Annotated in this window: 76 protein-coding genes, 2 pseudogenes, 1 CRISPR repeat array and 3 riboswitches (1 of these 82 running past the window's edge); of the genes and pseudogenes, 42 read left to right on the top strand and 36 right to left on the bottom strand. The window is 65.4% G+C overall.

Annotated elements, in window-relative coordinates; all coding sequences use genetic code 11:
• A protein-coding gene (locus DL240_RS15570; RefSeq protein ID WP_111730829.1) for a hypothetical protein crosses the window boundary here: on the top strand, positions 1-872 show its 3' portion. The gene continues 274 nt to the left of window position 1, outside the view; only the last 872 of its 1,146 coding nucleotides appear in the window; its start codon lies off the left edge, out of view; the stop codon is at positions 870-872.
• A gap of 109 nt (positions 873-981) precedes the next feature.
• Here DL240_RS15570 and DL240_RS15565 read toward each other — a convergent pair whose 3' ends face one another.
• The gene (locus DL240_RS15565) at positions 982-1,305 is read right to left on the bottom strand and encodes a hypothetical protein (protein WP_111730828.1); all 324 of its coding nucleotides are present in this window, start codon (positions 1,303-1,305) and stop codon (positions 982-984) included.
• A gap of 184 nt (positions 1,306-1,489) precedes the next feature.
• Between DL240_RS15565 and DL240_RS15560 the strand changes: the two genes are divergently transcribed.
• Positions 1,490-3,988: a PPC domain-containing protein gene (locus DL240_RS15560; protein WP_111730827.1), complete on the top strand. Its 2,499-nt coding sequence runs from the start codon at positions 1,490-1,492 to the stop codon at positions 3,986-3,988.
• A 108-nt stretch (positions 3,989-4,096) separates the two neighbouring features.
• Here the strand turns inward: DL240_RS15560 and DL240_RS15555 are convergent, their stop codons facing one another.
• The 3 genes from DL240_RS15555 to tenA form a co-directional block, all read right to left on the bottom strand.
• Entirely contained in the window at positions 4,097-4,468 is a 372-nt protein-coding gene (locus tag DL240_RS15555) for a putative signal transducing protein (protein WP_111730826.1), read from the bottom strand.
• Positions 4,469-4,598: 130 nt separating this feature from the next.
• Positions 4,599-6,065 (bottom strand): hypothetical protein, encoded by a 1,467-nt coding sequence (locus DL240_RS15550; protein WP_146618338.1) that lies wholly within the window; start codon positions 6,063-6,065, stop codon positions 4,599-4,601.
• Positions 6,066-6,271: 206 nt separating this feature from the next.
• Entirely contained in the window at positions 6,272-6,967 is a 696-nt protein-coding gene (gene tenA, locus DL240_RS15545) for a thiaminase II (RefSeq protein ID WP_111730824.1), read from the bottom strand.
• Between the two features lie 74 nt (positions 6,968-7,041).
• Positions 7,042-7,144: riboswitch (TPP riboswitch) on the bottom strand.
• A gap of 890 nt (positions 7,145-8,034) precedes the next feature.
• Between tenA and DL240_RS15540 the strand changes: the two genes are divergently transcribed.
• The gene (locus DL240_RS15540; RefSeq protein WP_111730823.1) at positions 8,035-8,646 is read left to right on the top strand and encodes a thioredoxin family protein; all 612 of its coding nucleotides are present in this window, start codon (positions 8,035-8,037) and stop codon (positions 8,644-8,646) included.
• Between the two features lie 29 nt (positions 8,647-8,675).
• On the opposite strand, the gene DL240_RS15535 is transcribed toward DL240_RS15540, so the two are convergent.
• Together DL240_RS15535 and DL240_RS15530 are read right to left on the bottom strand one after the other, a co-directional pair.
• Positions 8,676-10,031: a BamA/TamA family outer membrane protein gene (locus DL240_RS15535; protein WP_146618337.1), complete on the bottom strand. Its 1,356-nt coding sequence runs from the start codon at positions 10,029-10,031 to the stop codon at positions 8,676-8,678.
• An 89-nt stretch (positions 10,032-10,120) separates the two neighbouring features.
• The gene (locus DL240_RS15530) at positions 10,121-10,894 is read right to left on the bottom strand and encodes a hypothetical protein (RefSeq protein ID WP_111730821.1); all 774 of its coding nucleotides are present in this window, start codon (positions 10,892-10,894) and stop codon (positions 10,121-10,123) included.
• 604 nt (positions 10,895-11,498) lie between these two features.
• On the opposite strand from DL240_RS15530, the gene DL240_RS15525 reads away from it, so the two are divergent.
• The 6 genes from DL240_RS15525 to DL240_RS15495 all read left to right on the top strand — a co-directional run bounded on the left by DL240_RS15525 (position 11,499) and on the right by DL240_RS15495 (position 23,164).
• Positions 11,499-12,629 (top strand): putative metal-binding motif-containing protein, encoded by a 1,131-nt coding sequence (locus DL240_RS15525; protein WP_111730820.1) that lies wholly within the window; start codon positions 11,499-11,501, stop codon positions 12,627-12,629.
• Between the two features lie 184 nt (positions 12,630-12,813).
• Positions 12,814-14,796, top strand: a complete 1,983-nt coding sequence (locus tag DL240_RS15520; RefSeq protein ID WP_158542622.1) for an LVIVD repeat-containing protein — start codon at positions 12,814-12,816, stop codon at positions 14,794-14,796.
• 214 nt (positions 14,797-15,010) lie between these two features.
• Positions 15,011-17,668, top strand: a complete 2,658-nt coding sequence (locus tag DL240_RS15515; RefSeq protein ID WP_111730818.1) for an Ig-like domain-containing protein — start codon at positions 15,011-15,013, stop codon at positions 17,666-17,668.
• Positions 17,669-19,122: 1,454 nt separating this feature from the next.
• Positions 19,123-20,067 carry a diacylglycerol/lipid kinase family protein gene (locus DL240_RS15505; RefSeq protein ID WP_111730816.1) on the top strand — a complete coding sequence of 315 codons (945 nt, stop codon included), beginning with the start codon at positions 19,123-19,125 and terminating at the stop codon, positions 20,065-20,067.
• A 69-nt stretch (positions 20,068-20,136) separates the two neighbouring features.
• Positions 20,137-22,266 carry an alpha-glucan family phosphorylase gene (gene glgP / locus DL240_RS15500; RefSeq protein ID WP_111730815.1) on the top strand — a complete coding sequence of 710 codons (2,130 nt, stop codon included), beginning with the start codon at positions 20,137-20,139 and terminating at the stop codon, positions 22,264-22,266.
• Between the two features lie 37 nt (positions 22,267-22,303).
• The gene (locus tag DL240_RS15495; RefSeq protein WP_146618336.1) at positions 22,304-23,164 is read left to right on the top strand and encodes a hypothetical protein; all 861 of its coding nucleotides are present in this window, start codon (positions 22,304-22,306) and stop codon (positions 23,162-23,164) included.
• A gap of 32 nt (positions 23,165-23,196) precedes the next feature.
• Here the strand turns inward: DL240_RS15495 and DL240_RS15490 are convergent, their stop codons facing one another.
• The 3 genes from DL240_RS15490 to DL240_RS15480 all read right to left on the bottom strand — a co-directional run bounded on the left by DL240_RS15490 (position 23,197) and on the right by DL240_RS15480 (position 27,260).
• Complete coding sequence (locus DL240_RS15490) at positions 23,197-23,826, bottom strand: cob(I)yrinic acid a,c-diamide adenosyltransferase (protein WP_111730813.1); 630 nt, start codon at positions 23,824-23,826, stop codon at positions 23,197-23,199.
• 90 nt (positions 23,827-23,916) lie between these two features.
• Positions 23,917-25,113 carry a hypothetical protein gene (locus DL240_RS15485; RefSeq protein ID WP_111730812.1) on the bottom strand — a complete coding sequence of 399 codons (1,197 nt, stop codon included), beginning with the start codon at positions 25,111-25,113 and terminating at the stop codon, positions 23,917-23,919.
• A 2-nt stretch (positions 25,114-25,115) separates the two neighbouring features.
• Positions 25,116-27,260, bottom strand: coding sequence for a TonB-dependent receptor plug domain-containing protein (locus DL240_RS15480; protein WP_111730811.1), 2,145 nt, complete (start codon positions 27,258-27,260; stop codon positions 25,116-25,118).
• A 63-nt stretch (positions 27,261-27,323) separates the two neighbouring features.
• Positions 27,324-27,501, bottom strand: a riboswitch (cobalamin riboswitch).
• 177 nt (positions 27,502-27,678) lie between these two features.
• Between DL240_RS15480 and DL240_RS15475 the strand changes: the two genes are divergently transcribed.
• From DL240_RS15475 to DL240_RS15455, 5 genes are all read left to right on the top strand, one after another.
• Complete coding sequence (locus DL240_RS15475; RefSeq protein ID WP_111730810.1) at positions 27,679-28,620, top strand: metal ABC transporter substrate-binding protein; 942 nt, start codon at positions 27,679-27,681, stop codon at positions 28,618-28,620.
• A 47-nt stretch (positions 28,621-28,667) separates the two neighbouring features.
• On the top strand, positions 28,668-29,456 hold the full coding sequence (locus DL240_RS15470) for a metal ABC transporter ATP-binding protein (RefSeq protein WP_111730809.1): 789 nt from the start codon (positions 28,668-28,670) through the stop codon (positions 29,454-29,456).
• 17 nt (positions 29,457-29,473) lie between these two features.
• Positions 29,474-30,331, top strand: a complete 858-nt coding sequence (locus DL240_RS15465) for a metal ABC transporter permease (protein ID WP_158542621.1) — start codon at positions 29,474-29,476, stop codon at positions 30,329-30,331.
• A gap of 220 nt (positions 30,332-30,551) precedes the next feature.
• Entirely contained in the window at positions 30,552-33,494 is a 2,943-nt protein-coding gene (locus DL240_RS15460) for a proprotein convertase P-domain-containing protein (protein WP_111730807.1), read from the top strand.
• A gap of 85 nt (positions 33,495-33,579) precedes the next feature.
• Entirely contained in the window at positions 33,580-35,850 is a 2,271-nt protein-coding gene (locus tag DL240_RS15455) for a proprotein convertase P-domain-containing protein (protein ID WP_158542620.1), read from the top strand.
• A gap of 251 nt (positions 35,851-36,101) precedes the next feature.
• Here DL240_RS15455 and DL240_RS15450 read toward each other — a convergent pair whose 3' ends face one another.
• The 5 genes from DL240_RS15450 to asnB are packed head-to-tail and all read right to left on the bottom strand — an operon-like array spanning position 36,102 to position 42,591.
• Positions 36,102-36,857 (bottom strand): cytidylyltransferase domain-containing protein, encoded by a 756-nt coding sequence (locus DL240_RS15450; RefSeq protein ID WP_111730805.1) that lies wholly within the window; start codon positions 36,855-36,857, stop codon positions 36,102-36,104.
• 60 nt (positions 36,858-36,917) lie between these two features.
• A complete protein-coding gene (locus tag DL240_RS15445) occupies positions 36,918-37,646 on the bottom strand; it encodes an N-acetylneuraminate synthase family protein (protein ID WP_111730804.1) in 729 nt (242 codons plus the stop codon).
• Between the two features lie 60 nt (positions 37,647-37,706).
• On the bottom strand, positions 37,707-39,122 hold the full coding sequence (locus DL240_RS15440) for a glycosyltransferase family 2 protein (RefSeq protein WP_111730803.1): 1,416 nt from the start codon (positions 39,120-39,122) through the stop codon (positions 37,707-37,709).
• Positions 39,107-40,501: a hypothetical protein gene (locus DL240_RS15435; protein ID WP_111730802.1), complete on the bottom strand. Its 1,395-nt coding sequence runs from the start codon at positions 40,499-40,501 to the stop codon at positions 39,107-39,109. Before DL240_RS15435 ends, DL240_RS15440 begins: the two co-directional genes overlap by 16 nt.
• Positions 40,498-42,591 (bottom strand): asparagine synthase (glutamine-hydrolyzing), encoded by a 2,094-nt coding sequence (gene asnB, locus DL240_RS15430; protein ID WP_111730801.1) that lies wholly within the window; start codon positions 42,589-42,591, stop codon positions 40,498-40,500. The genes DL240_RS15435 and asnB overlap by 4 nt, the downstream gene beginning before the upstream one ends.
• A 193-nt stretch (positions 42,592-42,784) precedes the next feature.
• Between asnB and glpD the strand changes: the two genes are divergently transcribed.
• The gene (gene glpD / locus DL240_RS15425; RefSeq protein ID WP_111730800.1) at positions 42,785-44,494 is read left to right on the top strand and encodes a glycerol-3-phosphate dehydrogenase; all 1,710 of its coding nucleotides are present in this window, start codon (positions 42,785-42,787) and stop codon (positions 44,492-44,494) included.
• 131 nt (positions 44,495-44,625) lie between these two features.
• On the opposite strand, the gene DL240_RS20315 is transcribed toward glpD, so the two are convergent.
• From DL240_RS20315 to DL240_RS15410, 3 genes are all read right to left on the bottom strand, one after another.
• Positions 44,626-45,942 carry a hypothetical protein gene (locus DL240_RS20315; protein WP_199589835.1) on the bottom strand — a complete coding sequence of 439 codons (1,317 nt, stop codon included), beginning with the start codon at positions 45,940-45,942 and terminating at the stop codon, positions 44,626-44,628.
• A gap of 187 nt (positions 45,943-46,129) precedes the next feature.
• Positions 46,130-47,170 (bottom strand): diacylglycerol/lipid kinase family protein, encoded by a 1,041-nt coding sequence (locus DL240_RS15415; RefSeq protein ID WP_111730799.1) that lies wholly within the window; start codon positions 47,168-47,170, stop codon positions 46,130-46,132.
• Positions 47,171-47,210: 40 nt separating this feature from the next.
• Positions 47,211-48,290, bottom strand: a complete 1,080-nt coding sequence (locus DL240_RS15410; protein WP_111730798.1) for a Gfo/Idh/MocA family protein — start codon at positions 48,288-48,290, stop codon at positions 47,211-47,213.
• 233 nt (positions 48,291-48,523) lie between these two features.
• Between DL240_RS15410 and DL240_RS15405 the strand changes: the two genes are divergently transcribed.
• Both DL240_RS15405 and DL240_RS20900 read left to right on the top strand, forming a co-directional pair.
• Positions 48,524-51,103 (top strand): FHA domain-containing protein, encoded by a 2,580-nt coding sequence (locus DL240_RS15405; protein WP_111730797.1) that lies wholly within the window; start codon positions 48,524-48,526, stop codon positions 51,101-51,103.
• A gap of 193 nt (positions 51,104-51,296) precedes the next feature.
• Positions 51,297-53,150, top strand: a complete 1,854-nt coding sequence (locus DL240_RS20900) for a VWA domain-containing protein (protein ID WP_111730796.1) — start codon at positions 51,297-51,299, stop codon at positions 53,148-53,150.
• A 125-nt stretch (positions 53,151-53,275) separates the two neighbouring features.
• Here DL240_RS20900 and DL240_RS15395 read toward each other — a convergent pair whose 3' ends face one another.
• Entirely contained in the window at positions 53,276-53,836 is a 561-nt protein-coding gene (locus DL240_RS15395; RefSeq protein ID WP_146618335.1) for a hypothetical protein, read from the bottom strand.
• A gap of 81 nt (positions 53,837-53,917) precedes the next feature.
• On the opposite strand from DL240_RS15395, the gene DL240_RS15390 reads away from it, so the two are divergent.
• The 5 genes from DL240_RS15390 (at position 53,918) to DL240_RS15370 (ending at position 58,659) form a co-directional block, all read left to right on the top strand.
• Positions 53,918-54,601: a hypothetical protein gene (locus DL240_RS15390; protein ID WP_111730794.1), complete on the top strand. Its 684-nt coding sequence runs from the start codon at positions 53,918-53,920 to the stop codon at positions 54,599-54,601.
• Positions 54,602-54,753: 152 nt separating this feature from the next.
• Complete coding sequence (locus DL240_RS15385; protein WP_111730793.1) at positions 54,754-55,269, top strand: gluconate 2-dehydrogenase subunit 3 family protein; 516 nt, start codon at positions 54,754-54,756, stop codon at positions 55,267-55,269.
• Positions 55,266-56,843, top strand: coding sequence for an FAD-dependent oxidoreductase (locus DL240_RS15380; protein ID WP_111730792.1), 1,578 nt, complete (start codon positions 55,266-55,268; stop codon positions 56,841-56,843). The genes DL240_RS15385 and DL240_RS15380 overlap by 4 nt, the downstream gene beginning before the upstream one ends.
• A gap of 81 nt (positions 56,844-56,924) precedes the next feature.
• The gene (locus tag DL240_RS15375) at positions 56,925-57,305 is read left to right on the top strand and encodes a Rieske (2Fe-2S) protein (RefSeq protein WP_111730791.1); all 381 of its coding nucleotides are present in this window, start codon (positions 56,925-56,927) and stop codon (positions 57,303-57,305) included.
• Positions 57,306-57,351: 46 nt separating this feature from the next.
• The gene (locus tag DL240_RS15370) at positions 57,352-58,659 is read left to right on the top strand and encodes a mechanosensitive ion channel family protein (RefSeq protein WP_111730790.1); all 1,308 of its coding nucleotides are present in this window, start codon (positions 57,352-57,354) and stop codon (positions 58,657-58,659) included.
• A gap of 69 nt (positions 58,660-58,728) precedes the next feature.
• Here DL240_RS15370 and DL240_RS20770 read toward each other — a convergent pair whose 3' ends face one another.
• Positions 58,729-59,643 carry an NUDIX hydrolase gene (locus tag DL240_RS20770; RefSeq protein ID WP_111730789.1) on the bottom strand — a complete coding sequence of 305 codons (915 nt, stop codon included), beginning with the start codon at positions 59,641-59,643 and terminating at the stop codon, positions 58,729-58,731.
• A gap of 101 nt (positions 59,644-59,744) precedes the next feature.
• Between DL240_RS20770 and DL240_RS15360 the strand changes: the two genes are divergently transcribed.
• From DL240_RS15360 to DL240_RS15320, 9 genes are all read left to right on the top strand, one after another.
• The gene (locus DL240_RS15360) at positions 59,745-60,815 is read left to right on the top strand and encodes an OmpA family protein (RefSeq protein ID WP_111730788.1); all 1,071 of its coding nucleotides are present in this window, start codon (positions 59,745-59,747) and stop codon (positions 60,813-60,815) included.
• Between the two features lie 175 nt (positions 60,816-60,990).
• Positions 60,991-63,432: a L,D-transpeptidase family protein gene (locus tag DL240_RS15355; RefSeq protein ID WP_111730787.1), complete on the top strand. Its 2,442-nt coding sequence runs from the start codon at positions 60,991-60,993 to the stop codon at positions 63,430-63,432.
• A 28-nt stretch (positions 63,433-63,460) separates the two neighbouring features.
• Complete coding sequence (locus DL240_RS15350) at positions 63,461-64,201, top strand: TlyA family RNA methyltransferase (RefSeq protein ID WP_111730786.1); 741 nt, start codon at positions 63,461-63,463, stop codon at positions 64,199-64,201.
• A gap of 116 nt (positions 64,202-64,317) precedes the next feature.
• Positions 64,318-65,649: an alkaline phosphatase family protein gene (locus DL240_RS15345; RefSeq protein ID WP_158542619.1), complete on the top strand. Its 1,332-nt coding sequence runs from the start codon at positions 64,318-64,320 to the stop codon at positions 65,647-65,649.
• Between the two features lie 31 nt (positions 65,650-65,680).
• Positions 65,681-66,379, top strand: coding sequence for a TetR/AcrR family transcriptional regulator (locus tag DL240_RS15340; RefSeq protein ID WP_158542618.1), 699 nt, complete (start codon positions 65,681-65,683; stop codon positions 66,377-66,379).
• Positions 66,380-66,381: 2 nt separating this feature from the next.
• Entirely contained in the window at positions 66,382-66,696 is a 315-nt protein-coding gene (gene cutA, locus DL240_RS15335) for a divalent-cation tolerance protein CutA (RefSeq protein ID WP_111730783.1), read from the top strand.
• A complete protein-coding gene (locus DL240_RS15330; protein WP_111730782.1) occupies positions 66,674-69,334 on the top strand; it encodes a PEP/pyruvate-binding domain-containing protein in 2,661 nt (886 codons plus the stop codon). The genes cutA and DL240_RS15330 overlap by 23 nt, the downstream gene beginning before the upstream one ends.
• A gap of 210 nt (positions 69,335-69,544) precedes the next feature.
• Entirely contained in the window at positions 69,545-70,594 is a 1,050-nt protein-coding gene (locus DL240_RS15325) for a pirin family protein (protein WP_111730781.1), read from the top strand.
• A 200-nt stretch (positions 70,595-70,794) separates the two neighbouring features.
• Positions 70,795-71,931, top strand: a complete 1,137-nt coding sequence (locus DL240_RS15320; protein WP_111730780.1) for a metal-dependent hydrolase — start codon at positions 70,795-70,797, stop codon at positions 71,929-71,931.
• 112 nt (positions 71,932-72,043) lie between these two features.
• Here the strand turns inward: DL240_RS15320 and DL240_RS15315 are convergent, their stop codons facing one another.
• Positions 72,044-72,988: a hypothetical protein gene (locus DL240_RS15315; RefSeq protein WP_111730779.1), complete on the bottom strand. Its 945-nt coding sequence runs from the start codon at positions 72,986-72,988 to the stop codon at positions 72,044-72,046.
• Positions 72,989-73,121: 133 nt separating this feature from the next.
• On the opposite strand from DL240_RS15315, the gene DL240_RS15310 reads away from it, so the two are divergent.
• On the top strand, positions 73,122-73,646 hold the full coding sequence (locus DL240_RS15310; RefSeq protein ID WP_111730778.1) for an HIRAN domain-containing protein: 525 nt from the start codon (positions 73,122-73,124) through the stop codon (positions 73,644-73,646).
• On the opposite strand, the pseudogene DL240_RS15305 reads toward DL240_RS15310, so the two are convergent.
• From DL240_RS15305 to DL240_RS15295, 3 genes and pseudogenes are all read right to left on the bottom strand, one after another.
• Positions 73,631-74,431, bottom strand: a pseudogene (locus DL240_RS15305) (HipA domain-containing protein); the annotation flags it as partial. The gene DL240_RS15310 and the pseudogene DL240_RS15305 overlap by 16 nt on opposite strands.
• 15 nt (positions 74,432-74,446) lie before the next feature.
• On the bottom strand, positions 74,447-74,710 hold the full coding sequence (locus DL240_RS15300; RefSeq protein WP_111730776.1) for a helix-turn-helix domain-containing protein: 264 nt from the start codon (positions 74,708-74,710) through the stop codon (positions 74,447-74,449).
• Positions 74,711-74,974: 264 nt separating this feature from the next.
• Positions 74,975-76,177: a hypothetical protein gene (locus DL240_RS15295; protein ID WP_111730775.1), complete on the bottom strand. Its 1,203-nt coding sequence runs from the start codon at positions 76,175-76,177 to the stop codon at positions 74,975-74,977.
• Between the two features lie 270 nt (positions 76,178-76,447).
• Between DL240_RS15295 and DL240_RS15290 the strand changes: the two genes are divergently transcribed.
• From DL240_RS15290 to DL240_RS15275, 4 genes are all read left to right on the top strand, one after another.
• Entirely contained in the window at positions 76,448-78,205 is a 1,758-nt protein-coding gene (locus DL240_RS15290; RefSeq protein ID WP_111730774.1) for a DUF4397 domain-containing protein, read from the top strand.
• A 117-nt stretch (positions 78,206-78,322) separates the two neighbouring features.
• Positions 78,323-80,068: a DUF4397 domain-containing protein gene (locus tag DL240_RS20765; RefSeq protein ID WP_111730773.1), complete on the top strand. Its 1,746-nt coding sequence runs from the start codon at positions 78,323-78,325 to the stop codon at positions 80,066-80,068.
• 362 nt (positions 80,069-80,430) lie between these two features.
• A complete protein-coding gene (locus DL240_RS15280) occupies positions 80,431-82,182 on the top strand; it encodes a DUF7151 family protein (RefSeq protein WP_146618334.1) in 1,752 nt (583 codons plus the stop codon).
• A 99-nt stretch (positions 82,183-82,281) separates the two neighbouring features.
• On the top strand, positions 82,282-84,027 hold the full coding sequence (locus DL240_RS15275; RefSeq protein WP_111730771.1) for a DUF4397 domain-containing protein: 1,746 nt from the start codon (positions 82,282-82,284) through the stop codon (positions 84,025-84,027).
• 273 nt (positions 84,028-84,300) lie between these two features.
• Here the strand turns inward: DL240_RS15275 and DL240_RS15270 are convergent.
• A pseudogene (locus DL240_RS15270) lies at positions 84,301-84,558 on the bottom strand (OmpA family protein); the annotation flags it as partial.
• Between the two features lie 237 nt (positions 84,559-84,795).
• Between DL240_RS15270 and DL240_RS15265 the strand changes: the two are divergent.
• The 6 genes from DL240_RS15265 to DL240_RS15240 all read left to right on the top strand — a co-directional run bounded on the left by DL240_RS15265 (position 84,796) and on the right by DL240_RS15240 (position 93,932).
• The gene (locus DL240_RS15265) at positions 84,796-85,221 is read left to right on the top strand and encodes a BlaI/MecI/CopY family transcriptional regulator (protein ID WP_111730769.1); all 426 of its coding nucleotides are present in this window, start codon (positions 84,796-84,798) and stop codon (positions 85,219-85,221) included.
• Positions 85,214-86,221: a M48 family metalloprotease gene (locus DL240_RS15260; protein WP_111730768.1), complete on the top strand. Its 1,008-nt coding sequence runs from the start codon at positions 85,214-85,216 to the stop codon at positions 86,219-86,221. Before DL240_RS15265 ends, DL240_RS15260 begins: the two co-directional genes overlap by 8 nt.
• A gap of 82 nt (positions 86,222-86,303) precedes the next feature.
• Positions 86,304-87,611 carry a TolC family protein gene (locus tag DL240_RS15255; protein ID WP_158542617.1) on the top strand — a complete coding sequence of 436 codons (1,308 nt, stop codon included), beginning with the start codon at positions 86,304-86,306 and terminating at the stop codon, positions 87,609-87,611.
• Entirely contained in the window at positions 87,608-88,855 is a 1,248-nt protein-coding gene (locus DL240_RS15250) for an efflux RND transporter periplasmic adaptor subunit (protein WP_111730766.1), read from the top strand. Before DL240_RS15255 ends, DL240_RS15250 begins: the two co-directional genes overlap by 4 nt.
• Before the next feature lie 10 nt (positions 88,856-88,865).
• On the top strand, positions 88,866-92,021 hold the full coding sequence (locus DL240_RS15245; protein ID WP_111730765.1) for an efflux RND transporter permease subunit: 3,156 nt from the start codon (positions 88,866-88,868) through the stop codon (positions 92,019-92,021).
• A 53-nt stretch (positions 92,022-92,074) separates the two neighbouring features.
• Positions 92,075-92,312, top strand: a riboswitch (cobalamin riboswitch).
• A 276-nt stretch (positions 92,313-92,588) separates the two neighbouring features.
• Positions 92,589-93,932 (top strand): aspartate aminotransferase family protein, encoded by a 1,344-nt coding sequence (locus DL240_RS15240; RefSeq protein WP_111730764.1) that lies wholly within the window; start codon positions 92,589-92,591, stop codon positions 93,930-93,932.
• On the opposite strand, the gene DL240_RS15235 is transcribed toward DL240_RS15240, so the two are convergent.
• The 12 genes from DL240_RS15235 to DL240_RS15175 form a co-directional block, all read right to left on the bottom strand.
• The gene (locus DL240_RS15235; protein WP_111730763.1) at positions 93,929-95,083 is read right to left on the bottom strand and encodes a cysteine desulfurase family protein; all 1,155 of its coding nucleotides are present in this window, start codon (positions 95,081-95,083) and stop codon (positions 93,929-93,931) included. The genes DL240_RS15240 and DL240_RS15235 overlap by 4 nt on opposite strands.
• 85 nt (positions 95,084-95,168) lie before the next feature.
• Positions 95,169-96,443 (bottom strand): MFS transporter, encoded by a 1,275-nt coding sequence (locus DL240_RS15230; RefSeq protein WP_111730762.1) that lies wholly within the window; start codon positions 96,441-96,443, stop codon positions 95,169-95,171.
• The gene (locus DL240_RS15225; RefSeq protein WP_111730761.1) at positions 96,440-97,105 is read right to left on the bottom strand and encodes an ArsR/SmtB family transcription factor; all 666 of its coding nucleotides are present in this window, start codon (positions 97,103-97,105) and stop codon (positions 96,440-96,442) included. Before DL240_RS15225 ends, DL240_RS15230 begins: the two co-directional genes overlap by 4 nt.
• Positions 97,106-97,262: 157 nt before the next feature.
• Positions 97,263-97,874: a hypothetical protein gene (locus tag DL240_RS15220; RefSeq protein ID WP_158542616.1), complete on the bottom strand. Its 612-nt coding sequence runs from the start codon at positions 97,872-97,874 to the stop codon at positions 97,263-97,265.
• Between the two features lie 553 nt (positions 97,875-98,427).
• A complete protein-coding gene (locus tag DL240_RS15215; RefSeq protein ID WP_111730759.1) occupies positions 98,428-99,195 on the bottom strand; it encodes a hypothetical protein in 768 nt (255 codons plus the stop codon).
• A gap of 220 nt (positions 99,196-99,415) precedes the next feature.
• Entirely contained in the window at positions 99,416-100,975 is a 1,560-nt protein-coding gene (locus tag DL240_RS15210) for a DUF2325 domain-containing protein (protein WP_111730758.1), read from the bottom strand.
• A gap of 422 nt (positions 100,976-101,397) precedes the next feature.
• A complete protein-coding gene (locus DL240_RS15205; RefSeq protein WP_111730757.1) occupies positions 101,398-103,908 on the bottom strand; it encodes a TIGR03986 family type III CRISPR-associated RAMP protein in 2,511 nt (836 codons plus the stop codon).
• Positions 103,898-104,530 (bottom strand): type III-D CRISPR-associated protein Csx19, encoded by a 633-nt coding sequence (gene csx19 / locus DL240_RS15200; RefSeq protein WP_146618331.1) that lies wholly within the window; start codon positions 104,528-104,530, stop codon positions 103,898-103,900. Before csx19 ends, DL240_RS15205 begins: the two co-directional genes overlap by 11 nt.
• Entirely contained in the window at positions 104,527-106,035 is a 1,509-nt protein-coding gene (locus tag DL240_RS15195; RefSeq protein ID WP_111730755.1) for an RAMP superfamily CRISPR-associated protein, read from the bottom strand. The genes csx19 and DL240_RS15195 overlap by 4 nt, the downstream gene beginning before the upstream one ends.
• Positions 106,032-107,804: an RAMP superfamily CRISPR-associated protein gene (locus DL240_RS15190; protein ID WP_111730754.1), complete on the bottom strand. Its 1,773-nt coding sequence runs from the start codon at positions 107,802-107,804 to the stop codon at positions 106,032-106,034. Before DL240_RS15190 ends, DL240_RS15195 begins: the two co-directional genes overlap by 4 nt.
• Positions 107,801-108,466 (bottom strand): RAMP superfamily CRISPR-associated protein, encoded by a 666-nt coding sequence (locus tag DL240_RS20970; RefSeq protein ID WP_111730753.1) that lies wholly within the window; start codon positions 108,464-108,466, stop codon positions 107,801-107,803. The genes DL240_RS15190 and DL240_RS20970 overlap by 4 nt, the downstream gene beginning before the upstream one ends.
• A 1,675-nt stretch (positions 108,467-110,141) precedes the next feature.
• Positions 110,142-111,341: a Card1-like endonuclease domain-containing protein gene (locus DL240_RS15175; protein WP_111730751.1), complete on the bottom strand. Its 1,200-nt coding sequence runs from the start codon at positions 111,339-111,341 to the stop codon at positions 110,142-110,144.
• 349 nt (positions 111,342-111,690) lie between these two features.
• A CRISPR array of direct repeats spans positions 111,691-115,329; the repeat unit is 36 nt; unit sequence GCTTCAACGGGGCCGCCTCCCTCAGGAGGCGGAAGG.
• Positions 115,330-115,343: the final 14 nt, after the last annotated feature.

Genomic DNA, 115,343 nt, shown 5'->3' with positions numbered 1-115,343 from the left:
GCGACGGCGCCGACCTCAACGGGCAATCCTGCCTCACCCTGGGCTACGACGGCGGCACGCTGACCTGCTCCAGCGCCTGCACCTTCGACACCTCTGCCTGCACCGTCGCCCTGAGCTGTGAAGATCTTCAGGGCTCCGAGCCCAACGACACCTTTGCCGAGGCCGCCCCCCTCTCCCCGGACAACCTGCCGATTCAAGACGCCATCTGCGAGGGCGATGCCCGCGACATCTACACCCTCACCCTCCCGGTCGGCTGCTCGGTCCTCGCCCGCATGACCCCACAGGCCGACGTCGACTTCGAGCTCTCCCTGCATACCGCCTCCGGTGAGCTCGCCCGAGCCACGTCGGGCGCCGGTCAGACCGACACCGTGCAGGCCGGCGCCAACACCAGCACCTACTACCTGGAAGTCTCCCCCCTGAGCAGCGCCACAGGCTCCTATGACCTGGAAGCCACCGTGGCCGACCTCGCCTGCCTGTCGGCGCCAGGCTGCCCGAATGACGACATGTTTGAACCCAATGACTCTCTGGCGAATCCCTACCCTCTGGAAGGCCCCACCGCCTTGCTTAACGGCACCATCTGTGACGCCTCACGCGACTACTACGAACTCACAGTCCCCGCAGGCTGCCAGCTCTCCAGCGTGCTGGAGTTCTCCCACGCCGTGGGCGACCTTGAGCTTGCCCTCTACGACTCCACCGGCGCCATCATCGCTCGGAGTTCGTCCACCTCCGACCGAGAGGAAGTACGCCTCACCGAGGTAAGCACCGAGGAGGTCTACAGACTTGAGGTATATGGCTACGACGGAGCGACCGGCGCTTACAGCCTGCATAACACCATCACCTGCGCCTCCCTCCAGGACAGCAGCGTCCCTTAACCCCCCCTGCCCGAAACGACTCGAGCCGGCCCCTGACGGGGCCGGCTCGTTGCATTAACGGGCAACCGCCCACCTCACCGCGAGCCCCGGTCAGCCGGAGCTCGTGCACTCAAGGCGTCTGCGCCTCGCCCACGCCATCGGGTTGAGCATCCCCCAGACACCCACACATCTTACCCTCCTCGTTCACCCAGTCGCCAAAGACATGCCCGGTATGGCCTCGCTCTCGGCAGCAGCTGGAGCAGGCGGAGTTGTCATTCAGCTCCTCACACGCCGGGTAATAGGTCTTCGCCGTATCCGCGAGCTCGCTGAAGATTCCCACCCCGAAAAACGCCGCTCCCCCGCAGCAGAGCAGGCTCATCGCGAGGATCGCGCCCAGCACAATGAGCACGATCTTCAGCGTTCTCTTGTTCCCTTCGACCACCTCCTCTTCCATTCCCACCTCCCGGGGTAACCCCCTGTGATTGACGCCTTAACAGGACCTTCGTGCGCCATTGGACATCCTGAAAATTTTATGAAAAGGTGCGCGCCCTTCCGAAACCGTACGACAGAACCGCCCTTATGTGCGCGAAATCCATTCTTTTTTTCGCACATAAACGACTCGCCCGCAGGAGCCCTCCATGCCCGTTCATCTTCCTCAACCCTCCCCTCGGAGCAAGCGCCTGTACGCGGCTCCCCTGACTCTGCTCTTCTGCATGCTGCTGGCAGCCTGCGGCACTGACGACGACGTGCGACCGACGCTCTTCGATGACACCGACCTGGTGGACGATCGCGACACCGGCACCGACCCGGATGCCGATACCAACGACGACGCTGACGCCGACGGCGACGCTGATGCCGACGGCGACGCTGATGCCGACGACGACGCTGATGCTGACGCCGGCCCGAGCTGCGGCAATAACCTCATTGAGGGGAACGAGGAATGCGAGGGCTCCGACCTCGGCGGAGAGTCCTGCCAGTCCCAGGGCTTCGACCTGGGCGAACTCGGCTGCTCCTCCTCCTGCACCTTCGACACCACCGCTTGCTTCGATGAAGTGCCCAAAACGTGCGGCGATGACGAAGTAAATCAAGCAAACGAATCCTGCGACGGCTCCGACCTCAGCGGAGAGACCTGCGCCTCGCAGGGCTTCGACGGCGGCACCCTCGCATGCAACGCCTCCTGCGCCTTCGACACCTCCGCCTGCACCACCAACCCCGTCTGCGGCGATGGCACCGTCAACCAGACCTCCGAATCCTGCGACGGCTCCGACCTCGGCGGAGAGACCTGCGCCTCGCAGGGCTTCGACGGCGGCACCCTCGCATGCAACGCCTCCTGCGGATTCGACACCTCCGCCTGCACCACCAACCCCGTCTGCGGCGATGGCGCCGTCAACCAGACCTCCGAGTCCTGCGATGGCTCCGACCTCGGCGGTCAATCCTGCGCCTCACAGGGCTTCGACGGCGGTACCCTCGCCTGCAATTCCTCCTGCGCCTTCGACACCTCCGCCTGCTCCACCAACCCCGTCTGCGGCGATGGCACCGTCAACCAGACCTCCGAATCCTGCGACGGCTCCGACCTCGGCGGTCAATCCTGCGCCTCACAGGGCTTCGACGGCGGTACCCTCGCCTGCAATTCCTCCTGCGCCTTCGACACCTCCGCCTGCTCCACCAACCCCGTCTGCGGCGATGGCACCGTCAACCAGACCTCCGAGGCCTGCGATGGCTCCGACCTCGGCGGACAATCCTGCGCCTCACAGGGCTTCGACGGCGGCACCCTCGCCTGCAATTCCTCCTGCGCCTTCGACACCTCCGCCTGCACCACCGACCCCATCTGCGGCGATGGCATCATCAACCAGGGCTTCGAGGTCTGCGACGGCAACGCTCTTAACGGCGAAACCTGCACCTCACAGGGCTTCGACGGCGGTACCCTCACCTGCTCCGTGGTCTGCGGGTTCAACACCTCGGGCTGCTACATGGGCACCATCTGCTCCGCAGATGACCAGGGCGAACCCAACGACTCGATAGCCCAGGCGGTCGCACTGACCCCGGGCCTCGGATATGACGCAGCAAGCTGCCAGAGCAATGCCGACTACTACCGCTTTGAAGCCCCGGTGGGCTGCACCCTCACTGGTCAGCTCGATATCACCGGCACCGGCTATGCCGGCTCCTACCAGGATGTCGATCTCGACCTCCACACCGCCACTCGCCGCATCGCGACCAGCACCAACGCCGGCACCAACGCGGAGAACGTCAGCGGTGTGAGCTCCACCAGCACCTACTACCTGAGCGTGCACCCCTTCCAGTCGGCGGCCACCACCTACACTCTGACCCCAAGCGTGGTGTCCTGCCCGGCCCTCCCCTCCTGCCCGGGCGATGACATCTTTGAACCCAACGGCGATCACCTCACAAGCTACGCGCTCGAAGGCCCCCTGGCCTACCTTGACGGCGCGCTCTGCGTGGCCGAGTCCGACGACTGGTACGAGATCTACGTGCAGGAAGGCTGCACCCTCGACCTCGACCTGACCTTCATCGACGCCAACGGAGACCTGGATCTCTTCCTCTACGCTCCCAACGTGGAGCCCACCGCCTCCAACTACCTGGCACGCAGCTTCTCCGCTACCGACGACGAAGCCCTGAGCTACACGGCCACCGCCTCCGGGGCCTACGGAGTCCGCGTCACCGCCTGGAACTCCGACACCAACACCTACGGCCTGCGCGCGGAGGTGAGCTGCCCGGCCAACCTGGAGCTGGCCTGCCCCGACGATGACCTCTTCTCCCCCAATCACACCCGCTTCGACGCGGTCCCCCTGACCCTTAACGACTCGATCGACGCCATCCTCTGCCCCGATCGCCGAACCTTCGAGTTCTTCCCCGAGTCCGACTTCTTCGAGGTCGAAGTCACCGAAGTGGGCGATCTCAACGTCGAGCTGCACTCCCAACACGCCCTCGGTACCCTCTACCTGGCGCTGCTCGATGACGCCGGAAACCGCGTCTTCACCACCGACCCCCTGACCGGCAACGCCGTCATGATCTCCAACTCTGGCCTGGTACCGGGTACCTACGTGTTTGAGGTCTACGGCGCCACGGCCAACGACGCCGGCAAGTACAACCTGCGTACCTCCTTCACCCCGACACCCTGAACCCTCGGGTAAAGGTGCACTAAAAGCACAGCGGCCGCGTAAAAACGCGGCCGCTGTCTTTTTTAGGCCTCCTGCCCTCTCACAGCTGCCCCCCGGCCCCCGGCCCCCTCAACGCCCCCGAATCCACCGGGCCAGACGGGAGATAACCCCCGGAGACTCCCCTCGCCAGGGCGCGTGAGCCCCGGCGTCTTCATCCCCCTCCTCCTCGGCAAAGAGCCTGGCCTCCCGCTCGTCCACAAAGATCGAGTCTTCCAGAAAACCGTCGGGCTCCTGACTTAAGATCGCCCGGGCATGCTCCGCATCCTCCGCGCGCACTCGCACCTTCACCCCTCCCACCGCACTGCTGATCCCCGCGTAGGTCGCTACAATCCCCTCGTCTTCCAGTGCACAGACGATCCCGGCATCCGCCAGACGCGTGCGGGCAATGTGGGCGTCGACCGGAGAGTCGTAGGCTCTGATCACCAGCGTCGTTTCACGCATTCACTCTTTCCTCGGAAGAGATGCTCCGCTCACTGTCGCTGGCCGGCACCCAACACCACCGGCAAACGCACCTCCCCAACCTCCGCCACCACTCGCCCTATTTCTCGCCCGACCTCGATATCAGGCGCTCCTAAAAACGCTCCACCCCCACCACGTCCCGAGCCCCGGGATGCTCGGCCGCCGTCCATAACAGGTCATAGGCCCGCTCATAATAGAGGTCTTCCGCACCGTAGACCCAGTTCACCGAGGTGTTCGCCTGCCCGGGACGCCCCCTGTAAAGACGACCCTGATTGCCGTCCTGACTCGACGAAGACACATACACATCGCCGCCCACCCGCACGCCCCCCTGTGCCCGAGTCTGCCCGATCACCAACGCCTGAGAGGCAACCGTACTGCCCTGACGCGTCTCCAACAGCCCGCTCTCGGCATCCAGGGGCCAGACCGCCGCCTTGCCCGAGACCTGATCCGAAATGTACTCCCCGGTAACCAATGCCGGGGGATCGCTCTGGCGGTCCAACCCCACCCAGGAAAAACGCACGGGACACGACTCCGAAGTCAGCCGGTAGCGGCCAATCCGCGGTACCGCAAAGAGATAGCCGTGGGCGTCACTGCGCCCCCCGCGGATGCCGATCGCCCCGGTGTCGTCGGTATCACTCGGCCGAAACATCCGCCCCAGGTCATAGACCCGAATGCCCCTGGTCGTATCGACCACGTACACATAGCGCCCCCACCAGACGATGCCGCCGGCATGAAGCGCGTTGCCACCGTCGTACTCGGCCGAGGTGTAGTTCACCTGGCCCCCCTCTTCCACCGGATCCACCAACAAAAGATGGCGGTAGCTCACGTCGTTTAAGTCCGTGATGTCCGCCACGCTCAGACGCGCCCCTTTGGTCGGGCGCGCGTCGGTCTTGTGGTACCAACTCGTCATGATCAGGCGACGGCCTTCCACCTGACCCGAGGCCTCCGCGTCACTGGAGCCGGTGATGCCCTGGGGATACCAATAGCTCACGTCCTCATCGCCACTGTTCCACCGAAATCCCCGCGCCCCCAACCCACTCAGCCGGGTCGTTGTCGCACTACCCAGCCCCACTCGCCCCTGACGATTGAGCGCGCCAAGCACATCGGTGATGTCGCGACGCTGACCGCCTGCCTCCCCGGTGACGCGCGCCAGCAGGCGATCGGCCAGCGCTTCGCCCTGACTCAGCGGTGCCTCCAGGGCCAGCTCATAAGCACACCCGTCGATGCCCCGCATCTGCCCCGTCCCCGTCGTCACATCCACCGCGCTGCAGGATATCGCCGGACATTCCCAGGTCGGCTCCGGTGATACCTCAGGCGCATCCGCACCATCGGACGGCAAAGAAACATCGCCCGGATCAGCAACGTCCGCCGCATCTTCAGCGTCAGGCCTGCCGGCGGCATCCTCCTCAGGCTGCACATCCCACGTGTCCCCCTCCGAGGCCGCATCCGCCGCGCCGCCGGTGTCCCGCGTCGACACGTCGAGTTCGTCCAGATTTGCCCCTCCGAGATGACCCGGCTCACAGGCGCTCAACCACCACGCCACCACACACACACACGTCCATGACACGCGACACGGCATCGGCTTCTCCGGAGACAAAGGCATCTGGCAGCTTGCAGGAAACACACTCTCGCAGAACCCCACGCTACGCCATCGCCCCCCGGCCCCACAACCCGGCCGCCCCCCACCTCCCCTGACACCGCTCGCCAGCGGAGCCCAAAAAAAAGGCCCCGTCACCGGGGCCCGCTGTGTACCTTATTGCCGACCGCCCGGGCCGGCTTAGCCCCTTAGACCGGCCACTGCTGATGCTCCCAGGCCTGCTGCCAGAACATCCACTCATAGCGCACGCTGGTCACAAAGGCCTGCACCGCCCGCTCCCGCGCCGCCTCATCGGCCGCGTCAGCAAAGCGCTGCAGACGACCGAGGATCTCGTTCATGTACTCATTGAACCCCGGATCCGAATACATCCGCAGCCAGTCCGCGTAGGGGTGATCGTCTTCAATCGTCCCCAGACGCTCCAACAAATGCTGCCCCAACGCGATGTAAAGCCAGGGGCAAGGCGTCAGCGCTCCGACCGCCTCGACCAACGTACCCCGGGTGGCCGCCGAGATCATATGGTCCTGATACGCCCGGTTGTTGGGCGTCAGCTCCATCGCCGCGATCTCCTCAGGCCCATACCCGAGCTTCTCCCCGTAGCCCGCATGCAACTCCCCCTCAACCACCAACGCCATCCGCGCGGCGTCCACAAACCACAGCTTATCCACAGGAGACACACAGCGCGTCGAGATCAGGCTGGCCGCATCCGCAAAGGCCTCCAGATATCGGGCGTCTTGCATCTGATAAAAACGAAACTTCTCGGCATCCAGCGTCCCCTCGGCCAGCGCCAACACAAAGGGATGCTCAAAGGACGCGCCCCACTGCGCGCGCGCAGCCTCCAGGCAACGCTTCGCAAAGGGCGGAACTTCAAAGGCAGGTGCGCTCATACATACTCCTCAAACAAAAAGGTGAGTGAAGAGCCAGGCATACAGTGCCCCGCCATCGCTACGATGGGGATCGTCGTCGTCATGTGTAGCCTCCCTACGCCGGTACAAACCGGATCAGGTCATGAGGGTATCTTCTCAGCCTCCTCCATCTCGGACGAGGCACCCCTGGCATCGGTGATGGCTGCCACCCTAACGCAGGTTCCAAAAAAGACAAAGGGCATGTCTCCCGCCCAAAAACCAGGAAGCCCCCCGGGCGCCACAACCTTCTCATCCCCCCGGGAGTCGACTCCCAACCTGACCCTTCTCCCACCCCCGGCCTTGAGACTCGACTACCAACCTGACCCTTCTCCCACCCCCGGCCTTGAGACTCGACTACCATCTCCAGCCCACCCCTCCCCCCTCTAACGGGGTAAGACCTCCCAGCGCCGCCCTTCTCCTACCCCTGGCCACGGGACTCGACTCCCAATCGGCCCCTTCTCCCACCCCGTGCCACGGCACTCGACTCCCACCTCCGACCCACCCTACCCCCCACGAATGGGGGACAACCTCCCAGCGCCCCCCTTCTCCCACCCCTGGCCACGGGACTCGACTCTCAACCGGCCCCCTCTCCTTCCCCTGGCCACGGGACTCGACTCCCAACCGGCCCCCTCTCCTTCCCCTTGCCACGGGACTCGACTCCCAACCGGCCCCTTTTCGTCCTCCCAACCCTGGGAGTTGACTGCCATGCGGCGCCGTCTCCTTCCTCTTTGACCGGGAGGGGAGTGAAGTCTGCTGCGCTCAGGCAGCGCACTCAGCGCGTTTGAGTCGTGAGGCGTTCGGGATGGATATCGCGGCTTCCGGGGTTAGACAGGCCTGGGTTGAAGGGGAGCTCTACTCAACGGGCGTCCCGACCGGGGCCATAGTCCCGGGAGTTCGACCCGGGCTCGACCTTTGCCTCGAAGCCTTCGCAGGTACTCCGGACGCATTGTGCCACGGGGAAACTCGGGAGAGTGTGGGGTAGGCCGGTGAGCAGACGAAGCTGACGTTATGAACCGACAACGTGCCATGGAGATATGATGAAGTCTGGAATGTTCCCTCTGATCCTTTCCCCGGTCGCCGCTCTGGCGATGATGGCCTGCGAGCCCTCGTCCCAGGCGCCGGACACCCCGGCCGTCCTCACGGCCCAGAGTGATGAAGCGGTGGAGGCCTGCGAGGAGGAAAGCGACGCACCGGCCCCCTCTCCCGGGGCGGAGGCGCGAAAGGGGGAGGACTTTGTCGGCGAATTAGAGCCGGAGAGCGTGCGCGGCCGGGCTCCGGGGTGGGCTGAGGCCGGGGGGAAGGCGCCGGTAGACGAGGCGGCCGCCCGAGCGCTGGGGCAGGTCGCACCGGGAGCACAGGTGAAGGTGGTGCTGGGGACGTGGTGTTCGGACAGCGTCCGGGAGGTGACCCGCTTCTGGGAGGCGCTTGAGTTGGCACCACAGGTGCCCTTTGGCGTGGAGTACGTGGGGGTGGATCGCAAGTTAGGTGGTGGCGATGTGGATCTGGCGGGGCTGGACATCATCGCGGTACCGACCTTCATCGTCTATCGCGATGGTGAAGAGGTGGGCCGAGTGATCGAGCGTCCCCCGGGCACCATCGAAGGTGATCTTCTGGCGCTGCTCACCGGGGAGCGTCGGGGCAAGCTCTCGGCCACTCGCTGAGTCGGAGCGTTCGGGGCCGCGGCCCCCTTTTAGTTCCTGTGTTCGTGCATCGCATTCATGGAGCGATGGGCAGCGCTCATCGGATCGAGGATGCCGTAGGACCCCATCCGCATGGGCCCACCGCCGAAGTAGAGGCGCAGACCGAGCGAGGCACTCCAGAACGCGTTGGTTCCCAGAAGTTCTTCGGGGAGGATGTCACCGCGGGCTTCGCTGACGTAGGCGTGTTGTACTTCGGCAAAGGCGCGCACGCTGAGGGGGAGTCTGCTCAGGGTAAGGCCGTAGCCCAGGGTGTTGATGAGCCAGCGGGTGGCCCCGATGTCGGGGGCATGATGGTCGTAGCGGAAAAAATCCTGACTACCGACGGGGCCCTCCCGAGCGAATTCGGGCCGGGTGGCAAACTCCAGGCGGTAATAGGGGAGGTGGCGGTCGAAGCGAGGCTGGACTTCGCCCAGGATCGAGAAGAAGCCCTCATTGGATTCGGGCTGGCTCAACGAGGCCTCGACCAGGGCGTAGAGGCCCCCGGAGTCACGGGAGCGATCGTAGCGCAGGGCTCCGTTATAGAGGGCAGTGATTCCGGCCTCCGCACCGTCGACGCCCTGGACGCGGGCATAAGAGAGTGAGGCTTCCCAGCGAGCCGCCGGACCGAAGCCGGGGCCGAAGCGTCGGGAGAGGCGCGCCGACCAGGAGTCACCAAAGCTGGTGATGTTGGAGAGGTCATAGGGGCCTTCGGGTTCGGCCCCCCCGAAGAGGCCGGCCTCCACGCCCCAGCCCCCCCACAGAAGGATGGCGTTGAGCGTCCATCGCTCCAGGATCTGAGAGAGGTGGTGGTTGGTCGGGTATTTCAGGACGGGGCGAGCCATCGGGTCATCGGTTCCGTAGGGTGCGAAGCCCTTGCCGGCGGAGAGGGAGAGGGCTGCGGGTCCGAGGTCCCAGAGGTTCCAGCTGAGCATCAGTTCGTGGATCAGGGTATGAGGATGGCGAGCGTCGATGTAGCCCTCCCCCCAGCCGCCCGGGGTCAGCTCCCCCTGAGGGAGGGTGAGCCCCTCGAAGTTCGGGGTAAATCGCAGGGCAAACGTCGAGGTCGGGCTCTCCAGGTTGATCATGGCGGCCGACTGCGGGAGGGCCCACCGGGTTTCGGCCAGGGGAAGCTCGCGTTGAAAGGGGGCCAGGGTGGTCACGACGCCGAAGATCTGCGCCATGCCCATCAGCTGCCATCCCCCGGGCAGATCCAGCATCAGCATGTCGTGATCTGCCGCGCCCTGCTCCCCATGTTGGGAGGAAGCGCCGGGGGGCGGCGACCTGTCGTGATGGGACTGAGCCAGCGCGGCCCCGGGAATCAGGAATACGAAGACAAAGATAAGAGCGCGGTGTGCCGCTCGGAGCATGGGTTCCCCCGGAGTTGGTATCGAAACAGTGGCGGCCTGCGAGCCCGTCGCCGGGCCGGGCACCTGGGTCTGGCATCTGGCGAGCAGGGTTAGTCTGCGGGTGTATCTCGAAGTCCTTCTCGGATGGGCCCGGCTTCGTAGCGTCCGCGCAGGCGCGCCTCCAGGGCCTCATCGATCACAAAGGAAGCACCGTCCCAGACCACCACGCTGGTGTAGGGAAATTCCGGGGAGCGACGTTCGGGCACGTCGTCATGGAGGTAGGTGGCGGTGAGGATGGGGGCGGGCAGGTGCGCTTCTCCGACCTTTTCGAAGATGACGGCCAGCATTTCGGAGGAGGGCCAGGGGCCCAGGCGCGCCACGTAATGCCCTTCCCAGCCGCGGGGCCCCTGGCCGAGGATGAAGGTACGAAAGCCCTCGGAGCGTTCGGGTTCAAAGATGTAGAGGAGCGCCTCGTTGTAGGGGCCGATGGGGCCGAAAATCACATCGAAGGCCAGGCGCGCGAAGTCACCGTACTGTGCTTTAGCGCGGGTGAGATCGGGGCTTTCGTTATACCAGGTGGCCTCGAAGAGGCGTTGGGCCTCCATGGGGATGGCCACTTCGTAGGCGATGGGCCGGGGGGAGTGCCGGGGATTTGATGGAGGCTGAGGGGCCTGCTGGCCGGGCGCCTCGTCGGGAGTGGGGCCGTGCCCGAGGGCTCGACGCTCCACAGGCCCGTGTAGCCCCTCCGATAGCTCCACCTCGGGAGCCGGGGCAGCCTGTGAGGAGGTTGACGTTGCCGAGCAGGCCACCACCAGCATGGCGAGGCAGGCCAGGGCGGCGCCCTGTCGGCAGCACATAGCGAGACGATCCAGACAGACACCCATGCGATCTCCATCCTCAATGGTAGCGCGGCACGCCCGCGCACGAAGGCGGAAACACGACGCCCCCCGAAGCCTGTCTCACCGGGTGACGCCCCCCATAAAGACGATCGTTGGTACGAGTTCTCCGCGCCTTGCGCCGTATCAGTGACCGCAGCGCGTAAGGCGGCCAGGGTCTCAGGGCCCTGCGTGGCCCGGAGATGAGCGTGTTCGGTGAGCACCAGGAGAGCCCGCGAAGCGACCCATTCCAGACCCCAAACCTAAACACCGAGACTGCACTCTCGTAGCCCGCTCTCGGGGCGCATTTCGCCCACTTGCCTGGTGCCCCGGCGAGCGTGTCCGGGGAGGCAGGTATCGACCATCCTCCGCGCGCGCCATGGTACTTTTGGGGGAGCGCCTGCCACCGTGAGCCAAGCGCAGACAAGGTCGAAAGGAAGGACCTCCTGGCGAGCCGAGCCCCCGGGGCCTCCCGAAGGCTGTGACAATGACGTGACGCCTGCAGACAAAATCGCGCCAACGCTTTCATTTCCCTACATCACCTGCTAGCTTCCGCGCTCAGAGCCCCCGGCCATTTTCCGGTCGCGACGTACACCACTCTGAGGCCCCACCGATGAAGCGAGCCCCCCTGGCCCCCATCTTCGCCCTCCTGCTCCTAACCATCTCGTTGCTGGCCGCCTGCGGCTCCGACAGCACCTCTAGCGAGGTACTTCAGTGCGGCGCCGACGAGCTGCTCGATCAGCAGGCCAATGCGTGTGTGCCGCGCACCACGATCGATGAAAACGACGTCGGGGACGATGCAGACGTGGATCGGCAGGACGTCGAAGATCCCGAGCCGGACGTGGAAGATGAAGACACCTTTGACCCGAGCTGCGACTCCGACAACGACGGTGAGCTCAGCTACGCCTGTGGTGGGATGGATTGCGACGACAACGATCACAACACCTACCCGGGCGCGCCGGAAATCTGCGACGGCAAAGACAACAACTGCAACACCCTGATCGATGAAGGTGTGAGCTGCACCTTCTACGCTCATACCAATGATGGTCTCTACTCGATCAATCCCTTTGAAGGCACGGCCAACCGCGAATCGGACCTGGTCGACTGGGACATGGAGCTGGTGCGTCTGCTCGACATCGACACGCACCCGATGGGCGTACTCTTCGGGGTGACCCGCAACGATCTTTACGCATTTTATGATGCGGAGAACGTCTGGATCAAAGTGGCCTGGCTGGGCGATGTGGGCGACGCCAACGGGTTGGCCATCGACGGCTTTGGCACGGCCTATGTCACCGCCGAGAACCACTTCTTGAAGTTTGATCTGGCGGAGGTCGAGGCCATCATCCAGGAGCATGGCTTTGATGAGCGGGAGTTCCGTAACCTGCGGCTCTATCCCGAGCAGATCACGGTCACCGGCGACACCGAGTACTACTCCAGCGGGGATTGCGTGGTGAACAAGCAGAACACCTTCTACATGACCTCCAAGCATGAGGAAGGCATCGATCACCTCATCGAGATCGACCGCAGCACCGGGGCGGCCACCAATCTGGGACCGACCAGCGACGCCAGCGGCAACCTCTACCGCGGGGTCTACGGGCTGACCGCCGGCTGGGGCAAGCTCTTTGGCATCACCAGCTCTGGCGATCTTCTGGAGCTCAACTCGTCCACGGGCCAGGCCGAGCTGATCACCAGCTTCGGCGAAGGCAAGCGTTGGTATGGCTCGGCGAGCACGCCGCAACGCTGAGGCCACCGCGTCCAGCAGGAGATATGCGCGGGTTCCTTCCAGGGACCCGGCCCAGGGCCCGACCGCCTTTAAGCGGTCGGGCCTTTGTTTTTTAAAAACTTTAGATCCAACGCTGACCACCTCCGTTGAAAGGGGTGTTGCTCATCCCGCGTCTGATTTCGGCGCTTATCCAACGAGGTTGCTCATGACGTTTTCCCCTGCTCTTCATCGACGAGTCCGCGCCCGTGGCGCCGCGCTGGGCCTGGCGGCCAGCGGCGCCATGGCACTTTGCCTGCTCCTGGTCAGCCCGGTGGAAGCCCGTCGGCCGCCTCGCCCGACCCCGCCGCCCACGCCCGTGGCGCCGACCCGGCCGATGCCAATGCCGGTACCGCCCGCGCCCCCGGCCCAGGCGCAATTTATCTGCGAGGTGCCCACCGAGGCGGCGCGCTCGGTGCAGGTGGCTTTTGAGGAGTACTACAGCTGCGTGCAGCCGCTGGCTGCCGAGTGGTTGGGAGCCCATCCGCAGCACGTTCCCCAGCTGGAAGCTCAGTATCAGGCCTGGCTGGTAGCGCGGGGCCATGACCTGCGCGACACGCCCGAGGCCGCCCGCTATGTGCGGCGCAACCCGGTGAGTTTTGAGGACCGTCCGATCGAGCTGAGTGCGGCCCAGGTGGCGGCGCTCGCGCCCAACGTCTCGGCCGAGCCGGCCCGGGTGCGCGGGCAGTTCGAGCGCATCTTTGTCGATCGTCAGAACAAGCGCCTTTTCCTGACCACCGAAGAAGAGGGGCTGGTCTCGTTGAGCATCGCCCAGCGTTATGCCTACGAGGTCGAAGGCAGCTCGGGGCACAGCGGGAGCAAAGACTTCTTTGTGCTCGACGCCAACCACGCGGTGATCGAAGACGCCGGGGAAGTGGGCGGCGCCCGCGACCTGGTGGTGCTCGATATCTCCGACCGGGAGAACCCCCGGGAGGTGCAGCGGCTGGTCGGCGCGCTGCCCCTGGCCAGTGCGACGGTGGCCTACCTGAGTGCGATCCCCGCCACCCCGCCGAACTTTGAGCAGTATCGCCTGATGCGTCAGGGCAAGCTGCGCTTTAGCCAGTGCGGCCAGCCGCCCACGGTGTCTTCCCACCCGGGGGTGGCGTGTCGCCCCGACGGCTCCTGCTACGTGACCAAAGCCAAGGCGCAGCCCGAGATCGGGATCTGCGAACGCCAGGCCATCGGCGGCCAGCCGACCCTCTCGCCACGGACCGGAATGCCGGTGGAGATCGACGCGGAGATCATGGGCTTTGGGCGAGGCGGCGGCGGTGTCATGGATCGAGCCCCGTCGATGGAGGCCGCGGAACCGATGCGGCGTAGCCGCGAGCGAGCAGCGGCGCCGCGGGCGGCAGCCCCGGCGCCCCGTGCCGCGCAAGCCCAGGCGATGGACGATCTGGCCGGCCCCATGCCTCAGGGGGGCGCCGGCGGTGCGGGCTCGCTCAGCCAGATGATGCGCCATGGAAATGCGCTCTACGTGCTCAGCGCCACCCACAACCAGGCCCAGGGCTGGCTCACCACCTTTGACATCGCCAACCCCCGCTCCCCTCGTCTGCGTCATATCATCAAGCTGGATAACGGCCCCGAGGCGCTTCAGCGCCACGACAGCCTGCTGATGGTCGCCGGTCGCGACGCAGTGATGACCGCCTCGGTGGCCAACCCCCTGTCGCCTCGCCTGCTGGGAGAGTTCCGCCAGTTCTGCCCGGTGAACCGCGACCCGGTGGTGGTGCAGGGCACCGTGGCCTACCGCACGATCATCGTCGATCAGCCCCGCAGTCGCTGTAACTCCCGGCTGGAGGTCATTGACTTAAGTCAGCCCCACCGCCCGGTGCTGCGCACCACGGTGAATGTGCATCGGCCGCGCGGGCTGGCGGTGCTGGGTGAGCGCCTCTTCGTGGCCGACGAGTTTCAGGGGGTCCAGGTCTTTGACCTGGCCGACCCGGTGGCGCCTCAGCTCGCGGCCACCTGGCAAATTCACGGGGTGAAAGACCTGGTCGTAAGCGACTTCGACCTCTTTGCGCTCTCGCCAAACGAGGTCCAAACCTTCGACCTGGCCCCCCTCTACCAGCGTGACGCCGACCTCCGGGAGCTCGCCGCGCAGATGCGCGGTTACCTCACGGTGGTGCGAGCCTCTAACATGAAGGTAGGCCGCTAAACACCGGGGGCTGACCTCGCATCCCCCTAAAGAGCCCGGCCGCTTATGCGGCCGGGCTCTTTGTTGTTGCGCCGCCTCCTGAGCCGCTCTGGCCCCGGCCGGCGCCCCGAGCGAACGCAAGATTTGGCAGCACGCCGTGTGCCTGCTAGAGAGGGGCCACGTTGGAGTGGTCATTTGACGGCGTCGCAGACGCCACAGGTGCGGAGCAAGAGGGATGAAGCGGGTCAAGAGCAAGAGCCTAGGGGCAGTCGCGGGACTTCTGGCAGTGATCGCGGTGGGATGTGCAGGCGATGGCACACCACTGCTTCAGGATGAAGACACCGGCGATCCCATCGTCACCGATACCGAGATACCTGACGTCGATGCATCCGACGCCGGCGATCCCGATGTCGATCCCTCCGATGCCGACGATCCCGACGCCGACGCCGACATTGCCATCGGCCCCATTCTGGAGCTGGGCGATGACCTGAGCCTCAGCGCGATGGTCGACGAAGTGGTGACGGCCGAACTTGATGTGGCCAACAGCGGCGATCAGCCCCTGGCACTCCAGGTGAGCACCTCCAATCCGGCCCTGGAGGTCACCCCGGCCCACGCCGAAATCGCCCCGGGACAGGCCAGCGCGCTGGCCGTGACGGCCGAATGCACCCGGGCGGGCTTCTTTACCTACCTGATCTCCGTAAGCAGCAACGATCCTCAGAGCTCTGATGCCCAGGTCCAGGTGGAACTCACCTGTGAGGCCATCCCCCTGGGGCAGCTTTCGTTGAGTGCCCGTGGACTCCCGGCCGGCCAGAGCTTTGCCGCCACTGTCACGGGCCCGGGGGGCTTTGAGCAGGCGGTTACCGGCCCCATCGCCCTGCCGGATCTCGACCCGGGCGACTACCGCGTGAGCTTCGCAGATGTGGCGGTCACCCCGGCCATCTACCGCGCCGACGCCGTGGATGTGAGCGTCAGCGCCGACGCCGGGGCCGTCGCCCAGGCCGACTACATCGCGGCCGAAGGGACTCTGGCACTGAGCTTCGGTCTTCCCGCGGGCAACGCCGCCAGCTTTAAGGTCGTCGACGCCCTGGGCCAAAACGCCGGGGAGTTCTCTACCAACGGCCCTGGAGGCGCCACCGTGGAGTTGGCGCCGGGCAACTACCGCGTGCGTCTGGCCGGCAGCGCGCCGGTCGACACCTGGGGCAACCCCCTGGAGTTTGAGGGGCTGGAGCAGGATGTGCAGGTCGCCAGCGAGCAGACCACGTCGTTTAGCATCCACGCCTACCTCCCCACCCTGGTACGCACTGCGGTCGACGGAGCCCCGGGCTCACTGCGCGCCATCGTCGGGGCGGTTAACGCCGGCAGCACCGTCTCCTTTGCTCCGGGGGTGGGAACACTCACCCTGGGCGCTCCCGCCCTGCTCATCGACCGGGCCCTCACCCTGGAGGGTAGGGGCATCGGCCAGACAGTACTTCGCGGAGACGGCAGCGCGGGACTCTTTGAGATCAACGCCCCCGACGAGGTGTCCTTTCAGGATATGACGCTCAGCCATGGCGCGGCCGATGACGAGGGCGGCGCCATTCGAGCCCAGAGCCCGGTGTCGCTCCTGAGCGTGAGTTTTGAAGACAACAGCGCCGCTCGCGGCGGCGCGCTGGCGCTGGCCGTCTCCCAGGCCACGGCGGTGGCGATCGATGTGCGCTTTTTGCGTAACAGCGCCACCGGACACGGCGGCGCCCTCTATGCCGACGCCTCGCTGGAACTCGAAGACGCGCTCTTCGAAGGCAACAGCGCCGGGAATGACGGGGGCGCGCTCTTTGCCAACAGTGGCGGCTGCCAGGCCTTAACCCTTGAGCGCGCCCTCTTCACCGAGAACCAGGCTGGCGCTCACGGCGGCGGCGTGCGCTCGGCCTGCGCTGCCACCGTGGTCAACACAACCTTTGATGGCAACAGCGCCGCGCAACGCGGTGGCGCCTACTACCAGTTTGACGGGGCGGCCACGCTGAGTTTTGTGACGATCACCCGGAACCGCGCTGCCGAAGGCGCCGGCCTTGCAAGCTACGGCGACAGCGCCACCTCGGTGGACCTGCTCGCCACGATCCTCGCCGGCAACTCGCCCACCGGCAACGACCTCAATGAGCTCTCCATCGCCACCACAGGCGGGCCCAACCCGGTCAGCTCGTCGGGCTACAACTACATCGGGCGCACCTCCACGGGCGCCTTCACCGCCGCGCCCACCGACACCCTGAGCACCGGTGTCGCCCTTCCCTTGCCGGTACTCGGGTTGGCCGACAACGGCGGGTTCAGCCCTACCGCTGCGGTTGCCCCGGCCTTCATCGCCGCGCTGAGCCTGCCGGCCAGCGCCTGCCTCAACGCCGCCGGCCAACCCTTAACGCTGGATCAGCGCGCTCAGACGCGTCCCGACGGCGCCTTCTGCACCGCCGGAGCCTGGGAGGCTCAGGGCGCGGGCGGCTCCGAAGACTTCGAAGCCCACAACCTCATAGGCTCCAGCTACAGCGGCGGCTCCTTCGTCGGGAATCAGGGCGTGACCTGGAGCTACAGCAACGCGCGCAACGAGACGACCTTCCCCATCGAGGGCAAGGGCATCCTCCTGCAGTTCAACGGCTCGCTGGGCGCGACCGGTATTCCGGGCGGCGTCGACACGCTTCTGCTCGACGTGCGCAAAGCCTTTACCAGCGGCACCGCGCGCACCCTGGAGGTCTACATCAATGGCGAGCTCGTCGGTCAGACCCAGCCCTTCGGTGAGGTCTCCGGCGCCGACGCCACGGTGCACACGCTGGAGCTTCGTGATCTGGGCGTCAGCGGCGCCTTTGACCTGGAGCTCCGCAACCCGGGAGGCAGCGCGCAGCTGGTCATCGACAACCTGCGCTGGCGTTAACGCCTCTCACATTTAGCCCCCTGTGAAGCCCCCTTAAGCCCATTCGCGCTTAAGGGGGCTTTTCGCGCTCTGGCCAGGCCTCCGGTCAGACGCCGGCGTTCGGGGCTCGAAACACCTACCCCATAGGGGTGAATTTCATAAATATCAGGCGCTTTTCAGCCCATTCAGGACAAAATTCAGGGCGATTTGAGCCTTCATCATTTGGGAACTCCCCCCCCTTCCTGCTAGGAATGCAGATCTCAGCAATCCACTCATAGACGCGCACGACCGGCGCCGGCACTGCACTGGCCTTCGCCCCCGCGTAGCGCTCTTTGCCCCACTTGAGGAGTTTCCATGTTCATACACCGATCCCTCGCCGCGCTCGCATTGCTGGCGACCCTCGCCAGCGGGTGTGGCGACGATGAACCCAACGCCCGACGAAACCCCGACGCCGGACTTTCAGACACCGATCTGAGCGACGCCGGAGACGCTGACGAGCCCGATGCCGACGCCGACAAGCCCGACGCCGACGAGCCCGATGCCGACGCCGACGCCGACGAGCCCGATGCGGACACTGACATCCCCGACGCCGATCCCCTCCCGGGCGCGCTCCGGGTAACCGTCGAAGGGCTCCCCGATGGCGCCTGGCCGGCGCTGACCCTCAGTGGCGCTCTGGGCGACATCGTCGTGACAGAAGGCGGCCAGGTCGATGCCCTGGAGCCGGGCGACTATGAGCTTATCGCCCCCCCCTTCACCCTCAACCTGACCACCTATGAAGCCGACGCTCAGCAGCTGACCGTGGAGGCCGACCAGACCACCGAGGTCACGATCAGCTACGAGATGGTCCTGGCGAGTCTCAACGTGCTCATCGAAGGGCTCCCCACGGAGCTCATCCCAGTGATCACTCTCACCGGCCAGAACAGCAGCTTCACCTTCACCGGCGCCCACACGCTAAACGATCTGCTCCCCGGCACCTACACGCTGAGCGCTGCCCAGATTGAGGAAGATGGCGTGATCTACCAGGCCCAGCCGCTGAGCATTGAGGTCGGTAGCTCCGCCTCCGAGGTGACCCTGAGCTTCGCCGCCCTTCCCGGCGAGCTGGAGGTGGTCACCGAAGGGCTCCCCGCCGGCCTCAGCCCCCTGATCACCCTCACCGCTCCGAACGGCAGCACCTCCACCTTCACCGGCGCCAGCACGCTGAGCGACCTGGCCCCGGGCACCTACAGCGCCACCGGCGCCCAGGTGAGCTCGGGCCCCGCCACCTACCGCACCACCCAGAGCAGCGTANAGCGACGCCCGGGGGTTCACCATCACCCCCATCGCGAAGTGGGTGCGCGCTCACCGACGTTGCCACCGGGGGGGCCTCCGGCTATCGTACCCGGCGTTTTCGCCTCAAGTTTGACCGAGCGCGTGTGCACCGGCCGACTGGCGAGCCCACCCTCTGTTGTTACGTCCCCTGCCTTATCAGGACGCGTATGCCTGGCATCGGAATCATCACCAATCCCCACAGCCGTCGAAACCGCCGCCACCCCGAGCGCATGCGACGGCTGGGCTACATGCTCGGTCAACACGACACCTACGAGCTGACCAATCGCATCGAAGATGTTGAGGAGGTCGCCCGTAAGTTCAAAGATAACGGCATCGAGATCCTGGCCCTCAACGGCGGCGACGGCACCAACCACGTCACGCTGACCACCTTCATCAAGGTCTATGGCGAGGAACCCCTGCCCAAGGTCGCCCTCTTGCGCGGGGGCACCATGAACACCGTCTCCAACGGGGTGGGCATCACCGGCACCCCGCCGCGCCTGTTGGCCAACCTGGTCGAGAAGTACTACACGGGCCAGCCCTTTGAGACGACGCGTCGCGACATCCTGAAGGTCGAAGACGAGAGCGGAGAGCGCTACGGCTTTATCTTTGGCAACGGCATCGTCTCCAACTTCCTGGAGGCCTACTACGCCACGGGCAACCCCAGCCCGACCACCGCCGGGGTGCTGGTGGCCCGGGCGCTGGCCGAGATGCCGGTCGGTGGCAAGCTCCCCGAGCAGCTCTTTCGCCCCTTTACCGCCAGCATCGAGTTTGAAGACACCCTGTGGGAGGAGCGCGACTACGCCTCGGTGCTGGCCTCCACCGTCGACCAGATCGGGCTGGGGTTTCGCCCCTTTATCCGCTGCCAGGAGCGCGATCATAGCTTCCACCTGCTGGGCGTGACCGGGGGGCCGGTGGACATTGCGCTGGCGCTGCCAAGAATTCGACTTGGCCTGCCCGTCGACGAGCGTAAGATCCGCAGCGAGGTCAGCTCCCGGGCGCTCTTCCGCTCCTCGGAGCCCATCCACTACACCATCGACGGGGATATGCATGTGGCGCAGTCCGGGGAGGTCACCCTGGCCACCGGCCCCTCGGTGGAGCTGATCATCAAATAGCGCAGCACCCACTAAAATCTTCGCGCGATCGCGCAGTCCAGGCCGCGCCTCATCTGGAGCCATGAACTCATGAGCGACCCCTTTGAGCTGGTCAACGATCTGCGCGCCCTCAGTGCCAACCTCTGGTGGAGCTGGCATCCCGAAATCGGGGAGATCTTCCAGGCGCTCGACGCCGAGCGCTGGCAAGCCCTGCGCCAGAACCCGATCGCCTTCTTAGACAGCTTTGAGCCCGCCGAGCTCGAGCAACGCGCTCACCAGGGGGCGCTGGCCACCCGCATTGAGCAGGCCCTGCGCCGTCAGCACGAGGGCACTCGCCAGCGCGGCCCCCGGGCCAACCCCGAAGCCGGCCCGCTGCACCCGCGGCCGGTGGCCTACTTCTGCGCGGAGTTCGGGCTCCACGAATCCCTGCCGATCTACTCGGGCGGGCTGGGGGTGCTGGCCGGCGACCACCTCAAAGCCGCCAGCGATTGTCACGTGCCCATCGTCGGCGTGGGGCTCTTCTATGCCGAGGGCTACTTTGAACAGGGACTCGATGCCCGCGGCCGCCAGGTTGAGCACTACGGGCGCCATCGCCTCGACCAGCTGCCGATTCGCCAGCTCTGCGATGCCGACGGCGCCCCCCTGGTGGTGGAGGTCGAGGTGGCCGGGCGTCCGATCTGCCTGCATCTGCGCGAGGCGATGGTCGGGCGCAGCCGCCTGATTTTGCTCGACTGCGATATCGAGCTCAATCCCCCCGAAGATCGCCGGCTGACCACGCAGCTCTACGGCGGAGACCAGCGCACCCGCATCCGCCAGGAGGTCCTGCTGGGCGTGGGTGGCGTGCGGGCGCTGGCGCAGCTGGGCATCCGCCCGGGCGTCTTTCACCTCAACGAAGGCCACAGCGCCTTTGCCACCCTGGAGCTCTGCGCTCGCCAGATGCAGGAAGAAGGCATCGACTTTGAGGAGGCTCGCCAGCGCGTGGCCCGCCAGACAGTTTTTACGACGCATACGCCGGTGCCGGCCGGTCATGACCGCTTTGCCCCGGAGATGATCGACGAAGCCCTGGGCAGCCTGCGCGAGCGCCTGGGGCTGGATCTGCGCGCGTTTCACGGCCTGGGGCGCATCCACCTCGACGATCCCGACGAGCCCTTCTGCATGACCGTGCTGGCGATGAAGATGAGTGATTTCACCAACGGCGTCAGCCACCTCCACGGCCGGGTCAGCCGCCAGATGTGGGCCGGCCTCTACCAACAACACTCCCCCCCCGCGGCGCCCATTGGCCATATCACCAACGGCGTGCATGTGGCCTCGGTGCTGGCGCCGCGGATGCGCGACCTCTTCGATCGCCACCTGGGCCCGGGCTGGACCGCCCGCATGGACCGCCCCGAAACCTGGGAGGGCATCGCCGGCATCGACGAGGGCGAACTCTGGGAGACGCACCAGATCCTCAAGGCCCGACTGCTCGACTTTGTCGCTCGCCGCGTCGCCACCCAGGAGGCCCCCCGCGGTCAGGAAGCGGGCCAGATCCTCCCGGGAAGCGGCCTGGGCCAGGAGGTGCTCACCCTGGGCTTTGCCCGGCGCTTTGCCACCTACAAACGCGCCGACCTGATCTTAAGCGATCTCGCGCGCTTTAAGCGCCTGATCCACGACAGCCAGCACCCCATCCAGATCCTCTACGCCGGCAAAGCCCACCCGGCCGACGAGCAGGGCAAGGCGCTGATCCAGAAGATCGTGGAGCTGACCACCGACCCCGACCTCGGAGGCCGGGTGGTCTTTCTGGCCAACTACGACATGGACATCGCCCGCCACCTGATCCAGGGCGTCGACGTCTGGCTCAACAACCCTCGCCGTCCCCAGGAGGCCTGTGGCACCAGCGGGCAGAAGGCCGTGTTCAACGGGGTGCTCAACTGCTCGGTCCTCGACGGCTGGTGGGCCGAGGGCTACGACGGCCAAAACGGCTTTGCCATCGGCCAGGGCGCCGAGCTCCCAGACCCCGCGCGCCAGGACGAGCTCGACGCCAGAGAGCTCTACCGGGTGCTCCAGGAGTCGATCCTCCCCCTCTACCACCAGGTCGACGCCCACGGGTTGCGCCGCGCGTGGATCTCCCGGATGAAATGGGCGATGCTCAGCCTGGGCTGGCGCTACAACGCGCAGCGCATGATGCTCGACTACCTTCGCCGGGCCTACCTCCCGGCGGTAGGCGCCACCACCTCCGGCTAAGCCCCGGGCTCCTTCTCTCTTCGTTGCGAGATCCGCTGTGTCCGACCTCCCCCTGCGCCCGGTCCTCTCTTGCGCCGGGGGAGTGTGTGCCTGCCTGGTGATGCTGCTGGCCGCCAGCGCGCCGGCCCAGGCTCAGCCCCCCACCAAGAGCCCGCCGCCGTCCACCGGGCGGCTGGTCAGCCCCTCTCACCAACGCTTCGGGCTGCGCGTGGGCCTGCTCGGCCAGCTCCTCTTTGACGCCGAGCCCGACGAACTCTTCCGCTACGCCGACCTGGGCCTGCGCTACAAAGCCAACGACACCTACATCGACGCCCGCATCCCCGGCCTGACCGTGGGCCCGGACCTCCTCCTGATGCTCACCCGGGAGGGCGTCACCGGCGCCTACCAGGAGCCCTTTCTGGAGACGCTCAACGCGGAGAACGAAGACGTCCTGCAGGCCTGGGAGTTGGCCCACCTGCGCGTGGGCTATCGCTTTGAACTCCACCCGCCCACGCGCGACCCCCTGGCACCGGCGCGCATCGACGCCGCAGTGGGGCTCTACGGCGCGGCGGAGTTGCTCCTCTTTGAGGCGCGCCAGGACGTCGATCAGGATCTGCTGCGCGATCTGGGCTACGACGACTCCCTGCTCATCGTCGCCGGCGCCTTTCTCTCGGCGGGGCGCTCCTATGAACGCACGCAATTCGACGTGACCCTGGCCCTGGGCTCGGCGGTGCGCGGCGAAGAGGAGAACCCCGATCGCCGGGTGCTCACCGCGGCCCTGGATCTCGATCTGCTGATCGACATCGGCTACGGCGCCGGCGTCTACCTGCGCCCCCGGCTGCACGCCTACCTCACCGACCTCGACCCGGCGCTCACCTTAAGCGGCGCGTTCACCACCGGGATCAACATCACCTTCTGAGGCGCGCCCGGAGCCCGCGCGCCCCCCGAAATTCAGACGTTCGGATCCCAGAGCACCTCGTCGCTACCGGCGGCAATTGACGCCCAGCGACTCCACACAAAAAACGCATCGCTGAGGCGGTTGAGGTACGCGATGGCCTGCGGATCGACCTCCTCGGACTCGCCAAGCCCCACGGCCAGACGCTCGGCCCGGCGGCAGACCGTGCGCGCCAGGTGCAGCTCCACATTGAGCCGCGTGCCCCCGGGCAACACAAAGGAGCGCAGCGGCGGGCAATCCTGGTTGTACTGGTCGATCAGCGCCTCGAGCTCCGCGACATCGTCGGCGTCGACCCGCGGCATCATCGGCCCCACGTCTTCGGGGAGCGTCGCCAGCACGCTGCCCAGGTTAAAGAGCTGATGCTGTACCTTAAAAAGCTGTCCGGAAAGCCCCTCAAACCCGGGCTGACCGGCGTACACCTCGGCGATCGTCTGACGCGCCGCCCCCACCACCGCGTTGAGCTCATCGACGGTGCCGTAGGTCTCAATGCGCGCGGCGCTCTTCATGACCTTCTGACCGCCGACCAGGCGCGTGGTGCCGGCGTCCCCCTTGCGGGTGTAGACGCGGTTGATGGCGATGTTGGGGTCCTGAAACTTTTTGTCGTGGTTCTGATTCGCGTCGCTCATGTCGACCTCAGGTTGGGGAGCGGCCGGGCCCGGGAGGGCGCCGACGCTGCACGTGCTTATCATAGCTACGAAGTTGCCTCACATCGCCCCTTACCAGCGCACCCTCACGCGCCCCAGGGCGTTGGCGTTGGTGAGCAGGTAATAGGCGTCGATGCCTTCGGCGTCCTCGACGATGGCCACCGACTGCGGACCTTCCACCAGATCGTCGACGCGGCCAAGGGGAAGCGGCCCGGCCGCCAGCCGATCACAGCGGGTATCCCAGATGTAGAGCGCGTCTTGATTAAACGCGGTCAACCACAGCCGCCCGGCGCTGTCGACCGCCAGGCTGTGGGTGGCGTCACCCTCGGCCGCGTACACCTCCAGGGGATCTTGAGCATCACGCACCCAGGCACGCACGGCCAGATCAAACACAAAGAGCACCGGGGCGGTGGCGCTGCTCAGGTAGAGGGTGTCGGTGCCCGGCACCCGCACCGGCCTGCCGGGCGCTCCTACCACGCCGCCCTCGCGCTGCCCCAGGTCATAGGACTCCAGCCGGGGCGCGCCCGGATCGGCGCCCGGAAACGCCAGCTCCAGTCCGGCCCGACCGCGCACTTCCACCCCCGACGCGCCGAACACCACCTCGCCAGCGGAGCTGATCACCAGCACCTCCTGGCCCGCGACCTGCTCCACCTTCAGCGAGTGCGGGTTCTTAAAGCTCGTCTCCCACTGCCCGACCACCTCCAGCGTGGTCCGGTCGATCACCGAGATGCTCCCCGGCCCAAAGCCCTGAGCCAGGCTCAGGTAATGGACGTTGCCCACATAGGCGTAGCGCTCCCCCAGCGCCACGGCCGAGGGGTTCTTCAACGAGGCGTCCTCGATCTCTTGGAGCACCTCGCCAGACTGCGCATCGATCACACTCACGCTATGCGTGGCGTAATTGGCCACCCAGATCCGGGCCGCACCTGAAGGCGCCGCCCCCGGCTCCAATGCCATGGCGTAGGGGTTGCGCTCGGCGCCCAGGGCCACCGCCTGCGACACGTAGCGCTGCTGCTCACGATCAAAGCGGCTCAGCGTGTTGGCGCCACTCTCCACCACCCACACCGAGCGCGCATCGGCCACCAGGTCGTTGCTCACCGACCCGGTCGTGCTCAGACGCGCCTCCACGTAGAGGGGGTAGGCCTCGGCCGGCTCCTGGCAGACCTCCCGCAACTGACCCGCCGGCGCCTGCTCTTCGGGGGGCTCCCCGCACGCCATCACCAGCGCCAGCGCCAGACAGCGCCCGGCGGCCTTCATCACTCCCATGGTCATCCTCATGCTCCTCCCCCTCCCTCATCACCACGGCTTCCGCTGCGGAGCTCCACCGATACAAAGAACGCACGCCCGGGCAGCGGGCGCTGCAAAAAGTCCTGTGCGCGACGCTCATTCAACAGATTCTGCACCTCCACCCCCAGGCGAACCTCCCGCCCGAGCTGCGCCCGCGCGCCCAGATCCAGATGCAGCGCCCCGGGGCTGTGCAGGCTGCCGAAGTTATCCAGCGCCACGCGACTTCGGTAACGCGCGGTAGCCTGCACCCGGGCCTCCTCCAGCCACGCCCCGGCCCCGAAGAGGCCTCCCACGGTAAACGACGCGCGCAGGTGCGCGCGGTGGCGCGGCTGGTGGGGCAGCTGCGCCGGCGAGCCGGCACCCTGGTCGACTTTGAGGTAGGCCCGGGTGAGCGTGTAGCTGCCCTCCAGGCGCAGGCCCGCCACCGGCGCCCAGCTCAGCGTGGACTCCAGACCGTGGGCCCGCGCGCCGCTTAAGTTCTGGGCCTGGTAGACATAGGCCGACACCGGCAGAAACAAGATCATCTCGTCGATCTCGTTTCGAAAATACGTCGCGCCCAGCTCCAGGGCCTGCGGGCCCGTGGCGGTGCCCGGACTCAGGCGCAGGCGCAGGCCGGCATCCATCGCCCAGGCCCGCTCCGGCTCCAGATCGGGATTGCCCCGCACCGCCTCGGTCGTGAGAAAACGCTCATCGAAATCGGCCGCGCGGAAGGTGCGGGCCAGGTTGGCCCGCACCTCCAGACGCCGATGCACCCTCCCGATAACCCCCAGCGCGGGCGTCAACGGCGCGTACACCCGGGGCTCAAACGCGGCCTCCGTCGACACCTCGCGCAAAAGCTCCATCCGCAACGCCCCGACCAGGCTGAGCCGCTCGTCGGCCAGCAACCACTCATCGGAGAGCGCCAACGCCGCGCTCAGGCGCTCGGCGCCCAGCGACGCCGCGCCCTCGGCGGCCCGGTAGCGTTCCGCCCCCGCCGCGGCCGAAAGCCCGGCTATATGCCGACCGGCAAAAAGACGGCCCTCCAGGCTGGCCGCCAGCGTCTGATGGCGAGAGCTCGATGCCACGGGCTCCAGGCTCATATGCCCGCGGGGGTTCTCGTAGGCCCAGCGGCGATCCTGCAAACCCACATCGGCATGCACCTGCCAGCCCACCGCATGGCCCCCCTGCGTCTCCCAGCGCAGATTCGCCAGCCGACGATCATCCTCGACCCGCGCCTGCTCAAAGGCCCGCTGAAACTCCGAAGGTCCGGGGCTCCCGCCCTCGCCATCTTCGACCATCGCGGTCAGATGAAGCGCGCCCTCCCCCACCTTCAGGCGCGCGCTGCCCCCGCCGCTGAAACGTTGATGATCATTGTTCAAACGCCCCTGTTCAACGCCCTGATGATCCACAAAACCAAAGTCGCCCCGGGCCCGACGCACCCCGGCATGCAGCCGGAGCCCTCCCCGGGCATTAGCCGCGCTCACCGCCGCCTGGGCCCCCGCGCTCCCGAAGCTCCCCGCGCTCAACCGAAGCTCACCGGCCACCCCCGAGGCCGGCGCCCGCGGGTTCAGCTGCACCGAGCCGGTGAGCGCCCCGGCCCCGTGCACCACCGCCGCGCCCCCGCGAAAGACATCGGCCGAGGCCAGCCCCGCCACCCCGAACTGACCCACGTCAAACCCCAGCCCCGCCGGCGTACTCAGACGCAGCCCCCCCAGATACACCACCAGCTGACGGGGGCTGCCGCCGCGAATCGCCACGTAGGCCGGCTGCCCGGGACTCGACGAACGCGAGAGCTGCACCCCCTCCACCTGCTCCAGAACCTCCCCCAGAGACGGCGGCTGCGCACAACAGGACTCGGTCTGCACCCGGGTCACAAACCCCGAAGGGTGACGCGCATCATCGCGCGCCGAACGCTCCCGACTCACCGTACGCGCGCGCAGGGTGCTCGCCAGACCATCCTCCGAAGCGGCTGAATTTACAGCACTTTCCGACACCCCTTCAGGCGCATCTTCGGAATCATCAACCGAAACAGGCTCCCTCACAGCCTGCGCACGCACATCCGGCGCAAACGCACAGAGGCCCGCACCCAGTGCCAGAGCACCTAGCGCAGACTCCACCCACCCGGGCTTTTTCCACCGTGATACCGTCCACATGCAGCGCTCTTTGTCGCGAAGAGGTCAGCTGGTTGCCGGGCAAGCTCCCGGCGACTTCGGCTCAGGTATCCTGACTCGCAGCTCGCAACGATCCAGGGCTCCTGCCCTCCTCGTCCTCGTCACCGACCGCCTTCCCATCCCCCGCACACCCGACAAAAGCGCGCAAAAGGAACAGTGGCATCTGGCCGTCGACTCGCTGCACACAGTGGCGCGACCGTCCCGGATTTACACCGGGTTCCCTGAAGCAAGGCGCGCAAACGCACCTCGGGCGGACTATCGCAGTCGGCTGCCGCAGAAGTCAATCGACCCGACCCGCCACTTGTTGCAATACATTTGCATTCATAAAGGTTCAGCGTTAGGGTCCCGCCGCCGGCGTCCTCCGGCCTCTTAAAGCAGCGCCCTCACCCCTGGAGCAACCATGACCTTGTCCTCTCTCTCTCCTCGCCAGTCGCTGGCCTGGCCCCTGGCCCTGCTGACGGCTCTGATCACGCTGCTGGCCGCCGGTCCGGCCACCGCCGAGCTCCGGGTGGTGGCCACTACCGCCGATCTGGGCGCCATCGCCTCGGAGATCGTCGGTGACCAGGGCAAGGTCGACATCCTCGCCAGGCCCGGAGACGACCCCCACTTTATCGATCCTCGCCCCAGCTTCGTCCCCCTGCTCAACCGCGCCGATGTGCTGGTGCTGGTGGGCATGGATCTGGAAGTGGGCTGGCTCCCCACGCTGATCACCGGCGCTCGTAACCCGAAGATTCACCCGGGCCAATCCGGCCACTTTGACGCCTCTCACCACATCGTGGCCGCCGACCTGCCCCGGGGCCCGGTCGACCGCACGATGGGCGATGTGCACCCGGGCGGAAACCCCCACTACACCACCGACCCTCGCCAGGGCGCCCGCGTCGCGCTGGCGCTGGGCCGCCACCTGGCCGAACTCGACCCGCCCCACGCCGACGCCTACCTGGAACGCTCCCGCCACCTGGCCCGCGAAGCCATCCGCCTGGCCCAGCGCTTTGAGATGCGCTTTGGCCAGCTCCCCCAGGCCCGGCGTCAGGTCGTGACCTACCACAAATCCTGGAGCTATGTGGCCGGCTGGCTGGGCCTGAGCGATGTGATGCAGATCGAACCCAAGCCCGGCGTCCCGCCCAACCCGCGTCACGTCGCTCTTTTGGTCGACACCATCCAAAAACGTCAGATCCCGGCGATCATCCAGCTCGACTACTACCCCACGACCACCGCCGCACTGCTCAGCGAACGCACCGGTGCCACCCTGCTCCAACTCCCCGCCCAGACCCGGCCCGGCCAGAGCTACGTGGCGCACCTCGAAGAACTCGCCACTCGCCTCTATGAGACCCTCTCCCCCTGAGAGAACGCCCGGGCGTCACCGCCCGCCAACCTCGCTGCGGAACCCCCATGAGCGCTGATTCCAGGCTTCGCCCCAACTTTGAGCAGCCCTCCCCGGCCGATCACGCGCCGATCCCCCCCTGTTTGCCCCGGGATCACCCCTCGCGCCAACCCACGCTCTTAAAAGTCCAGAACCTGGCGTGCGGCTACCACGGTCGCACGCTGCTGGGGCCCCTGGACTTCCATCTTCATCAGGGCACCTTCATGCTCATCGAAGGGCCCAACGGTGTGGGCAAATCCACCCTGCTCAAAACCCTCATCGGACTGCTCCCCCCGGTGGCCGGCCGCATCGACTGGAGCCTGCCCGCCGATGCCCTGCGCTTTGTGCCCCAGACCCGCACCCTCGATCCCATGCTCCCGGCCACCGTTTTTGATGTCATGGCCACCGGCCTACACCGCGGCCGCGGCCTCAAAGCCCTGCGCATCCGTCCTCGCCATCAGGAGATCGACCCGGCGCTGGAGATGGTCGGCGTCGGCCACCTCTGCCATCACCTCTTCCGCGAGCTCTCCGAGGGTCAGAAGCAGCTGATTTTGCTGGCCCGCGCCCTCCTGGGCCAGCCGCGCCTCCTCCTCCTGGATGAACCCTCGGCCTCCATGGATCCCGAGCGCGAGGCTGCCACCATCGAGCTTCTGCAAAAGATCCAGCAGCAACTCGACATGACGGTCATGATGATCGCTCACGGATCCGAGCTTGCCCGCAGCGCCTCCAACCGCATCATGCGCGTCGATCGCACAGGTCAGATCCAGATTGAGGAATGCCTCAAAGACTGCCTCGACGATCCCCACCACACCCACTGACGTTCGCCGGATCTGGTATGCTCGAATTTTTGGCCCTTTATGGCGATCTCTACCGCGATCCCATCCTCACCGCGCTGGCCGCCGGACTCGGGTTAGGCCTGCTGGGGGTGTACGTGGTCAGCCGCCGCATCGTCTTTGTGAGCGCCGCCCTCAGCCAGACCTCGGCCCTGGGCGTGACCCTGGCCTTCTACCTGAGCGCGCAGCTCGGGCTGGTCGGCCTGCTGGCCGAACTCCTGGCCCCGACGCTGGCGATCCTCCTCTCCACGCTGGTGGTCTTCGGGTTGGTCTGGCTTGGCGAGCGCCCCACCCTGGGGCGTGACGCGCTGCTCGGCGTGGCCTTTATCGTGCCCACCGCCCTGGTGTTGCTCATCGGCCCCTTCATCGCCCGCGAACTCCATGAGGTCGAAGCCGTCCTCCACGGCTCCGCGGTGCTGGTACGCTCCAGCGACCTCTACGCCATCGCCGGGGCCACCCTGCTGGTGGTCGCTACCCAGGTCTTCGCCTTCCGAGCCTTTGTCTTTGCCAGCCTCGACCCCCTGGTCGCTCGCACCCAGGGCGTGCCGGTGCGCCTGCTCGACGCCCTGCTCTTCGGGGCCATCGCCCTCCTAACGGGCCTCTCCACCCGCGCGCTGGGCGCGCTGCCCACCTTTGGCCTCACCGTGCTCCCGGCCATCGGCGCGCTCGGACTCAACATCGGCCTCAAATGGGTCTTCATCGTTGCGGCCACCACCGGCGCGGCCGCCGGCGTGCTCGGGTACCTGGTAGCGCTGGCCACCGACGCCTCGGTCGGCGCCAGCCAGACCCTCGTCGCCGCCCTGCTGGCACTCACTCTGCGCGCGCTGGGCTGGTTGCTCAACCGCCGCCAACGCCTCTGAACCTCGCCGGCAAACGCGCTCCAGAGCTTAAGATCTAGAATTTGGTTGCATCAACGGGGGGTTGCTGACTATCGTCTCCCCTAACGGTCCCCATAGGTCCTGGCTCTGCCGTGCCCAAAAGGCATCAGACCCCATGGTCAATGATCCCTCTGTGATCGGCCGTAGAAGCAATCGATGAAACCCCACGATCGGACGTGTCAGATAGTCGGAGATGAAGCGGATGAAGCGACTCACCCCCTGGAACCTTCCCCTCAGCGGGATCTTAGCGCTCGCCATGGTCGCCTGTGGCGGCGGCGAAACTGAGACTCCCGATCCCCTGGAGTGCGGCCCCGGCACAGAGCTCAGTGGCGGACAGTGCGTCCTTACTGACTCGACCTGCGGCGAAGGCCTCACCCGCAACGACCAAGATCAGTGCGTCCCTACCGACGAACTCTGCGGCGAAAACACCACCTACGACACCGCCTCCGGCACCTGCCTGGGCCCCGATGAGATCGCCTGCGGTGAGGGCACCGTCGAAATCGATGGTCGCTGCCTGGTCGACAATCCGCTGACCTGTGGCGAAGGCACCGTGCTGGCCAACGGCAGCTGCGAGCTGACCGAAGACATCTGCGGCGAAGGCACCCAGCTTGAAGGCACCGGCTGCGCGCTGATGGGCGACGTGGTCTGCCAGGGACGCACGCAATTCGATGTCGCTCAGGGCATCTGCGTGGACCTGGGCAACGTCGAATGCGGCGACGACGTCTTCGAAGTCGAGAACCGCTGCGTCTCGGTCGACACCGTGGCCGACAACCTGGCCTCCAGCGCCGACGTGGTCTACGAGGAAGGCGGCGAAAACGCCTTCACCCTTCCCGAAGCCGAAGCCAGCCTGGTCTTCGCCGGCGTCATGGAATCCGATGACGCCGGGGAACACGCCTTCACCCTGACCGCGGAGGCCGGCGACTGGTTCGAACTGACCGTCTTCTCCCGCGGACTTCCCTCGCCGATGGCCATCGTAACCGACGGTGACTACGACCGCGCCACCAGCTCCGCTCAGACCCGCGTGGCCCAGCGCACCTTCGCGCTGCCCACCGATGGCGACTACACCGTCACCATCGCAAACGCGCTCAACCAGCTCAACGGAACTGCCAACAGCGGTGACGGCACCTGGGCCTATGTCGCGCAGATCAACCGCGTAACACCCCCGGAAGCCAAGCCCTGGCCCGGCCTCGAAGAAGTCGTCAGCGGTGACTTGAGCGATCTCACCGAGAACCTCTACCTGGTTGAATTCCCCGCCGATTACAACCTGGCGATGACCATCGACGCCCTGGGCGCCGACGCACAGGCCGTGGTCGACGAGTGGGCCACCCTCACCGAACACACCGACACCACTGCGCTGGAGCAAGGCGACATCTTCGTACCCGAGCGCCCCGCGTCCGACGCCCCGGTCTACCTGCTCTTCGACCAAGAGCGCCAGACCGGGCCGGCCACCCACTTCGTGGTGAGTTCGGCACGCGCCGTCAACATCCCCGTGGACGAAACCTACGAGTTCGAAGTCGTCGCTCAGCCCGGCCAGATGCTCGAGATCAGCTACACCACCACCAGCCCAAGCGGCTTCTCCAATACTTTCGAGATCTCGAAGAACGGCGAAGAGCTCGCGCGCTACACCAACATCGACCCCCTTAACAATTCCACTTCGTGGAGTACCCGCGCCAAACAAATCTACTTCTTCGCGGCCGAAGGGGGCACCTATACCATCGCCATGACCAACGAGAACTGGTCGTCGACCTTCTACAACGTCGTCCCGGTGATCACGAACATCGATCCTACCCCCATCCCCGTCGTTGGCGATGAGAGCTTCACCTTCAGCCATGAAGAAGCTGTAGAAGCAGGCACCTTCGAATTCTACCGCCTGGATATCAGCACCCCGGCCAGCTTCGAGGGCTTCCTGCGCACCGGCGAGCTTGTCTACGACGAAGACGCCGAAGAATGGATCGAAGATGAAAACAACCCCGGCGCTGGCGACCCGGACGTCTACCTGATCGGCTCAGACAACTTCCTCAAAGGGGAGTTCGAAGAAACGGGCACCTTCGAAGCGCTTGAGTTCACTCTTCTCACCCCGGGCTCCTACATCATGGCCATCTCGGTCTACGAAGCGCTGACCCAGGGATATGTCCTGGAACTCAACGCCACCGAACGCCAGGCCCTGGTTCCCGAAGAGATCATCTCGGAAACCTTCACTCTGGATACCTACGACATCATCCGCGGCAGCGCAGAATTCGCCGACGGCGAGAGCGCGACCCTGCGTATCTACAACCCCGACGATGTGGTCATCTACGAAACCGAAGCCAGCGGCAATTTCGAGTTCCTCCGACTCGCCCCCGGCCCGGGCGACTACCGCGTGGAGCTGAGCAACGACAGCGAAGCGTCCATTCTCCGTCCAACCTATGAGTTCGAAGGCATCACCGACGCCGCGTTCTACGAGGTCTCCCTGGGCAGCCTCGACCTCAGCACCACCGGAGCTGTCTACAGCACGGGCGATCGCGACTACTACCTCCTCCGGGCGAGTCAGTCGGTGCTTTCCGACATGACCTTCGCCGTGCCTTCGGGCTCCGGCGAATCCCTGAGCGTCAAGATCTTCTCCAAAAACACCGGCAACACCCTTCGTGAGCAGGTGGGCAACTTGATCGCCTTCGAGGATGTCTACCTGAGCAACGACCTCTTCATCGTCGAAGTCAAAGCCAGCAGCGCACTCGCCGACGGCTATACCTTCAACCTGGACTTCAATGAGGTCGTCGGTGTGCCGGAAGTCAGCGTGTCGGAGAGTCCAAACTCCACCATCGTCGATAACGATGAAACGGGCGTAACCCGGACTCTGACTGCCAACGCTTGTTTAACCATTGAGAGTGTAAGTGTGGACATCGATATCACCCATGGTTACCGAGGTGACGTTGTCGTTACGTTGACATCTCCCGCAGGCACAACGGTGTATTTGCACAACCGCACAGGCTCTTATAACGACGATATCGTCGGAAGCTATCCCGACACCCTCACCCCTGCGGGCTCTCTGGACGATTTCATTGGAGAGTCTGGCCAGGGAGATTGGCAGCTCTACGTCGCCGATGTCTCGAGTGGAATTAACGGAACGCTCAACAGCTGGGGCATCAACCTCACCTGCGGAATCTGATCTGAACCGGCATCGCGCCTATACCCGGGCGCGGTGCACGATCATCAACATACGAAAGCCCCAATCATCACGGGAGATTCGATACATGCGTACCCTGACAAAACTTTCTGCTCTGGCGCTTCTGGCCGCCAGCGCGATGGCCTGCGGTGGCGACGGCGGAACCAACGTCGAGCAGCGCGAATGCGGGCCGGGCACCGTCCTGGTCGATGGCCAGTGTGAAGTCGACGAATCCAACTGCGGCGAAGGCGCCGTTCTCAACGCAGATGGCCAGTGCGAAGCCACCGACGCGATCTGTGGCGATAACACCGTCTACGACACCGCCCTCGGGCGCTGCGTGCCCACCCAGGGCATCCAATGTGCCGAAGGCACCATCGAAGTGGACGGTCAGTGCCTGCCCGAAAACACCATTGAGTGTGACGAAGGTACGGTAGTCGCCAATAATCAGTGTGTCCCCGCCGAAGACATCTGCGGCGAAGGTACCGAAGCCGACGGCCAGGACCGCTGCCGCCCCGCCGAAGAAGCCTGTGGCGAAGGTACCACCTTTGACGTGGCCACTCGCACCTGCGTGCCTACCTCGCAGCTGAGCTGCGGCGCCGGCACCATCACCATCGACGGCGTCTGCCGCTTGCGCTCCGCAGTCGTTGATGAGCTGGCCGCCCAGGGCACCCTCGACCTCGACGCCGAAGCCGGTGCTCCGCTGGAGCTTGTCGCTGGCGAACAGGTGATCTTCACCGGCAACATCGACGCCCCCGAAGTGGTCGATGGCGAGTACGTCCAAGACCTCGACAACCTCAGCATCACCGGCACTGCCGGCCAGTGGATTCGCGTGGCGATTCACGCCAATGGCATGCCGGAGCCCGGCTTTGTCTTCATGGAAGAAGTCGAAGCTCCGGCCGATTCCGAAGTCGAAGAACCCGTGCTTCCCTTCAGTCGCACCAGCGACGCTGGCGCAGGTCTCGACTTCAGCCGTGAAATCGTGATCCCGGCCGACGGAACCTACGCCCTCAACGTAGGCCCCATCGCCCAGCTCCTGGAGCTTGCTGGCCCGGCTGGCGGCGAAGATTGGGGCTACGTTGGCACCATTGAGCTCATTGACGCCCCGGCGCCCACCGCGATTGAGCTCGCCGCCGACGGCATCAACGGTGATGTTCGCCATCTGACCGAAAACTTCTACGCGGTCAGCAACGCACAGCTCGATGACCCGTACATCACGTTCACCAACTTTGAGGCCGACGCGCAGGCTGAAGTTCAGATCTGGAGCGACGCTCAGACCCTGGTCGAAGCCCTTCCCGTCACGGGGACCAGCCTCTCGTTCAACGCCCCGTCCGAAGAGTTCTTCATTCTGGTAGATCGGGTGACAAGCTCGGGCCCGGCCACCCGGTACTCGGCGACCTTTGAACAAGGACAAGAGCTCGAAGCCGAAACAAGCTTCTCCCAGGAAGTCAGCCTGAGTGCGGGGCAGTATGTACGCGTCACCCAGTGGAACGACGCCGGTGAATCGCTTCCGGCCTCGATCTCAGCCGGTGAAGAGGCTCTGGCTAGCACTTCGTCACTGGCTCTGCGCACCGCCAACAGCGGCACTCGTGGGCTTTACTATCTGGCAAACGAAAGCATTACCGCTACCGTTGACATCGAAAACGACACCACAGAAACGATCGTCAGCGTCTTCAATGTCTCCGTCATTGATGCGCTCGCTATTGGTGATGTGGAGGAAGATTTTGACGTTGACCGCGAGCTTGTACTTACCCCCGGTCAACGCGACTACGCCAAGGTCAACTACCTCAGCGAAGGGTATCGTCTCATCTCGACTGACGCCGACGTCGAACTGACCCTTTTCGGGGCCGATGGGAGTGAAGTCTTGTCCGGAAGCGGCACGCTTGCCGGGCAGTTGCCAGCGGGCGAGTACGTACTCCTGCTCGAAGCTAATAGCGAGCTTGCGAGCTACTCCCTTACTGGAGACTTTTTCAATACAACCGTAGTCAGCGAAACGAGTACGCCCAACCTGTCGATTCCAGATCGCATTACAGAGTTCGTCTCCAGCACGATCGCAATCGACAGTTGCTTGACGGTCTTGGATGTTTCCATTGACGTAGAAATCACTCACACGTACCGCGGTGATTTGTACGTCAACCTGATCGCCCCCTCTGGAGAGGAGTACGCTCTCCACGATCGTACTGGTTCAGGCACAGACAACATCTATGGAAACTACCCCGGAGACTTTAATCCGGCCGATAGCCTTACCCCTCTCGTAGGCAGCTCAGGCAATGGGAACTGGAAACTCGCCGTTGCGGATGGTGGCTCCGGTGATACCGGTACGTTGGATAGCTGGACCCTGAACCTCGTCTGCGCGCAATAGTCACAAAACACGCGTAGTTCTGAGTAGTTCTGAACACAAAAAAGCCGCCCTTCGGGGCGGCTTTTTTGCGTTCAGCACTCATCTCATTTTCCATCTAACTCACAGCCCCACCTGGTTGCCCTTCGGTCTTCGGGATTCTCGCCCGCTGATACGCAGGTCAACATGATGACACCCGGTGTGCCCTGATCGAACCTTCCCGAGAACCGCTGGTACGACTGGCGAACGCCTGGCGGTGGGCAACCCACTCCCCCTCAGCGCGCACTGCGTTGCAGGCAATGCGCGTTGCGCTCCACCAGATCGGGACGGCGATGCAACCACTCCAGCACTCGCTGGCAGTCGACGATGTCACCCGGGCGATAGAGCGCCGCATAGATCTCGCGCAGCAACGCATAGTCTTCGGGATAATCCATCGTCAGCCGAAACCCCGAGCAGAGCGCCGGGTCCGGCTCCAGGTATTCGACCCGATACACCTCCGGTCGCTCCTTGATAAAGAGACTGACGTGCTCGCGTTCCTCCGGGCGCATCGCCAGCAGGTGGGCATCGATCAGCGCCCCGGTGCGGTAGACCTCACTCCCAAAGCCCAGCGTCAGACCGGTACGCCCGTGATGGCCGTCCACCCCGTCGACGCCCCCCGAACGCAGGTGCTCAAGCATGCGCTCCAGATGCTCCACACACACCAGCGGTGTATCGCCGGTGATACGCACCACAAACTCCGGATCGCGATCGACCACCGCCAGGTAAAAGCGGCTGAGCACGTCATCGCGCGACCCGCGAAAGAGGCTCACCTTCGGGTCCCCCAGCCACTCGATCAGCGAGGCGATCGGATCGTCTTCGCTGCGATCGCTGGTGGCCACAATCACCTCATCAAGAGCGCGCACCCGCTTTAAACGCTCAATGATGTGCCAGAGGGCCGGGCGACCGGCCAGGGGCATTAGCACCTTGCCGGGAAGCCGCTCCGAGCTCATCCGCGCCTGGACCACCGCCACCACCTTCGCTCGCTCCTTCATCCTCGTCTCCCTGGTCAGGTCGTGCTCCCTACCCCCTGTGGTTGGCCGACTCCCCGGGCGCTACTTGCCGGGCACGCCCCCCACCCCCGGCTCGCCAGCGCCCACCACCCGGGCCAGGCGGCTGAGCGGACGCCCCAGATCCACCAGCTGGCGCAACTCCTCCGGAGTCGCGCTCAAGATGTGATCGCGATGCACCCCGCGAATGGTCTTATCGAGCGTAAAATGCTTCTCCACAAACTGCGCCCCGCGCGCGATCGCCAGCAGACAGCCCTCGATCCCGTGCATATGGTCGGAGTAGCCATAATACCCCCCGGGCTCAAAGCGCTCGGGCAGCCCCTCCAGATGCGCCGGATACGTGGGATAGTGCGAGCGGCAGAAGATGTAGCGCAGCTGGTCGGTTGGCGGACCAAAGGGCAGCTCATCCCCGGTCCACCATCCCAGCGAGATGTACGTCTCTCGCCCCTGAGCCAGTACCCGCTCCACCAGCTCCGGATGATCGACCACCGTGCGCGAGGCGATCTTATAGCGACCGGGATTCAGCGGACGCGCCAGCTCCAGCGCCTCCTCATTGATGATCGAGGCCATAAAGTCGATCTCCCACCACTCGCACCATCGCTTGAGCTGCATGGCCATATCCGCGTCGATATGATTGAGCTCCCCGGGCTGATCTCGCCAGCCAAACTGGAACTTGGCCACATCGGCGCCAGCGAGCTTCGCCTGGCGAATCAGCTCATAGGCCAGATCGAAGTTCCCCTCATGATTGAGGCCTATCTCGGCAACAAATAGCATCACTCCCTCCTCAACGCGCGCCGCAATCCCGACGCGCAAGCTATGGATTTTACAGCACAATCACTCGGCAGCAGCCGTGGGGGGCTCCCGATCCCGCTCCTCCTCCGAGCGCAGAAGTTGGTCGAGCATCCAGCGATCAAACTCGCTCTTCAGCTGGAAACTCTCCCGCCAGGGCATCACCACATGCGAGATGCTCTTGCCGTGGTAATCCTCCGCGCGGATCGCGTCGCGCCACACCGCGGTGATCGCGCCGTTGAACACGTAGAGCCCCTCGCGCTCCAGACGCAGCCGACGCATCATCGCCGGATTTAAGGGCGCCAGTCCGTCGGGCCCGTGCTGAAAGTGCATGTCGAAATCTTCATACACGCTGATCACGCTGTCCGCGTCGTAGAGCACCAGGGTATCGAGCGCCTTGGTGATATGGTCGGCACGGCGCAGCGGGCTGTGGGCGCTGAGCACCACCACCACGTCCGCAAAAAGGTCATGATCGTTCTCCAGGCGCGTGACCGCGTCGTACACCACCTCCGAGAGCTTGCGATCGGCCTCCGAGAGCGCCGAGGGGCGCATCATCGCCGGCACATCGCGTGTGGCGCAGTGCTCGACCACCCGCGGGCAATCGGTGGTGACCCAGATGGCATCAAAACGCCCGCTGGCCCGGGCCGCCTCCAGGGTATGGTCGATCAGCGGGCGCCCCCCCACCGGGCTAAGCACCACATCGGGCATCGAACGGTAGGTGTTCTTGGCCGGCACCAGCCCCACAATGCGCGGCTTGACGCTGCCTTCGAGCTTCTCAGCCAGCGAGCGCTTGATCTGGCGACGCGCCCGCAGCAAGCGATCCTCATTGCGGCTCAGCGACTCGGGATGCTGTCGATAATAAAAGAGCGGTGTGGCCACCCCCTCCACCGGATAGCTGCGCGAGACCTTGAGCCAGAGCTCATACCCATCCTGAGCGTTATGACGCTCATCATACCCCCCCAGCGCCTTGAGCACGCGACGGCGCACCATCGTGCAGGCCCCGTGCGCCGGTAGATCGAGGAGGCGAGCCTCGGTGCCGGGCAGTTTACGCTGCTCAACGCCCAGGTAGCGTCCCTCGGCGTCGACATAGAAATAGTTGGGGTAGACCAGTGCCACCTCCGGGCGACGCTCCAGGCGATCGCTCATCACCAGCAACGCCGACTCGTCGAGCCAGTCATCGGCATCCAGGCGCATGATGTACTTCCCCCGGGCCAGCTCCAGGACCTGATTGGCATTGCGCTGCAACCCCTGCGCCTGCTCATGGCGCACGACCCGCACGCGCGCGCCCTCTTGCTCGGCGTAACGCCGGCAAATCTCAGGAGTCTCATCGCTCGACGCATCATCGACCAGGATCAGCTCCCAGCTCTTCAAACTCTGCTGAAGCACGCTCTCCACGGCCTGCTCCAGATACCGCCCGTAGTTATGGCAGGTGATGTATACGGTGACTAACGGCCTCTCCATCTCGCCCCCCTGCGGTAGTCGTCTGTGCCGGTGCCGGCGCGCTCCCCGGATCCGGGGCCAGTGGTCGGCGACGGCCCGGGGCCCGGCATCAGCCCGGCCCGCAGCCGCCAGTCGCGCGCGCTCAAAATGAGCAGCACCAGCAGGTACATCGGCATCATCGGCACCCGGTAGCGCGAAAGCGTCCCCAGGTTGGTGGTTGCCAGCCCCACCCCCAGCCCGAACAACAAGACGAAGACCACGCAGAACATCATCGCCGGCGACGCACGCAACGCTCGCCAGGCTCCCCGTGCTCCTCGATTCCAAAAGATGCGCACCCATAGAAAAAGCACCAGCGTGGTCTCCACGGCGTTGATCGCCGCCACCGCGTTGTGGGCTTCAAAGAGAAAGGGACGAAAGAGCGAGGCGGTGATCGCCACCGGGGCGAACATCAGCTGCCCCCCCAGACTGGTCGTCGCGCCATCGCCCATGCTGTAGGACGAGCCCCCCTGAATCCGCTCCCCCTGGTACTGCAGATTGGCCGTCTCCTCGGCCAGCGAATCCAGCGAATACTGCGGGAAAAGCTGCCCCAGCCCGATCATCCCGCCCACCGCCACCGCCCCTAACGCCGCGAGTTGCATGGGCTTTTTAGCGATCGCCACCGAGCCGCTGGTGGCCAGCGAGCGCCGCCAGTACCACCACACCCCGCCGGCCGCCACCATCGGGAAAAGGATGTAGCTCTTGACCACCGCCACCGCCACCGCGCCGGCGGCCAGCCACATCAGCGCCCAACCTTTGCCGCGACCGCTGAGCAGACGGTGCATCCCGTAGATCATCCACCCCAGCCCCCCCATGGCCACCGCCTCCTTGACCACCCCGCTGGTCCAGAACACCGCCGAGGGCACCAGCAGAGTCGCCACCAGCACCTGCACCCGCAGCTCCGGCCCCACATGAGCGCTGAACGCGCGGTACATCGCCATCTGCCCGCTAAAGGAGACAAAGCTCAAAATCAACCCGCACCCGAACATTGAGGAGCCCGTCAGGATCAGCAAAAACGCCGTGATCCCGATCATCGTCGTCGTCGAGGTGCCCTCCATCCCGAAGAGCTCCATGGGAATCTCGGCGGGCTGCTGCAAGATCAGCCGCAGCACCTCCGGCCCCCAGCGCAGCGGATCGACCCGAATGTAGTCGGCCAGCGCCTCGCCATATCCGTAATAAACCTCCATGTCGCCGCGCCCGAAAAACTCGTAGGTGAGCACGATCAATACAAAAGCCGCGATCACATGCGCCCAGAAGCTCAGCCACACAAAGCGGCGGTCGTCCTGAGGCAGACGCGTCTGTCCGACAAAGAGGACAAACACCCCGCAGAAGATCAGAATCGTGCAGGCAAAGACCTCGTTCATCGCCGCCCCATCCCGGGCACCTGACGCAACTCCAGACTGCCGCCAAACGGCCGACGAGCGCTCACCCGATGATGCTGCTCCAGCCAGGCCTGAAACATCAGAATGTTCCACAACTCGTAGGCCCGACTGCGACGCCCGCTTAAGTGCTCGCGCCAGAGCGCCTGCACCGGAGCCACCTCCAAAAAGCCCTCCCGCTCCAGACGTTCACGGCTTAAAAGCGCCTCGGCCCAGGGCCTCAACTCCGCGCGCAGCCAGGCATCCAGGGGCACGCCAAACCCCATCTTCGGGCGCTCCACCAGCACCCGGGGCACGTAGCGATCGAGCACCCGCCGCAGGATGTACTTGCCCTGGCGCCCGCGCACCTTCATCGAGAGGGGCAAGCGCCAGGCAAAGGCCACCAGACGGTGATCCAGCAGGGGCACCCGGGCCTCCAGACTCACGCCCATCGACGCCCGATCGACCTTGGTGAGAATGTCCTCGGGCAGATACCCCACCAGGTCCCGGAACATCCAGCGCTCGGCCAGGCTGGCCACCTGAGGCTCGGGCTCCCAGCTCCAGGTGCGCGGCGCCCCCTCCATCCCACGCACCACCCGGGGGCCTTCCCCCCAGTTGGAGAGCAGACGCCGGTAGAGCGCCTCAGCATCGGGGACATCAAAAATCTCGGCGAGTTTATGCAACTTATCGCCGATAAGCCTCCAGGGGGCGAGCGAGGGCGTCGTTTTCGTAGAAGCCGCCCCCGAGCGCCCGAGCAATGCTTCTGCCCGGCCCATCAGCGCGGCGGCCTGCGGACCGCCCAGCCGCCCGGCCCGCTCAATCAGCGCCTCCCACTGCCCCGGACTCAGCCACAGAAGCGCCTGCCCCAGATGACCGCGCGCTCCCGGGGGCACCCGGCTCAACCCCCGCCAGATCTTCGGCCCCCACACATGGCGGTTATACCCCCCGAATACCTCGTCGCCCCCGTCGCCGCTCAACGCCACGGTCACCTGACGGCGGGCCAACTCGCTGACCAGAAAGGTCGGTATCTGGGAGGCATCGGCAAAGGGCTCATCGTAGAGCATCGGCAGACGCTCAATCACCGCCAGGGCATCCCGGGGCTCCACGATCAAGGAGGTATGCTCGGTCCCCAGAAAGCGGGCCACCCGCGCGGCATCGTCGGCCTCATCATAGCGCGCCGCGGCATTGCCGATCGAAAAGGTCTTGACCGGCCGACCCGACTGCGCCTGCATCAGGGCCACCACCGTGGTCGAATCGATCCCCCCCGACAAAAACGCCCCCAGGGGCACATCGGCCACCATCCGCTGTCCCACCGCTCGCCGCAGCTCTCGCTCCAGCTCATCGGTGGCCTGCTCCTCATCGCCCATAAAGGGCGAACGAATCCCCTCGGAGACCACCTCCTCGGCCCGCCACCAGCGCCGCTCCTCCAGGCGCTCCTTCCCCGGACTGCGCGCGCTGAGCACCGCCCCGGGCCGCACCCGGTAGACCCCCTCATAGATCGTATGCTCCCCCCCCACCGCCGAGCGGCTCAAGTACCCGGCCAACGCCCGACGATCGAGCGGCGGATCAAACCCCGGATAGGCCCGCAGCGCCTTGAGCTCGGAACCAAAGAGCAACACCTCCCCGTGCCAGGCCCAGTACAGCGGCTTGATCCCCAGACGATCCCGAACCAGATGCAGCTCCGCGCGCTCCCGGTCCCAGAGCGTCATGGCAAACATCCCCACCATCTGCGTCAGCGTCTCCCAGAGCCCGAAGGTCTCCACCGCCCCCAGGATCACCTCGGTATCCGAGCCCCCCACAAAGGGGTAACTCCCCCGGGTGGCCTCCTGCACCCGGGCCCGGATCTCGGCAAAATTATAGACCTCCCCGTTGTACACCAGCGCCCAGCGCCCGCTGGCCGAAAACATCGGCTGACGCCCCCGATCCGAACAATCCAGAATCGCCAGACGCCGATGCCCCAGCGCCAGCCCGTGGCGACCATCAAACCAGTAGCCCGCCCCGTCCGGCCCCCGGTGACGCAGGGCGTTGGTCATCGCAAAGATCGCCGGCTCAAAGCGCTGACAGCGCCGATCCCAAAACCCCGCCAGTCCACACATCGCTCCCCCTTACCCTCAGTCCCACTTTCCCCTAAAAATCTACTCACCCCACACCCCATAAACAGCCCCGCGCACACCACCATTGCCTTTCCACCGGCCGGTCATTAGGTTGGCGCCATCCGCGCAGGTCGCGGGGCTCAAAGATGGTCCCCTTTTTTTAAACATCCACTAAACCCCACAACATCAAACCCTTATGAACTCATCACGCACCCGTCAGCAGATGTGGGATACGCTCGGAGAGCCGGTCGACCTCCTGGTCATCGGCGGCGGCATCAACGGCGCCGGCATCGCCCGCGACGCCGCGCGACGCGGACTCAAGGTCGCCCTGGTCGAAGCCCGAGACCTGGCCTACGGCACCTCCTCGCGCTCCTCCAAACTCGTCCACGGCGGGCTGCGCTACCTTCAGCAATTCGAATTCAGCCTGGTCTTCGAAGCCGTCAGCGAACGCCGCATCCTCCTCGACATCGCCCCCCACCTGGTCCGCCCCCTGGGCTTCCTCTTCCCGGTCTACCGCGATTCGCCACACAACCTGCTGGTCCTCAAAGCCGGGATGTGGCTCTACGAGGGCCTCTCGCTCTTTCGCTCCCCCAAACGCCACCGCAAACTCAGCGTGCGCGACATCGCCACCGAGGAACCCGCCCTCACCCGCGAGCACCTCAAAGGCGCCCCCCTCTACTACGACTGCTCCACCGACGACGCCCGCCTGACCCTGGAGAGCGCCCTCGACGCCATCGCTCACGGGGCGACCGTCGCCACCTGGACCCGCGCCCTCTCCTTTATCAAAGACGAGGAAACCGGCCGCATCCAGGGCGCCGTCGTCAAAGACATGCTCGGCGATGGTGCGCTCAAAGAAATCCGCGCCCACGCCGTCATCAATGCCACCGGCCCCTGGACCGATCGCACCCGCGCACTAAGCGCCGAGCCCACCACCACCCTGCTGCGCCCCACCAAAGGCGTGCACATCGTCGTCGACCACCACAAGCTCCCGGTCAACAACGCCGTGGTCTGTTTTCACCCTGACGACAAGCGCGTGCTCTTTGCCATCCCCTGGGGCGAACAGACCTACATCGGCACCACCGATACCGACTTTAGCGGCGACCCGGGCCAGGTCTACGCCGACTGCAACGACGTCGACTACCTGCTCACCGCCGCCAACGATTACTTCCCCGAACATCCCCTCACCCCCGACGATGTGATCGCCACCTGGGCCGGCCTGCGCCCGCTGATCGCCCCGCCCCGCGCCCCGGGCAGCGACATCTCCGAGAGCGAAGTCAGCCGCGAGCACCAGATCATCATCGGCGAAGACGGCCTCATCACCATCGCCGGCGGAAAACTCACCACCTACCGCCGCATGTCCGCCGAGGTGGTCGAAACCGCCATCAAATTCCTGCGCCTGGCCGACCAGCTCCCCGAGGAGCTGCACCATCCGCATACCGACACCTCGCCACTGCCCGGCGCCCGGGAATGGCCCGAGGCCGAGAGCGATGAGGCCGCCTTCAACATCGTGGCCACCCGCACCCTGGAAGCCAGCGCCGAACACCTCAGCGAGGCCACTGCCTACTTCCTGGCCCATACCTACGGTACCCGCGCCCCCGAGTTGGCCGCCCTCGTCGCCGAGGACCCGCTCCTGGCCGAACCCATCTGCCCGGACCGCCCCGAGATCCTGGCCCAGATCAACTGGGCCATCCAACGCGAACTCGCCGCCACCCTCACCGACATGCTGGTGCAACGCACTCAGATCTTCTACCGGGCCGCCGACCAGGGCCGCGACGCCGCCCCACGCGTCGCTCGCCATATGGCCCCTCTCCTTGGCTGGGACGAGGCCACCATCGCAGAGAACATCGACCGCTACCTCCACGATGTGGATCTCTCCCAGCGCTGGCGCACCGAACATCAGGGCTAAACCCACCGCACCTGACACACACGCTTGCCAGAGCACACACAAAAGCGCCCGGCTCCTCTAAAGAGCCGGGCGCTTTTGTGTGCTCACCGAACCGGCCTCACGACGCCAGGCCAGTCCACGACACCAGACGCTCAGGGAACCTCACAGACCAGGCGCTCGGCGCAGGTCCCGCTGGTCACGATGCCTCCGCTGAAATCATACTCGCAGTAGCGGCTTTCACAATCGGAGCTGTCCTGGCACTCCTCGCCCAACGACGCCAGCGCCCCGCAGATCCCGGTAGCCCCGCCCTCCTGCACCTGCTCCACGCAACGCAGCCCGGACTGGCAATCGGTGCTCTGTGTGCAAAACTCCCCGGCGGCCTTCGTCGCCCCGCAGCGCGTAGAAGCACCGATCACCGGCGCGCCGTTGGCATCCAGCTCCGTCTGACAGGTGGTGCCCGGCAGACAATAAATGCTCTCCAGATACGAGCAGGCCTCCCCGGCGCTCACAAAACTCCCGGCCGAAGCGCTGCCATCGGGCTGACAATACCCGCGCTGACATTCAAACCCCTCGCTACACTCGCCGCCGCCGGCTGTGCACTCGTCCCCCAGCTGATAGTCCACACAGACCGGCGGCTCCGCGTCGCGATCGCAGTACGCATCGTCTCCGCAAATCCCGTCGTTACCACAGGCATCGGCCACCGCCGGATCCACGCAGGTACCGTAGCAGGGTCCCTCCATGTCAAAGCTCAAATCGCAGCGCAGCCCACCGTCACACTCCAGCGGGTAGGCACAATGCCCGCCCTCAGCAACCTGCCCTTGAAACGCGGCCAGGCAGGCCGCTGGCATCGTGCTAACCGCGAGCTCTTCAGCGGAGCAAAGCACCGTCGCGTACGCCTCGCTGCACGCGTCAAGCTGACTCCGATCGACGACCAGACGCCCCTCCTCGATCGCACGCATGAGCGGCTGGATGTCCAGCGCCCCGCCACCATCACGCCAGCCCGCGGCGCACTCCTCCTCGGTGGCAAAGCGGGACAGCTCCTGTCCCATAAACATGACCACCTCCGAGGTATCGGAGCACTGCCAGACCGCCTGACACAATCCGGTGACGAGCGTTTTTGCCGCCGCCTCCGCATCGGTCAAATCTTCCGAGTCGCCGCCATCGGGATCGCCACCACCATCGGGATCACCGCCACCATCCGGATCACCACCACCATCGGGATCACCGCCACCATCCGGATCACCGCCACCATCCGGATCGCCACCGCCATCGGGATCGCCACCGCCGTCGGGATCACCGCCGCCATCGGGCCGCCCGCCGACATCGCCGCCGGCGTCCACCCCCGCATCCCGCTCCTGACCGCTATCCGGTTGACGAAGATCCACGGTGGCATTACCGCCACACGCGGGAGTCAGTCCCCCCACCAGCGCCAGCGCTGCCATCGCACACAACCACTTCATCCTGGCCATTCTCACTCCTCCGCTCGACGCCCCGCTTCCTGCCCGGGCGACCACTGCTCCATACTCCAAAGGGATCCCCACCCTGACCGGCCCCCGGCCACAGCGCAAGGCTCCCCGAAAGACCGCCCACCACACCCCTCTCTAACATGTTGATAGTGAAGCGGATTTAACATCTTTAAAAGATGCAACGCCCGGCTTACTGCAGTGGTACGGCCAGCAGACTGGGGTGCTGGGAGAGCGACCACTCCACCTTCTGGCGATAGCCGGCGGCATCACCGGCCACCTGGTAGCTGGTAGCCTCCTCCACCTCGACCTCGACCCGGCTCACCAGCCAGTCGCCCAGCTTGCCCTCCTCCACCTCTCCCTTCCAGAAGCCCGGAAGATCCATCAGGATTCGGGAAATCGAGCCATGGTACGAGCGCAGCTCAAAGAACCCGGGCTTTAGGTTGGCGTAGGGGAACATCCGGATCTTAAAGCCCCAGTAGGGGATACTGGCCGAGCTGGTGATCTTCATCGGCCCGTCGTAGAGCAGCTCTCCCGGCCCCACCTCACGCACGATCGAGCCGTGCTCATCAAGCTCATAGGCCACCTCCCCCAGGTTGGTAAATCGCGCGCGCCGCGACCCGCGCACCGTAGCCTTGGGAATGGTCCGGGTCCCGATCGACAACGCGTAGCCGCCCAGCCCGGTCGCGAAGTTCTCCAGCGCCGTATCCCGCACCGCGGCCTTAAAACGATCGTAGTCGTTCAGAATATCGGCGTCCCAGCCAAACCCACCGAAGGGAAAGCGGTGCTCGCCATCTTCGACCATATTGACTTCGTGAACTTTGAGCGGAGCGCCGGCGTGCAACGCTCGCAAGTCCTCGATGATCGGACCGGCCCCCACATACGAGGCCACGGCATTGCCCGTCCCCAGGCGCAGCACGCCCACCGGCGGGGCATCCTCTCGGCGAATTTTGCCGGCCTGCACCGCGGCCTCAATGGCGTTGATCAAGAACATGATCGTGCCATCGCCACCGCCGGTGAACACCACGTCGTAATCCTGCGCCAGGATCCGCTCCACCGTGGTCTGCGCCTGGCGAAAATCATCGGTCAGGTAGAGATCGCGGGCGGGCACAAAACGCTGAACCGCCTCATGCACCTCACCGGTCCAGGCCTTGGCCCGCGCGTTAAGCAACACCGCATAACGCCGCGGCGCCTCCACCACAAAAATACGCCCACGTTCCTGCTGCTGGGTCATGAAGCCTCTTTCAGGGCCGAGTTTTTATAAGGGACGTCGCTCAGCCGTGCTGCAGGTTGACCGCCCGGCCACGCCGCGACGATTCCTGATAGGCCAGAGTCAACAAGAGCAGCTGGCGAGCCTCATTGGCTCCGAGCAGCGGCTCTTCTTCGCCCAGACACGAGCCAATAAAGTTGCGCGTGGCCCGCACAAAGCTGTCTTCAAAGGCGGTGTTCCGCTGACCGTAAGCCACCTTGCGGCTGTCCCGGCGAAGCTCCACCGGAGCCTCCAACTGGGTCGGATCCGAGGAGCGGATAATGTCGATCGTCCCCCGGGTGCCTTCCACCGCGATCGTCGCCTCCAGCGGGTGGTAGGGCGTACGCAGTTTGCGCTCGGGAGCGTAGTTCAGCGTCATCGTCCCGTAGCAATCCTGCTGATAGTGCTTCCACATCGCCACCGTCGGCGCATCGAGCTTCAGCCCCTCGCGAATCGGAGTTTCCGAGCGCCAGACCTCAATCTTTTCAACATTCCCGATCAAAAAGAGCGCAATGCAGAAGGTCTGATACCCCACGTCATAGAGCATCGGCGAACCCCCGGAGAGCTGGGGATCAAACCGCCACAGGGAGGCTTCGTCTTCGATGGAAGCAAAATCCCAGGTATCACTCTGACCGCGAGCCACCGTCATCGAGATCCGAATCCCGGTAGGCTTACCGATCTCACCGGCATCGATCAGGTTCCGAGCATCGAGCAGCGGCTTATAAAACAGGCAGGGCTCATACACCTGCACCACCTTGCCCACCTGCCGGGCGGTCTGCACCACCTGGTTGGCCTCTTCGATCGAGAGCGCCAGCGGGCGCTCCACCGACACGTGCTTACCGGCCTGCAGGGCATCGATGATCTGACTGGCATGCAGATAATGCGGAGTAAGAATCTCGACGGCGTCGATCTCCTTATTCTCCAGCATCTCACTAAAATGGGTGTAATAGGCTCGCGCCCCCCAGTCGAGCGAGCGCTGGATGGCCCGGTCCTCGTCGCGATCACAGACCGCCACGATTTCCGCGCGCGGGTCCTCCTGATATCCTTTGGCGTGCAGCTCCGAGATGCTGCCCGCCCCTACGATACCCACTTTCAGTCGCGCCATCGACGTCTCCGGTCTGCTCTCCGTCTGCCACCTAACGCGCTCGGCCTACCACAGACCTGCCAGCCACCGCGGGCGCCATCACCCGGTGGGCCGCGCATTTTGGGGGTCAGAGAGAATCTTCCCCCTTATATGTGAGCGCGCGAGGAATTGTCAAAACGCTATTGGCGTGGCAAGGCTGTAAGGCGCGCCCCTCCTACACCGCCTGCCCCAACGTCGATGAGCCCCCTTTTGCGATGAGCCAGCGCTGCCCCTATTGCGACGCCCCCATCAAGCTCGGGGTGCTTTTCTGTCCGGCCTGCGGTGCCCGTCCCCGGCTCCCGCGGGTCCGCTCCGCCGAGTTCGAGGCCGAGGTCACCCGCCCCGAGGTCCCCTTCCCCTCCGGCGACCCGCTCCTCTCGCCAGCGCTCCCCCTCGACCTTTCACACGCCCCCCAACCGCGCTCGACGGCCTCGCCGCGAAGCATCGGCGGCGAGCGTTCCCTGGTCATCGGTCGGGACCAGAGCTGCGATATTGTGCTTGATGCCCCGCAGATCTCACGGCGCCACGTCAGCCTCACCCCCCTGGGTCCCGGGCGCTGGCTGGCCCGCGACTTAAACACCGCCAACGGCACCTTTGTCGGCAGCACTCAACGGCGACTGACCCAGGCCGAGGTCCACCGCAAAGACGTCCTCTTTCTGGGCAGCTACCGCTTCCCCCTCTCCCGCATCCAGGACTTCGAGCGCCAGCAAACCCCACGCTCGGGCAACCCGCTGGCGCTGCCGGCCGATAAACCCATCATCACCCTGGGACGAGGCCCGGCCAACGACATCGTCTTGCAATCCCCCCAGGTCTCTCGCCACCACGCGCGCCTGGTCCGCGAGTCGGGCGGACTCTTCCTCGAAGACCTCTCCAGCGCCAACGGCACCTTTGTCGGCGGGCAGCGCGTCCAGCGCGCCCCGGTGGAACACGGCCAGATCTTCAGCCTGGGCAGCTTCGCCCTGCGTCTGGATCTTGAGCGCATGCGCCTGCAAAAGTCTTACCGCGGCGACATCCTCCTCCAGGCCGAAAACCTCCGCGTGGAGGTCCCCACACCCCACGGCCCGCGACGCCTCCTCGACGGCATCTCTTTCACCGTCTACCCCACCGAGCTCGTCGGGCTGCTCGGCCCCTCCGGCGCCGGAAAAACCACCCTCCTCAACGCCCTGATCGCTTACAATCGCCCCTCATTTGGGCGCACCCTGCTCAACGGCGATGAGATCTTCGCCCACTTCGACCGCTACCGCGGCGCGATTGGCTACGTGCCTCAAGAAGACATCATCCACAGCGAGCTGACCGTCTATCAGGCCCTCTACTACACGGCCAAACTGCGCCTGCCGCCGGACACCACCGACGAGGAGATCGACCAGCGCATCTGGCAGGTCCTCCACGACCTGGAAATCAGCGACACCGCCCCCCTGCGCATCGGCTCCCCGGAGCAAAAAAGCATCAGCGGCGGGCAGCGCAAACGCGTCAACCTGGCCATGGAGCTCCTCACCGACCCCAGCCTCCTCTGTCTGGACGAACCCACCAGCGGCCTGGCCAGCGAAGACGCCCTCAACGTGATGCGCCTTTTGCGCCGGCTGGCCGACCGCGGCAAAACCATCCTGTTGACCATCCACCAGCCCTCGCTCAAGGCATACCGGCTGATGGACAACACCCTCTACCTGGCCGATGGCGAGCAGGTCTACTACGGGCCGGCCTACCCCGACTCCATGCTTTACTTTCACCCCGAGGTCGCCCCCGATGCGCCGGCGGCCCGCGCGCTCTTAAGCGACCCGGGCTCCTGCATGCGTCCCCTCGTCGCCGCAAAACGCAGCGGCGAACCCATGGAGACCTTCGCCGCCCGCTACCGCCAGAGCGCCTACTTCGATGAATTTGTCAGCGGCCGACGCCGCGACCCGGCTCAGGTCAACCTCACCGCCGCCCCTCCTCGAAAGCCCCCCTCCTTCGAGCTTCGTCAGCTGCGCACGCTGACCCATCGCTTCCTGACGATTAAACTCAAAGATCGCATCGGCACCCTCATCCTCCTCATCCAGGCCCCGATTGTCGCCATGCTCCTCAACCTGGTGTTCATCCAGGACGAGGGTGGCGTCTTCACCCGTATGGAGCACACCCCGCTGGCCCTGTTTTTGCTGGTCATCTCGGCGATCTGGTTTGGCGGCTCCAATGCCGCCCGCGAAATCGTGCGGGAGCAGGCCGTGTATCGCCGCGAGCGCATGGTCAACCTTTCCATCCCGGCCTACGTCGCCAGCAAATTCGTCGTGCTCGGACTCTTATGCCTGGTCCAGTGCGTGGCCCTTCTGGGGCTGACCTACGGCCCCCTCGACTTTCACGGCGCCCCCCTGCTCCATCTTTTGACCCTCTGGCTCTGCGCCCTGGCCGGCGTCGCGGCCGGGCTCTTGCTCTCGGCCGCGGTTCGCACCAGCGAGGCGGCCATCGCCATGGTCCCCATCGTCCTCATCCCCCAGGTCATCCTGGGTGGCGCCATCATGCCCGTCGCGCGCATGGACACCTGGACCCGCACGCTCAGCGCCACCACCTTCAGCCGCTTTGGGTTTGAGGCCATGCTCCATACCGAGGAGCGCGCGCTGGCCTACGAGGTCCCCTTAGACGAGCTCCCCCTGCCGCCCCTCCCCGGAGCTCCGGCCCCTCCCATCGCTCCACACCCGCTGGATCGCTTCTTCGGAGACGCCGAGACCGGACTTCTCCTGGATCTGGGAGCTCTCAGCCTCTTCACCGTCGTCGTCTTGAGCGGCGTCAGCCTGAGCCTGCGGCGTCGCGACATGCTCTCCTGAGCCGATGTTTCCAACCGTCGCAAGAGTTTACTCGCATTTACACCCTTTGCCCTGATATTCGCCTGAAAAACGGTCGAAAGGCAGCAGCACATTTGCTAATCTTTTTGCCATCAGAGTGGGATTATTTCTAAAGCTGGTCTCGCGCTCGGTCCCTCCATTCATCCGGCGCACCTAACTCGACAGGGTACGAATCATGCAAACAAAGCTCATCCGATGGACGCTCCCGGCGCTCTTCGCGCTTCTGGCGCTGGCCTGTACCGATCCGACCGGCGCCGTTACCTGCCCCGAGGGGCAGAGCCGCAACCCGGTCAGCGGGCAATGCTCTCCTGATGGAGGCGATACCCCCGACGGCGGTGACCCCGGCGACCCCGACGACCCCGATGGCGGCGGTGACCCCGGCGACCCCGATGGTGGCGGTAACCCCGACGGCGGCGACCATCCTCACGACGGTCGCGACGAGCTCGACCCCTGGGAAGACGAATCCGACGACGGCATCCCCAACCAGTACGATAACTGCCCCTTCGTCCATAACCCCGACCAGGCCGACTCCGACGGCGACGGCATCGGCGACGCCTGCGATAACTGCCCGGACGCCTCCAACGCCGACCAGGCCGCTGCGGCCACCAACCCCACCGACGAGCGCGGCATCGTCATGGGCAACGCCTGCGCCCCCGGCGTCGACTACGTCGACACCGAGCGCGACGACGATAACGATGGCACGCCCAACGTCATCGACAACTGCCCTGACGTCCCCAACCCCGACCAGGCCGACTCCGATAACGACGGCATTGGCGACGCCTGCGATAACTGCCCCTTCCACGCCAACGTCGACCAGACCGCCACCGCCGGCAACCCCATGGGCGACAACGGCCTGATGGTTGGCGACGCCTGTGCTCCCGCGCCCGGAAACATTGCTATCTGCGAGGAGCAGACCACCGAGTTTGAGCGCCTCGACCCCAACATCTACGTGGTGCTTGACCTCTCCGGTTCGATGGATCGCGATCTCAACGGCGCCTCCCGCTGGCAGCGCGCCGTCGCCGGCATGAACGCCGTAGCCGACGAACTCCACGACGAGATGCGCTTCGGCGTCGGCTCCTTCACCGGCAACTGCAACAACAGCGCTCTGACCAATCGCCTCTCCATGGGCTCGCACTCCGCCCAGACCATCAAAAACGCCTACAACTCACTTAATCCCGGTGGCGGCACCCCCCTGGACTGGGCGCTGCAAAACGTGCTCAACAACGACCGGGTCAGCGCCCCCACCGATCCCCTCGACGACCAGCGCGTCAAAGCCGTGCTCGTCATCACCGACGGGGAGCCGGGCTGCGGCGGCGTTCCGGGAGCCGTCGAAAAAATCCAGGCGCTGCGTAACCGCGGCATCCTGACCTTCGTCGTCGGCTTCGCCTTCTCCTCCAACAGCCTCCAGCAGATGGCTCAGGCCGGCGGCACCAACACCTTCTACGAAGCCTCCAACGCGGCTCAGCTTACCAACGCCGTGCGCGACATCTCCAACATCCTGGTCAGCTGCTCCTACAGCCTCGAAGACACCCCTCCGGACCCCAATCAGATCTGGGTCTCGGTCAACGGCAACTACCTGCCCAGCTCCGACCTCAGCTACAGCGCCAACGACAACACCCTGACCCTCTCCGAGGGCGCCTGCTCCCAGATCCGCCAGATCGACGCCGAAGCCCTCGATCTCCAGATCAAGATGGGCTGCGCCAACGCCTGCGTCCCCGAGCAGCCCTCCGGCCTCTGCGACCTCTACTACCAGACCTGCGGCGAAGCCTACGAATGTGAGAGCTGCTCCGCCGAAGTCTGCGACGGCGTCGACAACAACTGCGATGGCCAGGTCGACGAAGGCTGCCCCGAGTGCTCCATCAACGGCGCCAGCTGCTCCGAAGATGGCGACTGCTGCGGCAATCTGGTCTGCGGCAGCGAGGGAACCTGTGGCTACGCCTGCTTCCCGGTCGGCGTGACCTGCTCCTCCGGCTCAGACTGCTGCAGCGGCCAGTGCTCCCGTGGGGAGGGCGTCTGCATCGTCGGCTGAATGAGACGGCCCCGGCCTGAGGCTCAGGCCGAGAAAGTCGCCTCCGCACCATAAAAAAGCCCCGCGAGCTTACGCTCGCGGGGCTTTTCTCTGTCCCCCTCAGAACGTTCTCCCCACCGGGAGGGCTAGGGCGAGGTAAACACCTTCTCCATGGCCTCCAACGCCCGCTCCACTCCCGACTCGACCGTTTGGCGCGCCGCCTCCGCGGCCTGCTCCTGACGCCGCGCCAGCTCCTCAGATGAGGGCGCGCTCGGCTCAAAGAAGCGCTCCACACACTGCGGCCCCGCATAGAGCTCGTAGAGGTGGGAGCGCACCTGTTCCACGCGCGCTTCGCGCGCGGCCAACTCCGCCCGGCGCTCCGCCTGACGCCTGGCCCACCGCGCCCGGACCTCCTGCTGCTCCGCCAGCCGCCGCGCCTCCCACGCCCGCTGGCGGGCCACCTGCTGCCGACGCTCCAGCTGCTCCCGACGCTCCGCGCCACTGCGATCGATCCCCTCCACATAACGCACCGCGCCGACCGCCCGCGCCCCCTGTGGCCCGTGCACCCAGATCACCTGTGTCGCCGATACCTCCTGCTGCGTTGCTGCCTGACTTAACGCCCCTATACCCCATACCCCCAACCCCAACGCCAGAGCTCCCACCGCTCCTACGGCGCTGGACTGGACAAGCCAATTCGGGCTGATCATGATCGCACCTCGTCAAAGACCCTTGTCGTCCCCACTCCTTGAAATATGCCCCCCACTTCCCCCGGGTAAAGCAGGCCTCCCATGACAGCCCCCTCCAATCTCCCCCCCTCCCCCTCGCTGCGCCTCACCCTGGTCCTGGCCCTGGCCGCCTCCCTGGGCTTGAGCGCCGCTCACCTCTTCCTCACCCCGCCGCTGGCCGCCCTCCAGCAGGGACACCTCTCCGTGGCCCTGGGCTCCTGGCTCTTCGCCCCGGCCTCCCTGGCCGGCCTGGCCTTTCTCGTCTTCAACATTGAGCTGGGCCACGCTCGCCAGGGGCCTTTCGCGCTGCGCCCTCACCTCCCGGCCATCGCTGCGCTGAGCGCCCCCCTGCTCATCGGCCTGCTCTCCTTTGTCCACGACCCGGCGCGCTTTCGCCCCGTGACCTGGCTCCAAGACAGCGCCACCCTCGGACTCCTCTGGGGCCTGGGTCTGGCCCTGAGCGCGCTCTTCTGGCAGGGCGCCATTCAACTGCGCCTCCCCGCCGCGCTCCCGGCCCTGGCCCGCATCCTCGTCATCGGCCTGTTCAGCGCCCTGCCCCCGGCCGCCTTTCTGCTCCACTCCCTGAGCCCTCCCGACCTCTTGTCGGCCCTGCTCCCCGAGCTCCTTTTGACCACCCTGCTCCTGGCGCTCCTCCACGACCTCGGCCTCTCCCTGCGCCTGGTCGCCTTTAACGCCCTGATGATCGGGCTCGGCCTGGGCATCATCAATCACGCCCATCTCATCTGAGCCCCGGCCTCGGCGCCCTCCTCCTTTTCCCTGCGCTCACGCCCCCAAACCCCGGCGCCGCGGGTCGCCCTGGAACAAAACCAACCCATCAGTCACTATGATCTAATCGCACCACATAACCTCCCTCGCCACCCGGCCCCGAGGTCCCCGAGATGAAGCGGCGCACTTTTCTCAGAACCACCGCCCTGGCCACCCCGGCCCTGCTCCTCTCTGCGGCCTCCCTGCGCATAGGCCTGGGCTGGTGGGACCAACGCCCCGACCGCGCCTTCCTGACCTTAAGCCCCCGCGAGGTCACCATCTGCCAGGCCATCTGCGACGCCCTCTACCCAGGTGATCACCTGGGCATGCCCCCGGGCCTCGACGTCGGCGTCGTCGAGGCCGTCGATGACTACCTGGCACACATCCCCGCCGACACCGCCCAACTCCTGCGCCTGCTCCTCCACGCCATCGACGACTTTGCCAGCCTGGCCACCCTCCCTCCGGCGGCCTTCGCCGAACGCAGCCGCGCCCAGCGACAGGCCATCCTGCGCGCCTGGGACACCTCCACCTTCAACGCCCGGCAAGACGCCTTCAAAGCCCTCAAAATGATCTTCGCCATGGGCTACTGCGAGGCCCCCCGGGTCCTGCGCGCCGCCGGCATCGACTACACCTGCGGAGACTGGCAATGAGCGCAACCTCCCCCCTGGACTACTCCGCCGCCGAGCACCTGGGAGGCCAGCTCCAGACCTTCGACACCCTCCGCCAGCAAGGCGCTCCGAGACGCCAGACCCACCACGTCGACGTCGCCATCATCGGCGCCGGTCCCGCCGGGCTCGTCGCCGCCCACACCCTGGCCGGGGCCGGCCTGAGCGTGCTCATCGTCGAAGACGGCCGCTTCTGGCCCCGCGGCTCCTTCAAACGCCGGCAGAGCTGGGCGGCCCGACACCTGATGCAGGAACAGGCCACCCGCGTGATGCGCGGCAACGCCTTCATCCCCCTGACCAGCGGCCGCGGGGTCGGCGGCGGCACCCTGGTCAACTCCGCCATCTGCTTTCGCGCCCCCGACGCCGTCCTCGATCAATGGGTCGAAGACTGGGGCCTGGACCACTTCGCCCGCGACTCCCGCGACGCCCTCTACACCGAGGTCGAATCCGCCATCGGCGTCGCCCCCACCCCCGCCGCCCTGGCCGGCCAAAACGCCCGGGTGGCTCGCCGAGGCTTTACCCGCCAGGGGCTCAAGCACGCATATATGCCCAGGAATGCCCCGGGCTGTATCGGCTGTGGCACCTGTCAGACCGGCTGCCCCACCGGCGGCAAAGCCACCGCCGACCTCACCTGGCTGCCCGGCGCCCTCCGCCATCACGCGCGCCTGCTGGCCGACACCCGCGCTGAACGCCTGACCCTCAACGCCCGCGGCCACGTCACCGGACTCATCGCCCACACCCGCAACCCCGACACCGGCGAGCCCCTGGTCGAACACACCATCAAAGCCCACCGCACCCTGCTGGCCGCCGGCGCCATCAACACCCCCATCCTCCTCCTCAATCAGGGCCTGGCCAACGCCAACGGCCAGGTCGGCCTCAACCTCCGCGTCCACCCCACCTGCGGCGTCCTCGCCAAATTCGACGACCCCATCCGCCTCTGGGCCGGCGCCACTCAGGGGTACTACGCCCACCACCCCGACGACCCCGAAATCCTCCTCGAAACCTTCTCGGCCTCCCCCGATGTCTTCTTAAGTCAGGCCGCGCGCACAGGCATCGACACCTCCGCCGACTTTCTGCGAGACTTCCGCTTCATGGCCGCCTGCGGCCTCCTCATCCGCGACCAATCCACCGGGCAGGTCACCCCGGGCAAAGACCAGCGCGCCAACATCCGCTACATCCTCAACCGCCACGATCAACGCAAACTCACCCGGGGGCTCCACACCCTGGTCGAAATGTTCTTCGAAGCCGGCTCCCGCGACGTCATGCCGATGGTCCGCAAAACCCGCTTCTTCAAGAGCGTCAACGCCGCTAAAGACCACGTGCGCATCCATCACACCCCGGGCGACCTCTCCCTTTACGCCAGCCACCCCATGGGCACCTGCCGCATCGGCGCCGACCCGCAGACCTGCGTCGCGCGCCCCGCAGACGGGCGCGCTCACCACACCGAAGGCCTCCACATCATCGACTCCTCCCTCTTCCCCACGGCCCTGGGCGCCAACCCGCAGCTCACCATCATGGCTCAGGCCCTGGCCCTGAGCCGTCGCATCGCCGCCGGCTAACCCGGCGATCCCTCCCTCGCCACGCCTCCCCCCAAAAAAGCACGCGCCAGCGCCCGGCTCCGCCTCTTTCCCCGAGACCCCATGCCCACCTCTCGCTCCTCGACCCTGGCCATCCTGGACATCTGCGATCTTCGCCACCCCGGCGATGCCCGCGCCTTCCTGTTCACCGACGCGCACGGACGCCCGGCCACCGGCTTTCTCCTGCGCCTCTCGCCATCCACCCTGGTCGCCTTCGAAAATCGCTGCCCCCACTGGAATATCCCCCTGGGCGACGACCCTTCCCGACTCTTCCACCCCGCGGGCAACGTCATCGTCTGCCAGACCCACGGCGCCCGCTTTGACGCCCACAGCGGTCTATGCCAGACAGGACCCTGTGACGGACAACACCTGACGCGATTTACGGTCCTGCCCGGCCCCGAACCCGGCCAGGTCACCATCAAACGCTCCGGACTCTCTCTCTAAGGCCGCAAGCGCCCCCCCGGAGCCCTACTCAACTCCGGGAGATCTCATGGACGCGCTGCCCTTCGCCTCGTGGTTTGACGCCTTCGACCCCGCCCGCCTCTACGAAGCCGGCACCGGCCTGGCCGCCCTCATCATCGCCCTGGCCGCCATCACCCTGATCACCCACCGCATCGCCCTGCCCGCGCTGGTGGCCTTCGCCAAACGCAGCTCCATCGGCTGGGACGACATCCTCGTCGACCAGAAGGTCCTCGACCGCCTCAAAAACCTGCCCTCGGTCCTGGCCATCCAGCTCGGCGTCACCTGGGTGCCCCACCTCCCCACCGGCCTCACCGAAGCGCTGCGCCTGACCTGCCTCTGCCTGGCCGTCGTCATGATCGCCCGCAGCACCAGCGCGCTCCTCTCCACCTTCAACGAAATCCACCGCCGCTACTCGGTCAACCGCGACCGCCCCATCAAGGGCTACCTCCAGGTCATCCAGGTCCTGGTCTACTGCGTCGCCGGCATCCTCATCGTCTCCTTCATCCTGGATCGCTCCCCGCTCATCCTCTTAAGCGGCCTGGGCGCCATGACCGCCGTCATCATGCTCGTCTTCCGCGACAGCCTCCTGAGCCTGGTCGCCGGCATTCAGCTCACCCAAAACGACCTGATCCGCGTCGGTGACTGGATCGAAATGCCCCAGTTCAACGCCGATGGCGATGTCACCGACATCGCCCTCAACGTCGTCACCGTCCAGAACTGGGACCGCACCATCACCGTCATCCCCACCCATAAGTTTCTCGAACACTCCTTTAAAAACTGGCGCGGCATGCAGCTCAGCGGCGGCCGACGCATCATGCGCTCCATCCACCTCGATCTCAGCACCGTGCGCTACCTCACCGACGACGAAATCGAAGACCTCCGCCAGATCCGCGTGCTCCGCCCCTACATCGACCAGAAACTCCACGACATCTCCCAGCACAACGCCCACGACCTCCCCGAGGAATTCGCCGCCCATCCGGTCAACCAGCGACGCCTCACCAACCTGGGCACGCTCCGCGCCTACATCGGCCTCTTCCTCCGCCAGCACAAAAACATCCATCAGGACATGACCCTGATGGTCCGCCAGCTCGAACCCGACGCCCACGGCGTCCCCCTGCAGATCTACACCTTTACCAACACCACGGTGTGGGCCGAGTACGAGGCCATCCAGGGCGATATCTTCGATCACCTCCTGGCCACCCTCCCCCGCTTCGGCCTGCGCGCCTACCAGCGCCCCTCCGGACACGACATCACCCGGGGCGCCCTCACACTCGCCAGCCCCGACCCCTCCCGAAAGCCGGCCGCCTCCAGAGACCCGGCCGACGCCCCCCTCTAAACCAGCACATCGAAAACCGGGAGTTGATGCCCCGCTGCCGCCCCCCGGCAGAGCTGAAGCGACCCGGCATCACCCCGGCGACGCCCCGGTCCACCACTGCCCCCCTTTGCGCACCACCCGGGTCACCTCTCCCCTGGCCGACGCATACCCCGCGTAGCGCGCATCGCCGACCGGGTACCCGCGATCGCCGGGCAGCACCAACACCGCCTCCCCCTCGTCGGCCTCCTCCAGAAGGTGCGGCAAAATCGCCCTCACCTGCGCCCTGGAGGCATCCCGAAACAGGGCCTCCATCCCGCCCGCGCGCTCATAGACCCGCATCGCCTCCAACACGCAGAGCGTGGGCGGAGCCAGCTCCAACGCCCCCTCCCGATAGCGCCCCAGGGCTTCCGAGGGCGTGAGCCACTGCGCATCGACCAACTCCCGCTCATCCGCCCCCACCTCCTGGCCCTGCGGTGCCCGCGCCACAAAAAAGCGCGTATCGTAGCGGCGAGTCTCAAAAAAGGGCGTGATCCAATGCGCAAAGAGCACGAGTTCGTTCACGCCCAGCCGCACCCCCTCCAGCCGCGCTCCCAACGCCTCCATCAACCCCACCATCGTGCGCTCCCCGCGATCCACCTCCCCCCGCCAGCACGAGAGCTCCTCGCGCAAGCGCGCCAGCGCACTGGCCTCCACGTGCGCCCCCTGCCGCCGGACCAGCAACAACCCCGACTCCTCAAACACCTCCCGCAGCGCCGCCACACACAAGGCCCGGGCGCGCGCTGCCTCCACCCCCATCCGCGCGGCGGCCTCCCCGATCGCCCCCACATCCTCGCACCATCCCTGGACCGCCTCATCCCCATCGGCCTCATCCACGCGCCCCCCCGGAAACACCCACCTATCGGCCATAAACGCCAGCCCCCGCGCGCGCCGCATCAACAACACCTCCAGCCGGCTCCCCACCTCCCGCACCAGCATCACCGTGGCCGCATCCCTTAACTCCTGCATCTGCCGCTCCTCTGATTCGCTCGCAATTGAATCCTGACGCCCCCTCGTCGTATACCACACTCAGATCACGTCTGACCGCCCCTCCTCACCCCGGCGTCGCCATGAACATCCTCATCCCCAACCTGCGCTCTCTCCCCTCGCTCCTGACCCGCGCCGGCCTCACCACTCTCATCGCCGCGCTCCTCTGCGCCGCCCCGGCCGCCGCCCAGGACTTTGAGTACCGCGTCAACAACCGCGTCCAGGTCGGACAGGGACACCCCTCGCTCACCCTGCGCGCGCCGGCCACGCTCACCGACGTCGTGGTCACCTTCCAACGCTCCGATGGCCACACCCGCACCCAGCGCCTGGGACGCCTGGAGCGCGGGGAAGTCAAAGAGCTGCGCATCGAACAGCCCCCCGGCACCTTTGACTACACCCTCACCCTCAAAGGCACCGACACCCTGGGCGAACCCGTCGAGTTCCAGCTGACCTTTGACGTCGCCTTCACCGAACCCCTGCGCGTCAACGTCGACACCGAGCAGATCGAACTCGGACAGGGACGCCTCCCCATCCAGGTCAACCGCCCCGTCGATAAGGTCGAGATCGAGCTCTTCGATCAAAACAACCGCTCCCTGGGCACCCAGACCTCCCGGCTCAACGGCCAGCGGGGCAACCTCAGCCTCACCTTCCAGCCCCCCTCCGCCCAACTCGCCGGCGTGCGCGTCACCGTCCACGACACCGACGGCTTCTGGGAGTCCTTTATCCTGGAGCCCTTCTGGGTCGAGATCCCCCACCAGAGCGTCGTCTTTGACTCCGGCCAACACTCCTGGCAGGACTCCGAGCTCCCCAAACTCACCGAAACCCTGGAGCGGGTCCAGCAGGCCATGCGCGCCCACCGCGACAAAGGGCTCCAGATGCAGCTCTACATCGCCGGGTACACCGACACCGTCGGCGACGCCGCCAGCAACCAGCGCTTAAGCGAGCGCCGGGCCCGCGCCATCGGCCAGTGGTTCGCCTCCCAGAACCTCGACATCCCCATCTTTTATCAGGGCTTTGGCGAAGCCGTCCTGGCCAAGCCCACCCCCGACAACACCCCGGAAGAAGCCAACCGCCGCGCCCTCTACATCCTGGGCAACGGCACCCCGCCCACCTCCGATCAACTCCCGGCCTCCCGCTGGAATCGCGTGCGCTGACCTGGCCACTCCCGCCCCCGGAGATCCCCTCCGGGGGGCTCCCCCCCGCGACTTTACTTTACACAAAAGCGCCTGAGGTTTTCTTAATCTTCGGCCTCCCCTGATCTATAGTCGCGATGCCTTATCGCCCTCTTCTGGCACCCTTTTGCCGCGCATCTCAAGCGCCAAGATACCCATGACTCATACCCCCCGACGCCGACCGATCGCCCGGCGAATCAACACCGTCGCCCTGGCCCTTGGCCTGCTCACGCTCAGCGCCTGCTCCGAACCGACCATCGAGCCCCAGGCCGCGCAGAGCTACACCCAGTCATGGGCCCCCACGCTCGAAGAAGCGCTCCGCCAGGAGAGCGCTCAGGCCGCCTCCAGTCAGGCCCTCAAAGAGCGCCTCTCGGCCGCCGCCCAGAGCCCGGCCCAGCGCGCCCAGGCCGACGCCCCCCCCTTCGCCACCCTGGTCGATCAGGTCTACCAGGCCCGCGACTACGAGCCCGCGCTCGTCAAAAACGCCGCGCTGACCCCGGCCGGCGAAGCCGTCTGGAACGCCCTCCAGCTCGTCGAAGACCACCAGCTCGACCCGGCCCCCTACCAGCTCGACCAGATCGCCGGGCTCTTCGACCAGCTCGAAACCCAAAAACAGGCCTACGCCGACTTCGACGAGCTCCAGCCCACCGAGGCCGAGATCGCCTTCGCCAGCGCCTGGCTCACCGAGCAGCCGGTCGCCGCCTTTGATCTCTCCCCCGAGAACCACGCGCGCCTCACCGAAGCGCTTCTGGCCGCCCCCAGCGGCGCGCGCCTGCGCGACGCCCTCCAGACCTACCAGCAGAAGTCCGCCCAGGTCGTCGCCGTCGAAGTCCAGCTCGAAGAGCTTTTGGCCGCCGGCCTGGCCCGCTACGCCCACCAGCTGCGCCACTTCCGCCTCAAAGAGATCTTCGTCCACGAGCGCCACTGGGATAAGTACAACGAGCCCGACAGCCGCTCCACGCGCCCCGACGAGGCCAAAGGCCCCTTCCGCGCCGGACAGGTCTGGCGACGCGCCTCCCATGTCGCCACCGACATCGCCAACGCCCGCAAATCCCAGATCCTCCACCAGGGCATCAAAGACACCCTGGCCAGCACCCTCAACGCCGAAGGCCCCGAGCAGGCCCGGGCCGGCGTCGACGCCATCCCCCCCCAACAACCCCAGTACCAGGGCCTGATCAAGGCCTTCCGCCGCTACCGCGACATCGTCGAAGCCGGCGGCTGGCCAGAGGTCCCCGCGCCTCGCTCCCTCAAACCCGGCCAGAGCGCCCCGGTCGTCGCCAGCCTCAAACAACGCCTCCAGATCGAAGGCTTCTACCCGGCCGACGCCCCCCTCGATGAACGCTACGACGACCTCCTCGTCGACGCCGTGCGCGAGTACCAGCACACCCACCAGATGGTCGCCAATGGAAGCCCCCACAAGGTCTTCTGGGGCTCGCTCAACGTCCCGGCCGAGCGCCGCCTGGCTCAGATCGCCCTCAACATCAAGCGCTGGCGCTCCACCAACATCGCCCACGACGAATTCGACCAGTACGTCTTCGTCAACATCCCCGACTTCAACGTCGAACTCTGGCATGAGCACGAGCGCAAGCTCCGCTTTGGCATCGTCGTCGGCAATAACAACAAAGAGGTCAACCCCCTCACCGGCGAAGCCGAACGCGCCAACCGCACCCCCACGCTGGCGGCCTACATCGACCGCATCATCTACAACCCCTACTGGAACGTCACCCCGCGCATCCGGGCCGAATCCATCATCCCCAAGGTCCACAAACACGTCACCGGCGCCTACGCCTCCCGCCTGAGCGCTCTGTTGGCCTCCGCCAAACCCGCCCCGGCCCTGGCCCCGGCCGCCGGCGCCCTGCGCGCCCCCCAGGCCCCCACCCTCACGGCCAACCGCGCCCCCGGCATGGTCGGACGCCCCCCGGCCGCCGCGCAGCCCACCGCTCAGCCCACGACGCCCGCCGCCGCGCAGCCCGCCGCCCCGGCCACCGACCCCACCGAGTCGCTCACCACCATGCGCTCCACCGATGCCGGCCGCGTGCGCGCGTTCAAAACCGACGCCCTGCGCCGCATCCTCGAGCACCACTTCCCCGGTGAAGAGGGCCTGGCTCGCTTCAGAGCCCAGTTCCCCTACCTCGACCCGCACACCGGCCTGGTCGATGTCTCCACTACCAACCCCGACCACATCCCCTCCTGGTACGAGGCCAACGGCTACGAGGTCGCCTTCCCCGGACGCACCTGGGAGTACGTCCGCATGCTCCCCGGCGGCGACAACGCCCTGGGCTTTGTCAAAATCATCTTCCCCAACCTCCAGGACATCTACCTCCACGACACTCCCCACAAACCCCTCTTCTCGCGACCGGTTCGCGGCTTCAGCCACGGCTGCATCCGCATGGAACAGCCCCTGAACATGGCCGAAACCCTCCTGCAGCTCGACGGCCAGAACCCCGACATCGACCGCATCCTGGAGAAGGGCGACTACAACCCGATCTTCCTTAAGCACCAGGTCCCCGTCTTCATCGAGTACTACACCGTGCGCGTCGACGATGAGGGCCGCCCCCACTTCCTGGCCGACATCTACAACTACGACGAACTCGGCTAACCCCACACACGCTGTTAAGGCTCCACCCATGGCCCAAAAAGAGCGCATCGACCGCCTCCTCGTTGACCGGGAGCTGGTCGATACCCGTACCCGCGCCCAGGCGCGCATCATGGCCGGCGACGTCTTCGTCAATGGCCAGCGCGTCGATAAAGCCGGCACCCGCGTGCCCACCGACGCCGCCATCGAACTCAAGGGCCAGAACCTGCCCTTCGTCTCTCGCGGGGGCCTCAAACTCCAGGCCGCCCTCGACGCCTTTGATTACGACTGCACCGACAAAGTCGTCATCGACGTCGGCGCCTCCACCGGCGGCTTCACCGACTGCGTCCTCCAGCGCCACGCCCGAAACGTCTATGCCGTCGACGTCGGCTACGGCCAACTCGCCTGGAAAATCCGCCAGGACCCCCGGGTCATCAACCTGGAACGGCAGAACATCCGCCACCTGGACCCCGCGCTCATCCCCGAGCCCTGCGACCTGGCCGTGATCGACTGCTCCTTCATCTCCCTCGACCTGGTGCTCCCGGCCACCCTGCGCTTTCTCAAACCCGAGGCCGACCTCATCGCCCTGATCAAGCCCCAGTTCGAAGTCGGCCCCGATAACGTCGGTAAAGGCGGCGTGGTGCGCGACCTCGACGCGCGCCAGGGCGCCATCGAGCGCGTCATCGACCAGGCCCGCGCCCACGGCATGCACCACCTCAAGGGCATCGACTGCCCCGTCCACGGTCCGGCCGGAAACATCGAATACCTGGCCTGGTTCCAGCGCCGCGCCTGAGTCGCCCGCGCACCCTCGGGGCGGCCTTGCGCCCCCGGTTGCGCGCCCTCTCTAAATCTCGCAAGATGCGCCCTCCATCCCCCCCTGGCCGGCTTTGCCTTTCTGTGAGCTCCTCCATGATGTCCCCCTCTGCCTCCCGGCTCCTCGCGCTCCTCGCCACCCTCCTGCTCCTGGGCTCCCCGGCCTGCTCCGAAGCCCCGGCCGACGACCCCGGCCTCGACGCCTCGCTCTCCCACCAGGACGCCGACACCTCCGGCGATGACGCGCACACCCCCGACGAGGACACCGATGAGAACAGCCCGGACGCCGCACGCGTCCCCACCCTCCTCATCGGCTTTGATGGCTTTCGCCCCGACTACTTAAGCCTGGCCCCCACCCCCAACTTCGACCGCCTCATCGCCAACGGCGTCCTCGCCGAATCCCTCCAGCCGGTCTTCCCCTCCAAGACCTTCGTCAACCTCTATGCCATCGTCACCGGCCTCTACGCCGAAAACCACGGCATCACCGGCAACACCGTGCGCGATCCGGCCACCGGCGACATGCTCCGCATGAGCGACGCCGAGAAACTCGGCCAGTCCCGCTGGTGGGGCGGCGAACCCATCTGGGTCACCGCCGAAACCCAGGGCAAACGCACCGGCACCTACTTCTGGGTCGGCTCCGAAGCCGAAATCCAGGGCACTCGCCCCTCCCACTGGGTCCCCTACAACTACCAGACCCCGGCCCGTGAACGCATCGACCAGGTCGTGCAATGGCTCTCGGCCGACGATCCTGTCGACTTCGCCACCCTCTACTTCTCCGACCTCGACTCCGTCGGACACAGCCAGGGCCCCCGCGGCTCGCGCCTCTTCAACGAACTCCAGGAAGCCGACGCCAACCTGGGCTACCTCATCGACCAGCTGGAGGCGGCCGGCATCTGGCCCGACATCAACATCCTCCTGGTCAGCGACCACGGCATGACCGCCCTCGACCCCGACAAGGTCATCCGCCTGGATCACATCATCGACTTAAGCGATGTCTTCGTTGTTGAATGGACCCCCGTGGCCACCATCATCCCCGACCCCGGCAAATCCGACGCGGTCTACCAGGCCCTCAAAGCCGCCGAAGAGAACTACACCGTCTACAAAAAAGAAGAGATCCCCGAGCGCCTGCGATACACCCACCACGAGCGCATCCCCGAGCTCGTCATGATCGCCGACCCGCCCTACTCCATCGCCAACCAGTACATCCTCGATAATATCGGCATCAACAAAGGCGGCCACGGCTACGATCCGGACTTCCAGGACATGCACGCTTTCTTCGCCGCGCACGGCCCCGCCTTCCACTCCGGCCTTGAGTCCGAAACCCTCCATATCGTAGACCTCTACGCTCTGATGACACACCTCCTGGAGATCGAGCCCGCCGCCCACGACGGCGACTTCGCTCGCATTGAACATATCCTGGCCGACTGACACCCGCTGCCCACCGCCCCCGGAAATGCCTATGAGTGCCAGACACCAACGCCGACAGGCCCGTCGCGACGAACGCCGCGATGAGCTCAAGCAGGCCGCCATCGAGATCTTTCACGAGCACGGCTACCACGCCGCCCGTGTCTCCCAGATCGTCAAAAAAGTCGGCGTCGCCCAGGGCACTTTCTACCTCTACTTCGAGGGCAAACAGCAGCTCTTCGCCGAGATCATCAGCGACTTCCTTGAACGCGTCGTCACCACCGTCGCCAGCTGGGAGCCCGGCGCCATCGACTCCCGCGAAGACCTCCGCGATGAACTCACCCGCGTCGGTCTCATGCTCACCCATGAGCTCCTCAACCACGAGCTCTCCACCGCCATCTTCTTCAACGAAGCCATGGCCGTGGCCCCCGAACTCAACGAGCTCATTCGCCACTTCTACGAAACCCTCCAGGCGATGCTCTCCGACTTCAACCGCATCCTCTGCCAGCGCGGCCTCATCGCCCCGATGGACTTCACCATCCTGGCCTCCATGACCATCGGCATGGTCGAGCGCGTCATCATGGAACGCGTGGTCTACGGCACCCTCAACGAGGTCGAGCCCCGCGCGATCGTCGACCACCTGGTCATGCACTTCCTCACCGGCACCCTGGAGGCCATCGGCCCGGCCTCCCGCGCCGGAGTCCCCGAAGACGAAGAGCAGCCCACCGACGCCGCCCTCCCGCTCAAGGCCTGATCATGGTCCAGCTCGTCCTCTGCAACTGCCCCCCCGACGCCGCGCAGCCCCTGGCCCAACAGCTGGTCGAAGAAGGCCTGGCCGCCTGCGTCAACATCATCCCCAACATCACCAGCATCTACCGCTGGGAGGGCGAGCTCTGCGTCGATCAGGAACATACCCTCTTGATCAAAACCTCTCCCGAGCGCTATCCCGAACTGGCCACTCGCCTGGCCGAGCTCCACCCCTACTCCGTCCCCGAAATCATCGCCCTGGACAGCGCGCACGTCGCCTCCGCCTACCAGAGTTGGGTTCATGAATCGCTCCACTCCAAATGATCCCATCGTCCGCTTCGGCCCCGAGCGCCAGCCCCACGCGCCCTCCAGCTGGACCTTAAGCCTGGGCGGACCCGAGGGCCCCCGCGCCATCAGCCGGCAACGTGTCGGCGGCAAAGCCTACGGTCTCTGGCAGCTGAACAGCGCCGGCTTCTCGGTCCCCGACGCCTTCTGCGTCACCACCGAAGCCTTCGAAGCCGCCCTCCTCCCCTTAAGCCTCGAATCCCCCGACCTGGAGAGCCTGCGCCAGGCCATCCTCCACGCCCCCCTGCCGCGCACCCTCGTCGAAGAGATCGAGGCCCGCATGGCCTCTCTGGGCGCCTCCCGCTGGGCCGTGCGCTCCTCGGCTGCCGGCGAAGACAGCGCCCAACGCTCCTTCGCCGGACAGGGCCTCACCCTGCTCAACATCCAGGGCACCCAGGGCGTCCTCGACGCCCTGCGCCAGGTCTGGGCCAGCGTCCTGCGCCTGGAACGCCTGGTCTACGAGGCCCGCGACAACATCATGCTCACCCTCGACCCCATGGCCGTTGTCATCCAGGCCATGCTCGAGCCCGACACCGCCGGCGTCTTCTTCTCGCTCAACCCCTTGAGCGGCGACGAAAACGAAGTCGTCGTCAGCACCACCACCGGCCTGGGAGAAGCCGTCGTCCTGGGACAGGACTCCGAAACCCACTACCTCGACAAGCACTCCGGCTACGTCCGCCGTCACGTCACCGCCCGCGGCACCGACGCCTCCCCCGACCATAAGAGCCTGTTGAGCCCCGAGCAGCTCGTCGAGCTCGCCAGCGCCGCCCGCGGCATCGAACACGCCTTCGGCCTGCCGGTCGACGTGGAGTGGGCCTACGCCTTCACCGAAGACACCCCCCATCACCCGCGCCTCTTCTTTGTGCAGGCCCGGCCGATCACCGCCGCCGGCGCCTCCCCCACTCCCCCCGAAGAGGTCTGGACCAACACCAACGTCGGCGAAGCCCTCCCCGGCGTGGCCACCCCCATGACCTGGAGCATCCTGGAGAGTTTTAGCCGACGCGGCTTCCAGACCGCCTTTGCCACCCTGGGCCTGACCCTGCCCGAGGATGCCGACCTGGTCCGCGCCTTCAAAGGACGCATCTACCTCAACCTCTCCCAGTTCATGAGCATCGCCAGCGGCATCCCTCTGCTCAGCCCCGAACGCCTCTTTGAGATGGCCGGCGGGGGCGGCGTCGAGCTGGTCCGCGACATCTACCAGCAACGCTCCAAACGCGACTTCTTCAAACGCCTGCCCACCACCATCCCCAAAATCCTCGGCGCCCAGATCTCCATGCCCCTGGTGGCCCCCCTCTGGGGCCGCTACTTCACCGCCCGCGTCGAAGAATTCTTCGATCGCGACTTAAGCCAGCTCTCCACCGCCGAGCTGCAAAAAGAACTCGATCACGTCGACGCGCTCTTTGATCGCACCGGCCTGATCATGCTCTCGGTCAGCTCCAACTTCCTGATGAGCTACGCCCTCACCGGCGAAGCCCTGCGCCTGACCCACCAGCACAACCCCGAGACCCCGCGCACCCCCCGCGACTTCATCGCCGGCCTCGACGTCAAGAGCGCCGAACCCGGCCTGGCCCTGCTGGATCTGGGCCGCATCGCCCGACGCTCCCTGCGCCTGCGCAACATCATCAGCACGCATGACCCCGCCCAGGTCCACGACGCCCTCCAGGCCCAGGCCCAGCACGACGATGTGGCCATGTTCCTGGTCGAACTCGACGCCTTCCGACGCCACTACGGCCACCGCGCCCCCCGCGAAGCCGAGCTGGCCACCCCGCGCTGGCGCGAAGACATGCGCTTTCTCTTCGAGGTCCTGCGCAGCTTCATCGACGCCCCCCACCTCCCCAGCCCCATCGAGGTGATGCGCGAACAAAAGCGCAACCGCCAGCGCCTCAACACCGAGCGCATGCCCGCCCTGGCCGGCAAAACCCTCTCGGCCATCGTCGGTCTTACCCGCGCCAACGCGCGCCAGCGCGAGTACATGCGCGATCGCGTCGTCGACGCCCTCGACCTCTACCGCCGCTTCTTCCTGGAGTGCGGCCGGCGCCTCTGCGACCACCACATCCTCTCCACCCCCGACGAGGTCTTCTTCCTGACCTACGCCGAACTCCGGGACTGGCTTCAGGCCCCCCATCTGGCCAGCACCTACCGCCTGCGCGTGCTCACCCGTCAGGGCCTCTACGACCACTTCCGCCACCTGCCCGACCCTCCCGACACCTTCCTGCTACGCGGCCACGAGATCATCGCCGAAGAGCCCGAGCCCATCCCCCCGGGTGCGACCGGCACCCGGGAGATCCGCGGCCTGGGCGGCAGCCCGGGGCGCGTCACCGGCATCGCCCGCGTCATCCTCGACCCGGCCGACCACGACGCCACCATCCGCCCCGGGGAGATCCTCGTCGCCCCCTACACCGACGTGGGCTGGACTCCCCTCTTTCTCACCGCTGCCGGCGTGGTCATGAGCCTGGGCGGCCCCTTGAGCCACTCCTGCATCGTCGCCCGGGAGTACGGCATCCCCACCGTCGTCAACGCGCGCCAGGCCACCGAACGCATCCAGACCGGCGACCGCATCACCGTCGATGGCGACCAGGGCCTCATCCTCATCCACCTCGCCAGCGACGAGCCCTGAGGCGGCGTTGCGTCCACGCAACGCCGCCGTCCACCCGCTCGCGGATTCTCCCTGCCGCCCCGCGCGTTCCCTCCCCGATACCAGGTCACCACCTGGCGCCCCCCGGGCCCGGCGGTGACCCCTCTCATTCTGGCAAGACCTGTGTTTTTTGCGGCGAAGGCAGCCCCCTTGCGAGGGCCCCCTTCCGCCCCCAACGTCGGGAGCCTCCCCATGAGCGAACGCCACCCCTCCATCAAAGCGATCGTCCCCCTGACCTCCAACCCCTGGCCCACGCTGGACCCCTTCCTCTTCTGCACGCATCACAACGACCGCTACCCCCGCGCCAACGAGCAGATGGGCCCCGATGCCTCACTGGCCGGACGCAACATCGGCCACGATTTTTCGGGCAAAGACGGCTGGTCGATGTACCACGGCGACACCGTCCCCGGGTTTCCGCGCCACCCGCACGCCGGCTTTGAAACCGTGACGATTGCCCGCCAGGGGTTCATCGATCACAGCGACTCGATGGGCGCCTCGGCGCGCTTTGGCCAGGGCGACGTGCAGTGGATGACCGCCGGCAAGGGCGTGGTGCACTCGGAGGCCTTCCCCCTTCTCGATCGCGACAACCCCAACACCACCGAGCTCTTTCAGATCTGGTTGAACCTGCCGCGCGAAGACAAAAAGAACGACGCCTACTTCACCATGTTCTGGAACGAGACGATCCCTCGCCACCTCATCAAAGAGGGCGACGAGGTGGTCGGTGAAGTTGCAGTCATCGCTGGCACCCTGCACGGGCTTGATGCCCTCGCCCCGCCCCCCAGCTCCTGGGCGGCCCGCGACGAGTCCAACATCGCCATCTGGACGCTGAAACTTCAGCCCGGCGCCTCCTTCACCCTGCCGGCCGCCAACGAGGAGACCGGCCGCGTGCTCTACTTCTTCGAGGGCGACGCGCTCACCCTGGAGGATGTGGCCCTGGAGCCCCGGCACGGCGCCCAGGTTGAGGGCGACGCCGAGGTCACGCTGAAGAACACCGGCACCGCCCTGGCCGAAGTCCTCGTGCTTCAGGGCCGCCCCATCGGCGAGCCAGTGGTTCAGCATGGCCCCTTCGTGGGTAACTACCAGGGCGATATCCGCCAGATCATGATCGACTACCAGAACACCGGCTTTGGCGGCTGGCCCTTTGAGGCCGACGCCCCGGTTCACCCCCGCGACAAAGGCCGCTTTGCCATTCACGCCGACGGCCGCGAGGAGACCCCGGCTCCCCCCGAAAACGCCGCGTGATTTTTGCCATCACGCTCGCCCCCCCTTGAGCGCCGCCCCCTCAGCACATGAGGGCGCGGCGCTCGTTTTGTTTGTATGTGTTTGCGCCCACATCAAAGTTACTCTGAACATCCTTGCCCTTACGCCCCGAAGAGCCACAATCCACGGCGTCTTCCCGAACCTCCCCCCCTTTCGTTTCTCACGTCCCGGCAGTCTCCCCCATGGATCCGATCGCCCACACCCTGGCCGGCGCCACCCTGGCGCAGACCCGTCTCAAAGAGCTCACCCCGCTGGCGACCGCCACTCTGATCATCGGCGCGAACATCCCCGATATCGACGTCATCGTCTCGGTGCTCGGCGACGACGCCTCGCTGCTTCACCGCCGCGGCCACACCCACGGTGTGCTCGCCATGATCTTCCTGCCGCTGCTCCTCACCGCCCTGATGGTGGCCTACGACCGGCTGTGGCGACGCCGACGCGACCCTCAAAAAGCCCCGGTCGACCCCCGCGCCACCTTAGGGCTGGCCTACCTGGGCACCTTGAGTCACCCGGCGCTCGACTGGCTCAACACCTACGGGGTGCGCTTGCTGATGCCCTTCGACGGGCGCTGGTTCTACGGTGACACCCTCTTCATCATCGATCCGTGGATGTGGCTCTTGATGGGCGCGACCATCGTGCTGACCTACTCCCAACGCCGTCTGGCCCTGGGTGCCTGGGCCGTGCTCGGCGCGGCCATGAGCGCGCTGATCACCTTTGCCGGCATGGTCCCCACCCCGGCGCGCATCGCCTGGTGGGTGGGCGTGGTGGCCATCATCGCGCTGCGCGCCTCGGGCTACACCCCCGATAAACGCCGCCTGGCGGCGGCTTCATGCCTGGCCCTCTTCTGCACCTACTTAGGCCTGATGGGCCTGGGCAACACCCTGGCCTCTTCCCGCGTCACCGACCATCTGGCCAGCCAGGGCATTGAGGCCGAAGTCGTGATGACCGGCCCGGCCGCCGCAAACCCCCTCGCCCGCGAGGTGCTCGCCAGGTCCTCGACCCACTACCACGCCCTCAAGCTCAGCCTCTGGCCGGGCGAAAACGCCATCGCTCCCCGCTACGCCCCCGTCCCCATCGAGGAGCCCGGCCCCATCGCCGAGGCCGCGCTGAGCGCCCCCTCCCAACGCGGCTTTGCCAACTGGGTGCGCTTCCCCGTCTTCGAGGTGCAATCCCACGACGAGGGCCACACCGTCTTCATCCGCGATCTTCGCTACGTCGAGCCCGACGCCACCGAGAGCCGGGGCATCGGCCTGCGCAAGGTCGAGCTCGATGCTCAGCTCCACGAGCGACCGAGCGACGCAGACGACGCGCCTCATTGATCCCGACATGCCCCCGACAAAAACGCCCCCTGATCGTCGACGATCAGGGGGCGTTTTTTCGTGCTGCATGGTGCTCAATCTCTCCGAAGCTGCGACGAGCCTCTGGAGGGACTCAGCAGCCGCGAAGCGCCGTGCGCAGCGGCTCGTCCAAAAGCTCCCAGCAGCCCTGATAATCAAGCCCGGCCACGCATTGCGTCGCCGCGCCGCAGCTCGCGTAACACGCCTCTTCCTGCGGCAGGAACCCGTTGAGGCACGTAATCGCCTCCAGCATCTCCCCGCGATCGTTGAGCACCACCTCCTCGCAGCCGCTCATATCGTGCGAAAACACCTCCACGCACTCCTCCACGCTGGAGAAGGGCTCGCTATCGCACTCGCAGCTCGCTTGCGTCACCGCAGCCACGCCTTCGCCGTAGGTCTGGCGCGCCTCATCGAGCATCCCCACGGTCACCGGCGCCTCACCGGGCATCGTGATGGCCGCGAGCGCCCCTTCAAAGGTCGCGGGATCTTCATAGCGCAGCCAGAGCGCGGTGGCGCCGTTGGGGATCGCAAAGAGCGCAGTGCAGCTGACCGTCTCCCCCGGCGCAGCGAGCGCTTCGGGGCTTTCCGCGGCGCACCCGCCTTCGAGCGAAGCTCCCAGGGTCAGCGCCTCAACCTGGGCCTCACCCTCGGTTGTGGTGATCTCCAGGGCAAAGCCCTCCACCACCATCCCCACCTCCGAGGTCACCCCCACATTCTCCAGCGTGGCATCGACCTTCAAAAAGACCTCTCCGGCCCCCACCGCCTCCTCGCCAACCCGATACGCATAGCTCGCGGGTGCAGCACTCAAAACCACCCCGCTCTCCTCCCCGCCGCCATCTTCAACATCGGCGTCCCCGTCGGCGTCGGCATCCTCCTCAACGTCGACCTCATCGTGAGCGTCGGCATCATCACCGGCATCATCCTCGCCACCATCCTGCTCCACCCCACTATCGGGCTCAGCGGTTGGAGCGGGCTCATCCGTCGAGCACCCCACAACCCACGCCGCCGCCAGCATCATCACCATCACACGCTTCAACATCGTCTCCCTCACAGGCTTCACATCACGCGTCATTTCCATCGCATACGCCCGATCTTTACCACCTCCCCCACCGACTCGCCATCCGCCCCCCGACGCGGCGCCCCGCCGCAGTTTTAACCAACTTTCGCGATGCATGATCGTATGGCCCCAAACCAAACCCTGGTTCTGCCCCTCGGACGTACGTATTCTTGACGCATCGCCAGCATCCCACCACCTCCACCGCCGCCCGGACGCCGCCATGCATCCCTCCCGCACGCGCCAGCACCGCACCTCACCTCCGCCGCCCCCGGGCCATGCCCTGCTCATCCACACCCCGGTGGCCGGCCTGCGTTTTCATGAGTTCGAGCTGGCCGCGTTTCCTCTGGATCTCGGCCAACGCCTGCGCGTGGTCCGCGAGCCCGACAACCCCTACGACACCCGCGCCACCGCCCTCTACGCCGGAGAGCGCCGCATCGGCTACCTTCCTCGCCGCCTCAACAAAATGCCCGCGCGCCTGCTCGACGCCGGCTGGCCGCTCATCGCCCGCATCGAACACCTCAGCACCGGCTACAGCGATCGCGGCCCCGCCCACACCCGCGTCTCCCCCCACGCCTACCCCCGCGCGATGGAGATCATCATCGCCCTCTTCATCCCGCTGCACGCTCAGGGGCGATCCTGACGGAGGTTGTTTTCGAGCGCGCGGGCGCGATTCTCCATCGCGCGCTCGACCCGCTCGATGGCTGGCGAGTACTCAACATGCTCCTGCAATGCAGCGAGCGCCGTCTCCCAGGCTCTTTTGCGTTGTTCCAAAAGACGCTCAAGCTCTCGCGTCGCCAGCGCGGGGCGCATATCCCAGCCCTCAGCGAGCGCTTCAAAATGACGTGGTCGCAAACGATCTGCGCTGACTTCGCCATCCACAGCCATCGCCAGCCCCGTATGCAACCCCTCAATCGCCCGGGTGCATACAAGATCATAAAAGGGCGCAAGACGAGGACCGCTGGGTGCGTAGAGCAGCGAGAGATTTTTGGCATGCCCATCCGCGTTGCCGCTCAATGCGTTGAAGATCACCCATCGAAGCAAATTGAGCAGATCCTTTGCAGCTTGCGTCGACACCTCACCTAAACACCTACCGATCTCCAGCAGCGTGGGGCCCCCTTCGCTCTGGTATTTGCGATGCCGTGACATACCGAAGACCTGACAAAAATCCTCTTGATGAAGACGCACCGTCGCCCCGTCGAACTCACGCCGGTCATAACGCTCCACGACCAAAAATGGCGTGCTCGCCCCTACGTCCAGGTCGACATGACAGACCGGCAGCCCCAGCGCGGAGGCAAAACGCATCGTCAAAAACTCGTTCACCGACAGATGCCGAAACCTCAAAGAGTCGAATTTTAAGATATGGGTGCTCGCCTCGTGACTTGCCGGCACCACGTAGTGTTCCCCCTCCCGAATGCACGCCATTTTGTGCTGGGCGCCGTCTCATTCATACCGCGACTCACCCCAGTACCGGCTCTGCTCATGGTGTCGGCCCAACACCATCACATCGAGCCCCGCGCGGCTGAGCAGTCGCAGCACCAACCCGATTTCCGCGCTCTCTTTGCCGCGCTCAACCTCCGAGAGAAAGCGCACCCCCACGCCGCACACATCGGCAAACTCCTGCTGGGTCAACCCCTGCGACTGACGCGCCTCCCGTATCCTCGCCCCCAACTCCGCCACGCTATGTATCGGCTCTTGCTTCTTCATCACGCTCCTCCATTGCGTTGGCACGCAACCCGGGAACGCACCACCCGGCGATGATGCAACTTTCCCGTTCGGGAAAATTAGCAACGCCACGTCCTCCCATCAACACAATCTTCCCGTTCGGGAAAAACCGCTGCGAAGTCCCCCCTTTCTCATCATAATCTTCCCGCTCGGGAACATCCCCCCCTTCTTTTTGCCGATCTCTGTAGCATCTTCCCGCTCGGGAAAACGCCCCCCCCCGAGCTCCCCCCAATCCCCCCTCAAACCTCACTCACACCGGAACGCGCAGTAGAGCTGCGCCTCCCCCTCCGGGGTCTCCTCGCGGCAGCGCAACCCCACAAAATACGCCAGCGGGTCTTCGGCGAGCACCGAGCAGGGCTTGCCTTCGATCTCTTCCCGGGTCGTTGCCTGGCTCACCGATCCGGGCAGGGGACCGGTCCGGGACGACGAGATTCCCTCGTGCAGCCACCCCGACTGATTATCGTAGGTGAAGGGACGCGCCCCCACATACACCAGCTCATACGGGCAGCTCAGCACGCAGCTCTGGCCAGTGGTCGCCGGCATCTCTTCTTCGCAGAAGTCCGGGTGCGCCCTGTCCCCGGTATCACGCTGGCAGCGGACCTGCCGCTCCCCGGTGCCTCCCGGATTGACCGTGTCCTCACACACCACGCCGGTGCACTGCCAGGGGGTGGTGTGCCAGGCGATCTCATGCTCGGGGCTGGCGCAGTACCCCCAGAAGCGAACCTCGGCCACCTGAACCCGCGCCACCAGGGGTGAGTCCGCCTCAAAGATCACGCCGTAGGCCACGTAGTCCGAGGCGGTGGGGAGCTCCTCGGGCGAAAACACCACCGGTCCCTGCGCCTCAAAGGGCCGGGTCGCCAGCGTGTACCAAAAACTGGAGGCCGCCTTACGCCCCACCAGAACCGCCTGACCGCTGCCCCCTTGCGGAAAGCTCACCTCGTCATAGAGCAAAAAGCTATCGGTAGGGGGATGCACCTCCACGCCCTGCAGACGCATCTCGCAGCGGAACTCTTTGTAGAGCAGAGGTTCCTTATCAAGGTTCTCATAGATCGCGGTCCAGGCCGACTCCGACGGGGGCTGCGATACCACCCCGTCAAACGCGGCACTCAAACGCGTGTCGAAGGTGCCATCGCTCACCCCCACCTCGGGCCCGAGCAAAAACTCCGAGTCCTCATCGCCCGCGTCGGCGTCCTCGCCGGCATCCACATCCTCGCCGCCATCGGCGTCCTCGCCGGCATCCACATCCTCGCCACCGTCGGCGTCCTCGCCGGCATCCACATCCTCGCCACCGTCGGCGTCCTCCCCACCCCCGACGTCCTCCACGGGATCACCGACATCAAACCCGGCATCCTGAGTGCGTCGCGGCCCCCCATCCTCACCGCAGGCGCTGGCCAGCACCACGGCCAGCATCACAAGCCCATGCGTCCATTTCATCTGCGTCCACTTCATCCATGCTCCTGCGCGTCATCATGTTCGGCACTGACACCTCATCGCCTCAGCGCGCCCCTTTTCTCCGGGGTTCTGCCCCCCTATAGCGCTGATCGCCCCATAAATAAAGGACCTGAGGCCCTTCCACACAGAGGACTACAGATCCGGAAAAAAATGCGCTAAGGTGCCGCCCATCACGTCATTTTTGACGCTCCCACGACCGCGCAGCCATAGGGGCTCTCGTGTCCAGAGCGTGACCTGTCGTACGACACACACTCGAGGTATCGAAGGATGAAGTCAGGCAATAAGAGAATCATTCGCCTGTTGGTTTGTGCCCTGTTTGCTGCTGGCGCGGTCGCCTGTGGCGGCGAAGTCCAGCAGGGGGATCCCGGCCCCGAAGGCCCGCAGGGTGAGCAGGGCCCCCAGGGCGACAAGGGGGAGCAGGGTGAGCCCGGCACCGATGGTCAAGACGGCCAGGACGGCGCCGATGGCCAGGACGGCGAAAACGGCCTCAACTCGCTGATCCTCACCGAAGAGCTGGCGCCGGGCGATGTCTGCGCCAACGGCGGCGTGGCCATCTCCACCGGCGTCGACGCCAACGAAAACGGCACCCTCGACGAAGACGAGATTGCCGACACCCAGAACGTCTGCAACGGCGTCGACGGCTCGCTCCTCTGCGACGAGGCCCTGGCCATCACCGACATCACCGGCCTGGACCAGCGCTTTTTCGCCGGCAATGCCAGCGATCCGGTCACCGTGGAGACCAATGGCGAAGGCACGCTCAACCTGAGCTTTGTCGGCCTGGGCGCTGAGTTCGACGTCTCGGCCGGCGACGGCACCTTCACCATCACCCCCGAAGACATCGTCGAAGATGGCGAGGGCCTTGAGTTTGTGCTGGTCGCCAATGGCGAGTGCGGCACGGCGGTGGCCAACATCTCCATCGACGCGGTCGAAGCGCCGGTGGCCAACATCCGCCTGGTCCACCTCTTCGAAGACGCCGGAGAAGTCGACGTGGCACTCACCGGCACCACCGAGGCGCTGGCCACCATCGACTTCGCCACCGCCGAAGGCCCCCTGGAAGTCGATCCGGGCAACTACAGCTTCGACCTGATCGCCGAAGATACCGTCGCCGGCACCACTGCGGCCGCCGACTTCGCGCTGGGTGGCTCCTACACGGTGGTCGCCTACAGCAACGCCGGCGCGCTGGACTTCCTCATCATTGAAGACGACGTGCTGACGAAGCCGGCCGCAGGCAACTTCCGCCTGCGGGCCATCCACGCCGCCGACGGCGTGGGCAACGTCGCCATCAGCACCGGCGCCGACGAAGCCTCCACCGCTGAGCTCGTCGCCGGCCTGGCCTTCGGCACGGCATCTGCTGCCACCGACCTGGCTACCGGCGTGGAATTTGTGCAGATCGACTCGGCCGGCACCCTCTTCGACTACGTCGGCTTCTCGGTGGCGACCTTTGCTGACGGCGCCATCGCCAACGCCTTCGCCTTCATGATGGGCGGGGAGCCCCACATCTTCGTCCAGCAGCTGGGCGATGCCGGCAGTGATGCCATCCTCATCCCCGGCCTGGAGACCCTGCCGGTCTCCATCGGCGCCGACCTGCTCAACGCCACGGTGCGCACCGGTGGCGATGCCGAATGGTCTGTCACCGACGAAGACGTCAGCGCTGGCAACTTCGCCGCCCGCAGCGGCGACATCGGCGACAGTCAGTTCTCCTGGATTGAGGTGACCGTAGAGTTCACCGAAGCAGGCATCTTCGCCTTCGATTGGAAAGTCAGCTCCGAAAACCTGAGTATCAACGGCAATCTCTACGATGGCCTGGCCTTCTGCGCCGACATCGACGCTGCCGAAAACTGCAACTCCGACGTCTCCGACGCCGAGCTCGGTGGCACCCCGGCTGACTTTGCCAACTACACCTACGAAGTCGAAGCGGCGGGCACCTACACCTTTGCCTGGGTCTACGAGAAGGATAGCAGCGTCTCCAACGGTCTGGACCGTGGGTGGCTCGACAACCTGACCTTCACCCCCGGCCTTCCCTGATCGCTGTGGAGCATACGCTCACGCGATCGAAGCAGCCGCCGGCGCCTCCCCTCTTTACGGCGGAGGCGCCCGGCCTCAAAGGGACGATGAAGACCTAATTTCTGGAGTACCTACGCTATGAACACATCTCCATCCTATAAACTCCGCCTGCTCCTCTGCGCGGCCCTGACCACCGGCGCACTCGCCTGTGGCGGCGCCGAAGCCGAGCAAGGCGCTCAGGGCCCCCAGGGCCCGGTGGGTGAACAGGGCGAGCCTGGCGAAAGCGGGCAGCCCGGCGAAGACGGCGAAGACGGACAACCCGGCAACGACGCAGAGCCCGGCGAAGACGGCGCAAACTCGCTTGTCCTCACCGAAAACGTGGAGCCCGGCGATGTCTGCGCCAACGGCGGCGTTACCGTCTCGGTGGGCATCGACGCCAACGGCGATGACGTCCTGGGCGAAGCCGAAATCGACGCCTCCGAGACCATCTGCAACCAGAACGACGCCGTGCAGGACATCTGCGACGAAGCCTTCGCCATCACCGGCATCTCCGGCGCCGATCAGGCCCTCTATCTGGGCCGGGAAAGCGACCCGATCACCGTGGAGACCAACGACGACGCCAACCTCACTCTGGCCTTTGTCGGTGGTGCCACGCTGGAGCCCACTCTCACCTCCAACACCACCTTCACGCTCACCCCACAGGAGCTGGGTGAAGGCCAGCGGATCACGCTGGTGGCCGCCGGCCAGTGCGGCACCGAAGTAACCCAGCTCTCCTTCGCCGAGATCGAAGCGCCCGTCGCCACCCTGCGCCTGGTCCATCTCGTCCCCGGCACCGGCGAGCTCGACATGACGCTCACCGGGACCTCCGAGCTCCTGGCCGTCGCCGACTTTGAAGAGACCGATGCCCCGATGGCCCTGGACCCGGGCACCTACAGCTTCGACCTCCATGAGGGCGACACGCTGGTGGGCACCACCGATCCCTACGACTATGCGCTGGGCGGCTCCTACACCGTGGTGGCCTACAGCAACCAGGGAGCGCTGGACGTCATGATTCTGGAAGATGACGTGCGCACCGAACCGGCCGACGACGCCTTCCGCGCGCGCTTCATCCACAGCGCGGAACTTGCCGGAACCGTCACCATCAGCGCCGGCCCCGATGCAGATAGCCTCAACGCGATCGCCGCCGGCGTGCCTTTTGGGGATGTTGGCAGCTTCACCGATTACCTCGGTGGCCTGGGCGCGCTGCAGATCGACTCCGGCGGCACCCTGCTCACCTACGACACCGGCGTGAGCAGCGCGCTGACGGCCGGCGACATCGCCAACGTCTTCGCCTACCAGACTCAGGGCGGCAATGTGCGCCTGCTCATCCAGCAGCTCAACACCACCGCTGGCGAGACGTCCATCCTGAAGGCCGCCGGCGCCCGCACCCCCCTCTTCGATTTTGAAGACGGCACGCTCCCCACCGAGTTCACCCACAGCGGCGACCTGGGCTGGGAGATCGAGAGTGACCCCAATGTCAGCCTGGGCGACCACTCCCTGGTCAGCGGCCCGATCGACCACAACTCTCGCAGCGAGCTGGAGATCGAACTGGAGTTCACCGAGCCCGGCATCTTTATGTTCGACTGGAAGGTCAGCAGTGAGAGTAACTACGATCCCCTCTTCTTCTGCGACTACGACGCTGCCAGCTGCAACCCCTACTACCCCAACTTCGCGGCGCGCACTTCGGGTGAAAAGGACTGGGCCCCGGTCTCCTACGAGATCCCCGCCGCCGGCACCTACACCTTCTCCTGGGTCTACCGCAAAGACATCTCCAATTCCTTGGGCGAAGACCGCGGCTGGATCGACAACCTGAGGTTTGAGCAGCCCGAGCCCTCGCTGCTCTGATAACCTGGCCCGGCCCGCTTGCGGGCCGGGCCCTCAAACCCCACCAAAAAAGCCCCGCGACGCCAGGCGTCGCGGGGCTTTTTTAGGTCTGGAACCTCACCTTATTGGGCGGCAGCCCACGTGCGAACCTCGTCTCAAAGCGGCCTACCGCTCACGACGATCGGCCCCTTCTCTAACGCTGAGCGCCCCACAATGAAACAACCTGTAACAGGCCCTGACAGCGTACTACAGATCCGAAAAAAAATGCGCTAGGGTGCCTGCCCATCACGTCACTTTCGACGCTCACACGATCGCGCAGCCATAGGGGCTCCCGTGTCTGGAGCGTGACCTGCCGTACACCCCACTACCCGAGGTATCGAAGGATGAAGTCCGGTTACACAAGGAATATTCGCCTGTTGATCTGTGCCATGTTTGCCGCTGGCGCCGTCGCCTGTGGCGGCGAAGTCCAGCAGGGTGACCCCGGCCCCGAAGGTCCTCAGGGCGAAGAGGGCCCTCAGGGCGAACAGGGGGAGCAGGGTGACCCCGGCACCGATGGTCAAGACGGGCAGGACGGCGCCGACGGGCAGGATGGCGCCGAGGGCCTGACCTCGCTCTTCGTCACCGAAGAGCTGGCGCCGGGCGATGTGTGCGCCAACGGCGGCGTGGCCATCTCCACCGGCGTGGACGCCAACGCCAATGGCGAGCTCGACGAAGACGAGATCGCCTCCACCGAAAACATCTGCAATGGCACCGATGGCACCGCCCTCTGCAACCAGCCGCTGACCATCACCGGCATCACCGGCCTCGACCAGCTCTACTTTGAGGGCGTGGAGAGTGCCCCGATCACCGTGGAGTCCAACGCCACCGGGCCAATTTCGTTGAGCTTTGTCGGTGAGGGCGCCAGCTTCACCCCGGCCGCCGACGGCACCTTCACCGCCACCCCCGACGAGGTGGGTGAGGGCTATGAGTTTATGCTCGTCGCCGCCGGCGAATGTGGCACGGCCATGGCCCACATCTCGATCGCCAGGGTCGAAGCTCCCGTCGCCACCCTGCGCCTGGTCCACCTCTTCCACGGCGCCGGCGAGCTCGACATGGTGCTCACCGGGACCGCCGAACTGATGGCCGTCGCCGACTTTGAAGAGACCGATGACCCGATGGCCGTCGATCCGGGCAACTACAGCTTCGACCTCTATGAGGGCGATACCCTGGTGGGCACCACCGATCCCTTCGACTTTGCGCTGGGCGGCTCCTACACCGTGGTGGCCTACAGCAACCTGGGAACGCTGGACTTCATGGTTCTGGAAGATGACGTGCGCACCGCGCCGGCTGACGGCTCCTTCCGCACGCGCTTCATCCACGCCGCCGAAATCGCCGGCGACATCGCCATCAGCGCCGGCGCCGATACGGACAACCTCAGCGAAATCGCCGCCGGCGTGTCCTTTGAAAATGTCGGCGACTACGCCGACTACGTGGCCACCGTCGCCGCCCTGCAGATCAACTCCGGCGGCACCCTGCTCACCTACGACACCGGCGTGAGCAGCGCGCTGACGGCCGGCAACATCGCCAACGCCTTCGCCTACGAGACCCAGGCCGGCAACGTGCGCCTGCTCATCCAGCCGCTCAACACCACTGCTGGCGAGGTGGCGATCCTGAAGGCTGCCGGCATCCGCACCACCCTCTTCGACATTGAAGACGGCACACTCCCCACCGAGTTCACCACCAGTGGCGACCTGGGCTGGGAGGTCGAGAGCGACACCGCCTTCACCCTGGGCGACCACTCCCTGGTCAGCGGTCCGATCTCCGACAACCAGCGCAGCGAGCTGCAGATCGACCTGACGTTCGCCACGCCCGGCACCTTCTCCTTCGACTGGAAGGTCAGCTCCGAGGATGGCTCCTATTTCTTCGATGGACTGGTCTTCTGCGACTCCGCAGCCGCCAGCTGCAGCCACAGCTCCGGCTACATCGACCGCATTTTCCGTGAGCAGGACTGGGCCCCCGTCTCCTATGAGATCCCCGCCGCCGGCACCTACACCTTCTCCTGGATCTACCGCAAAGACAGCAGCGGCGCCGACGGCGAAGACATGGGCTGGATCGACAACCTGAAGTTTGAGCAGGCCGAACCCTCGCTGCTCTGAGGGCACGCCAGCCTGCCGGGCCCCTTCCTTGTTCCCGGGCCCCGGCAGGCCTCCTTCAGGAATCCATTTAAATGATCGATGTTACGGAGTGATCGACTTATGAAATTCCCCCAAACCTACAGCATCCGCCTGCTGCTTGGCGCGCTGCTGGCCAGCGGCCTGCTGGCCTGCGGCGGCGACGAAGCCGAACAGGGCGTCATGGGCCCCGCCGGTCCTGCTGGCGAGCAGGGTGAGCCCGGCGAACAGGGCGATCCCGGCGAGCCCGGAACCGACGGCGTGGATGGCAGCGACGGGCAGAACGGCCAGGACAACACCCTCAACTCGCTGGTGACCACCGAGACGGTAGAGCCTGGCGAGGTCTGCGCCTACGGTGGCGTCATCGTCTCCACCGGCCTCGACGCCAACGAAAATGGCGAGCTCGACACCGACGAGATCGCCGCCAACGAAACCATCTGCGCCGGCGAGCCCGGCCCGGAGCTCTGCGACGAATCGCTGGCCATCACCGGCATCAGCGGTCTGGAACAGGACTACTATACGGGCATCGAGAGCGCCCCGATCACCGTGGAGACCAACGCCACCGAGGGCATCTCGCTGGCGTTCATCGGCCAGGGCGCAAGCTTTGAAGCAGCGGCCGACGGCACCTTCACCGCCACCCCCAACGAGGTGGGCGACGACCTGCGCTTTGTACTCGTCGCCGCCGGTCAGTGTGGCACCGCCGTGGCCAACTTCACCCTGACCCGGGTGGACCAGGCCATCACCACCCTGCACTTCGTGCACCTCGACGAGGGACTGGGCCCGGTCGAGGTGATGCCCTCCGGGAGCACCACCTCCCTGACCTCTCTGGAATTTGGCAACTCCGAAGGAGCCATCGACCTGGAGCCGGGCACCTATAGCTTCGACCTGATCGACAACGGCACCCTGGCGGCCTCCACCCCTTCCTACGACTATGAGCTGAACAAGGCCTACACCGTGGTGGCCTACCCGGCTACGGGGGGGCTGAGCTTCCTGATCCTGGAAGACGATCTCACCGCCGCCCCGGCCGACGCCTTCCGAGCCCGCTTCATCCACACCGCGGAACTCGCCGGCAACATCGCCATCAGCGCCGGCCCCGATGCGGATAGCCTCAGCGAGATCGCCACCGGCGTGCCTTTTGAGGATGTCGGCGACTTCACCGACTACCTCAGTGGCCTGGGCGCGTTGCAGATCGACTCCGGCGGCACCCTGCTCACCTACGCCACCGGCGTGAGCCGCGCGCTGACGGCCGGCGACATCGCCAACGTCTTCGCCTTCCAGACTCAGGCCGGCAACGTGCGCCTGCTCGTCCAGTACCTTCACACCACCGCTGGTGAGGAGGCCACCCTCAAGGCCGGCGGCGCCGTCCTCTTCGACTTTGAAGATGGCATCCTCCCCCCCGAGTTCATCTCCAGCGGTGACCTGGCGTGGGAGGTCGACAGCGACCCCAACGTCACCCTGGGCGACCACTCTCTGGTCAGCGGCCCGATCGGCGACAGCTCCCGAAGCGAGCTGGGGATCGACCTGGAGTTCACCGAACCCGGCACCTTTTCCTTCGACTGGAAGGTCAGCTCCGAGCCGAGGGGCGCGAGCTTCTACGACGGGCTGATCTTCTGTGACGCCCTTGCCGCCGACTGCACGCCCTACCCCCCCAGCAACAAGGCGCGCCTTGAAGGTGAAGAGGACTGGACCACGGTCTCCTACGAGATCCCCGCCGCCGGCACCTACACCTTCTCCTGGACCTACCGCAAAGACATCTCCAATTCCGTGGGCGAAGACCGCGGTTGGCTCGACAACCTGAGTTTTGTGCCGCCGGAGCCCTCCCTGCTCTGATGGCCTCCTCATCCCGACGGCTTCAGCCGTCGGGATGAGGTACCCCACAAAAAAGCCCCGCGACGCCTGGCGTCGCGGGGCTTTTTTACTACGCCATGAGCAGCTGTTGATGTCGATGGCGGCGAAGTTGAGAGCGTCTCAGGCAAGGCGCAAAACTTAAGGCGATGCTTCAGCATCGTCGAGGCTTTGCAACGCTTCCCGAGGTGCTCCCAACGCAGCCGACACAGCGTCAACGATAGCTCACGGCGTAATAAGTCTGGAACCTACACCTTATTTGGTGGCGGCCCACTTGCGAATCTCGGTGCGGAAGTGCTCATCGGCCGCCTCGGTCCAGCTGAAGTTCTCGCGGATGTACTTCACCGTCGCTTTCTCAATGTCGGTGTAGCTGTCGCCGTCTTTGACCGCCTCCAGAAGCTGGTCGGCGTCGGCCTTGGAGAGTCGCCCATCGCCCTGACCGGCGGTGAGCTTTTCGGCCAGCTCCAGCAGCGCGCGGTCGTACTTCTTGCCATCGATTTCTTTGTAGTAGGACATCGTTTACTCCTTGGATCATGACATCAGAAGAGGGGACTCATCCCGCAAAGGGGCCTCCCTTGTACGTGCTCCGGCGTCCGGGAGCAATCACTCATCGCCCCGCGCCCCTACCTGCACAAGCCGGCGGGAATAGGTTCGGCTCCCCCTGCCATTGACTTCTACTACAGGCGCTCGTAGTTATACGACGACACCCTGGCACGCCCCTGATTTCCCCCCGGCCCCACCCGAGCAGACGCCATGAAAGGTATCCGAATCCGACCGGAACAAGACGGCCTACGCACCTCGCTCTTCGATCTCGAAGCCGAGATCATGGAGATCGTCTGGGACAAGCGCTGGACGGAGTTCGCGGTGGCCGACGTGCTCGCGGTGTTGGAGGGGCGACGGGAGATCGCGTACACCACGGTGATGACGACCGTCTCCCGGCTCTACAAAAAGGAGCTTTTGCATCGGCACAAAGAAGGCCGACGCTACGTCTACGCCCCGGCGATGAGCCGCGCGGAGTTCATCGCCGCGATGACCCGGGAAGTGCTCAACAGCCTGCCGCCGGTCGGGCAAGATACCGCCTACGCCTTGCTGGTCGAGCGGGTCTCCCAGGCCGACGACGAGGAACTGGAGCGCCTGGAGGCGTTGATTCGCCAGCGGCGCAAGGAGCGCGATGCCTGAGCTCCTCTTTCCCATCGCCGCGCTCACGCTGACCTTTGGCGTGCTCATCCCCGCGCTCACCCTGATCAGCCGCCGGGTGCTGGCCCGGCGCCGCCGCACGCTCTCCTGGACGGAGTTCGGCTCCAACACCACCTACGCCTGGCTGGTCGCGCCCACGCTGTTGCCGCTGATCTGGCTGCTCTCCTCCGCGTTGCATCAGGCCGAACCCTCCAGCAGCCCCCGGATCTGCCTTCATGATCACGGGGCCTCGACCATCTGCGCCGACAACGCGATGCTTTTGGGCGCCCTGCTGATCGGCCTGAGCGCCTGGATCGTCCGGGTGATCTGGCAGGCCTGGCCTCGCCATACGCTGGACCGCCTCCCGGCGACCGACCCGCGCATCGGGCGCATTCAGCGCCTGATCGCCCGGGAGCCCGGCCTCCAGGCGATGCGCGTGGTGGTGGTGCGCGATGCCGAAGAGCCCCTCTTCACCCAGGGCTTTTTGCGCCCACAGGTCGTGTTGGACCGCAGCTTCATGGACGACGCCGACGACGCGATGCTCCACGCGGCGCTGCTTCACGAAGCCGCGCACATTCGCTGGCGAGACACGCTGCGCTACCTGCTCAGCCGCGTCTGCCTGGGGCTCAACCCGGCCGGCGCGCTGCTGCGTGCCGATCGCGATCACTGGCGCGCGGCCCGCGAGGCCCTCTGCGACAGCGAGGCCGTGCACATGGGCGGCCAGCCCCTGGCGCTGGCCCAGGGCCTGGTGCGCGCGGCCCGTTTCCGCCGCGACACCGCCACGCTGAACTCGGCCGCCATGCTCTGCGGCCACCACTTGGCCTCGCTCAAACTGCGCCTGGCCATCTTGATGCAGGGCCCCACGCGCCCCGGACGCTCCCCGGGCTACGCGGTGTTGGCGCTGGGCATCCTGGCGGTCCTGGTGCTGCCTCATCTTGAGAGCTTCGATCTGCTTCACGCCTTCCACATGGGCGTGGAGCGACTTTACCCACCCTCGCGCTGATTGAGCCTTTGCCATGCCTCCTCTCTGGCGACATCTGCCTGCTTTTTTAACTACTATCGCAAGTAGTTTGTTATTAGCTTCCGTGGCTTCGGCATCCGATCCGGCGCTTCCGCCCACCGAGCGCTACGCCCCGGATGCGCCGCTTAAGCCCTACATCCCGGCTGGCGAGCCCGTGGACCCGGCGCAGGTGAGCACGCTCTCGCTCAACGCCCTTTTGGTCTACGCCGACCGGCACTCCCCACGCATCGAGAGCGCCCGCGCCCGGGCTGCGACCGTCGACGCGGAGCGCCAGCGGGCCCGGATCTTCTTTCCCGACAACCCCGAGCTCAGCCTGGGGCTGGGGCCCCAACGCTCCGCCGAGGGCGGAGGCACGGAGCTGGAGATCGCACTGGAGCAGCGCTTTGAAATCGCCGGCGAGCCCGGCCTGCGCCGCCGGGCCGCCGCCGACCGCCAGCGCCTGGCGGAGGCCGGCGTCGATGACGTGCGCTGGGAGGTCCATGTCGAGACCCATCGCCTCTTTGTCGATGTGCTCCTGGCCGAGGAGCGCACGCAGCAGGCCGAGCAATTTGTGGCCTTTGCCCGCACCCTGCGCGACATCGCCAGCCGTCAGGTCGAAGCCGGCGAGCTCTCGCCATTGAATCTGTTGGTCGCTGAAGCGGATCTGGCGCAGACCGGGGAGGTGTTGATCGAGGCCCGCCAGGGCGCCGAGGCGCTGCGCACGCAGCTGGCCGCCGAGATCGGTTGGCCCACCCTGAAGCTCCCGCCGATCCATGGCGAGCTCCCGCCGATCGTCGCAGCCCCCGAGCTCGACACGCTTCTGGCGTCGATGGCCCACCATCACCCCTCGGTGCGCATGCGGGAGCTGGCGGTGAGCGCCGGCCACAGCCAGCTGCGCCTCCAGGAGCGCGAGGCCTGGCCCGAGCCCACCCTGGGGCTGGTCTTTGGTCAGGAATCGGGGCCGGGAGCCGACGCCACCGCCCGCACGTTGATGGTGCAGCTGAGCGTGGGGCTGCCCCTGTGGCATCGCAATCAGGAGGGCCGGGCCCGGGCCCGGGCCGAGCTGGAGCTGGCCGATCGCCAGCGCGACGCCACCATCATCGCGTTGCGCCAGCGCCTGACCGATGCGACCCACGCGCTCAACGCCGCGGTGGAGCGCGTGGGCCTCTACGAGTCGGAGGTCGTCCCGCAGCTGGAGCAAAACCTCAGCCTGCTCCAGCGCGCCTATGAGCTTGGCGAGGTCGACATTCACCAGGTTTCGCAGACCCGTGAGCGCCTCCTCCAGGTCACGCGCCAGCACCTCGACGCCCGGCAAACCTACTACGAAAGCGCCGCCCTGCTCGAAGGGCTCGTCGGCACCAATATCTGGCCTCTGCACGAGGAGACACCATGACCCGGGCCCTCTACCGCCTCTGCTTGCTCATCACGCTCGTCGGCCTCCTCCACGGCTGCGACACCTCGGGGAGCCAGGCCCCCGGCGCTCCGTCTGCGCACGAGCACCCCGGAGAAGGCCCCGACGGGCATCGTGACCACGACCACGACGACCACGCCGACGAAGAGGCCCCGGGCCACGACGATCACGACGACCACGAGGGCCCCCGCATCGTCACGCTCTCTAAGGCCGCGCTGGCCCGCAGCGAGATCCGCACCGAGGAGGCCCGCACCGGCGCGCTGGGCGGGGGCCTGCAGGTCCCGGCCCGGGTGGCGTTCAACCCCGATCGCGTGGCCCATATCAGCCCCCCGCTCAACGGTCAGATCGCCAGCGTCGACGTCGCGCTCGGGCAAGAGGTCAGCGCCGGCCAGGTGCTCGGGCGCCTGCGCAGCGCCGAACTCGGCCAGATCCGCGCCGAGCTCAGCCGGGCCACCGCACTTTTGGAGGTCGCCGAAAAGCACCGCGATCGCCAGCGGCGCCTGCGCTCCGAGGGTATCAACTCCGAGCGCACCCTCCTCGACGCCGAGCTCAGCTATGAAGAGGCCCGCGCCGAGCACGAGGCCGCCCGCTCCCGACTCAGCGCCTTCGGGGTGCGCGGGGGCAGCGGCCCGGAGCTGGCCATCCGCAGCCCGATCGACGGCGTGATCATTGAGCGTCACGCCACCCGCGGCGAAAGCGTCTCCTCGGAGAACACCCTCTTTGTGGTGGCCGACCCCTCCCGGGTCTGGGTCATCGGCCAGCTCTACGAGCAGCAGCTCGCGATGTTGCGCCCCGACATGAGCGCCACGCTCAGCCTCAACGCCTACCCGGGCCGCACCTGGGAGGGGCAGCTCGATCTGATCGCCGCCGCGCTCGACGAGAGCACCCGCGCCCTCCCGCTTCGCGTGGAGATCAGCAACCCCGACGGGCTCCTGCGCCCGGGCCTCTTTGGCACCCTGCACCTGAGCGCCGACGCTGGCGAGGGCGCCACGGTGCTCGTGGCACGCGACGCGTTGCAGACCCTCGACAACCTGCCGGTGGTCTTTGTCCGGGGCGACGCCCCGGGCCAGTTCCTGGCCCGGCCGGTGACCCTGGGACGCGAGGGGCGCGAGTTTGTCGAGATCCTGGCCGGGCTCCCCCCGGGCACCCCCACGGTGGTTCAGGGCGCTTTTATTCTTAAATCAGAACTGATGCGTGGCGAGCTCGGCCACGGCCACGCACACTGAGGCTTCACCTATGGAACGCTTGATCGACCTGTGCATTCGGCACCGCTTTTTGGTCATCTTCGGGGTCTTGCTCCTGGGCGCGCTCGGGGTGCGCGCGGCCGGCGAACTCCCGGTCGACGCCGTCCCCGACGTCACCAACGTCCAGGTGCAGGTCCTGACCAACGCGCCCGCGCTGGGCCCGGTGGAGGTCGAGCAGTACATCACGATGCCGGTCGAAACCGTCATGAGCGGACTGCCCCGGGTTGAGCAGGTGCGCAGCCTCTCGCGCTTCGGGCTCTCGGCCATCACGGTGGTCTTTGAAGAAGGCACCGACATTTACTTCGCTCGCCAGCTCGTCTCCGAGCGCCTCACCCAGGCCCGCGAAGCCATCCCCCCTCAATACGGCAGCCCCGAGCTCGGCCCGATCTCCACCGGGCTCGGAGAGATCTACCAGTTTGAGGTGCGCGGCGACCCGATGTGCCCTCCGGGGCAGCCCGACACCCCGCAGTGCTACACCCCCATGGAGCTGCGCTCGATCCTCGACTGGTACATCGCCTTCCAGCTGCGCCCCATCCCCGGGGTGGTCGAGGTCAACCCCTTTGGCGGGGAGCTCAAGACCTACGAGGTGCAGGTCGACCCGGCGCGTCTCAACGCCCTGGGGCTGAGCCTGGGCCAGGTCTTCGAGGCCCTGGAGGCCAACAACGCCAACGCCGGCGGCGGCTACATCGTGCGCGGCGGCGAACAACGGGTCATCCGCGGCGAAGGCCTGATCTCGGGGCTCGAAGACCTGCGCCTGGTGCGGGTGGCCACCCGCGAGGATGGCACCCCGATCTTTGTGCGCGACGTCGCCACGGTCGACTTCGCCCCCATGGTCCGCCAGGGCGCGGTCACCCGGGATGGCCGCGGTGAGGTGGTGACCGCCTCGGTGATGATGCTGATGGGGGCAAACTCGGCCACGGTGTCAGCCGACGTGCACCAACGCTTAGAGGAGCTGGCCGCCGGCCTGCCCCCCGGGGTCACCATCGAGCCCTATTACGATCGCTCCGAGCTCGTCGATCGCACCGTGCGCACCGTGGCCACCAACCTCATTGAGGGCGGCGTGCTGGTGATCGTGGTCCTGCTCCTGATGCTCGGAAACCTGCGCGGCGGCCTGCTCATCGCGGCGATCATCCCCATCTCGCTCTTGATGACCTTCATCGTGATGCGCGTCTTCAACGTCTCGGGCAACCTGATGAGTCTGGGCGCCCTGGATTTTGGCCTGATCATCGACGGGGCCATCGTCGTGATCGAGAACATCTCCCGGCGCCTCTCCGAGACCCGGGCCCGGGGGGAAGAGGTCAAAAAGGTGGTGCGCCGCGCCACCGCCCAGGTGATCACGCCGGTGCTCTCGGGCTGCGCGATCATCATGATCGTGTACATCCCGGTGCTCACCCTCCAGGGCATCGAGGGCAAGATGTTCAAGCCCATGGCCATCGTCGTGCTGGCCGCCCTGGCCGCCGCGCTCCTGCTGGCCATGACCCTGGTGCCGGCGGCCTCCACCTGGCTCTTTCGCGGCGGTCTCAAAGAGAAAGAGCCCCCGCTGGCCCGCTACGCCCGGCGCCTCTACGAGCCGGCCCTGGGCCTGGCGCTGCGCTCCCGCACGCTGGTCCTCACCCTGGCCCTCTCGGCCATCGCCGCCGGCGCCTGGCTGGCCTCGACCATGGGGGCGGAGTTCATCCCGACCCTCGACGAAGGCGCCATCGCCATGCAGGCGGTGCGCCCCCCTTCGGTCTCGCTGGAGGAGTCGGTCCAGGCCACCGGCCGCATTGAGCGCACCCTGCTGGAGCGCTTCCCCGACGAGATCGACACCGTGATCTCGCGCACCGGCCGCGCCGAGATCGCCACCGACCCGATGGGCGTGGAGATCTCCGACATTTACGTGATGCTTCATCCCGAAGACGGCTGGCGCCGCGCCACCACCAAGGCCGAGCTGCTGCGGCAGATGGAGGCCACCCTGGAAGAGGAGGTCCCCGGCCAGAACTACTCCTTCTCGCAACCCATTGAGCTGCGCACCAACGAGCTGATCAGCGGCGTGCGCTCCGATGTCGCCGTCAACCTCTACGGCCCCGACTTTCAGGAGCTGGAGCGCACCGGGGCCCGTCTGATGGCCCTGCTCCAGAGCCTGGAAGATACCGCCGATGTCAGCGCCGACCAGGTCGCCGGGCTCCCCTCGCTGCGCGTCATCGTCGACCGGCCGGCCGCGGCCCGCTACGGCATCAACGCCTCGGAGATCCTCGACGCCGTGGCCGCCGTCGGCGGCCGCGAGGTCGGCACGGTCTTTGAAGGCCAGAAGCGCTTCTCGCTGCAGGTGCGCCTGCACCCGGAGGCCCGCGCCGACCTCGACCAACTGCGCCAGCTCCTGATCACCGCCCCCTCCGGCCAGCGTGTGCCCCTGGGCCAGGTCGCGCAGCTGGTGCTCGATGAGGGCCCGGCGGTCGTCAGCCGCGAAAACGCCCAGCGGCGCATGACCCTCCAGGTCAACGTGCGCGGCAACGATCTGGCCGGGTACGTCGCCCGCGCCCGGGCCCTCCTGAGCGCCGAGGGCGATCTGCCCCCGGGCTACTTCATCACCTGGGGCGGCCAGTTCGAAAACCTGGAGGCCGCCACCTCCCGGCTGGCCCTGGCGGTGCCGGCCGCCCTGCTGCTGATCTTTTTGCTTCTCTACACCACCTTTGGCTCGGTCCGCCCCGCCCTGCTCATCTACCTCAACGTGCCCATGGCCGCCGTCGGCGGGGTGGTCGCCCTGTGGGCGCGCGGCATGCCCCTGTCGATCTCGGCGGCCGTGGGCTTTATTGCCCTCTCGGGCATCGCGGTGCTCAACGGCGTGGTCATGGTCTCCACCATCCGCGAGCTCCAGCGCGAGGGCCTCTCGCTCTTCGACGCCTCCGAAAAAGGCGCCCGGCTGCGCCTGCGCGCCGTGCTGATGACCGCGCTGACCGACGGCATCGGCTTTTTGCCCATGGCCCTCTCCACCACCGCCGGCGCCGAGGTGCAACGCCCCCTGGCCACCGTCGTCATCGGCGGCCTGCTCAGCGCCACCCTCCTCACCCTCTTCGTGCTCCCGGTGGTCTACAGCTGGCTGGGCGAAGAACTCCCTCCCGAACCCTCCCCGACCGACGGGCCCGACGACGGGATGGCGCACATCTAAGCGGCCTCCTGCGCCCCGCCACTCCGGCGTTGACACGCGCGTAAGTCGCCCCCTAACGTCCCGGCCATGCTGGTGCTCCCCAGACCCCACCTCGGTGGCCCTGAAGGAGCTTAAAAGGGAATCCGGTTCAATGCCGGAGCTGCCCCGCAGCGGTACTTGAGAACGACCTCCACATTCAAAGCACTGGCCCCCTCAAAGGGCCGGGAAGCTGTGGACAGTAGGCCCGCGCCCCTTAAGACAAAGGGCGACCCGCTCATAAGCCCGAAGACCTGCCCGCATCGGAACGTGGAGAGCCATCCACGCTCTGTCTGACCTGGTCGCGCCGTGGGAGCGCCTCCGGTCCTCCTCAGAGAGCCTCTCTGTGCGGACCCCCTCCCTGTGCGTGCTCGTTATTCGCTCGCTTCCTTTCCCGGGGTCGTACCGATGGCAGGCCTTTCCCCCTCTTTACCACGCTCGCCAGTGCCCTCCCGGCGCTGACCGCCGGCCTGCCCCACCCCCTTCTCTGACTCTGAGGTGTCGGCGCCCGCAAGACGCCGGCCTCGCCGCCGCATTCTGTGGAGGTCTTCGATGTCCCCTCTTTCTTCTGCCCCGACCGCCCCGGCGCCCTCCAGCAGCGCCGCGCTCCTCAACGAGCTCAACACCTACGTGCTGGCCGAGCCCCATCCCTTTGTCGTCGATCTGGCGCGCTCCGAGGGCATGTACCTGGCCACGCTGGAGGGCGATCGCCTCTTTGACTGGGCCGGCTACTACGGCGCCAAGCTCATCGCCCACAACCACCCCGGACTCTACGAAGCGGAGTACACCCGGCGTCTGGTGGTGGCCGCCAACAACAAGATCGCCAACCCCGACTTCCTCACCCCGGAATGCCTCGAGTACTACCGCACCCTCCACCAGCTCGGCCCGCAGTGCATGCAGAACCCGGGGCTGGAGGTCTACGCGGTGAACTCCGGCGCCGAGGCCGTCGAAAACATGATGAAGTACCTGATCAACCTTCATCATCAGCGCCTGCTCTCCGAGGGTAAAACACCCCGGGCCCGGCGTTTTGTGTACTTCGATCAGGCCTTCCACGGGCGCACCGTCTTTGCCCTCAACGTCACCCGCGTCTCCCACGACCCGGTGATGACCAAAGACTTTCAGGGGTTGATCCCGGGCAACCTCCAGGTGCCCTTCCCCGCGCTCGACACCACCGAGTCCGAGGCCGAAACCCGCGAGAAGGTCGCGCGCTGCCTGACCATCCTGGAGAACCTCTTTGAGCATTACCGCGATGAGATCGTCGCGGTGATTCTGGAGCCCATCCAGGGGGCCGGCGGCCACCGGGTGGCCCCGCGCTCCTTCTTCCAACAGCTCTCCGAGCTCTGCCACACCCACCAGATCCCCCTGGCCTTTGATGAGGTGCAGACCGCCGGGGGCGCCACCGGAACCTTCTTCACCATCGACGGCTTCGATCTGCCCCACCCCCCGCAGGCCGTGGCCAGCGGCAAGAAGCTGGGCAACGGGGTGGTCTACATGCTCAACCGCATGGACGACCTGGGCGTGCTCGACTCCACCTGGGGCGGCACCCTGGCCGACATGGTGCGCTTTGTTCAGGAGTACGCCATCGTGCGCCGCGAAGGCCTGATCGAGAAGGTCCCCACCCTGGGAGCCCTGCTGGTGGAGACCCTCCAGGGGCTGGCCGAGCGCTTCCCGGAGCTGATGTACAACGTGCGCGGCTACGGCCTCTACCAGGGCTTCTCGATGCGCACCCCGGGACTCAAGCAGACGCTGATCCAGCGCGCCCGCGATCGCGAAAAGCTCCTGCTCCTGGGAGCCGGCGCCGACACCATTCGCCTGCGCCCCCACCTCCACGTCAGCGAGGAGGACATCCACACCCTGGGCGCGATGCTGGAGCGCCTGCTCACCGAGTTGAGCTAGCCCCGGGGGGCCGCGCAGCGCTTCCACCCGGTGATCAGCGCCCGCGCCGCCCGCTCCACCTCCTCGGCGGTGGTCGCTCGCCCCAGGCTCAGGCGCAGGGTGCCCGCGGCCTGCGCGGCGGGCACGCCCATCGCCAGAATCACCGCCGAGGCCCGGGTCTGCCCCTGATGGCAGGCCGAGCCGGTGGAGGCCGCCACCTCGGGGGTGGCCGCCAGCAGAGCGTCACCGCTGACCCCGTCAAAGCGCACGCTCAACGTGTTGGGCAGGCGCTCTTGCGGGTGGCCGTTGAGTCTCACCCCGGGGAGCTCCCGGCACAGGAGCTCAAAGAGCGTGTCGCGCAGCCGGCGCTGGCGCATGGCCTCGTGCTCCAGATCGTCCTGGGCCCGCGCGCAGGCCTCCCCCAGCCCCACGATCGAGGCCACATTCTCCGTGCCGGGCCTCAGCCCCCCCTCGTGCCCGGCCCCGACCATCAGCGCGCGCAGCGCCACACCCCGGCGCACGTAGAGCGCGCCCACCCCTTTGGGGGCGTAGAGCTTATGGCCGGCCACCGAGAGCAGGTCGACGCCCAGCGCGTTCACATCCACGGCCACCTTGCCCACCGACTGCGCCGCGTCGCTATGCACCAGCGCCCCGGCCCGATGCGCGTACTCGGCCAATTCGCCGATGGGCTGGAGCACCCCGGTCTCGTTGTTGGCGTGCATCACCGTCAAGAGCTCGGCGCCCCCCTTCAAGGCCTCGCGAGCCTGCTGCGGGCAGACCTGCCCCAGCGCGTCGACGCCCAGGCGATGCACCTCGGCCCCCTCCTCCTCCAGCACCGCAAGCGGACGGGCCACCGCCGGATGCTCCACACACGAGGTGACGATCCGGGCGCCGGCCCCCGGGCGAGTCACCGCTCCCCAGATCGCCAGGTGGTTGGCCTCGGTCCCCCCCGAGGTAAACACGATCTCGTCTGGCGAGGCCCCCAGCAGCCCGGCCACCTGCGCGCGGGCCTCCTCCACCGCCTGCTTTGCGCGTCGGCCGTACACATGGCCGCTCGACGGGTTGCCCCAGTGCTCCCGCAAATAGGGCAGCATCGCGTCAATCACCTCCTCGCGCAGCGGGGTGGTGGCGTTATGATCCAGATAGAGCGGTCGTTCCAAAGCGTCGTGCATCTCTCTCCTCGCGCGCAAAAAAGCCTCCCCGGGCGCCCGGTCCCGGGGAGGCGATCCATCCAGCTTGACCCGCGCCCCCCGGCCCTCAGGGCTGCCCGTCGGCCAGGGCCACCCGGGGCTCGGTCTGGAGCGTCTCGCGCATGCGCAGGGCCACCACCAGACCGGAGCCAAAGGTCAGCGCGGCCACCGCCAGCGTGGCCACCGAGAGCCCAAACGCGTCGGCCAGCACCCCGGCCAGCACCGCCCCCACCGCATACCCCATATCGCGCCAGAGGCGGTAGACCCCCACCGCGCTGGCTCGCCAGCTCGGGTGGGCCACATCGCCAATGGCCGCCAGCAGCGTGGGATACACCATGGCCGTACCCAGGCCCAGCAGCACCGCCCCCAGCGCGTAGAGCGCAAAGGTGCTCCCCAGCGCGATCATCACGATGCCCACGCCCTGGATCCACATCCCGGCCACAATCAGCCCCTTGCGCCCCACCTTATCCGACCAGGCCCCGGTAAAGAGCTGCCCCAGCCCCCAGACCGCCGGGTAGATCGCGGCCAGCGTGCCGATCTGCGCGATCGACATGCCGGCCGCCGCAAAGAGCAGCGGAAAGAGCCCCCAGGCCATGCCGTCGTTGAGGTTGTTGATCATCCCGGCCTGACTCACCGACGAGAGGTCGCGATCCCTGAGGCTGGTGCGCATCACCACCTCCCGGGCCGAGAGCTCTGCGTGGGGGCCCGAGGCGTTTGCCACACTCGCCGCCTCCTGAGCCACATGGTGCTTTGTCTCCCGCACCACCAGCACCGAGAGCAGCGTGCCCAGCACCACAAAGGCCACCCCCGGGTAGAAGGGCTCGGGGCGCAACCCGTACTCCGCGGCCAGAAACCCGGTGGCCAGCGCCGAGAGCGCCACAGCAAAATACCCGGCAAACTCGTTGAGCCCCATGGCCAGCCCCCGCTTGCGCGGACCGGCCAGGTCGATCTTCATGATCACCGTCGTCGACCAGGTCAGCCCCTGGCTGACCCCCAGCAGCACGTTCGCCCCCAGAATCCAGGCCCAGGAGGGTGCCCACATCAGCAAAAAGGGCACCGGCGCGGCCACCAACCACCCGGCCACCAGCACCCGCTTGCGCCCAAAGCGATCCGACCAGCGCCCGGCCATGTAGTTGGTCAGCGCCTTGGTCACCCCGAAGACCACGATGAACGAGAGGATCGCGCTGCGCGCGGCCAGCTCAAACTCCTCTTCGGCGATGGCCGGCAGGATGCTGCGCTCCATCCCGACCATCGCGCCCACAAAGGCGTTGACCAGCACCAACAACGAAAACTGCGCCAGGTTCTCACGCAACCCCAGCTTAACAGGCGGCGCCACACTCATCGCGCACCTCCACCCAGCAACACGGCATCCTGCACGCTCACCTCGCTGCGCCGCGCGTCATACCCCCGCGCCCGCAGGCGGCTCACCGCCTCCGCCGAAAAGGTGCAATAGGGCCCCCGGCAATACGCCACGATCGTGCGCCCCCGGGGCAGAGATTCGAGGCGAGTTTCGAGCTCCGAGAGGGGCATCGAGAGCGCCCCGGGGAGGTGCCCGGCCAGGTACTCATGCTCCGGCCGCACGTCGATCAGAGTGACCTCATCGGCCCGCAGCTTCTCGAGCAACGCCGGCCCATCCAGCGCCTCCAACCCCTCACCCCCCTCAAAGTACGCCCGCGTCAGCTCCTGCAACTCGCCAACATGATGCGCGGCCACCGCCTGGAGCTGCCTTAAGAGCCCGGCCACATCCTCATCGGCCAGGTGGTAGATGCGCTGCACCCCCTGGCGCTCGCTTCTCACCAGGTGCGCGCGCTTCAGCGCCTGCAGGTGGTGCGAGGTGTTGGCCACGCTCTGGCCCACCTCGCTGGCCAGCGCATCCACGCTGGCCGGCGCCTGCGCCAGGAGTTCTAGAATTTCGAGACGGGCCGGACTGGCGAGCGCTTTACCCACCCGGGCCAGGTGCCCGTAGGCGGCGTTTTTGAAGGTTCGTGCGGGACGGGGAGTCATGGAGGCCTCAGCGATTCAAGATTGTTCAAGCGAACACTTGAATAACAAAACCCCCGGCCTCTCCCTTCATTCCCGAACCCTGCTCCGTGCGACGCGGTGAGCCTCCGGAGGGGCTCCGAACGCTCTCCGGCGGCGAGCTGTCAGGAGGGAGAGGGCTTCAGTCGCAGGGCGCGTCGCTCAACCCCGACAACTCCACGTTCTCCGGACGCTCCTCCAGCTGGTCGATCAACGCCTCCACCTCACAGCGACGGAGGTTGGGCGTGTCATGCACCTCAATTCCCCAATGCGCCCGACGAAGATTTGGCCACTCCCCCAGGCTGGAGAGTTTGGGGTTGTCGCGAATCGAGAGCGAACGGATCTCTTCGACCGAATCCATGATATCGATCGACTCCAGATTCTCGTTGTACTGAATGGCCACAATCCCCGCCTCCCGGACCTTATGCAGACCTTCCAGGTGGATGATGCCGTCCATGCTGGTCAGAAAGAATCCGAAGCTATCACTAAAGTCGCCTGCCGGCCCCATAAACTCCAGATTATCAAACGCTTGAATCGTATCGATTCCATCCATTTGCTCCAGCTCTAAATAATTCACCTCTTTCAGTGCGCCAAACCCTTCGATTGTCTTCAACCTAAAGTTATTCTCAAGAACTACCACGTTTGAAAACTCAAGATTATCAAACCCCCGCAACGTATGCACATTGCGCAGACCGGAGATGTTCAAGCTCACCTCCACACGCTTGACCCACGAGAATCCCGTCAACTGCTCCATCTCACGAAGATCGGAAAAATATAAACTATACATTTGCTCACAGGCATCTTCACAAACGCTCGCGAGATCCTCGACACTATTAACCCTGATCCAGCTATCTTCATCAAGGTTGCAGTCTTGAGCCCCTTCCATACTGCACGCCTGTGGCACATCCTGAATGTCCGGATCACCACACCCCACCCCCACAAATATTAGCGCTGTTATCAACATCCCGTAATGCTTACAGATCATCTTCGTCTCCACACCTGCCGCATCTTAAAAGTGAACATCAGGAGCGAAGAGAGACGTACAAAATCTCCCTCGCCCCTGATGCTATCAGGCAACTCATGCCTCTTACATCAGCTCTGATTGTAGAGAACGCAGCGCGCCACGGCCTTCACCGGCTTATTCGGCGCGGCCCGAGCGATGAGCTGCCATTTGGTGCGTGTGGGGACGATTCGGACACGCGGAGCTCCCTCTCCTCAGGCCTGTTGAGATGAACCCTAACCCTTACGGGTTAATCTATTTTTGTAAACATGTATTTTGTAACTCATCGCCTTCCCCCCTTCTCTCTTCAAACCCTCGCCCGAGCCCGGCTCTTGAGTCCGCGGAGCTGACGGCGCACCGTGGTGCGCACCATCGCGCGCCAGTTCTTTAGATTCAGCGGCGCGAGCACCACGAGCACATCGCCCTGTCCGTAGCCCGGGTTCTGCTCGTGGAAGTAGCGCACGTGCGCCGACGCCAGCTCCTGCGAGCCGATCGGGGCGACCTCTCCGCGGAGGTGTTTGGGCACCGTGCCGATCCATTCGCCCCCGGGCCCCGGGCGCACGTTCTGGCTGTAGCGCTCGGCCACCCGGCGCATCAGCTCGCGCTCGGTCGGCGGCGTGGCCTGCTCGTAGCGGGGCCAGAAGGTCTGGTAGGTGCGGGGCAAGAGGAGGTAGCTCTTGTAGCTGAACACGGCCATCGCCAGATCGATGGGGCAGCGCGGGTACCCGAGGCGCGCCTCCAGAAAGTAGACCATCACCACGGCCTGGAGCACGTTGCGCCCTCGGAAGCGGGGCTCCAAGAGGGCGTTGCCCGGGTAGAGCACCACCCGGCGGCGGCCCGCCACCTCGAAGAGGCGCACGTCCATGGTGCCCACCCCCACCAGGGGGCCGCCCGCGCGCTCGCGCACCAGGATCACGTCGCGCATCACCTCAAAGCCGGCGTCGATAACCTGGCGGCTGCCCTCGATGTAGCGGCTGGCAAAGATGTAGATCTCGTCGCGATCGGCCGGCGTCAGGTCGGCGGCACGGCGCAGCTCCAGACGCAGGCCATTGAGGCGCAGGATTTTTAGGCGCATCGACACTCCTTAAGCCCCGATGCCCCGGGGCAGACCTTTTGTGGATGAGCGGCGTCCCTTGTACGACGTCCCGGGCAAGAGCGGACGCATGTTACATCGACGCGGCCGGGCCACGCCCCGGCGCGCGGCGCGCGGCGCCACACAGCAGACATCCGCTCGAACTCAGGGCGTACTAGTCGATGCGCGCCGGACACCACAAGCGCAGCGCACCGGCCAACGCTCAGGCCGGGTCGGCGCCGAGGGGCTCGCAGGGGACGAAGTCCTCAAACCCCTGACGCAGCCGGGCGATGCCGTAGCCGCGGTTGATGTAGACCAGGTGCACCCCGTTGGACTTGCCCGCGGCCTCGGTGACCTGGTCGCTGATCTTATGGCTGACGAAGGCCGTGAGCAGGATCACCACATCGACGCTCCCCTGCTGCATCCGCCCCGCCAGCGCCTGCACCTGCCGCACATTCTCCCCGCCGTTTACCGTAATCCACTCAAAGCTCGCCGGCTCAAAGATCTGCTCAATGCGCGCCTGGGCCCCGGGGCGGCTGTCGCCTCCGACCATCACCACCCGCGAGCGCCGGATCGCCTCGCGCCAGGGCCAGTCCGGCGGCAAGAGGCCCTCCTCAAACTCCGGTTCGGCCTGCTGCGCGGCGTCATGGGCGTCGATGGCCTGACGCAGCCGGGACAGTGACGCCCCGCTTAAGTGGTCGCGAAAGGGCCGCATCAGCCGCACCAGCCGGGGGTCATCGCCTCTTAAGCCCCCTGGCGAGCGGAGCACGTCTTCGACCAGCGCACAGATGCGATCCACCGAGGGTTCCTGGTCGATCAGCGCACGAATCCTCCCGAGCGCCCGCTCCGGATTAATCGCCCGACGCGCCTCCTCCAGCGGCTCGCCATAGTACTCATGGGCCTGACGCGCCAGCTCCCGGTGGTAGTGCACAGCGTCGGCGGCCCAGCTCCCCCGCTCGGGCCCGTGGTCGCGCGCCAGCCCGTGCACATAGCCCACGTGCCCCTGCCCCACATGCGCACGCAGGCTCTGAATCACCGTGAGCGCGTGGCGGTCCCCCTCGACCACGCCCCGGCAGTCGGCCGGAGTCTCCTCTTGCAGGTGACGAAAGCGCGCCACGATGAACCCCGCCAGCACCACCTGCACCTCGGCCGGCAGCTGCTCCCAGCGGCAGAGCGCCTCGTCTTCGGTGGCGGCCTTCAGGCGCCCCAGCTCCCCCACCGTCTCGGTGTACGTGCGCACGCGGCGAGGCGGCGCCCCGAGCTGCTCGCGCACATCCGGCAAGAGATGCGCCACCAGCTCCGCCCGCGTCGGCGCCCCACTCGCCGCCCCCGCCCGCACCTGCCCACCGATGAGGCGAGTGGGCACGCGCAGCCCGCGCGCCCTCTCGGGGGGTGGGGGGGGTTCGGCGGTGGGTGGCGCGCCCTGTTGACGCTCCGCCCCCTCCTCCGGCGCCTCCTCCGCCGGGGCCTCATCCTCCTCATCCCCCGCCGCGCGCGAGAGCCCCCCGCCCCACCCCCCATCCTCCAGGTGGTCAAAGACCCGCGCCCCGAGCTCGGCCAACAGCCCCTCCAGCAACGCGTCCAGCTCCTGCAATTCCCCCCGATGGGCCCGCGCCCCCCGCGCGCTCCGACACGCCTCGTCATAACCAATCGCCTGCCGCGCCCGCAGCGCCCGCACTCGCCAGACCAGCGGACCCACCTCCGCCAGCAACTCCGCCGGCAACCCGGCCCCCCGCGCCTCAACCTCGGTCGCCACCACCGCCATGGGCTCGTCGCTGCTCATCATGCTCCTCCTCGATGCACCACGCGCACCCGCGCACGCGTCGGTTCGAAAGATCGGCGGCAACAACCCCGGGGGGGCACGGCGATGCCGTTGTCTGGGTAGAGCTCGAGTCTAAAGCAGGTTGGCGTGTTGGGGAAGGGGTGGGTGGGGGTGAACCCGTGGTGATTAGCCGGGGGGGGAGGGGACACCATGCGCTGCTTACATCGAAACCATCTGTCCGACTCCGGTTGGATTCAGTTAATGGAGTTCGAAGAGAGGATCGCAAAAGCAGATAATGGAGGAGATGCGATAATTCATGAGGGAGCTCAGTCAGCCCGAGAAAGGCCTTCGCAATGGATGAGAAAAGAGGCACAAACAGGGCAATTAACCTGATAGCTTATCGACGTCCCCTTCTTCTATTTTGGCTACAGCCTCATCCACTACTATTTTTCTTTCAGCACGGGCATTCCCTCGTCGCTCGCTAGATTTTCTAGCGCATAACACGCCTCCTGCCGTTCGTTCGCAACGAACCACTTGAAAGACTCGCCGGCTGGGTTCGGCGGCCCCGGCAGCCCCTCCACAGTGGCACGAGGGTAATGGGTTGGAAGATTATCCTTGTGACCTCGACACGCCGTGAGAAATGCTTTGATAAATGACACTTCATCAACGTTTGTCTGGCCATCCGTGGAATAGATTTGAAGGATCGCTCGCTGGAACGCTTCCTTTGAAACCTGATGAACATTGGTCCCTACGGAATCGACCATCCAGCTTGAGTAATGATTCCTCAGATTGTCACCGCTTCGGACATCGAACGTGTCGACCTCAAGACGGACGCTCCCGAAACCGAATGGTTTGCCGCCTCCAAAGCGAAGGAAGTATTCAGACGGCAAGGACAGTAGCCAGACAAGAGCCCCAAGTTCGACCCGCGACAGATTGTGGACATGAATATCGAACCGGAATTCGGCACCAGGCTTGACCCAACCCAGAATGGAACGGTTCTGATCATCACGCTGTTCTTCGCCACCACGTTGCGGACGACGGTATTCCTGATAGTGCGCCGGGCTCCCGATACCTGTTTGAGTTCTGTCCTCCAGTGGCTCTTGCCAGTGCGCTTGCGAAAGACTCCTCTGGTGGGGATATACCTTGCGCCCTCGAAGTCCCTTTCCCCGGGAGTAGCCAGATTTATTCTTGGCCAAGCTATCCTTCTGCGCTTCTCCACTTGAGTCCCGGGCAACATAGAAACGCCCCTGTTGGGGCTTCGGCGCTGAAAGGATCGCAAGGGGCACGCCCGGGTGGGGGAACGTCTCGACTGCGTCCTCGACAGCCGACATGCAGGTCACCGGACCGACGCGAAGAAGGCCTCGAACGGCCCCAGCCCCCTGCGCCCCTCGTTTTGCTCGCACCCACCCGAATACACGGTCCGCAGGCGAGAGTTCATCGAGGCTCGTGGCGGGCCGCAGCGACGCCGGCAGCAGCTCCCAGGGAGAGACCGGATAAAGTTCGCGCGCGATCATAACCGGGAAGATAGCCTCCACATCCGTCTGCTGGTCGTTGAGTCGTACATAACAGAGGGTACCGTCTTTCAAATCCACGTCGGAGGAGGTGTAGATGTGACGGGACCATCCGGTCTTTCCTGGCTCCCGTCCAAGGTATTCGTCGAATGCCTGTCCGTTTTGCCTTCGGCGACGCAGGTCGTCTTGGTGGATCGATTGGTAGTTCTGGATCAACTCGCGCCACAAGTCGCGATGACTGTTCTTCAACGAGAATGTATTGGGCGTGTGGCTCGTGTCGGAACTGAAGAAAACACGCTCATCGTGCTTGCGATTAATATTGGCATTCGTGATGCACACCCAGCCTTTAACGCGTATGAGCGGCGAGCCAAGAGGCTCATGCCAGGAGCGGCCTCTAACCTGAGCCCCTTGGCTCGGCTCCGGCATTGCCCCCAGCTGTTCACCTTGCCGAATAATGGCGCGGACCTTCACGTATTGGAAATCTTTGGTATGCCTCTTACGTCTTCGATTCCAACGATGATGCTGAAAGCGCTCCAACCAGCACTCAACAGCGTCGCCGTGGGCCGGCAGGCTACCATCAGGATAGCGCATTGCACGGCTGTCGAGCTGTCCATTCCGGTAACGTCCAAGCCATGCCGCATATTGAGGGTCGCCCTGGTCAAGCTGCCCATCCCGAGCAATTTTGGAGACGCCTGTCATAAGCCGAATCTCACCGCTCTCGACACGTGCCGGGATCAGTCGCAATCCATCACTTGCATTCATTCGAAACGCAAGCCGACTACGCAGCTCGTTCGAAAAGGTCCCGAAGCGGGAGTTGGTGATGGCCTCATAGGCCGAACGGAGCATGCCGCGAATACCTGACGCCGGAATTGAGGGTTTTCCGTCTGTACTCAACAATAGCGGAAAGGTCTTGTGGCCGTTCGGACTCTCCTGCGCGTTCTCTATGTCCGGTACCAACAAAGGCGTCTTCGCCACCAGTCGAATACCGATACGACCGGTGTACAAAGCCGGCTCGAAGCTGTCTTGACTCACGGGGGGATGATCACCCAGCTCCGGATCCAACGTGTCGCGCGGCGGCGCCGGGACGAAGTTGTACGGATTGTGAAAGTGCCGCGTCTTAATATTTCTCTTTTGGGAATCACTGCCAGAATGCCGTTGAGACCGTGTTGATCGTCGCGGCTTCCCTCGACCGCCACCATTCGAGTCTCCGCTCGCATACGCGGTGACAAAAGCCCCTCCAACTTCCCGAATTCGCTTAGGCTGTCCGCCGACGCGCTCAAACTCCACTTCCTGGCCGTCGAGTTCATTCAACCTTGTTCGCAAGGTGTGGGATAATTGATCCTGAGCCGCATTAGCGAGCACCGTCTTTCCCTTCTTGCTTACGAATTCAATTTGAACTGCTCCCTTTTTCGAGAGGCGCAAGATTCCTTTATCAGCCGCCATGTTGTTCCCCCGTCGTGAGCTTTACGAGCCTGGTCACGGCGATGCGCACCGTGCCGTTGTCTGCATTTTGAACCCAATAGTGGCGGACGAGGAGGCGGATCTTCCCCTCTCTTAGCTGAGCACTATCAACCTTGATTGGCAAAACCTGCTCAGCGCCAGCCGCGTCAGTAACCCGGGTGAAGCCCTCGCCGACGCCTCCTCGAATCCGGTCACCGCGAACAATACGCAGCTCTTCGGACGGGCGCAGTGGGTCTATATCGCTCGTGTTGCGTTCGGGCTCGTCATCCTTAAGAAGTCGCCCGCACAGCCCATCGTCCGTGCGCCAGATAAGCAACTCGCCGTCGTCGCCGAACACTCGTAGCTCTAGGAGTGACCCTGGCAGAATCGGCGGCGACACCTCGGGCATCGCATCATGTCCCAGTCGCCATCGGTTTGCTTGTTCGTCGAAGCGTCCCCATGTCACCCCATCATCAGAGTGTGCAAGAACCCAAGTCAGCCCTGTCTCGACGCCTTCCGGCGCCAAGTCTAGCTCCCCTGCAAGCCACTCTAGGATTTGAAGACAGGTCGGCTCATTAAATAACGATATGGTGCAACCCGCGATGCTCGGTGTCGTAATGCTCACTGCGAAACTCCCTCCTCAATCACGCCAGCGGCCACCTCCACTTCATGATTAACCGATGACGGCTCGACGAACTGTTGGATTGCTGCCTCGATCTCTGCAGCAGCATCGCCGGCTGGCGACGAGCCCGGGCGAATGATCGCGGAGCGTGGTTCTGTGTCGTCCCCATCGTAGAAAGTTAGCCTTGCAGCCCCAGTTAGAACACCGCGACCGACCGCGGACGCCCCCCCCACTGGCAGCTCTCCGCTCAACAAGTCCTTGAGCACCAGCAAGAGCAATCCGAGCTCACCGGCTCTCGGATCTCTTAGTTCAAGCTGCACGCACGCCTCTCCCCCGCTTTGGACCTGCTCATCAAAGAGCGCGGTCGGAATCACGCCCTGAGTAAATCGGTCGATCGCAACACGCGTCTGCCTCGGAGACGAGCCGCCCTTGATAACCGCCTCTCCCACACGAAGCCGGGATGCGAAAAGTTTTAATCCGGGTGGAGGGCGTTGCCCCTCAAAGCGAGGACCAAAGAGCTCGTCGATCAAACGATCCCCATCGCCCTTGCGGTGACGGACGAGTCGCGCGATTCGGAGGGCCTGCGAGCGAAGAGCACCGCCAAGGCTTGTGCCACTGAGAATCGGAGATCCGCCGCTTGTGAGATGCGACACGTCTGGTGCATCAGGAGATGCTCCAGGGCTGCGGATAAGGACATCTCCCTCAACCTTGAGATGGAGCTCCAAAACAACCCGCTGCCGCGCATCCGTTAAAACTGTCAGCGCGGTCAGGGATTCGGGCGCGGCTGCCCGCAGCGCATCAAGAGCCGAAAAATCTTCGTCCGCGGTATTGTGTGGAAACTCATGATCGGCCTGAGCCCATGCCATCCAACCCGCTGGCGTGGTGAGATCGAATCGCCGAGCGGTCCAGGTCGCTGAAACCCGACCAAGGCCTCGTGACCGCTTCGCTCCGAAGGCCGTCTCACCGTCGGAGAGTGCATCAAGCGACGTCGCCAGTGCCTCGACCTGTTCTTTCTCTTGGCTCGCGTTGGCCACCAGCAGGTCGAGCCGAATGGGGAAGCTCGTTCCCGCAGGGAGTACTTCATAGTCGTACTTCTTGTTGTCCTCCGCGGTGCCAGTGGTCGGCGAGATGGCCACACCATCTCGGATCTCACTCCCCTGACCCTCGGGAAACCTGCCGATCGCGTCAAAGACAATGAGAGGGCTTTGGGCTCCGTCGTCATCGCCTCGCCCGCCACCAAAGAGGCGCGACACGGATACCGGCTCTTCTACACCGTACCCCACGAGCCGATCGGCGAGCGCGTTGCGCAACGCACCTGCCAACGTAGTTCCCGGGAGTAACGGGCCGCCATCACGAGCGTCTCGCAGTACCGTTTTATCCACCCTTTCGGACGTCTTCCCTCCGAGATGCATGGCGGTTTCGAGCCGGAGCGTCCCGCAGATCACCCACCGCGCCAGAATCGGTCGGCCGGGCATCGCGTCGTCAAGGGGCAATTGGGCGTTATTCATTGATTGCCTCCTCGATTTCGTCGCGCCATAGCAGCAAGCACCCCGTCAATGAGGTACACCGTCAGCTCTGCTGCGTGGTCATCCAGAATTACCTTTGCTGCGTCTGGCGTGGTCAGGCAATGGCGTTGCGTTAAGCTACATAATGCAGCCGGGGCCGGCGTCCCCGCAGCCTCAACGAGGCGAGACCATTCTCTCTTATCGTGGTCGAATTCGGTGAGTGCGCGGAACCAAGTCAGCAGCGTCCCCCCCTCACACAGACAATTCTGGAGCTTTTTGCGTGCCTCGGGCTTCAGAGCATAGTCGCCCTCCTCACCGCACCAGGTGCACAGATGAACCAGTGCCTGGCGTGCGGTGGCTTCGTCGCAAACTACACGGAAAAGTGTGCGAATCCGGCCAAGCAAACTCGTCGTTGGAAGACTTGACGCTCGGCCGGCGATATCCGCTGCCACGCGGTCCAGCTCACGTTTGGCCGCAGATCGCACGATCCGCCTCTCCAAGAACGCCAGTTGGTCAGCTGCCGAAGGGTCCATCGCTTGCGCAGCATCTGCGGCGTGGTTCGTTCCAAGACCGCTTGCATCATAACAAACTACAAGTGACTTCGTATCCTCCTCATGGCAGAGGAACATAACTCGGCCGAATCCCTCGACGCGGCGCTCACCGAGTCCTTCCCGCTCGATTCTTCGAAGGACTGTGACGGGAACCGCCCCCTTGGCCCTCAACACGAACACAGAGCCTGCCGATGCAGCCAGAGCTTGTGGTACCTCAAGGCGCCACTTTCGATTGAAGCTCCCGACAGTCTCAAATGACCAATAGCGGCGCTCGATAACCACGTCGAGGCCGCGTTGATGGAGTTCGTGAACCAGGGCTGTAGGGTCAAGCTGTCCGGTAACGGGATGTCTTCCGACATAGGCGGAGGCGAGGAGTAGCCGAAAGCAAGTTCCGGACTCCAGATCCGCAGTCAGGCCGCCGGCGATGTTTCCCTGCTCCGCGTCCATGAACGACGCGTTGAATTGGAGCTCGGCGTCGCCGCCATAACCAGCACGGCGAGCCCGGCCCACGAGGATCGGCTTCCCGTCAAGTAACGCTCGAAGACGCTGCACGTAATCATCCCGGAGTTCTCCGATACGATGTGCATCCGCCGACTGGGTGGCGTGCAGATGGACTTGCACCAGACCGCGGAAAACTTGTTCCGGCTCAAGGTACTCATAGGAGAAGATAGCCCCCCGAGGAACCTCGCGCCCATCGACCTTGTCTGTCCATGGCCGCCCCCTAATACGGTCACGCTGTTGGTGAAGGCGCGCATCGATTCGCGGCGCTGCGACCGTTCGTGCACCTGACGATGTCAATGGTGTGGTGAAGGGAACGCCAAGTGAGACGAGCGTCTCATCTGGCCAATGATCCGCAAGATCTTCTGCGTCACAATCCTCCGTCACACGGCCATCGAACGCAGCCAAGTCTCGGACACTCTCCAGGCTGCTCTTTACACTACACCAGGATTGCGGCACCAACATCGCACGCTGGCCATTTAGCTCCGGATAGGCATGTAGGTAGCGGACGGCGCCGGTGAGGACGAAGTCTCTGAAAACGTCACTATTTGCAGTCTCACCCTCGGCGAGCAATCGAGCAGCGACTGCGCCGCGAATGACACTGCCCGGGATAAACGGCTGCGTGACGGCTCTATTCGGATCGCCCGACAGGGCCGTCGTGATCGCCGGAGCGCGCAGGGTCAGCGTGTAGGGCAAGAAGATTGTCGTAGTGTCGCCGCTCACGAAGCCCTCCGTTTTGAATCCCCTTCGGCCAAACGCCGGGTAAGAGCCAGATCTCCGTCGAGGGTACACCGAAGGTGCCCACGCCCCCGATTGCGTGTCAGCCCTCCGTGGCGAGTGACCAGCGCGCACAGCGCGAGCACTTGCAGGTCATCTGAATTCGGCTGATAGCCGTCAAGCCACGTCAGTGCGACTTTAAACCGAAACCCCCGAAGCACGACCCTGGTGCTCCTCAACGTCGTGATTTCAGGAGCTCCGCAGCTCCTATCCTCGGCAGTCTGGTAACGAATATCGGTGAACGCATCCAAGATCGCTTCCGGCCCCAATGGACTCACGCTGCGTTGTAAACTAATGCGTACTGCCTCCCGAATCGGTTCAGGCAAATATGCATCGCCAACCCGCAGACGACATTCATCGTCGAGGCTCTTGCTGCGTCCCAAAACCCTGGCCGCGGCATCATTGAGATCGGGAAAGTGGGGCTGCATCGACAACCACGAGTCGCGGAGCAATCCCCGTATCGTCCTTCCTCCGATCAAGGGCAACCCGAGAGAATCGTGCTCGACTTCAATGTCAACCAGGCCCGCAGTGCCCTCACCGCGACTGAATGTTGCGTCCGAGAGAAGTTCCACTCGCAGACTTGCGGGGATGATGCTCTGTGTTGTCATCGGCTCATCTCCTCTGCTGCATTGCCACTAGGCTCAGAAGCTGTCCCAGCCACACGAAAGTCCGGCTTGAGGCGAAGATGTAGGTCGAACATTTCGACAGCATCAAGCAGCGGCGTCTTCTGTCCGAGGTACCCGCTGTCGTCGAGAGCCCCCGGAAGCTGAATAGTTGATTCCGTCGCCCTCCATGCCCCAATTTGACGTTCGACCTCATGGGCTCCGCCCACTACGACGGAACCGAGAGCTTTGACCCGATTTCGGCTCCCCGCCCAACAATGGGCTCCACGAAGCCCACGAGCACCTCCATCGGATGGAGGCCCGAGGAGTTCATTATCGAGCCAGGCCCATGTTTGTATTCTATTCGAGGGTCCAGTAACCGGGAACGGTCGCATCGTAAGTTCTATGTTCCCGCGGGAGTATTCCCGCTCACGAATCTGGGCCACCGACTCGCCTGGACGTGTCGTGCCGATGTGCCAGTCGAGCCACCCCCCGGTTTCCATCGCAGCGTCTTGATTAGCAACCGTGCGAGCGCGTTTGGCGTTCCGGCAAAGGTCTTCTGCAATCTCGTAGCTGCGGTGAAACGGCGCGTGTGCTTTGACCAGCGCTACGCCCGCACACGCTGTTAGCGTCGTTGAAGCACCATCGTCCCCGAGGTGCGGAATCTCGTGGCGCTCGAACTCTTGCAACGTTGCGGCAGCCAGATCGAGCGCGATTCGCGCGTCGCACAAAAAGGTGAGGTCATCACCGCCCAGGAGCACAGGGCGAAGCGGGAGAAGGACGGTTTGCCTCGCCCTACGATGAGTTCTATCGTCCCGCCAGTCATGAAGGCGATACCCGAGCTCCACAGGCGTTCCTCGTAGCACGCAATGGTCGTCTTCAATCTGGATGCAAGAGGCTACGCGACGGACCGCAGTCAACAGAGCAGAATGTCCGGCCCTGTCGATGGCATCCGACCACTCATGGTATTGGGCACGGATGCTTTCATCGTCTGTTCCTTGTTCGAGGCAACGCTCCAGCCACCTCTTGATACGGCGTCCCACGCCATTGCCGTCAACATGCACCACCCCCACCAAGCTCGATTGCCCGTACGTCCGCCCCATATGGTCGATTTCATCTGGAAAGTCTGCTCGCCAGCCAGGCATAGGCTCCAAAGATGAAACGAAATTCGCCCAACGCGCCCTTGCGTTGTCGACGCACATCCGAAGTTGGTGAACGCCGGACGACACGAGCTCACCGTGGTCCATATTCGTCGCTGGCAGCCCGGTGTTTGAGCAGGACGCGGTGACGCTGAGACCTAGCTGCGGCATATTGGGCGCACGGCCATACTTGGCACGAGCAACGTCCACCTGGAGGACGCGGAGCGCCCACGCAAGCGACTGCGCTTCGTAGGGACGATGCGCTACTACAACGTCCAGGCCTGGAGCCGTCTCATGAAGCCATCTGGAGTAACAAGCAGACCAGTCTCGTGCCTGCTCAATGGTGTCGAACTCGATAATGGCGTTTCCGCCCGCAGCGAGAAGCACAGCCGACGAGGGGAGTTCTGCCCACTGCACGAGCTGTTCGCGCTCTGTCACATGGGACACCATCCAGGAAGAGGCCAGCACATCTCGGAGACGGCTGGAACCGAAAACGTAACGCTGAATGCCGAGCACATCGACTGCAGTAAGAACGGGCATTGTCAGCTCTCCATCCAAGATTCTAACGCATATAAGTTCGGTTGCTGGCCTTCGCAGGCAGACCATGTTTTGAGATCTGACAGTCCGAAGACTCGCGTCGTGTTTGTCGCCCCCCAGAGGTCATTGATGTCCTGCTGAAGTTCTCTCACGGTCTTATCGTCGGCCAAGCAGACCAGCGCTGCGCGGGCAAGGTCGCCACCGAGTTGACGCGACCGCACCGCGACCTCAAAGAGCTTGGATTTGCACCTGCTTTTAGTGTCATCAGTAGTGCAAGACACAAAGTACGTTCGATGACCGCGAACGACCGCCACATCCACTTCGAGATTCGCGCGATTTTCACCACGGAACGCGTTAACACCCACCACGACTTCCGGGACTGGCGTCATTTCGAGCTCGCCAATCTTCGTTCCAATCCACTCTTCGAGCCATTCACCACCAATGAATTTGTACCAACTCTTATAGAGCCTGCTATTCGTCTGTTCGGACTCCGGCAGACCCCGAATACTCAGGTCTAGACCATAAGCACTTGGTTGAAACGGCTCCGAAACAGCCACTTTAGGCTTTCTCAGTGTTTCAAGACGAATTCGCTCTTCGTAAAGTTTTTTCGCCAATTCTGGCTCTTGAAGAACAGCGCAGAGGATCTTCCGGGCATCATCTTGTGTTGGTGCGCCCTCTCGGGAGGAACGGGGCCTGTGATTTATACCGTGCAGGGCGAGGACTGTCTGTAATTCCAGCGCCGGGCTGCAGAGTTCCTCCAGGCTGAGCGCGCGCCCGTTGTCATAGCGAAGTCGCGGCTGGACATCCTTTCCGCCCTCGTCGAGGTACGACGATTGTTCCGGCATTCCGCCACTCTCAGCGAAAGCAATTCTCGCGTGTGCAGCCATAACTTTGGTGCCACCCGTGTAGTTTAGCTCGAACGAACCGATTTGATTACCTTGAGCAAGGAGCCTCGCAATGGTACGCCGAACAGTTAGCGCACACGTTGCATCCTGGACGAAGGCGTCAACGATGTTGGAGTTGCCCAGGACCCGCTGGAGTTCGCTCTTCAATCTATCCTTCGCAACCTCGGTCTCCTTCGTATAGACAAGCCCGACACATTCAGGTCGCAGAGCACGTGCCACGAGGTAATTTGGAAGCGGATTCGAGCCGACGAGAAGAATAAGTTTCTCAACATTCGATTCGTATTGCATCTGTTCAGACATAGTATCCCCTTCTACTCATCGCCGATAATTTTATAAATCGTCTTCCGGCGTGACGTTCGTCCGCGCTATTTTCAATCCACACATCAATGACCATCTGTCGACACTATCAACTTTCACACACCGAAGCCCCGGCCACTTGCTGCACCAGGGCCATCGTGGACGCGGTATTTTCCCCAAATCTTCAAGAAGGCGGCGAACTCAAAATGAGCAGAATCTCGTCGTCCAACGAAGGCATGTCACGCAAAAGAGGTACGCGTCGGATACCATAAAAGGCCAGCGTTCACAACCGGACCATTTCGATGACGCGGGTGGATCGAACGGAACGATACGCCCAAACGATGCCGCCCCCCCTTCAACGGGGCCGCCTACCGAGGGAGGCGGAAGGTGGCCTATTATCGCAGTATCAATCGGCCTCTCGCTCATGCTTCAACGGGGCCGCCTCACTCTGGAGGCGGAAGGCTGATCACCTCCAACGCATCGACAGCCCAGCAGCACGGGCTTCAACGGGGCCGCCTCACTCTGGAGGCGGAAGGTGGGTGGACAAGTCCGGCAAGAAGCAAGATCGCACCGCTTCAACGGGGCCGCCTCACTCTGGAGGCGGAAGGTCTCAAGGGCTCGATGAACGCTACCTGGGCGCGCCGGCTTCAACGGGGCCGCCTCACTCTGGAGGCGGAAGGGCGATGCAGACCCACTCGAAGCCGTGCCCGCCGGCCTGCTTCAACGGGGCCGCCTCACTCTGGAGGCGGAAGGCCTCTTCCCTACGACCTTTCCACCCTGCAGCGTGAGGCGCTTCAACGGGGCCGCCTCACTCTGGAGGCGGAAGGGGCAAGTCAACTCACGCTAAAGGCGTTCAACATGAAGATTGCTTCAACGGGGCCGCCTCACTCTGGAGGCGGAAGGCAGGCCATGCGGTCCGTCGAGGCCATCCGAGATCCAGCTTCAACGGGGCCGCCTCACTCTGGAGGCGGAAGGTCGACGTCACCTGTACGGTCATGGCCAAGATCCAGCTTCGCTTCAACGGGGCCGCCTCACTCAGGAGGCGGAAGGCAGGATCTGCGGCGCGAGTTTGGTTGGCGCGCCATCAACGCTTCAACGGGGCCGCCTCACTCTGGAGGCGGAAGGTGGGGAGGCTCTTGGCACCCGCTATGACCGGGAGGCGCTTCAACGGGGCCGCCTCACTCTGGAGGCGGAAGGGCGTCGCTCGGATTCGCGGGCGCACTCGACCAGCTCAGCTTCAACGGGGCCGCCTCACTCAGGAGGCGGAAGGGCGAACGTTCCGCGACGATCTCCACGTCTTCCTGGTCCTGCTTCAACGGGGCCGCCTCACTCTGGAGGCGGAAGGTCGGTTCTTCACGCTGACCGGCTACGCCGGCACCGGGCTTCAACGGGGCCGCCTCACTCAGGAGGCGGAAGGGAGGGGTGTCATTACCAAGACAATCCGGATTTGTGGGCTTCAACGGGGCCGCCTCACTCAGGAGGCGGAAGGAAAGCGCGATGAGCTTGAGCGCCGCAAGCTATACTGGCTTCAACGGGGCCGCCTCACGCTGGAGGCGGAAGGGCCAGTGTGCGATCAGGTCGAGATCGTAGGCGCTGGCCGCTTCAACGGCGCCGCCTCACTCTGGAGGCGGAAGGATTGTAGCGGTGCCGGATGTGGCGCGAGCCCTGAATCTTCAACGGGGCCGCCTCCCTCAGGAGGCGGAAGGCCGAAGAGCAAACGGCGGCGTGAAGTGGGGTGGCTGTGGCTTCAACGGGGCCGCCTCCCTCAGGAGGCGGAAGGTTATCTACACCAACAATATAGACCAGGGGACTTTAGTGGCTTCAACGGGGCCGCCTCCCTCAGGAGGCGGAAGGGTCGCTGAGGCGACTGGCACCACCATCACCAAAACCCGTGCTTCAACGGGGCCGCCTCCCTCAGGAGGCGGAAGGGCCGATCGGTGGATGTCGCAAACAGCGACCGACACCGAGGCTTCAACGGGGCCGCCTCCCTCAGGAGGCGGAAGGTCCTCGCCACCGAGGGCGTCAAGCGCGCTCCCGCACTGCTTCAACGGGGCCGCCTCCCTCAGGAGGCGGAAGGTTTAGGCGCGCTAAGGGTTTTCTGGCTCGTGCTGTACTCGCTTCAACGGGGCCGCCTCCCTCAGGAGGCGGAAGGCCGATTCAGATGTCTGAAGGAGATGAGATGCCTTTTCGCTTCAACGGGGCCGCCTCCCTCAGGAGGCGGAAGGAACCCTACCACCTAACCCCAACCGAAAATTCTGGGATGCTTCAACGGGGCCGCCTCCCTCAGGAGGCGGAAGGGGCTTTGTTTTTGTGGCCGTTGTACTCGGTCATTTTGCTTCAACGGGGCCGCCTCCCTCAGGAGGCGGAAGGCTGCGTCGTAGCGATCCCCTTGACCTTCTCCTCACCCTGGCTTCAACGGGGCCGCCTCCCTCAGGAGGCGGAAGGACGGTCATGATCTTCGCCGCGCCCGAGGGAATCATCACGCTTCAACGGGGCCGCCTCCCTCAGGAGGCGGAAGGTCCTGCGCGGCATCGTCGAGCACGACCAGCGCACCGGGCTTCAACGGGGCCGCCTCCCTCAGGAGGCGGAAGGATCCAGACAGCTGGACATATGACATCACCGTCCTGCTGAGCTTCAACGGGGCCGCCTCCCTCAGGAGGCGGAAGGGGCAAAAGAAAAACACAAACAAGAAGGAAACATCAATGCTTCAACGGGGCCGCCTCCCTCAGGAGGCGGAAGGAAACCTCGCCAGTCGTGGCCGTCACGCCGTCCAGGTAGCTTCAACGGGGCCGCCTCCCTCAGGAGGCGGAAGGCCGAGCTGATGGTTGATGGCGTAGGGCACCTGCGTTCCGGCTTCAACGGGGCCGCCTCCCTCAGGAGGCGGAAGGTCGTCAGCCATGGTTGTCTTCAACGTGGCCAACGCTTGGCTTCAACGGGGCCGCCTCCCTCAGGAGGCGGAAGGAGCGAGAGCAGGCGCTCAGAGCGCGAGCTCGATCAGGAGGCTTCAACGGGGCCGCCTCCCTCAGGAGGCGGAAGGTTCGGTATCGGCACCGCGCACGCGGAAGAACCCGCCCGGGCTTCAACGGGGCCGCCTCCCTCAGGAGGCGGAAGGCAAGGTGCCGTAACAACGGCTATAGGGCAGACCCCGCTTCAACGGGGCCGCCTCCCTCAGGAGGCGGAAGGTTCGCCCCGTACATGGTCCCGCGCGTGCGATCGTCGACGCTTCAACGGGGCCGCCTACCGATGGAGGCGGAAGGGACGAGACGGCGGGGTACCTCTCAGCGTTCGTGGCGCTTCAACGGGGCCGCCTCCCTCAGGAGGCGGAAGGGCGGCAATGTGCGTCTCGTAGTGCGCTACAGATCGCTGCTTCAACGGGGCCGCCTCCCTCAGGAGGCGGAAGGACGCCGCCCACAGCTCCGGAGCGCCGTTGGTAGCCGGGCTTCAACGGGGCCGCCTCCCTCAGGAGGCGGAAGGCCAGACACAGAACGCGCCACCGCCTTCGTTCTCCACCGTGCTTCAACGGGGCCGCCTCCCTCAGGAGGCGGAAGGACTGCGGACCTCGTACACATACCACGGACCGCTCAGCTTCAACGGGGCCGCCTCCCTCAGGAGGCGGAAGGGTCTCGCGACCATCGAGGAACGCCACCTGGACGCCGTCGCTTCAACGGGGCCGCCTCCCTCAGGAGGCGGAAGGCGTAAGTGGCTGACATCTTTAGACATATCCCCAACTGGGCTTCAACGGGGCCGCCTCCCTCAGGAGGCGGAAGGGGCGATGGTCGGCGACTACCTCGCGAGCTCGGCCGGCGAGCTTCAACGGGGCCGCCTCCCTCAGGAGGCGGAAGGCCACTTTCTTTCGCGCCGTGTGGGCCCAAGAGGTCGGGCTTCAACGGGGCCGCCTCCCTCAGGAGGCGGAAGGCGGCCCAACCTCAGCCGCGTAACGCGCGGCGTCGCCCATGCTTCAACGGGGCCGCCTCCCTCAGGAGGCGGAAGGCTCTTTAAACCCGG

Source organism: Lujinxingia litoralis (genome assembly GCF_003260125.1).
GTDB classification, from domain to species: Bacteria; Myxococcota_A; Bradymonadia; order Bradymonadales; family Bradymonadaceae; genus Lujinxingia; species Lujinxingia litoralis.
The sequence above is the reverse complement of the archived record's forward strand: the minus strand, read 5'-3'. Positions and strand labels throughout refer to the sequence as shown.

Coding starts and splice junctions, on each gene's coding strand:
- DL240_RS15480 (WP_111730811.1), bottom strand. CDS start 27,260: ATGTGGACGGTATCACGGTGGAAAAAGCCCGGGTGGGTGGAGTCTGCG.
- DL240_RS15280 (WP_146618334.1), top strand. CDS start 80,431: ATGAAGTCCGGTTACACAAGGAATATTCGCCTGTTGATCTGTGCCATG.
- asnB (WP_111730801.1), bottom strand. CDS start 42,591: ATGTGTGGACTGGCGGGGTTTTGGGATCGGCGCTGTCAGCGCTTTGAG.
- DL240_RS15535 (WP_146618337.1), bottom strand. CDS start 10,031: ATGCTCCGAGCGGCACACCGCGCTCTTATCTTTGTCTTCGTATTCCTG.
- DL240_RS15340 (WP_158542618.1), top strand. CDS start 65,681: ATGAGTGCCAGACACCAACGCCGACAGGCCCGTCGCGACGAACGCCGC.
- DL240_RS15415 (WP_111730799.1), bottom strand. CDS start 47,170: ATGACCCAGCAGCAGGAACGTGGGCGTATTTTTGTGGTGGAGGCGCCG.
- DL240_RS15360 (WP_111730788.1), top strand. CDS start 59,745: ATGAACATCCTCATCCCCAACCTGCGCTCTCTCCCCTCGCTCCTGACC.
- DL240_RS20770 (WP_111730789.1), bottom strand. CDS start 59,643: ATGCAGGAGTTAAGGGATGCGGCCACGGTGATGCTGGTGCGGGAGGTG.
- DL240_RS15405 (WP_111730797.1), top strand. CDS start 48,524: ATGAGCCAGCGCTGCCCCTATTGCGACGCCCCCATCAAGCTCGGGGTG.
- DL240_RS15465 (WP_158542621.1), top strand. CDS start 29,474: ATGCTCGAATTTTTGGCCCTTTATGGCGATCTCTACCGCGATCCCATC.
- DL240_RS15315 (WP_111730779.1), bottom strand. CDS start 72,988: ATGTTGAAGCGTGTGATGGTGATGATGCTGGCGGCGGCGTGGGTTGTG.
- DL240_RS15220 (WP_158542616.1), bottom strand. CDS start 97,874: ATGGAGCAGTTGACGGGATTCTCGTGGGTCAAGCGTGTGGAGGTGAGC.
- DL240_RS15355 (WP_111730787.1), top strand. CDS start 60,991: ATGACTCATACCCCCCGACGCCGACCGATCGCCCGGCGAATCAACACC.
- DL240_RS15205 (WP_111730757.1), bottom strand. CDS start 103,908: ATGGCGGCTGATAAAGGAATCTTGCGCCTCTCGAAAAAGGGAGCAGTT.
- DL240_RS15440 (WP_111730803.1), bottom strand. CDS start 39,122: ATGGAGAGGCCGTTAGTCACCGTATACATCACCTGCCATAACTACGGG.
- DL240_RS15395 (WP_146618335.1), bottom strand. CDS start 53,836: ATGATCAGCCCGAATTGGCTTGTCCAGTCCAGCGCCGTAGGAGCGGTG.
- DL240_RS15455 (WP_158542620.1), top strand. CDS start 33,580: ATGCGTACCCTGACAAAACTTTCTGCTCTGGCGCTTCTGGCCGCCAGC.
- DL240_RS15235 (WP_111730763.1), bottom strand. CDS start 95,083: ATGCACGACGCTTTGGAACGACCGCTCTATCTGGATCATAACGCCACC.
- DL240_RS15470 (WP_111730809.1), top strand. CDS start 28,668: ATGAGCGCTGATTCCAGGCTTCGCCCCAACTTTGAGCAGCCCTCCCCG.
- DL240_RS15460 (WP_111730807.1), top strand. CDS start 30,552: ATGAAGCGACTCACCCCCTGGAACCTTCCCCTCAGCGGGATCTTAGCG.
- DL240_RS15515 (WP_111730818.1), top strand. CDS start 15,011: ATGAAGCGGGTCAAGAGCAAGAGCCTAGGGGCAGTCGCGGGACTTCTG.
- DL240_RS15215 (WP_111730759.1), bottom strand. CDS start 99,195: ATGCGCCTAAAAATCCTGCGCCTCAATGGCCTGCGTCTGGAGCTGCGC.
- DL240_RS15450 (WP_111730805.1), bottom strand. CDS start 36,857: ATGAAGGAGCGAGCGAAGGTGGTGGCGGTGGTCCAGGCGCGGATGAGC.
- DL240_RS15490 (WP_111730813.1), bottom strand. CDS start 23,826: ATGAGCGACGCGAATCAGAACCACGACAAAAAGTTTCAGGACCCCAAC.
- DL240_RS15530 (WP_111730821.1), bottom strand. CDS start 10,894: ATGGGTGTCTGTCTGGATCGTCTCGCTATGTGCTGCCGACAGGGCGCC.
- DL240_RS15485 (WP_111730812.1), bottom strand. CDS start 25,113: ATGACCATGGGAGTGATGAAGGCCGCCGGGCGCTGTCTGGCGCTGGCG.
- DL240_RS15290 (WP_111730774.1), top strand. CDS start 76,448: ATGAAGTCAGGCAATAAGAGAATCATTCGCCTGTTGGTTTGTGCCCTG.
- DL240_RS15540 (WP_111730823.1), top strand. CDS start 8,035: ATGTTCCCTCTGATCCTTTCCCCGGTCGCCGCTCTGGCGATGATGGCC.
- glpD (WP_111730800.1), top strand. CDS start 42,785: ATGAACTCATCACGCACCCGTCAGCAGATGTGGGATACGCTCGGAGAG.
- DL240_RS15260 (WP_111730768.1), top strand. CDS start 85,214: ATGCCTGAGCTCCTCTTTCCCATCGCCGCGCTCACGCTGACCTTTGGC.
- DL240_RS15550 (WP_146618338.1), bottom strand. CDS start 6,065: ATGCCGTGTCGCGTGTCATGGACGTGTGTGTGTGTGGTGGCGTGGTGG.
- DL240_RS15560 (WP_111730827.1), top strand. CDS start 1,490: ATGCCCGTTCATCTTCCTCAACCCTCCCCTCGGAGCAAGCGCCTGTAC.
- DL240_RS15525 (WP_111730820.1), top strand. CDS start 11,499: ATGAAGCGAGCCCCCCTGGCCCCCATCTTCGCCCTCCTGCTCCTAACC.
- DL240_RS15385 (WP_111730793.1), top strand. CDS start 54,754: ATGAAGCGGCGCACTTTTCTCAGAACCACCGCCCTGGCCACCCCGGCC.
- DL240_RS15310 (WP_111730778.1), top strand. CDS start 73,122: ATGATCGTATGGCCCCAAACCAAACCCTGGTTCTGCCCCTCGGACGTA.
- DL240_RS15195 (WP_111730755.1), bottom strand. CDS start 106,035: ATGAATAACGCCCAATTGCCCCTTGACGACGCGATGCCCGGCCGACCG.
- DL240_RS20765 (WP_111730773.1), top strand. CDS start 78,323: ATGAACACATCTCCATCCTATAAACTCCGCCTGCTCCTCTGCGCGGCC.
- DL240_RS15265 (WP_111730769.1), top strand. CDS start 84,796: ATGAAAGGTATCCGAATCCGACCGGAACAAGACGGCCTACGCACCTCG.
- DL240_RS15475 (WP_111730810.1), top strand. CDS start 27,679: ATGACCTTGTCCTCTCTCTCTCCTCGCCAGTCGCTGGCCTGGCCCCTG.
- DL240_RS15300 (WP_111730776.1), bottom strand. CDS start 74,710: ATGAAGAAGCAAGAGCCGATACATAGCGTGGCGGAGTTGGGGGCGAGG.
- cutA (WP_111730783.1), top strand. CDS start 66,382: ATGGTCCAGCTCGTCCTCTGCAACTGCCCCCCCGACGCCGCGCAGCCC.
- DL240_RS15250 (WP_111730766.1), top strand. CDS start 87,608: ATGACCCGGGCCCTCTACCGCCTCTGCTTGCTCATCACGCTCGTCGGC.
- DL240_RS15375 (WP_111730791.1), top strand. CDS start 56,925: ATGCCCACCTCTCGCTCCTCGACCCTGGCCATCCTGGACATCTGCGAT.
- DL240_RS15345 (WP_158542619.1), top strand. CDS start 64,318: ATGATGTCCCCCTCTGCCTCCCGGCTCCTCGCGCTCCTCGCCACCCTC.
- DL240_RS15320 (WP_111730780.1), top strand. CDS start 70,795: ATGGATCCGATCGCCCACACCCTGGCCGGCGCCACCCTGGCGCAGACC.
- DL240_RS15555 (WP_111730826.1), bottom strand. CDS start 4,468: ATGCGTGAAACGACGCTGGTGATCAGAGCCTACGACTCTCCGGTCGAC.
- DL240_RS15325 (WP_111730781.1), top strand. CDS start 69,545: ATGAGCGAACGCCACCCCTCCATCAAAGCGATCGTCCCCCTGACCTCC.
- DL240_RS15565 (WP_111730828.1), bottom strand. CDS start 1,305: ATGGAAGAGGAGGTGGTCGAAGGGAACAAGAGAACGCTGAAGATCGTG.
- DL240_RS15275 (WP_111730771.1), top strand. CDS start 82,282: ATGAAATTCCCCCAAACCTACAGCATCCGCCTGCTGCTTGGCGCGCTG.
- DL240_RS20315 (WP_199589835.1), bottom strand. CDS start 45,942: ATGGCCAGGATGAAGTGGTTGTGTGCGATGGCAGCGCTGGCGCTGGTG.
- tenA (WP_111730824.1), bottom strand. CDS start 6,967: ATGAGCGCACCTGCCTTTGAAGTTCCGCCCTTTGCGAAGCGTTGCCTG.
- DL240_RS15410 (WP_111730798.1), bottom strand. CDS start 48,290: ATGGCGCGACTGAAAGTGGGTATCGTAGGGGCGGGCAGCATCTCGGAG.
- DL240_RS15175 (WP_111730751.1), bottom strand. CDS start 111,341: ATGTCTGAACAGATGCAATACGAATCGAATGTTGAGAAACTTATTCTT.
- DL240_RS15505 (WP_111730816.1), top strand. CDS start 19,123: ATGCCTGGCATCGGAATCATCACCAATCCCCACAGCCGTCGAAACCGC.
- DL240_RS15390 (WP_111730794.1), top strand. CDS start 53,918: ATGACAGCCCCCTCCAATCTCCCCCCCTCCCCCTCGCTGCGCCTCACC.
- DL240_RS20900 (WP_111730796.1), top strand. CDS start 51,297: ATGCAAACAAAGCTCATCCGATGGACGCTCCCGGCGCTCTTCGCGCTT.
- DL240_RS15445 (WP_111730804.1), bottom strand. CDS start 37,646: ATGCTATTTGTTGCCGAGATAGGCCTCAATCATGAGGGGAACTTCGAT.
- DL240_RS15225 (WP_111730761.1), bottom strand. CDS start 97,105: ATGACTCCCCGTCCCGCACGAACCTTCAAAAACGCCGCCTACGGGCAC.
- DL240_RS15435 (WP_111730802.1), bottom strand. CDS start 40,501: ATGAACGAGGTCTTTGCCTGCACGATTCTGATCTTCTGCGGGGTGTTT.
- glgP (WP_111730815.1), top strand. CDS start 20,137: ATGAGCGACCCCTTTGAGCTGGTCAACGATCTGCGCGCCCTCAGTGCC.
- DL240_RS15370 (WP_111730790.1), top strand. CDS start 57,352: ATGGACGCGCTGCCCTTCGCCTCGTGGTTTGACGCCTTCGACCCCGCC.
- DL240_RS15240 (WP_111730764.1), top strand. CDS start 92,589: ATGTCCCCTCTTTCTTCTGCCCCGACCGCCCCGGCGCCCTCCAGCAGC.
- DL240_RS15330 (WP_111730782.1), top strand. CDS start 66,674: ATGAATCGCTCCACTCCAAATGATCCCATCGTCCGCTTCGGCCCCGAG.
- DL240_RS15210 (WP_111730758.1), bottom strand. CDS start 100,975: ATGAGCAGCGACGAGCCCATGGCGGTGGTGGCGACCGAGGTTGAGGCG.
- DL240_RS15295 (WP_111730775.1), bottom strand. CDS start 76,177: ATGAAGTGGACGCAGATGAAATGGACGCATGGGCTTGTGATGCTGGCC.
- DL240_RS15230 (WP_111730762.1), bottom strand. CDS start 96,443: ATGAGTGTGGCGCCGCCTGTTAAGCTGGGGTTGCGTGAGAACCTGGCG.
- DL240_RS15520 (WP_158542622.1), top strand. CDS start 12,814: ATGACGTTTTCCCCTGCTCTTCATCGACGAGTCCGCGCCCGTGGCGCC.
- DL240_RS20970 (WP_111730753.1), bottom strand. CDS start 108,466: ATGACAACACAGAGCATCATCCCCGCAAGTCTGCGAGTGGAACTTCTC.
- DL240_RS15380 (WP_111730792.1), top strand. CDS start 55,266: ATGAGCGCAACCTCCCCCCTGGACTACTCCGCCGCCGAGCACCTGGGA.
- DL240_RS15350 (WP_111730786.1), top strand. CDS start 63,461: ATGGCCCAAAAAGAGCGCATCGACCGCCTCCTCGTTGACCGGGAGCTG.
- DL240_RS15245 (WP_111730765.1), top strand. CDS start 88,866: ATGGAACGCTTGATCGACCTGTGCATTCGGCACCGCTTTTTGGTCATC.